Source organism: Terrimonas rubra, from assembly GCF_042686025.1.
Taxonomy (GTDB): domain Bacteria; phylum Bacteroidota; class Bacteroidia; order Chitinophagales; family Chitinophagaceae; genus Terrimonas; species Terrimonas rubra.
On the sequence record NZ_JBHUOZ010000002.1, the window covers coordinates 57,672 to 173,014 of the forward strand.

Consider the following 115,343-nt stretch of genomic DNA (forward strand, 5'->3'; position numbering starts at 1 on the left):
GCAGCAGGCCTTATACTTCCCTGCGTTTGCATGGCAACCTGACCGCCGCTTTTGTATTGATCGCTTTAGGTGCGGGGTTATCCCTTTACTTTTTTAATATGCCGGCCATTATGCAGCCGGTGCATTTATTAACAGCTTGTTTATTATCTGTTACGCTTTTCTCTTTTCGTTTGCAAATGAAATGATTACTTTTATTGCCATCGAACTGATATTGCAATGAAAGCCTGGCTCCGCGGTTTTATATTTTCCTTTCCTGTACAACTGGTGTTTTTACATTTCAGAAAATACCAGGTGTTGCTGCTGTTCTGGTTTATCCTGTTCAGCACCGTAGGCGGTAGTTTTATGAGCACTTTTGGCGCCGGGGCTTTGTACCTGGCCCCTGAATACCTGGGCAGCATTAATATACTGGGCGCCATTATTGTGGGCTTTGCCGTGGGCATGTTCATCATGAGCTGGAATATCAGCACCTTTATTCTATTCAGTAAATACTTCCGTTTTCTTTCGGCTACCACCAACCCCTTTTTAAAATACTGTATTAATAATGCCATTATTCCCCTGAGCTTTATTGTATTTTACTGCATCAAGGCATACCAGTTTAACCGTTATAAAGAGCTAATGCCGGTTAACGAGATCTTGTTACTGGGTTTTGGTTTTATCGGAGGCCTGATATTACTGATATTATTTTCCTTTATCTACTTTTTCCGGGCCGATAAAAACATCCTGCGGCAGATGATGCCGCTGTTAAGCAACCCGGGCGAATATATTACCCACCTGCAGCCGTCAAAAGAGATATACAAAAGTGATAGTATCATTAAAGTGGAATGGTACCTGGATAACCCCATTCATGTGCGCCGCAGCCGCGATGTAAAACACTATACCAGCAATTTTGTGAACACACTTTTCAAACGCCACCACTTTGCCGCCATTTTATCGGTATTTGCTGCCTTTTTGTTTTTGATCGTTATTGGATTTTTTCTTGACTACCCTTTTTTCCAGATACCTGCAGCTGCCAGTATCACCATCTTTTTTTCTATCCTGATCGGTGTGGCCGGGGCCTTCTCGTATTTTTTACAAAGCTGGGCAGTACCCTATCTTATTTTACTGATAGCGGCGCTGAACCTGATGTACAAGTTTAACTGGATCGATCCGCGTAACAAAGCCTATGGCTTAAATTACAGTACCGAAACAAAAAGACCGTCCTACTCACCCGAAGGACTACTGGCTATTTGTAGCAATGAACAGATAGCGAAGGATAAAGCCAATATGATCACCATACTGGAAAAATGGAAGGCCAAACAGGGCACGGATAAGCCGGTAATGATTATTATCAACACCAGTGGTGGCGGGCACCGCAGCGCTACCTTTACCATGCGGGTATTACAAAAGCTGGACAGTTTATCGGGCGGTAATTTAATGAAGCAGACCTTTTTAATTAATGGCGCTTCGGGTGGTATGATCGGCGCTACCTATTACCGGGAACTGTATAAAGAAAAATTAAAGGGCGCTCCTATCGACCTGAACAGTTCGGTGTATATTGATAATATTTCCAATGACCTGCTGAACTCCATGTTCTCCTCATTTGTAGCCCGTGATATATTATCGCCGGCGCAGAAATTTAAAGTAGGCGATTACAGTTATATTAAAGACCGGGGCTATGCATTTGAACAGAAACTGAACAGCAATACCCATGGGTTATTGAACCACCACCTGGGTGATTATATTGAAGATGAAGGTGAAGCCCGTATTCCACTGATATTCTTTAATTCGGTAATTACCCGTGACAGCCGTAAAATGCTCATCAGCACACAACCGGTGAGCTTTATGATGCGCCCATTGGATGACAGTACCCGTATACCAATAGCCGACCCCGATGCAATAGATTTTGCTGCATTTTTTAAAGACCAGGACCCCTATAACCTGCGCATGTTAACCGCCCTGCGCATGAATGCCACTTTCCCTATTGTTCTGCCCAATGTATGGCTGCCCTCCGAGCCGGTAATTGATGTGATGGATGCAGGCCTGCGGGACAATTACGGCCAGGAGACCAGCTTACGTTTTTTATCAGTATTTGAGGACTGGATAGCGGCCAATACAGGCGGTGTATTACTGCTGCAGATAAGGGACCGTGGCGTAGGCGGCTGGGAAGCACCTTATTTATCCGATGATATCAGCGATCATGCCACCAAACCTTTTTTATTACTGCAGCATAACTGGTTTAAGATGATGGAGTATTCACAAAACGATATACTCAGCTATTATGCCGCCAATGCCAGGCATACTATTCATAAAATGTTATTCCAGTATATACCGGCAAAGAACGAGAGCAAGGCCACGCTTAATTTCCGGCTGGGGCAGCACGAAAAAAAGGCCGTGATCAATGCAGTGAACGCCAGTGCCAATATGGAGAGCTTTGAAAAAGTAGTGGAGCTGATGAAAAAGCCGCAATGATCAGCCATTGCTTTTTTCTCCCACAAACCAGTCTTCCTTGTTTTTAAACAGCACATTGAAGGTGGTAAGTGAGCCATAACAACGGGTAATGTATTGCTGGATATTTACCTTCTCTTCGTCAGACAGGTTTTTGCTGCTGTTGATATTTTGTTCCAGCACACGCAGGCGGTCACGCAGCATGACTATTTTATGAAAAAAATCCTCTACCGGTATTTCCTTGGGTTTTAAAGACGCATCCGCAGGTTGTAATATCATTTTACCACCCGGCCATTTATCGCCTAAAGCTACCGGCTCGGCAATGCCGTTCCATAAACGTAATATCTTTAACAGCGATCTTTCACCATCACTTAATGTTTCTATTTCGGCCGATACATTTTCAGGAATTATTTCTTCCAGCTGGTCATCGGTTTTGTCAATTTCCTTTATGCCGTGATGAATAAATGAAATAAGGTAAGTAGCATATTTTACACCGGCAATAACACCGGGACCGTATTGAGTATGTTGTAAACGGGTGCCTATACCTAAAGTAGTCTGGTCCATAATAGTTTTGGTTTATATAGCCGGGATAAACTTATTGTAAAACATCCTCATCTTCTGTCCTGTAAGGTGGCAGCGGCATGAGTCCTTTTTTAAAACGTTCACCGGAATCTTTTACATATTTCTGGAAAGTATAATCGTCTGCTGATTGTACAAACCAGTAAGGTGGTACAAATGTATTGACAAAGTAATCCAAAGAATCCCCTTCCAGTTTGGTAAGCCTGCGTACCAGGGCTTTGCTGAAGCGGTGTTTTACAAACTTTTCTTTTTCTTCATTCAGCAACCTGTTTTGAAAGGCCATAGTACTCCTGTTTTTCCTGAAGCGGAATACATTGATAATTTCATTGAGGTCAAAACCCACGCCTGAATTGTTTACCGATGCACTTAGGCCAGGTTTCTGGTAATTAAATACTTTGGCATAATCCTCACGGTTCTGTAAGGAGTCTAAATAATAGTTCCTGTTTTTAACCGTTACCTCGGCCAGCACCGGTACATACACGGCCAATGAAACATCAAAGGCAAAGGGTGTGGCAATTTTAAGTACAGGGTATTTTTTAGTGGGTTTATTCAGATAACTGAACCAGATAGAATCAGTTTCCTCTACCTCCACGGTATAAGTGCCGTCTTTGGAAGTTACCGTACCCCGTCCTGATGAAGTTAGTACCGATACCGATTGTACCGGGTAATGATGCGTACTGTCGTACACCGTACCTTTTACTTTATAGAGCGTAGGTTGGGCTTTTACCTGTGTAAACCCCATGCCCGCACCGGCAAACAGGGCTGCACCAACCAATAAAAGCGGTAATATGGAACGGTAAAATTTCATCAATAACCGGCAAGTAACAAAAGAAAGTGCAAAATAAACGCTAAGAAAGACAGAATTTGCCATTTTATTGATAATCATGTTTAAAACGCATTACACCGCACAGGTAATTGCAGGCAACAGACCATAATAATGTTAATGGTTATGGGTTAACCGGCAGTTGCTACCAGTTCTGCCGTTTTATCATCTCACCAAGATGAAATACCAAACAAAAAAATAGCTGATCAACATTCCTGCTGACCAGCTATCTCTTTAAACGATCATGACCATCTTAATACCGCCATCTCATATCCCAATTCTGAAGTCTCAATTCTGAAATCTCCCACCTTAATTAAAACGGATATTCCTGTCCATCATCCTGTTCATACCCGGAGGCATTGGCATACCCTGTGACTGCGGTTTACCACTCATGCGGTTGATACTGAACAGGAAGCTGACCATAAAGTAGCGGCGTAATACCATGCTCCTTACGTCCTGGATATAGTTGTCGCCATTGGTACGCTGTATGCTCTGGTTCTGGTTTAATAAGTCACGCACGGAGAATTTTATCTCGCCGTTCTTTTTCTTGAATATTTGTTTGGCAATGCTGGCATTCCATAAAGGAATGGTTTGGTTAAACCCTTCTGCACGACCGGTGTTCAGGATATAATCAAAATCGGTAGCAATAATGAAATTAGCCGGTAAGGTATAGGTAATATCGGTTGAATAGGTTTGTGTAAAGTAATCCTCGTTCAGCATTTTATTAACCGAATAGTTGATACTGGTATAGGTAATATTGGCATTTAAACCCAGGTTCAGTTTATTCTTGCTGATGTTTACACCCACACCCTGTGTAGCAGAGAATGTTTGCCCGATATTTTTTTGTTTGTATAACAAAGTAACATCACGCAGGTAGGTCAGGTTATTGGTGAAGTTAACGCTGGACCCTCTCCAGTCAGGATTTTTAAAGGGCAGGCCCAGGGTTACAAAAGAGAATGCACGGGTATAGCCATCCATATTTACCGGGCGGGTAAGCTGCACGCCCTGGCCCATAGAATCAATACTGTTCACAATTTTATTGGATGTGGTATTCAACGTAATATTCGCCGCAAAGAATTTAAAGTTTAAAATATTAAAGCTGTTATAGCCTACCGTGAAGTTGTGGTTAAACTCCTGTTTCAGATCGGGATTACCGGTGCGGATATTCAAAGGATCCGATACGTCGGGTACATTTTGTAACTGGGTAATAGTAGGCTGGTTGGTACGGCCATTATAGGAAAAGCGCAGGTTTTTGCTACGTGCCGGTGTAAAGTTGAAATTGGCCGTAGGGAAGAAGTTAACATAACTGGCTTTGCTGGTAGAATCCTTATTGGTAGCCGCCTGGTAACTATCGCTGGTAAGGGTAGACTGCTGTACACCAATGCCTAACTGGTAATTGTATTTGGGATTTTGTACCCTGAAGTTGGCACCCACACGGTGTGCGGTGAATTTATTCTCAAAATTATTGGTCAGCAATAAATTCGGATCATCAAACTTATCATTAAGCGGGTTGAAGTTATAGGTTTCTTTTTCCGAGTTGTTTTTGTTGTTGGTATAAGCATAGTTAAACTCCAGCAGTTTATTCAATGCCAGGGGCTCGGTATAAGAAGCGCTCACCACATTGTTGTTAGTGGTATTGCTTTGTTTATCCTGCTGGTGCTGTGATATATTACGGATAAGATCGCCGGTTGAGTTATAAAACAGGTTATCGGATAACAAGAAACCTTTGGAATTACTATTACCCCAGGTATTAGACCAGCCCAGGGTTAAAGTGCGGCCGGTTTTTCTGAACCGTTTACGCAACAGTATATTGTTGTTCCAGTTAAAGCCGTCCCGTTCGTTGGTATTTTCCCGGTTACCGGTCTGGCCCAGGTAATAATCACCCAGTCCTCTTTTAACATTGGTGAAAGAAGTATCGACATTCTCATTTTCAGAATGCTGGAAAGTTAAGCTGGGTGTATACAGGATAGAGGTCATAGAATCCAGCTGTGCCTCCAGCCTGATATTGAACCGGTGATTCTGGTTGATACTGTTGGAATATACCTGCCGGTCAAGACTGGCGCTTGAGTCGTTAGGAAAGGTACTCTGGCGTAAAGTTCTTTGCTCCTGGTCGGCATTGCTGTTGGAGAAGAAGTAACTGCCGGTAAGTTTTACTTTAGGCCCCCATTCATCGCTGTAGTTAAGACCGGTTGACAAAGACCGGGTAATACCGGTAACACCGCTGCCTCCACCGCCAAAACCGCCCATCATACCACCACCGCCGCCTCTCACGGAAACAGCCTGCATGGTACCACCGCCCATGCCACCACCACCGCCGCCAAAGCCGCTGAAGCCACCCATGGTACTGATCACATCACTGAATGAAAAGCCGGTTTCGTTGATATTGTTGACATTTAATAAAGCAGATATCCTGCGCGGGCCCGAGAAGTAGTTGGCACTCAGGTTACCTTTATAAGTACCACGATCGCCATAACCAGCTAAAGCCCGTGCAAACAGGCCTTTGTTCCTGTCTTTTTTCAGTTTGATATTAATGGTCTTGGCCCTGCTGCCATCATCAATTTTGGTGAATTTGGCCTGGTCACTCATATCATCATATACCTGGATACTCTCTACCATATCGGCCGTTAAGTTTTTGGTAGCGAGTTTGGGATCGGTACCAAAGAACTCCTTACCATCTACATATACTTTCTGGATGTTCTCGCCCTGGGCTTTAATATTACCATCTTTATCTACCTGTACGCCGGGTAATTTTTTCAGCAGGTCTTCCACTGTTGCATTGGGTGCTGTTTTAAAAGCGCTGGCATTAAATTGTGTAGTATCGCCCTTTACCACAATGGGCGCTTCGCTGGTCACCACCACTTCATTCAACAGTTTGGCATCGTTGACGGGTTGTATGGTTCCCAGGTCAATGTTTTTATTTTCTTCGGTAAGGGTAACCGGTTTTTTAGTTTCGATATAGGACTGGTGGGAGATAATGACCCGGTAAGCTTTAATCGCCAGGCCTTTAAAGCTGAATACACCTTCCTTATTACTTAAGGTAAAAGTAACCAGGCTGGAGTCAGCTGCGGATAATAAGGTGATCGTTGCATCGGCAATGCCCTGCTTTGTGGTACTATCGATAAGTTTGCCGGTAATACTGCCATCTGATTTTTGGGCTTGTGCATACAGTACGGAACAAATGCCCAGGAGGAACAATAAATAAATTTTTCTCATAAACGGTGGTAACAATTAGTACGAAATTAGACGTATGTTTTTGCAAAACCTTCCGTTATTCCGTAAAATATTTAAAAAAATAGATGAACGGTAATCGGGAACACTTTGCCAGTAAAGGGTTTAACCGCTGTAAACTATTGTTTGTATGTTTAAACAGGCTGATTATCTATTTTCTTAGTAACTTAAACACTCATTTATTTTGCCATGTGGGATAATATCATCAATTACTTTTCAACGCTGGAACAGCATCCGTTACAACGAATGGCCATTTTAGTGGGCGGACTTTTGTTATTCTGGATCATAGAAGGCGCCATACCGCTGTTACCCCTGCGGTATAAGAAAAACAAACTACGCCATGCTGCGGTGAATTTTGGCTTTACCGTTATTCATTTAATTATACATACTTTTTTGGCTATACTGATAGTAATGTTGTCGGACTGGTGCCGGGAACAGGATTTTGGTATGGTGTACTGGTTTAATGCCAATGTAGCGGGCGCTATTGTTATTGGGGTACTGGCTTTGGATTTCAGCAGCTGGCTGGTTCATTTAGTTATGCATAAAGTGCCGCTGTTATGGCGCTTTCATTTAATACACCATAGTGATAATAACGTGGATGTAACAACAGGCCTGCGCCACCACCCGGGCGATAGTTTACTGCGGGGCATTTTTTTCCTGCTGCTGATATTTGTTTCCGGGGCACCCATGTACAGTGTTATGATCTACCAGACACTGGTAGTACTGGCCACTGCTTTTACACATGCCAATATCAGTTTACCTAAACGGGTAGATAAAGCGCTGAGTTATTTCCTGGTTTCGCCCAATATGCATAAGGTACACCATCATTGGGTACAGCCTTATACCGATAGTAATTACGGGGCTGTATTCTCCATCTGGGACCACCTGTTCAGGACCTTTACCACCCTTGACCCGAAGAAGATAAGATATGGACTGGATAAGTATTACCCGAATGAGAAGGATGAAGATTTTATGGCGCTGATGAAAAGACCGTTTCAGAAATTGAAGGAGTGATGAATTATGAATGATGAATTATGAATTGACAATTAGTTTTACTACGGGATGGAGGTTACGGGTGAGGGATGGAAGCGGCATCCTTTTGCGCAGGGATGGTAAGTGCGCAGGCGCAAAAGATATAGCGGACAGCCCGGCCCGAGGCACGAGGGACACCCCATAAAACGTATGGACCAGCTGATAAAAGTTAACAAAATGCCAAAAAACGGAACTAATTCCGAAATGCTTCGTAAGTAGAAAAAAGTTCCTATATTTGATGTACGAAGATTAACGTACTTAAAAACATTTCTTATATGCAATTCAAAAAATTATCTGCACTGGGCCTGGGTCTGTTCCTGTTGGGCAGTGCGCCTGTGTTTGCCCAGAAGGATGTAACCGTAACGGCCAAGGGAAAAACCAAAGAGCAGGTTACCATTTCTTTTGACAAGAACAACACCGAAAAAATTGTGGTGGAAGTTGACGGTGATAAAGTGACCGTGAACGGGAAACCCGTAGAGAATTATGAATCGGGTAATGTGAGTGTGATCCGCAGCAAAGGTGTGCCGGTTCGTGGTTATGGCGCCCAGAATTTGACTGGCCTTAATTTTTATAATGAAAATTTCAGCAACAAAGCCATGCTGGGTGTTACAACCGATAAAACCGAGGAGGGAGCCCGTGTACAGAGTGTAACCAAAGAAAGCGCAGCCGCTATTGCCGGTATTAAAGAAGGTGATATTATTACCAAGATAGGCAGCACAAAAATTACTGACCCTGATGTACTGAGCGAAACCATTAAGGAGAAGAAACCAGGTGATAAAGTGGATGTGTATGTATTGCGTGATAAAAAAGAACAAAAGCTGACCGCCGAATTAAAAAAATGGTCTGGTGTAAGCACTTATAGTTTTACACCCGGACAGTTTGAAATAAAGGATTTGGAACTGGGTAATATATTTAAAGACCTGGGTGAGTTAAACCCCAGCGACCGTTTCGCTACTCCCCGTTCCCGCTCGTACAACGACGTGATCGTTACCGGTTATGGTACCCCTAAATTTGGTTTATCGGTACAGGATACTGATGACGGTGTAGGTGTGAAAGTAATTAAAGTAACCGACGAAAGCACTGCAGCCAAAGCCGGTTTACAGGTTGATGATATTGTTACCAGTATTGATGACAAAGAGGTGAACAGCACTGACGAAATAAGCAAAATTCTGCGTGATAGCAAGGATAAAGCTTCTGTGAAAATGAAAGTTAAACGCAATGGTAAGTCCCAGACAATTGATGTAAAAATTCCACGTAAAATAAAGACCGCGAATTTGTAAATCTTTCTCATGTGTTAATAATAATATCCCCCGGAGTTTTCTAGCTGCCGGGGTTTTTATTTTATTACCCTTTATACTGTTGTAAATATAAAACGATGAACCGCCCCCTTCAAACGGGTAACTGCATCTGCCATTGATTTAAAGAATTGATTTTATACTCACCGTTACTTCCTGTAGTTTTCCATCGCGGCGTATGACCATTTTTACTTTTTGTTTGGGCGCCTGCATAGCTACTTTGTAACGGTTAAGGTTTTGGGTAAAATCATTATTAACCCCAATCACCACATCCCCCATCTTCAGTCCCGCTTTTTCGGCCGGTGAGTTTTTAGCCACTTCAGCAATTTGAATATCCCCGTCGATCATATACATTTCCAGGCCGGAATAGGCATAGTCGAAACTTTCGTTATAGTGTGTATTAGGTTTTAAATGAAACTCCCTTTTTGAATAGTTGAGTATACAGTTGAAGCGCCGCAACAGATCGTTACCAATGATACCGCCCATGCTGGGATAGGAGGTCACATTAAATTCATCATCAAAAATATTAACCGGTATTTTTTTAAACTTATAAGGGCCTAAACGGAATTCCTTTAAGATGGTGATATGCATATCAATTTTGCCACCCAATCCTTCGGCCTGTTTGGCATAGACCTTTCTTTTCTTTTTCAGGAAAGCGCTGTCTTCGATAAAGTCTTTGGAAAATAACACACAAAGTCCTGCACCGATATCATATAAGAACCGGCTTTGTACAGTACGGTTGTCTTTTACCGCTGCCGCCTGTACAGGCAAGGTATTAATGAAGGGCCTGAACAGGTAACCCCCTTTTGGATATTTGATACTGCCACGGCTGCATACATCGATATAGGCACTGTCATAATTTATTTTAAGGATATACCTGCTTAAGAAGGAGTAGCCGATAATACCATCAATTTTTTCGCCATACACGGAGGTAAGGGTCTGGTAATCGTTCACATGAAAATCGAGGCTATCCACTGCCAGACCGGGGAAGTAGAGGGTACGGTCGTTGAGCATACCTACCCTTTTTAAACCGGCAATGCCCCGGATGGTTTTTTGGGGTTCGGTAGGTTTGAGCTTTAGATAGTCGGTAGTAGTAGAATCGAGCGAAATACCACTACTGCCTGTATCCAGGATAAAGTTCAGGGTATCTGGGTGATCATCCAGGCGGGCCCGCAATACAATAACGCCGCCGGTAAAGAGGGTAATGGGTAAACGGGTAATGAATTTACTGGGCGGTTCAATGTATTCTTCCTGGGCATGAGCAGGTTTTGCCTGCCATAAAGTGAATAGGAGCAGGATAGCAGGAACGAATTTTCTTTCCCCGTGTAAGCAGCAAGCTAATGGCATAAACAGCATTTAAGTGGTTATTAAAAACCCCATGCGTCATAGTTATGTTATCAAGGCCGGCTTATACGGTATAAGGCAGCAATAATGACATACCTGTTGAAAATTACAACATTTTTACAGAAACCAGAAGACCGTTGCCCGCAATTATTGCTGCATCGTGTGGATTTATTCCACCAGGAAAATAATTTTAGTATGCCATTGAGCCGTGTCTTTTACGGTGGCCGGGTTAGTGAGGTATTGCTCGATGACAGGTTGTTTTTTGGTGAGTTTATTCTCTTTTAAGAATTTTTCGAGGCTTTCGTAGGCAGCTTCTGTTTTCCTGTAGTCGCCATAGAAGTTAACGCTAATGGCCTTGGATGCTTCGATGGTCACAGGTTTAATGGATAATTGTGATTCCAGTTCAGTACCATCCGGGATGGCTACCGCCGCGGCCATATCGGTGGTCTGGTTTTTATTATCCCACTCGTAAAACAAACCCGCATGACCGTTGCCCGTAACCTGTATGTTCTGTAATACGCCGTCAATATGGTTAAAGTGACTGGTTAAGAATTGAGGTATTTCGATCCAGCCCATTTTCTGGCGCATGCCGGCATATAAGGTAGCGGGGAAATTGATCTGCTCTACCGTATAAGCCGGTGTTTTGGCCATTTGCGGGGTGTTGGGTTCGGTGAGTTTTTTTAAATTGGTAAGGCCCTGTTCAAAATCGCCGGCCATTTGTTTTTCCATTTTATAGAAGAGGTTGGAGATATTCCAGGGCCTGGGTGTGGGTACAGTGAAGCGCCAGGTAACGATGGTCTGGCCATTTTTTTCTTCGAGTGTGATGGCTGAGCGGGCATCAATTTTTTTAGGCTCCATGAACCGGATGGCAAATACCGCTTCCTTGTTTTCTTTCAATGATATTATTTCCATCTCGCCCTTACCGGATATGGCCGGATCGCCGGTCCAGGTGGCTTTAGCCCCTGTCATACCATCTTTTTCGGAGTAGGTATTACGCAGGCTGGAATCGCCCTGGCTCCATACGGACCAGCTGTTGAACTTGCTTAAGCTGCTGATGTTTTTGTATACTTCGGCAATGGGTGCATTGATGGTAACCGATCGTTCTACTTTTTGTTCTGTTGGCAAAAAGAAAGATAACAAAGCGGCAGAGAGTACCACGAAGAAGAGGAATACCAGTATTTTTTTAAGCGCAGCCATAGCCAAAATTTTGGCCAAGATACTACTATTTCGCAGAGCATTGTACCGGGCAATGACCACTGGTTACATCCGTATATGGACCAATAAAAAACGCTCACCGGGTGGTAAGCGTTAAGCATGTAATGGGTTAGTATTTCTGAATTATTTTTTGGAATAATTTTTAACAAACAGGCCGCTTAATAAAAAGCCCGTAACATATCTCACTACGCCAAAGGGGTTGAATGTGGGCCGGTATAAATGTTTGTAAATTTTTGCTTCCTCGTGGTAAAATGATAATCGTTTATTTTTCATACAATAAATAGGGTTTATACGTGCTTAACGCAAAAGCAACACCGTTAGTATGTTTTATTGGGACAATTTCTATATTTTGCGGACTTAACGAACCCATACATCCAATTTTTATGAATTATTTTTTACGGATGTTGCTGCTGGTTATTGGCAGTAACATAGCGATCGCCGGTTATGCCCAACCCAAGATGGGCTTATTGAAAGGAAACAGCCTGGCAGGCGATATACAGAAAGTGATCACCGATCTTCCCAATCATTTTGTCAATATCATCGGCGAAAAGATAAACGATGTGGCCAATGGCAATAATTACCACAGTAAGATAGTGCCTGCCGGTGCCGAGGAGTGTACCATTACCAGTTTCAGCAGCACTAATAAACCTGTATTCAGCTGGAAGGCGCAGATGCTGACCACCGAGGATTTTGATGAGGCAAAGAAGAAGTACCGTGAGCTGTACAGCCAACTGAACAATAAAGCCATTCTTTTTTACAATGAAACCCATCGCCTGAAAGCGGTATACATTGCACCCACAGAGGAGAAAAAATTTGCCGCCACTATTTTTAACCTGGCCCCCCAGGGTGATGATGCCAATAAACTGAAAGTGGAGATCACCATGCAGTATCATTTTATGGAATGGCAGGTGGCTGTGGTGGTGTATAACCGTGACCGTGCGGATAATGAGCAGGGCGAGATTTATGAAGATTAGGTATTGTTAAGCCCTTTGCCGGTTTACTGTTAAAACTCCCCGTAAAATACGGTTTCTGTACCCTGTTTTTAATAACTTTACAGGCTGACAGCCTGCTGCCATAGGCTGCAGCTGTTACCGGCCACTATTTGATCTGGAAAATTACCCGTTGTGTATGCACTAAAAAGCCGGGCGTTTTGCTGCTGCTGAAGTGAGTGACACAAGGGACGATGAAGAGCGTGATGAAGCCGGTAAAAAAAAACTGGATAACAGCAATATTGCTGTGCCGATCATAGTTATAAAAGCATGAAGCAGATACTGGTATTTATTGGTCTTATTGTATTGGGTAACACGGTATGGGCGCAACAGCCCGGTTATGAAATAAAAGTAACTTTTAAGCCTTTTAAGAACCAGTATATCTACCTGGGTTATTATAACGGTAAACAGCTGCCGATAAAGGACTCCGTAAAACTGAACGAGCAAAGCGAAGCCGTGTTTAAAGGCAGTGAAGCCCTGGGCGGTGGTATTTATTATATCGGTTACCCCTCCCGCGACCGTTTTTTCGAGTTTTTACTGGATAAGAACCAGCATTTTTCCATTATTGCCGATACGATGGATATTGATAATAAAAAATTCATCAACTCTCCCGATAACGACCTGTTTGTAAGCTATCAAAAAAACATGAGTGAGAAAGGCAGGGCCCGTTCGGCACTGACCAATAGACTGGCCACCGTTAAAACACCTGCGGATTCGGCGGCCATCCATAAAAGCATTAACTATATTGATTCGGGTATTGCTGTATACCGTAAGCAACTGATCACGCAAAACCCGGAAAGTTTTTTAAGCCTGTTCCTGCGTATGATGAGTGAGCCTGAGCCACCGGCCAATCCCATTGCCCCTGGTAAGCCTGGTTATGATTCGCTGTTTGCCTATCACTATGTAAAAAACCATTACTGGGATGGGTTAAACTTCTGGGACGACCGTTTAAGCCGTACGCCCTCGGTATTGTTCGAGGACCGCGTAGATAAGTATTTTAAAACACTGGTGTATTATCATCCTGATTCGGTGAACAAGGAAATTGACCATATGATGTCCTATGCCGCGGCCAGTGAGGAGATGACCAAGACTCTTTTATTAAAATTTGTGAACCGGTATATACGCCAGCAGTATATGTGGGAGGATGCCGTGTTTGTGCACCTGTATGAAAAATACTTTGCGAACACCAACTATACATGGCTGAATGAACAGGGCCGCAAGACCATTACCGAAAGGGCTTATAGTTTAATGGCCAATATAATGGGCAAGCCCGCTGAGAATATGGTATTGCCGGATAAAAATAATAAGAAGATAGAGCTGTACCAGGTGAAAGCGCCTTATACCATGGTGATATTTTATGATCCGCAATGCGGGCATTGCAAGGAAGTAATACCCAAGATAGATTCGGCCTACCAGGCCAGCCTGCGTGCCGGTGGTTTACAGATCTATGCCGTGGCCAAGGAAGCAGATGGTACCCGCAACGACTGGTTAGCTTTTGTGGAGAAGAATGGCTTACAGGGCTGGACCAATGTATTCTACAGCAAGGCCGAGGAGAAAAGCCGTACGGATAATGGTATACCGGGTTATTCGCAGTTATACGATATACAAAGCTTTCCTACTATTTACCTGCTGGATAAAGAGAAAAGGATTGTGGCCAAGAAACTGGCCTGGGACCAGATGATCAGTATACTGGAACAAAGAAAGAAGACGGATAAACCTTAACCGGACCGATTGAAACACACATGAATTTTAATACAAGCTTATTTATGCATACCAGGACCATATTCACGTTATTGTTAGTATTGACAGGCTGGAGCCTGCAGGCACAGACACTTTTCACCTATGGCAAGTATACCGCCACAGTGCCGGAGTTTTTAAGAGCTTTTGAGAAGAATAACGCGGTGACGGCAGGCACGAATAAGGCCAATGCGAAGAAAGAATATTTGGACCTGTATATTAATTCCCGTTTAAAGATACGCCAGGCTTATGACCGTGGTTATGACAGCCTGCCCGGTTTACAGAATGAGCTGGTGAACCTGCGCAGCCAGGTGATTGATAATTACCTGACCGACCAGAAAGTAATTGATAAACTGACCAGTGAAGCATTCAGCCGCAGCCAGAAGGATATTCATGCCGCCCATATTTTTATTGCTTTTAATACGGTGAATGGAAATATAGATACGGTACAGGCATATAAAAAACTGCAAACCATATTGGGGCAGTTAAAAGCCGGGCAGGATTTTGGTACGGTGGCAGCCACTTATTCCGATGATCCATCTGCCAAAACCAATAAGGGCGACCTGGGTTTTATTACCGTATTCACCCTGCCTTATAACCTGGAGACTTTAATTTATACCACACCGGTTGGAAAATACTCCCCTGTATATACTTCAACAGCCGGTTACCATATTGTAAAGAATATAGCCGAGCGTAAAGCATTGGGCAAAATGAAAGCACAGCAGATACTACTGGCTTTTCCGCCGGATGCTACGGCAGCAGATAAAGCAGCCATTGCCAAAACTGCTGACTCTTTATACAATGCCATCCGTAAGGGCAGCGATTTTGTACAATTGATCGGGACATTCAGCAATGATTATATCAGCGCCAGTGCCGGCGGTACCATGCCCGATATCAGTGTGGGGCATTATAGTCCTGTTTTTGAAAATGTATTATTCAGCCTGAAGAAGGATGGCGAGGTAAGCAAGCCCTTTTTAACAGAACATGGCTGGCATATTGTAAAACGTGTAGGCGCCAAGCCGGTGCCGGTTACTAATACCAGGGAATACCAGGAGGAACTAAAACAAAAAGTATTGTATGATGACCGCTGGAAAACATCCCGCAATCATATTTACACCGCCGTAGAACAAAAAGGCAATTATGTAAAGGCCAAATATAATACTACCGCTTTATGGGAATATTCGGACAGCGCTTTGTATTTAAAGCCGGCAGGTGTATCCAACTGGGATATCCATGGCTCAACTGCCTTATTCAGCATTAACGGTAAAGTATATACGGCGCAGGACTGGATCAATTATGCACAGGCCTACCGCAACCAGGCATCGCAGGGTGCGGCTGCTTATACCGCTTTATTACAGGACTATACCAAACAGAGTATGTATAACTATTACCGCGAGCACCTGGAAGATTTTAATCCTGATTTTAAAGCCCAGATGGAGGAGTTCACCGAAGGCAATCTCTTTTTCGAGATCATGCAGCAGGAGGTATGGAATAAATCGCAGAACGATACAACCAAGCTATTGGAATTATACAACAGCAACCCGGCTAAGTATAACTGGGGTAAGAGTGCAGATGCGGTAGTGTTCTTTTGTAATGATGCCGCCACTGCCAAAGCCTTATACGCACAAATAAAAGCCAACCCGGCTAAATGGCGTACCTATGTCAATGCCGTGAATGAAAAAGTGGTAGCTGACTCCGCCCGCTACGAACTAGACCAGATACCCGGCTTTAAAACAGGTGTAAAGGAGAAAAGTCTTTCCCCCTTATCCACCAATAGCCAGGACAACAGCACTACTTTCAGCTATGTATTTAAAGTATACAATACCCCCACCCCCCGCAGCTTTAATGAAGCCCGTGGCCTGGTGATAAGCGATTACCAGAACCAATTGGAAGCGGCGTGGTTAAAGGAGTTAAAAGAAATTTACCCGGTTAAGGTGAATGAGGCAGAGTGGAATAAGATCAAGTGATTTGATGATTTGGAAATTTGATGATGTGTTAATGAGAGACATAAAAGCCGGTTAATTATATTGATTATAAAACACCTTGTTTACGGGGTGTTTTTTTTGTTTACCAGCTGTAGTAACACTGATGATCGCCTATTGCGTCGCACACTTCAACGTTCCGTTCACAAACTCATGTGCTCTTTCGTTGATTACTGAAATCTACTATTTTTTAAAAATATTTTTACACTATCGTTACCGTATTGACGAACAAAGGTACTCCACCAAAAACCTCTCTGGTTATAACGATTACTCCACCGGTTGAATGAATCAATCCCGTAATAGATTATCATAAGCCATAAAACAAACCCCGCCAATTATAGCGGGGTAATAACATAATAGTATGTAGTATAAAGTATTTAGATAATAGATAAGCTATTAACTGTCACACGCTTTCAGCTTTAAGCCTTAAGCTTTCCGCTTCCCTACAACTCCTTCACCACATCCACCACCATATTCGGGCGACCCAGGGTGTAATAGTGTAATACGGGTACGCCGTTAGCCTTCAGGTCTTTTGACTGGGCGAGTAACCACTCGGTGCCAACTTTTTCTACATCCGCATCGGTTTTACATTTCAGTATTTCGTTGGACAATTCGTTGGGCAGGTCAATATGGAAGGTCTTGGGTAATACCGTCAGTTGTTTTTTGGTATAAATAGGTTTCAGGCCAGGGATGATGGGCACGGTAATGCCGTTATCGCGACAGGCTTTTACAAACGCATAGTACTTGGCGTTGTCGAAGAACATCTGGGTGATGATATAATCGGCACCGGCATCGATCTTGGCCTTGAGGTAGTACATGTCGCTGTTCATATTAGGGGCCTCGAAATGTTTTTCGGGGTAACCGGCCACACCAATACAGAAGTCGGTTTTCTGGGTGCCTTTCAGGTCATCCTCCAGGTAAATGCCTTTGTTCAGGTCTACCACCTGTTTTAACAGGTCGCTGGCATAATGGTGACCACCGGGTTCAGGCACAAAGGAGGTTTCGCTTTTGGCCGCATCACCACGTAATACCAGTACATTATCAATACCCAGGTAACGCAGGTTAATCAGGGCATCTTCAGTTTCGTTGATATCGAAGCCGCCACAGATCAGGTGGGGAACGGTATCTACATTGTATTTATTCATGATAGCGGCACAGATACTCTCCGTACCGGGACGTTTACGCACGATCACTTTGGCAAAGCTGCCATCGGGATTCTTTTTAAATACGTGCTCGCTGCGGTGATAGGTAACATTGATGAAAGAGGGGTTAAACTCCATCAGGGGATCTAAATGGTTGTATAATGCATCAATGCCTTTGCCTTTCAGGGGCGGTAAAACTTCAAAAGAGATAAGGGTATCCTTGGCATTGTTAATATGGTCGATAACTTTCATGAACTATAGTTTAAGCCCGGCTATTTTTAACCAGCCGCCAAATGTACTATCAAAACAGGGATAATCAAAGGGCAAGGGACAATTGACAGGTGACAATTGACAATTAGACGCTCATCCCGGAGAAGGAGGAGTTATGAATGAGGAATGATGAATGGAGCTTTGGTAAAGCCCTGCGCCTTACTGATTCGGCCTTAAACCCTACCTTAAAAGATGAATGAAGAATTATGAGTTATCAGGCTGCTTCGCCTTTATGCACTGATATCCAACCTTACATCACTCTCCTTAACCCTTAAACCCTATAGCTTAAACCATATACCCTTAAAGGGCGACCCAAACATTAAACTTAAAACCTTAAACTTTAAACCTGCTACGCTTCCGTAACGTATTGTTTACAGAATCTTTTATACAGTATCTCGTATTGGGGAATAATGTTCTTGATGTCGAATAACTGGGCATGGGCGGCTGCGTTATCGCGGAAGGTCTGCAGGGTAGCATCATCGCTGAGTATATGGATGGCCTGGCTGCTCATGGTCTGTACATCGCCTACATCGGCCATAAAGCCTGTTTTGCCATTAATGTTGATCTCACCCAGTCCACCGGCATTGGTAGATACCACGGGTACGCCTGCGGCCATGGCTTCCAGGGCGGCAAGGCCAAAGCTTTCGTAATCGGACGTGAGTAAGAAGAGGTCGGCAATGGCCAGGATATCTTCCATCTGCTCCTGTTTACCTACAAAACGTACATCCTCACTTACACCCAGGTTACGGCTCAGTTCCTCGGCCATCTGGCGCTCGGGGCCATCGCCTACAAACAGCAGTTTGGCGGGCATTTCACGACGTACTTCGTTAAAGATCTTTACCACATCCTGCACCCTTTTTACCTTACGGAAGTTGGAAGCGTGTAACAGGATCCGTTCACCATTGGGTGATATTACTTTACGGAAAGCATCAATAGGTTTGCGGCGGAAACGCTCTACATCCACAAAATTGTAGATCACTTCAATATTCTTTTCAATGGGGAAGTTCTGGTAGGTTTCGTCGCGCAGGTTGTTCGATACGGCCGTTATCACATCACTCTGGTTAATGGAGAAAGCCACTACGGGAGCGTAGGTCTTGTCCTTGCCCACCAGGGTAATATCGGTACCGTGCAGGGTGGTGATCACTGGTATATTACGGCCTTCCTGTTCCAGTATCTTCTTGGCCATATAGGCGGCAGAAGCATGGGGAATGGCATAGTGTACATGTAACAGGTCCAGGTCGTGATTTTTAATGGTATCCACCATGGCGCTGGCCAGGGCTGTTTCGTAGGGAGGATAATCGAACAAAGGGTATTTGGGAACCTGTACCTCGTGGTAAAATATGTTGGGAATAAAACCGCTGAGCCTTACCGGCTGCTGGTAGGTAATAAAGTGTACATGATGCCCCTGTTGTGCCAAAGCCTTGCCTAGTTCGGTTGCCAATACACCGCTACCACCGAAAGTGGGATAGCAAACAATACCTATTTTCATTATTCGAGTTTAGTTGTTTTTACCGTTTTTGTGGTACCGTACCACCCGCCGCCCTGTTATGAATGATTGACCGGCAGGAAAAACGGCTCTAAGGTAACAGTTTTGCGGATGGAAGGTTTACCGCATAACCAGATAAATTTTGAGTGCGGGGATCATAAGCCGGTTTTTTGTTTAAATAAAACACCCGCTCATGCCCAACCGTAAGGATAAATACGGGGATTATTGAAAAAATTATATTTTCTATGTTTGAAAGCGTTAACCTGCAAACCGGCCGGTATTTAACCAGGTCTTTCACTAAAGCATATGGAAATACTTAAAAAAAAGCTGGTGGATTACCCGGGACCATTTCTGGTCCTTTTAGGTGCTTTTATCGGCATCGGGCTGATCGTCTTTTTACAGTCATTCTATTTGATCCGGGATGAGAATGTTTTTTTTATCGGCTCCTTCGGTGAAGAACGGCCCGCTGATATACGCAGATTAAATACACCACTGATTAGCGCAGCATTATTATACCCATCCTTCTATTACTTATCTGCGACCATCTGCGGAAAACATCTCCGAAAATCTGCGGGAAAAACTACCCGCTGATCCACGCAGATTAAATACACCGCTGATTGGCGCAGAACTATCATAACCTTCCTTCTATTCCTTATCTGCGACCATCTGCCGTAAACATCTCCGAAAATCTGCGGGAAAAAACAAAAGGTTGCCCGATATGAGCAACCTTATATTTTAAAAACGTTTTTCTTTTATCGTATGCCGTGCATCAGCTTTTTCAATATCGGCCCCAGCAGCACACAGAGTACCGAAGCGGCAATAGAGATGCCCGTTAATAACCAGAAGAAATAACTGAAGCCGCGCTCCTCTGCCACTTTCTCTGACATTTCACCGAACATGCCGGCCAGTTTCATACCTATGGCCACCGCCAGGTACCATACGCCAAACATCACCGCGATCATACGACCCGGCACCAGTTTACTCACATAGGACAGCGCCACCGGCGATACACAGAGCTCGCCCATGGTATGGAAAAGATAAACAAGTATCAGCCAGATAATACTTGCCGATGCCGATTTAGCACCCGGCGCAATATCGCTGGCACCCAGGGCAACAAAAGCAGTACCAATACCCAGGAACAACATACCAATGGCATACTTGTAATGCGCCCTCGGGTTGTATTTACTGCTCCACCACCTGGAGAATAATGGCGCCAGGGTAATGATGAATAGAGAGTTGAGGATATTGAACCAGCTGGCACCGATTTCCGTAGCAGATACTTTTGATTTTACGACTGCCGGCACGCCAGTACCTTCCTTCTTGCTTTGTTTAATATCGTGGTTAATAATTAAACCGGTTTTGTCACCTACCTTGAAAGTTTTTTTCTGGTCTTTATTCAACTTTACATTCCGTGTAAGTTGCTCGCCTTTGCCATTGGTAAAGGCAATATTGGCAAAAGTTATTACCGTACCAAAAGCACCGATCTTTTCCTGCTCTTCAAAGCCGGTGATCGTACCGTCAAAATATTCGCCCAGGGAATTATTATCCTTGTCATAAATAGCAAAGTCCTTCACGGATTTTTTCTCTTTCTCCAGGTTGGCCACATCATACAGGGACAATTTTTCATCGTCCAGTATACTCACACTCTGGTTATCGCTGTACGAATCAGATGATACGATCTTGGCCGGTGTGGCATTGCCATTTACATTGGTGTACTCCACATTATACGAAGCCGATTTATACTCGTTCACCACCATCCAGATAGCAATACCCCATATAATGATAAAGCTGCAGGAAAGGATGATATTGGAAAGCGAATATTTTTTAAAGGTCTTGCCAAACAATTTAATCAGTACCCAGGTAATAACCGATAGCGGTACTATGGTAATAAGCGCATTGGCAATTTTAAAAATAGTACCCGATGTACCTTCCATGATCCGTTGTGTATAGTCGCGTGCAAATAAAGTAAGTGAACCCGGGGCCTGCTCAAAGATGGACCAGAAGAACATGGTAATAATGGCAAAGAACAAAATGGCCAGCATGCGGTCACGTACAATATTATCATACTTCACCAGGCGCACTGCCAGCAATACCAGGAACAATACCAGGGCCAGTAATATAATAAAACTGGAGCCACTTAAGGGGCCTACGGTAAAGTCAAACAAATTAGTACTGCCTTCTGATATTTTGGAGATAGGGTCATTTAATATCCAGCCCAGACCTAATACCACGCAGGCGGCGATCAGTATATAATGGAAAGTGGTAAAGGGATTTCTTTTACCTTCCGAGAGGTCGGTTGTAACAGCAACAGCAGCATTCTTCTTTGGTGGCTTTAAACCTACATGCCCGAAAATGCCCTGTGCAAACCAGAACTGTAATAAACCGAATAACATAAAGATACCGGCTACGCCAAAGCCCCAGCTCCAGCCTATTTTTTCACCCAGGTAACCGCAGAGCATAATACCAAAAAAAGCACCTGCATTCACACCCATGTAAAAAATAGTATAAGCACCGTCTTTCTTCTCCGGTTTGTATTTATACATTTCCGATACAATAGAGGTCATATTGGGTTTAAAAAAGCCGCTACCAAAAACCAACAGTACCAGGCCGGTATAAATGGAGAAGGGTGTTTCAACCGCCATGGCTGCATGACCCAGGGTCATGAGCAGGGCGCCCACTACCACCGCCCACCGGAAACCAATTATTTTATCGGCGAAATAACCTCCCAGCATTGTTGACAGATATACCAGGGCGGTATAGGAACCAAAAATAGCCAAAGCATGCTCTTTAGGCCAGCCCCAGCCATGGTCCATCAGCGAGGCGGTAAAAAACAATACCAATAAGGCACGCATGCCATAGTAAGAAAACCGCTCCCACATTTCGGTAAAAAACAACACAAACAAACCAGCCGGATGACCGATCACCTGTGTCTGAAAAAATGATTCCGAATCCTTTTTTAATTGTTCTTCTGAAATTGAACTCATGGTAACTTATTTGATAAATAAATTTATTTAACCCCGTGCATCAGCTTTTTAACCAGGGGCGAAAGTAACAAAAGTACAGCACCTGCAATTAATCCTGTATACAGTAAAAACTCAAACAAATTCATATAAGAGGCTTTGGCAACAGCCAGGCTGGCGGCTTCATCGCCTGAGTGGTCAATACTGGCAATATTGGCCAGTAAAGCTGCAATATACTCAGACCCTGCAGTTGCCAGGAACCATACCCCCATCATAAAACCGACAATTTTGGTAGGTGACAGTTTGGTTACCGAAGACAAGCCAACCGGCGACAGGCAAAGCTCACCGAATGTATGCAGCATATACATAAATATGATCCAGATAAACGCCACTTTTTCAGTACCCGACACATTACCCCCAATTACCAGGGCACCAAAACCAAGACCCGCAAATATTAACGACAAACTGAATTTTATTACGGTATTCGGGTTTGCATTCACTTTTGATAGTTTATTCCATATCCAGGCGAATATGGGCGCAAACAATACAATGAAAAGGGCATTGAATAAATTCACCTGGCCCGGTTTTAACTCCATACCAAAAACATTCCTGTCCAGCGCCCTTTCCGAGAACAGGCTCAGTGAAGTATAAGCCTGTTCAAACAAGGCCCAGAATACTACTGAGAACAGGATGAGTATGGTAAGTGCGATCAACCGGTCCCTTCCAACCTTATCCAGCTTAGTGGCTTCCCAGCCAATATAAATCAAGGATATTACACCCGAGCCTAACAACAAGCTGCCTACCACGCTATGGCGCTGTATCATTTGCCATACAACAAAACTTCCCAAAAAGCCTAACAGGTAGATCAGGTTTTCTCTTGAAATAATGCCGGCAACTTTTTCCTTCAATATAGCCGGGTTCTTGGGCTCTCCCTTACCCATGAAATGTTTTTTACCGGAGATAAAAACGAGTAAGCCCAGCAGCATACCTATGCCCGCGGATCCAAAACCATATGCCCAGCCATACTCTTCACCCAGCCATACGCATACAATGGTGGCTAATAAGGAGCCCAGGTTAATACCCATATAAAAAATGGTAAAGCCCGATTCTTTCCTAGGGTCCTGCTTCTCATATAATTCACCTACGATGGATGATATATTGGCTTTTAAAAAACCTACTCCCATTACAATTAAAGAAAGAGAAAAATAAAATACCTGTAAGGCCGCGCTGTCTCTTTTTACCACACCATCAACTATTTCGGCCGCATGACCTTCGTAAGCCATACCTAAATGGCCCAACACCAATAATATGGCGCCAAAAGTTACCGCCTTTCTAAAGCCCAGGTATTTATCGGCTAAATAACCGCCTAAAACCGGCATGGCATATACCAATGCAGCATAACTTCCAACCAGTAAGTTTCCATTTGTATCGGTAAAAAGATGGTACCGGACTAAGTAGTAGATCAATAAACCTTTCATCCCGTAGAACGAAAAGCGTTCCCACATCTCGGTAAAAAACAAAACAAAAAGCCCTTTGGGGTGGCCCAGGATCTCTCCTTCGCGTTTGCTCATGCAATTAAGTTTTAAAAAATAAAAAGCTACTTATAAAATTATGGTCCGTTACTTTTTATGGCGTGTCCCTGCGGGCCGGGTTATCCGCTGCTACTCCGGCACAAAGCCCTGCACCTGGCCTCACCGGGGTATCCGCTGCTACCCCTCACGCAACCCAACCAAAAGATAAAACATTTCCGGTTGTATTATATACATCGGGCCGGTATCATTTTGCAGGAGAACTGTTAATTAATCTTTCACTAACAAAATGGCAATACGGGCAAACCGCTGCGGGCAATGGCTCCTAATCGTTTTTGCTTATTAACTGTAAGGCCTGTTTCCTAAGCCCAAAGCCAAAAGCAAGGGCTCAAAATACAGAAAAATAGCCACTAAGAAATAATTAAGTTTCTTTTGCTAAACATTACGATATTCGCCACATTTTAAGGCCAATATTAGCTTAAACCATGAATATTTTATTATTAGGCTCCGGTGGAAGGGAGCATGCCCTTGCCTGGAAACTGTCTCAAAGCCCCAACTGTACCCAGCTCTTCATCGCCCCGGGCAATCCCGGTACGGCGCAATTTGGTAAAAACCTTTCTTTTTCCGTTACCGATTTCGAGGCTATTACAAACTGCTGTATCGAAGAAAAGATCGATATGGTGATAGTAGGTCCCGAAGAACCCCTGGTAAAAGGTATTTACGATCACCTGAAGATAAACCCCGAATTAAAACAGCTGCTGATCATTGGCCCTTCGCAATACGGGGCACAACTGGAAGGCAGTAAGGCCTTTGCCAAAGCTTTTATGCAGCGCCATAATATTCCTACTGCGGCGTATAAAGAGTTTACCCTGGATAATTACGCAGAAGGCGTACAATATATACAGCAACATAATTTACCCATTGTATTAAAGGCCGATGGCCTGGCAGCGGGTAAAGGCGTAGTGATCTGCCAGACCCATATTGAGGCAATGGCGGAATTTGAGTTAATGATCCAGCAGGCAAAATTTGGCGATGCCAGTAAAAAGGTAGTGGTGGAAGAATTTTTAAGCGGTATTGAATTAAGCGTATTTGCCCTGACCGATGGTGAGCATTATGTTTTATTACCAAACGCTAAAGACTACAAGCGCATTGGTGAAGGCGATACCGGCCTTAACACCGGCGGTATGGGCGCTATCAGCCCCGTTCCACTGGCTACACCTGCCTTTATGCAAAAAGTGGAAGAGCAAATTGTTAAACCCACTATTAAAGGCCTGCAAAGCGAAAAGATCAACTACACCGGTTTTGTTTTTATCGGCCTGATATCGGTAAACGACAACCCTTATGTTATTGAATATAACTGCCGCATGGGCGATCCCGAAACGGAAGTAGTGCTGCCCCGTTTACAGAACGACCTGGTTGAGCTGTTAACGGCTGCCGCCAATAAACAACTGGCCACACAAACCATCCTTACCGACCCCCGTGCTGCCGCTACCATTGTTGCCGTAAGCGCCGGCTATCCGGGTAATTTTGAAAAAGGCTTTGTTATTTCCGGTCACAATGAGCATTATGGTAAACAATCCATCGTGTTCCAGGCCGGCACTACGGAAAAAGAGGGTGAAGTAGTAACCAATGGCGGACGTGTACTATGTATTACTTCCTATGCCAATGATATACAGGAAGCGGTTAATACTTCCCTGGATGTATTATCCAATATCAACTACGAAGGCATTACCTATCGTACCGATATAGGTTACGAATTTAAATAAACTGCATTACCTGTGGGTGAATAAAATATAAAGCTACCGGTTTAAACCGGTAGCTTTTTTTGTGCCATTGCTACTGATAAACGTCTTTCTTCTGCATAGCATGATGATGCGTAAGCGGTAATTATAAAAGGCATTATTCGTAAACTTGCATCCGGCCTCACTTCCTTTATACCGTTTTTTAAAATAACTTACATACGCAAATACCTACATCTACCAAACAATCCCCTCAAATTGATACCTAACAGAATGACATGGTTATTTTGTATGTTATTGCCTTTATATGCAATAAGCCAGCCTGTGAACCCTGTTTATATTGAAAAAAAATTAGCCGCCGCCAGGGAGCAATACCAGCAGTTTGATTATACCGATGCACAAAAAACGCTGGATGAACTGTATACACAGTCTGTTAAAAGCAACAACTATTACGGGGCAGCCATGGCCCTTATAAAGAAAAACCTGTATGGTATTGAAAGGGGCGATTATACCCGCTCCGAACCCGACTGGCAGGCTATCGATAACCTGCATATGACGGATAAAACGGAACAGACCCAGGTAAAAGTAGAGCTGCTTAACCTGCGTGCCCGGTACGAACAAAAACAGAAGAACAACAGTAAACAGGCAGAACAATTTTTAGACGAGGCCATTAAAATGGCCAGCCACTTACCGGCCAATGCCTATGTACTCGGCGAATCCTATTATTTATATGGCCAGATAAAAAGTAAAAACTCCCAGTTCATTGAGGCCAATAAATACTTACTGGCCGCCATTAAAATTTTTGAAGCCAATAACGACCCCGCCTCTATCGGCCTGGTATGGGGCGACCTGGCACATGCCTCCTTCCTCATTGGCGAAAAAGAAAGAGCCATTGCCTATGCCTATCAATCCATAGACGCACTCAAAAAAAACAGGGACTATGAAAGCCTGAGCATACAGTTAAGTAACCTGGGGCGGATGTACCAGCTGGACAATAAGCCGGACTCAGCCGTTAAATATTTTTTAGCTTCGGCCGAATACCTGAACCGGTCTACTCGTAAGGAAACAAAGTTTATCAGTAAGGTTGATCTTGCCCTGGCCTACCATGCACAAAAAAACAGGCCCGAGGCTTTCCGGTATATGGAAGAAGCAGTGCAGATCGGTCGTGAGATCAGCCAGCCTAAACTACACCGCTACATACGCATGTGTGCCATGTTAGCGGGGTATGCGGGCAACGAAAAATTAATGGACCAGTATTATGAAGAGAGCTACCGGCTGGCCTCAAAGGATAATGACCGGGAGGCATTACGCGACTGGCATGGCTCCCTGAATTTTTATTATGCCAATATTAAAAAAGATACCGCGAGGGCCTTCCCTTATTTAGAAAAATTTCACGCCTATAAGGATTCACTGGTGAACGAAAGATCTAAAAAGGATTTTAATACCCTGGAAGTACAATACCAGACAGAAAAAAAACAAGCCGAGATTGAAAGACTGGCCATTGAACAAAGACTGCAAAGCCTGGAACTGGAAAAAAAGAATGCCCTGATAAAAGGCAACCTGATAGAAGCTGCTCAAAAGGAAAAGGAGATACAATTACTTACGCAGGAAAAACTGATCAACAACCTGAAAATTGAACAACAGGCCAAATCACTCAGCCTGGCCGGATCGGAATTAAAAAACCTGCAGCAGCAACAGAAAATAGCCGAACAGGAAAGTTTATTAAAGGAAGAAAAGATCCGGAATGAACAATTAAAAAGAAACCTGATCATTGCCATGCTTATAGCGGCCGTAATAGGTTTTGTATTTATCTTAAACCGGGTGCTCTTAAAAAAGAAGATAGAACAAAAGAATTTATTGCTGCACGAACGGAACCGTATCTCCACCGAGCTGCACGATGAAGTGGGCAGTACCCTTACGGCCATCAATCTTTTATCCCATTCAGCTATTCACCAGTTAAATACCGATAACGGCGATGCCTCTAAAAAACAGGTGGAGAAGATCAAAGAGAATACGCAATCTGTCATGGAAAATATCAGTGACATTGTATGGAGTATGAACCCCGAAAATGATAGTTTTCAGCAGGTGATTGTGCGTATGAAAGAGTTTACCGGTAATATACTGGAGCCGCAAAACATAACATATCATTTTCATATTGATGATAACCTGAATACCATTAAACTTTCACCGGAGAAAAGGAGAGATCTCTACCTGGTCTTTAAAGAAGCGGTCAATAATATGGCCAAGTATTCGCAGGCTACACAGGCGGTTATCAGGCTTACCCGCTCAGGAAAGAACATTGTACTCACCATTACCGATAATGGTACCGGCTTTGATCCAACGCTTGTAAAAAAAGGTAACGGGCTTAATAATATGCACAGCAGAACAGAGAGGAACCATGGATATTTTGAGCTGCAAAGCGGTGAAAGCGGCACTACTGTTACCGTTCATTACCCTTACGCATAATCATGTTATCATCATAATTATTACGATATCTTTATTTTGCTATCATTAAATAACCTATTATGATCAGGCTGGCCATTTTTGAGGACAATGCACTGTTACGGGAACAATTGATGTTGTTCCTGAACAATGTCAACCAGGATATTCAATGTGTAGGGGGCTGGGAGAATTGTTTGCAGGTTGAAAAAATAATGGACTTCCATAAGCCCGATGTGGTGCTGATGGATATTGATATGCCGGAAGCCAATGGTTTTTTCGGTTTAAAATATATTACCCAAAATCAGCCGCAGGTACCTGTTATTATGCTCACTGTTTTTGAGGACGACCAGCATGTATTTGAAAGTATCTGCCTGGGCGCAAAAGGTTATCTCTTAAAAAAATCATCGCCCGAAAAGATCATCGAATCGATAAAGGATGTACTGGAAGGCGGCTCACCCATGAGCCCCTTTATTGCCCGTAAGGTACTGGAAAGTTTCAGTGCCATGAAAGCGCTGCCCAATGAAGACTATAACCTCACCAACCGCGAAAAAGATATACTACGCTCACTGGTAAATGGCAACAGTTATAAAATGACAGCCGCGGCGCTCTCCATCTCCATCAACACCGTAAGGCAATATATCCGCAAAGTGTATGAAAAGTTACAGGTAAACTCGATGAACGAGGCGGTGGCAAAAGCGATTAAACAGAATATTGTTTAGTGTATCATAATATTGTAGCATAAAAAAGACAAACACATTACTGTATTTGTCTTTTTCAATCTTATACTTTCAGTTCTACATCTTTATCTGCTCACCGTTCTGGTCGTAAAACTTATACTCGGTCAGGTGATAGTTATTATCCTTTTCGAGTTTTGTTTTCTGGCCGAACTGTTTGTTCCATTTGGCCATTTTAGTTTTCCAGAACCAGCCTTTGGACAGGTAGGCATGCATAATGGGATGTACTACCAGTTTCAGGCCTTTGTGCTGGTGGGTAATTAAATAGTTCAGGTTCTTTTCTATTTCATCCTCCAGTAACAAGGTAGAAGTTATTTTACCTGTGCCGTTACAACTGGGGCAGGTTTCCTGGGTATTGATGTTTACTTCAGGCTTCATACGCTGCCTGGTAATTTGCATTAACCCGAATTTGGAAATAGGCAATACCGCATGCTTGGCCCTGTCGGGCTGCATGAACTCTTCCATTTTTTCAACCAGCTTGCGCTTGTTGTCAGGAAGTTTCATATCAATAAAATCCACCACGATAATGCCGCCCAGGTCACGCAACCTTAACTGGCGTGCAATTTCTTCCGCTGCCTCAAGATTGGTTTCCAGAGCATTCTGCTCCTGGTTATTGCCAACGCTTTTGTAACCGCTGTTTACGTCCACCACATGCAGGGCTTCGGTATGTTCAATGATCAGGTAAGCGCCGCTGTTCAGGTTAACGGTTTTACCAAAAGAGCCTTTCACCTGCTTGGTAATACCAAAGGAATCAAAAATGGGTGAGTTGCTGTTATAATAGCTAACGATCTCCGCTTTCTCCGGGGCAATACGCTGAATATAACTTTTTGTATCCTGGAAAATATTACGGTCGTTCACCACAATCTTGTTAAAATCGGCGTTTAACAGGTCGCGGAGAATACTGTTGGTCTTGGTTTGTTCGCTTAAAATTTTGGCAGGAGGTGTAGCCCCTTTCAGGTTTTTCTGAATGGTTTTCCAGGTGGTTACCAGTTCAGAAAGATCTTCGTGTAACTCGGCCGTATTCTTGCCTTCGGCAGCCGTACGTACAATTACACCAAAATTTTTTGGTTTGATGGCTTCAACAATTTTTTGCAGGCGTTTTCTTTCTTCGGAAGAATGGATCTTCCGGGAAACCGCTACAATATTGTTAAAGGGAGTAATAACGATAAAACGGCCGGGCAGCGAAATTTCGCAGCTAAGCCTGGGGCCTTTGGCAGCAATAGGTTCCTTTAAAATCTGTACCAGTATATTGGGTTTGCCCCCTAATACCTCGTTAATTTTACCGGTTTTAACTATTTCAGCTTCTACTTCAAACTTTTCAAAGTCTAAGCCGTTCTCCGATTTATCGTTGGTAGAAAGTTGTGTGAATTTCAGCAGTGATTTTGCGTAGGGGCTCAGATCCGTATAATGCAAAAATGCATCCTTTTCAAAGCCAACATCAACAAAAGCAGCGTTCAGGCCGGGGATCAGTTTTTTTACCTTGCCCAGGTACAGGTCGCCCACAGCAAAGCGGGCATCGCTTTTCTCGTTGTGTAATTCCACAAGTTTCCTGTCTTCCAGCAAGGCAATCTCTACGCCCTGCGGAGCCGCATTAATAATAAGTTCTTTGTTCATTACAGCATGTGTAATTATATCACCTTGGTATATACGCTGTAAACTGGATAAGATAATTCATACATTGTAAGCGGTGGGAATAGTTGCAGCTACCACAGGAGGGCCAAACTTGTATGATTAACAGCCAGCAGACAATTTAGAGCACAGGCACAGCAAATGAAGTTTACAAATACAGTATTTGTAAAACAAGTTGGGTAAAACAATTCTGTTATTGAATTACCCAACTCATTTCATCTGAAAAATTTATTGCCAGACAAAACCGGTTACCGTCAAACTTCTTTTATAAAAATTCAACCCTCACCGTTTCATGCCATGCTTTATGATAACAAGCGTTTTCCGTAACTATGTACGAAAAACAGCTTCGTTATTTTCTTTTCTTATGACGATTTTTTCTTAGTCTTTTTTTACGTTTGTGCGTCGCAATCTTATGACGTTTTCTTTTTTTACCGCAAGGCATACAACAATGTTTTTTAAAAATGAATAAAATGTAATATCGTCAGGCCGATATAATGCCGTTTATTTTCAAGGTCAATGCCGGTTAAAGCATTATCCTTTATTTCTGTAATTCTTTGATCCTCTTTTCTATCTCCCCCTTTATTTCGCCTGTTTCCGTGTGCTGCAAACCTTTTTTGTACCATTCCACCGCGTTCTTTTTATCACCGGTACGGTCATATACATCGGCCAGTTGCAGGATATACCCCGCGTTTTGCGGGTGAAGGGTTACCAGGGTTTTTAACCTTTTGATGGCATTATCATACTGACCGGAGATCATGCTGCCGGTAACCAGCATATTCAGGGCAAACTCATTGGTACTATCCTTATCATGTACTTTCTTAACATGCGATAACCACTCCATCGGTTTATCGGGGCTCAGGTTGCCATATAAATGGGCAGCGCCTAAACCAACGATCGAGGAATCGTTACCAGGGTTCAATTTCAAAGAGCGTTCAAAAAGGTCCTTTGCCTGTAATCCTTCCCAGGTTCTTAACTCCGGGTTTTTCTCCCGTGGAAGAAAGGTTAACAGCAAATGGGCTGCAAAGGTGAGGGATTTTTCTGAATTTTCCAATCTTGCGGCCTCCGAAGTGTACCAGGCATAAGGTATAAATATACCCACCGAGTCGCGCCAGAAGTTCGCTAACTGGTGATATACATGGAGTTGCTGCTCTTTTACATCACCCCGGGTAATGCCTTTTTCCAGTGTGGTAAGGCGTAATTGTTGTTCAGGATTCAGTTGTTTTTTGGCTAAGTTTAACAATGTATCGGTAGCAATAACGTGCAAACCGCCTTCATGGTCGTGTCCTTCGTGGTTACCGCCCTGTTCGTCATGCCCGGTTACCGCAGCCGGTTTGGGCTGGCCTTTTGGCGGCTTGATAGAAGTAAATGCATAAATAGAGGCTACGCAGGCAAGTGCCACACCAATTGTGATCCACTGAGGTTTGTTCATGTAACTGTTTTTTATCCCGGTTAAGCCAGGTTTTCCGGATGGCAAAGGTACACATTAGCGGCTACCTAATGGTAATATCAGCAAGTAAAACTGATCGTACACAAAACAAAACGGTGTGCAATATGTTTGACCGGGTAAAAAATGAGCGGGATTTTTTCAGTGGTTATCGCAGGCCGGATAACCGAATGCAGCATGTATGAATAAGCCAACTTATCCATTATACTCATGCCCAACCAAGAGGAGATGTATAAAACTATTGTACGGTGACAGGATAACCGGTATTTGAATACTGGCGCACAGCAAAACAAAACCCTTACCGGTAAAGGGTTTTGTTTACTATTATTTATAAACCGTTAATAGTTAATCATCACCATCCTCACCGGGACCAGTGTCAGGCTTGGGCTCTTTCAGCTTTTTCACATCAGCTACAAATTCCTTTGCAGGCTTAAAGGCCGGGATATAATGTTCCGGGATATGAACGGCAACATTCTTTTTAATGTTACGTCCAATCTTGGCGGCTCTTTTTTTAGTAATAAAACTGCCAAAACCTCTTATATAAATGTTCTCCCCGGAAGCAAGGGTATCCTTTACTTCCTTGAACATTCTTTCCAAGGTTACTAATACATCCACTTTAGGGATGCCGGTCTTGTCCGAAATTTTGTTTACAAGGTCTGCTTTTCTCATTATTTGCAGGATTTAGCGGTTTGAGAATGCCAATTTATGATAAAATTCTATGATTGTCAACAGGATAGCAATTTTTTTGTAACAATTTCCAGGCCGATTTTAAAAAAAGCGGATATTTAGCCGCTGCATAATAGCATGATCGTGAAAATTAAACATATAAATAATACTTCGGAGTTCGCCCAAACCCTCCTGCAGTGGAATAAACTGGATAATACCCGGCAAATGCCCTGGAAAGGTGAAAAAGACCCTTATAAAGTATGGCTGAGCGAAATTATTTTACAGCAAACCCGGGTTGAACAGGGATTAGCCTATTATAATTCGTTTATTAAAAAATTTTCTAATATAAAAAAATTAGCGGCTGCACCCGATGATACGGTGTTTAAACTGTGGGAAGGACTGGGTTATTACAGTCGCTGCCGTAATTTACTGGCCACTGCACGCTATATCAGCAAAGAAAAGGATGGTGTATTTCCCTCCACCTATGAAGAAATAGTACAGCTGAAAGGGGTTGGCCCCTACACCGCAGCGGCCATTGCCTCTTTTGTGTATAACCTTCCCCACGCTGTAGTTGACGGGAATGTATTCCGGGTTTTATCACGGGTATTTGGTATTGATACCCCTATTGATACCACTGCCGGCAAAAAATATTTCACCCAGCTGGCCGATGAATTATTACCGGTTAAACAGGCCGGTATCTATAACCAGGCCCTGATGGATTTTGGGGCCGTAGTATGTAAGCCGGCAGCCCCTTTATGCGAAACCTGCCCTTTTAACACCAGTTGTATTGCTTTAAAAAACAAGGTGGTAGACTTCCTCCCGGTAAAAGAAAAAAAACTGGTGCAGAAAACCCGTTTCTTCTATTTTATGGCCCTGCAACAGGATGGCAAGACCTATATACAACAACGCACGGGTAAGGATATATGGAAAGACCTGTACCAGTACCCGCTGGTAGAAACAGCAGATGCCCAACCGGTTGCTGCCGTTATAAAAATGGCAAAGGCTGCGGGCATCATTCCGGCCGGGGCCGCACTCATTCATGCGTCCCAACCGGTAAAACAACAACTGACCCACCAGAAAGTACATGGCATACTGGTGCAGGTAAAAGTGCCTGCTGCTTACAAGGCCCCGGCCACGTATATTGCTGTTACGCCCAAAACCCTGCAACAGTACGCTTTCCCCAAACTGATACACCTGTTATGGCAGCAGGAGAATAATTAGTTCGTGCTGCCAATTCCCCGGGGTTGGTTAAACCGGCCTAAAAACCCGTTAGCTAATTTGGGGGTAATTATGTATTTTTGAAAGATTGGATATGTCAGAACCCAGGTTTTGACATGGTGAAAAGGGAAAAATTGGTACACCAAACCGGTTGGTGATTAGTTAACAATGACAGTTATTTTTAGCATATATATCAAAGATCTACTTACAAAGGCAAGTCCCGGAGCGGCTTGTAATGCTTAAAAATCAGGGCTTTTACGCTTTTTACTGCGTAGTACGGCCTTTTTCATTGTTACCTGATACATTATAGTTTAAAGACAGCAGGATGTTTCCTGTACTACAGCATCGGGTATGTGATCCGCAACAGTGCTGTCGGGTCAATGCACAGGGAACGATCAGCTGTGTTAACTATAGCCGGCTACCAAAAAATCCCCGTATTAAATTAATTGTCTGAAAAAACAGGATAAGTATGGGCTGTAGTAGTTGTGGCACATCGAAAGGAAGTAAACCGGGAGGTTGTAAAAGTAATGGCGGGTGCAGCACCGGGGGGTGTAACCGTATGAATACCTATGACTGGTTGCGTAACCTGCCCATGGCAGATACAGAAAGTTATTGCCACGTAGTGGAGGTGAGTTTTAATAAAGGTACCCGTAAGGACTTTTTCAGAAATACCACCTTACAGCAATTTGAAAAAGGCGACCTGATCAGTGTAGAAGGTGTAAGCGGATTTGATGTGGGTGAAATATCGCTGACCGGTGAGATTGTACGCCTGCAAATGAAAAAACGCGGTGTTAAGGAAGATAACCCGGAAATGAAAAAAGTGTTGCGTTATGCTACCGACCGCGACCTTGACCTGCGCCAGCAGAATAAGGCCCGTGAGCCGGAGGCGGTAATACGCAGCCGGGCCATTGCCCGCCAACTGAACCTGGATATGAAGATAAGCCAGGTGGAAATGCAGGCCGATGGCCGTAAAGCCACTTTTTTTTACATTGCTGACGGCCGGGTGGATTTCAGGGAACTGATCAAGGTATATGCATCGGAGTTTAAGGTAAAGGTGGAAATGCGCCAGATAGGCGCCCGCCAGGAAGCCGGTAAAGTAGGCGGCATTGGCAGCTGCGGCCGTGAATTATGCTGCAGTACCTGGTTAACTGATTTTAAATCGGTAAATACCACCATGGCCCGGTACCAGAACCTGTCCATTAACCAGGCCAAATTAAGCGGGCAATGCGGCCGTTTAAAATGCTGCCTGAACTATGAGCTGGATACTTACCTGGACGCCTTACAGCACTTCCCTAATAACTGTGATACCATTCAGGTAGCCAAGGGTACCGCCTACCTGATTAAGAAAGATATTTTCAAGGACCTGATGTGGTATACCCTGCCGGGCAGTACCAAACAGTACCCGGTTACGATTGATGCGGTTAAAAAAATAAAATCGCAGAACCAGCAGGGCATTATTCCTGAAGAACTGGAAACAGTTGAAGTGACCAGCAACAAACCCAAAGAAGTAGAACCCGAATTTGTGGATGTAGTGGGCCAGATAAGCTTACGCAGCCTGGAAAAGGCCGATAAGAAACGCCGGCAACAGCAACACCAGCAAAAAAGGGAGCAGCGCCCGCAACAGCAGGCACAGGGCGGTGGCAACCAGCAAAGAAGGCCCCAGCAAAATAAAAATACCGAAGGCGCTAACCAGGCCAATAAGCCCCAGCAACAGCAAAGAAGGGAACAACGTCCGCAACAACAGGGACAGGCCGGAACAAATCAACAAGGCGGTAAACAGCAAGGCGGCAATCAACAACGCCCGCAGCAAAGGAGTGGTAACCGCCCTAATCCTAACCGTAACCGGCAAAGGGATAACAGGAACGATAAAGGGAATACGAAAGAACAACAATAGTTTTTATACAAAACGGGAGCTTAAAACTCCCGTTTTATTTTACCGGCCCGGTGATAATACTTTTTTTATGAAGCTCCGTATAAATCAGTTTAGCAGCTTCCTTATACTGCGCCCTTTTTGTCAAATCAACATCCACTTTCAAATTACCCTCCCATACCAGTTTAAGCCATTCATCTTTTTGATACAATGTTGTTTGAAAAGTCTGAACAAACCGACTGCCATAGCTGTCAGCCGCATCAACGAAGACCAGCGTAAATTTTAACCTGGTCATATTTAGTTTAGCTGTAGTGGTGGAATTAAACACAAGGAAAGCATCAAACCGGTCGTAGTTAATACTATCCCCCTTCGAATAGCTGTCTATAATTAAGGTTTCTGTTTGTATATCACTGGTTTGAAACAATTTTTTTAGTTCATTGGAAAGCTCTTCCAGGAAAATACGGGTAGGCATACTTCCTCCGCCCATTATCAATACCCGTTGCAGTTTTTGACCCGAAACATGTTGGTCTGTTGTTTTTAACGAACTGCCGATGGTATGCCTGACACATCCGGATAAAAGCATACTAGAAACAAGGAAAAATAGTATAATGCGCATAATGCAGGTCAATAGTTAAATATTGATTGGTAAAAAAGCAGTTCCTGAAATATTATCGTCCCAGTACTGTAGCAACATAGTCCGATTTATCTATAAAACCCATATACCGCGAGTCCTGTGAATAAGAGCGGTTATCACCCAGTACAAAATACTTACCCTTAGGCACGATAACCGGACCGAAGTGGTCCTGATTCCACGCACTTCCAAATTGCTGATAGATATATTCATTCTTTTCATCCGCAGGAACAATAATCCTCCGGGCTTTTAAAGCAAGCTTTTCAACTGTTTTAACCGGCAAATAACTTGTCATGGAATCGGCAGAAACATATCTTGTATGCATATCATCCAGGGTCATGACCTCACTTATTTTTTCTGATTCATGAAAAGGAAAAATATATACGTGCGACACCGGGAACTCATTATCGGCAAATTTATTATTCACATATAAGTCGCCGTTTTTAATTTCAATTTTATCACCTTCCAGGCCGCATAACCTATGTGCCCACACCTCCTTGCCAAACTCCGGGGTTGTAGCATAATAGGAAATAATACTAAATCGATCCGGTTTTACGAGGTTAGAAGTAAAAACCCAATCTCCCGGTTTTATAGCAGGATAACATGCTGTTGTAGATGCCGAAAACCATTGTAACATACGGGTTACACTTGCTATGATCAAAATACCTGCTAATACACCTAAACTGAGAAGTGTTATTTTTATTACTCTTTTCTTCATACAGAAGCAGCTAAAACAAAGAAAAATTATTGTATCTCCATAAATATACACTTGTTTCACTGATACAATCAGTTTACTGCCTTCCGCTTTCTGCTTTTAGCTTTCAGCCTTACTGCAGCACGTCTGCTTCCACTGCTTCCGCCTGGTATTTCTTAGGTACCGGCTGCAATAAAACTTTATACAGTTCATCCTGGATGTTGCCACGTACATTTAAACGGGACAACTGGGGGCTGTCACGGGTTGGGTATACCCTGTTGGATAAGAAAATATAGAGGATATTATACCGCGGGTCAACCCATACACAGGTGCCGGTATAGCCGGTATGACCATAGGTTTGCAGGGATACTTTTTTGGCAGGATACGGATCTTTACGTTTGGCATTATCTTTTTCCGGTTTATCAAAGCCAAGTCCGCGGCGACTGATGGCGCTTTTGTAAGCGGTAAACTCGTGAATGGTTTCCCATTTTAAGAACCGGTGGCCATTTAATTCACCGCCATTCAGTAACATCTGGTATAACTTACCCAGGTCGTAGGCATTGGAAAATAGCCCGGCATGGCCGGCCACATTGCCAAACATGGAAGCGCCTTCGTCATGTACATCGCCCCATAGCAGCTGCTGACGAAAAAAAGTATCGTTTTCGGTAGGTACTATATCCGCTTTGGTAAAACGGTCCAAAGGTTTATAACCCGTGGTTGTCATATTCATGGGTATGTAAAAGCTATCGCGTACATACTCGTCCAGTGTTTTACCGGTAAGCTCCTCTACAATATTACCCAGGAAAATAAAATCGTTATCGCTGTAAACGTATTTGTTCTTAGGGCCTAATTTACTTGTGAGAATACGGTTGCGCAGGGTGTCACGCCAGTCGTTACGGATATACATATTCTCCGCCACCCTTTGTGTATAATTTTCTGAAGGCAACGGTGCATAGATGGCGCTGCTGGGTTTACCATCAGCCCCCATGGTTTCTTTATAAAACTGGATAAAAGAAATCAAGCCGCCCTGGTGCAACAAAAGATCCTGTATTTTAATATTGGCCTTATCCGTTTTTTTTACCCAGGGCAGGTAGTCAGATAATTTTTTTTTTAGATCGAGTTTTTTTTCTTCGTATAACTTCATGACAGCAACCGTGGTGGCCGATATTTTTGTTACCGATGCCAGGTCAAAAATGCTTTCTAACTGTACAGGCAGGGAGCCGCTTTCGTACTGGTAGTTACCAAAAGCTTTGTAATAAGCAATCTGCCCGTCTTTGGCAGCCAGTACCACACAACCGGGGAAAGCCCTTTTAGCAATTGCGTCATTGGCGATGGAATCAATTGCTGCAAACCTTTCATCGCCGATCGGAAAAAGTGTGACATCACCCGATGCAGGAAGGACAATGCCATGCCCCTCCTTATAGTTACATACGCGTACCGGTAGTTTGCCGGTAGCGGTAAACCTGCCCTGCAACCAGTCAGCTGCCGTGTTCTGGAATACGGCATCATCCTCATTACAGGCTATTAATGTTTTAGCCGTACAGAAGTTGGCCGCTGACAGTACATTACCAAACACCATGGTAATAGCACGGCGGTTATTTAACTGCTGCCAGAATTTTACGGCATTTTTGCTGATGCCATAGTTATTGGCACGGCCTGTTCTGATATCATGTATACCCACTATCACCGCATCGTACTTACCATTGGTAATGGCTTTTAAAATAGTGCCGCCCTTACTTACTTCGTCTTTATAGGAGAAGAAGAATACATCGGCATTCAGATCGGTCTTTAACCTTTGTGTAATGGTATTATCCGCATTGTTACCAATAACCACATACGCTACTTTGTTTCCCTGCTTTAAAGGAAATTTAAAGTAGTCGTTCCTGAAATTATCTTTTACCACGTAGTTCAGTACTGTCAGCGATTTTTCAGCAACCGCTTTACGGATATTGTTGGTTGCCACATTAATATCTTCTAACAGGTTGGTGGTATTTACCGGCTGCATATTCTGCAGGCCCAGTTTATATTTTTCGGTGAGCACTTTTTTACACTTGGCATTAATGTCATCCCAGCTAAGCTTACCATCCGTGATGGCTTTTTTAATAGCGGCAATAGATTGCTGCACACTTTCCGGTAAACATAACATATCGTTGCCGGCTGCTAATGCTTCCACTGAAATGGTTCCACCCGGAAAGAATTTGGCCACGCCTTTCATCTCCAGTGCATCAGTAAAGGTTAAGCCGTCATACCCCATCTCTTCCCTTAAAATGCCGGTGATATTTTTTTTGGATAAGGAGGTAGCCCTGTTGGCCGTATTATCAATGGCCGGTATATACAGGTGCGCTACCATCACGCTGCCTATACCCGCATTGGCAATGGCCCTGAAGGGGTATAGCTCCATAGAGTCTAACTGGCTGCGTACTTTTTTTATTACCGGCAGGTCGTAATGTGAATCCACATCTACATCACCATGACCGGGAAAGTGTTTGGCACAGGCCATAATACCTGCATCCTGCATGCCTTTCATGTAGGCAATACCCATGCTGGTAACCTTGTATTTATTTTCGCCAAAAGAACGGAAGCCGATAACAGGGTTGTTGGGATTATTATTAATATCCACCACCGGTGCATAGTTTACATGCACACCAATACGTTTGCATTGTTCGCCTACCGCTTTACCTAACTGGTATACCAGGTCAGTATCGCTCATTGCGCCCAGTGTAAGCTGGTAAGGAAATTTAATGGCGCTGTCCAGCCGCATGCCCAGGCCCCACTCACCATCAATAGTAATCATAATGGGGGTTTGTGCAATGGATTGGTAATAGTTAGTGAGGTTGGCCTGCCTTACAGGACCTCCCTGGAAAAAACAGAGGGCTCCAATATTGTATTGTTTAATATCATTGACCACTTTGGCCACATGATCGGCCCCCAGGTTGGAGTGTGCCCGCACCACCATTAACTGCGCAATGCGTTGTTCCGGAGTAAGCGATTGAAAAACACTATCTACCCATGCCTGGGCAGGTAAATTACTTTTAAACTGTGCCGCCGAAAAAAACGGCGTTACCAATAAACATACAATAAGCAACCTGTATAACCTCATGATATAACTTTCCTGTGTTTACGAAAAAAATAAAATTACTGTTTTTAACCCATTGACCTCCTGTAAATCAGCATTTACGCCTATAATTTTAACAGTTATCTCTGTAATAAACGGGTTTATGCAACCCACATAAAACAATCATTATAAAATAAAATTGCTGCTGGCAAAATACAGCATATATGTTTCATCAATTTAAAACTAATCACACAACAGCTGCCTGCAATCTGGGGCTATCGGCTTTAGTACTACTATCGGCTACAGTTCCCGCTGTACGCTGTACTTCGCCACAGTCCTTGCCCCAAACCTTCAGCGAGGTGCCGCTTCCATCGGGCAGCCCTTCAGCTGTATTACCAGCTTAAGCAACTATTATCGCAAAAAGCCTACCAGTAGTCCCACATTATCATACAAATAAAAATGCCGGCCTTACGGGGCCGGCGGAACAGCGCAGTAAGCGTTAACTTATTGCACCATTAATTTATGGGAATAGATGGTGTGTTTATCGTTATTAATTACCTGCAACAAATAAATACCCGATGTAGTAATAGCAGGTAAACTAAGCTGCTGGTTATGTACTTTACCACCGCTGTTAACGGTGCGCTGCATTACCTGTTTACCGCCGCCGTCCAATACCTTTACCGTGTACACACCGGCAGGTATATCTTTCAGCTGCAGGGTGAATGTTTTTTCGGTTACCGGGTTGGGAAATACCTCTACACCTGTATTGCCCGTTGTTTTATCATTTACTACAGCCAGCATATCCGGTGTACCAAATTCTTTTTTACCGGAACGGAGTATATTACTGTTGGCCAGGTCCGATGTACGCCAGGGTTTTGCCGTTGTGGTTAACGCAGTGGCGGTCATGGTTTTTATATTCAGCTGAAAAATACCGCTGTTATCGGTAGCACTGGTGATCACAATATTTTTTCCATCGGCACTTACTGCTGCACCGTTCATGGTAAAACTTGCCGGCAGCCCGCTAACCACGCCCAGGTGAGTAGCTACTTTGGTTTGTGTATTTACACTAAACACATGGTTACGGGCCGATAGGATGATGAGGTTACCATCATCATCCGCCACCATATCACCACCATAGCTGGTACAGTTATTATAAATAGAAACTGATTGATTGGCCGGCGCATCTACCAGCTGGCCCAGGTCGGTTACGGTAATACCTTTCTTTTTAGAAGCACTTACCTGGTATACTTTTTTAGCATCATTACTAATGGCATATACATACCCATCGTTACCAATGGTCATACGCGTAATAATATCGCTTTGGTCTGCTGCTTTTTGTGCAATGCCTGTTAAAGGTTTACCGGTTACATATACCTGCATGGTGCTTAAATCAATATACCTTAACTGGTCAATTAACATGGGGGTAAACCAAAGGCGGTTGTTTGCCTTATCATAAGCAAGGGCCGCCACACCGTTTACAAAAGCAGCGTTGGCCAGGCTGCCATATACTTTATCTACCTGTGGTGTTAATTGTTTTTTATCGGCTGCATTATATAATACAGTCTGCGGGTTGTTTCCCTGCAGCAATACATCACTATAGGTATTGATAGTAAGATCCAGCTTACGTAAAGTGGTCCAGTTAAACCCTTCCTGCTGTACATCGGTAATAGCATAGGCAAACCGGTCGTTTTGCCCTGACAGTGCAGGTGATAAACCAATAAAAGCGGTAGCAATAAATAATTGGGGTAGATATAGCTTCATAAGCGGTTATTGAGGTTATAATTGGTCTGTTAAGTTACACCCATTTTTTGGTAAGCCCCAAATATTTCTGGCAGGCAATGCCATGCCAGACAAGCTTTTTGATCGTTAATATTGTGCGCTAAGTAATTACACATAAAAAGGCCTCCTGAAAAATACCAGGAGGCCTTTGTTGTTTATTCTAAGTAGTTTTATTTCTTCGTTATTTTATGCGTGGTTTTACCATCTCCGGTAATTACTTCCAGCACATAGTTACCGGTTTTTAAGTTCTGCAGATCCTGTACCACAATGATGTTTTCACCAGGCTGCACGCCTATTTTACGTACCAGTTCCTGCTGACCCAGCATGTTTACCACACGTACAGTTATTTCAGTTTCGGTACGGCTGTTCAACTGTAATTTAACGTTGGATACAAAAGGATTGGGGAATACCGAAATAGCATTTAAGGTGGTAGTGCCGGACAGGCGCACCATTACTATTTTACTGAACGTGCTCTTACCATCAAAATCCACTATGCGTAAACGATAGTAAACAATACTATTGCCTGCAGGTAAGTTATCGTTGAAATTATAATATTGTTTTATATCAGTAGTACCCTTACCGTTCAGTGCACCCACTTTGTTAAAGGTTAAACCATCAGTACTTCTTTCCACTTCAAAACGGTCATTCTTCAGCTCACCGGCAGTGATCCAGTTAAGCTGTGCCGTATTACCATCGCGGGTTACTTTAAACTCGGTAAGCGTAACAGGTAACATAATATTACCGGGGCCGAATATATACGTACCATCATCGGTAAAAGCCTGGTTGTCGGAAGCATTATTGCCATAAATACGGCCGGTATTGGATACCGATATCCATGGAGTGGCATAAGTGGGTGTTTTGCATTTAAAGCCTACGGAATAAGTTTGTCCCGGAGTTAACAGACCGCCTTGTGTAGCGGTAGCGCCTGTACCCACAAAAAACTTAACCCATGATTTACCGCCGGTGGAAGCATAATATCCCAGGTCGTCGCCGGTAGCATCGGTTAACGGGGTTTGAGGACCACTGGCCCCACCAATGAACATGGAGTTGGCTATATAGTTTAAGCCTACCGGTATAGTATCTACCACTATATTATTGATAGCATTACCCAGGCCATTGTTTTTACCCGAAAGAATATAGGTAATGGTTTCTTCAGGGTATAATAAGCCGGTTGCGCTGCCCGGACCTGTGATGGTACCTGTTTTATCGAGTATTACAGCCGGTGGATTGGCCGCCATGGAAATACCGAATACACTGGGGAAATACTGATCGGCCTCGGTACCGAATTCAACACTCATATTGGTCATACCCGGCGTAATATTATAACCGCTGCCTATATTGATATCGTCGATATCAATACCCATCTGGTTAATATAGTTGGGGGTTTTAGTAGTAACATGTTGCCCGTTGCGGGTAATAGTACCATTCCAGAAATTTTGTGCGGGGTTTAACGCGTCGCTTACCACTACATTGTTCAGCTTCACATAATCACCGGCAGGGTTGGTAGCCGTAGCTCCCAGGTTAGCATCGCCTTCCCAGGCAAAGAAGGACATATGGGCGTCGGCCTGGCCTGCAAAAGCAGAAGAAGGATTAAGCCCCGATAATTGTATGGTTTGTGAAGTAGGTGCAGAGGAGTTGCTTACCAATATAAAGCCGTCGTAGATACGGATATTAGAGAAAGTAGCATTGGCATCCTCATAAGCTACCATGATGGTCCAGCCGCCAAAGTTACCGCCGCCGCCGCCGGTACTGCCGGTATTGAGCTTTATATTGGCAACTGTATAGCTTCCGGCTTTATTGGCGTTAACAAAAGCCGTAATATCAAAATAAGCCTGGTAGGCGGTTGCCGAGGTACCCGGTATCGCTACTTTATCAACCTGTGATACAGGAGCCGTAATGGTTTGGTAAGCACCGCTTGCCTTCCTGATCTTTACAGTACGCACATTAACATCATCGGTACCCAGATCGGTGGTAGTAATACGGCCACCCCAATATAAACGGGCAAATTTAATGGTGGGGTTGGTAATGCCCGCAGGTAAAACCAGGTCGGCAGATGATGAGTTGAAGGTATTGATGGCATTGCCCTGTAACTGCAGGTTAAAGTATACATCGGCATTACAACCACTGCCCTGATGCACTTCTACGGCAATAACATTATTACCGTTTACAAACGCCGATGAAGGAATGGTAATGGTACCATCGCCATCAGTGGAGTTACGGCAGGTGGATGCCAGTGTACTAAAGTTCACAGCGCCGGCAGGCATACTAACTCTTCCCACTTCGGTACCGTTTACATATACTACGGCACCATCATCATATTGAAGGGTCATTACAAAATTCTGGAAGGATGCCGGGTTGGTAATGCTGACAGTAGTTCTGAAATAATTGGTATTCCTGTCTGCTGCCAGGGTGGTGCCCCCGCTGCCGGTACCCCGGCGTAAAGGACTTGCAGCCGGTCCTGACCAGGAGGCATCACTGTAACCGGTTTGGGTCCAGTTAAAGCCGCCGTTATCGGCAGGTGCGGCTGTGCCGTTGGAGTACTTCCAACTGGCGCCGTAGCTGATAAAGGTAGTAGCGGCAATGGTGCCATCCACATCAATATTTTGCATATCGGTATTATCATTACCGCTTTCGCTGGTACGGTAACCATTAGTGCTGGTGGGAGCCTGCCATTCATTCATTACCGTGGCCGAACCGCCAAGGATGGTATTGCCAAACATAGTGTGGCTGCCGCGGATATTTTCGGAATATACGGGTGCACCGTAAGCACGTATTACCTGTGCAAAAACACGGGTTTGGGGTTGAAGAAATGTAAAAGCAAGTACAAACAGACCAGCTTTTACAATAGGTAAAGCTAATTTCATACTCTTAGGGTTTGAATTACAGAATAGGGAAAGATGGTAGTTGAAGGAGAGAGGATGTTTTTTGGTGTATCAACAGGATGTTGAGATTGTAATTCCCTAAGTGGTGCTTAGGTTGAGTACCGGAATTGTGGTTAGCAATTTTTGAATACAATAACGAAATTAGAATGAAAAAAGTAATATTGCAAGTTTTTACGATATTTCTTGAGTAAAATCACTTTTTTATTTGCGTATTTTTCCACGGTTTATACACGATGCCGGTAGGCTTACCGGAGGTTTTAGCTGGTTCAGTCATTGGCTCACAGGCAATTAAGCTGTTTTTACACTGTTGCGGCAGCTGCTGGTAAATGGCTGTACCCTGTTTTTTCCATTGCAGCATTTCGGCACTTACTTTTTTGATCATTTTGGCCGGATTGCCCACAATCAGGCTGCGTTTGGCATAAGTTTCACCCTGTTTAATGAAGGATAAAGCGCCTACAATACATTCATCGCCCAGTACTACCTCGTCCATAATAACGGCATTCATGCCTATTAAACAGTGTTTGCCAAGGGTTGCCCCATGTATGATAGCGCCATGGCCAATATGGGCACCCTTATGCAGGTGTACCGTTACCCCGGGAAACATGTGAATGGTACAGTTCTCCTGCACATTGCAGCCATCCTCAATAATGATCTTACCCCAATCGCCACGGATTGCAGCGCCCGGACCGATATAACATTTTTTACCGATCACCACCTGCCCGGTTACTGCCGCCTGCGGATGAACAAAGGAAGAAGGGTGTACTACCGGCACATGGCCCTGGAAAGCATAGATCATACGGGGTATTTTTACAAATATAAGATGGACCGCGTTGCAAGCGGGTTGACGAGCAGGGATATACTGCTGACGGGCTGCCCGATGGAAGTGGCACCGAAGTGAAACAAAGGTATAACGGACAGCGGGAACTGTAGCTGAACGGTGTTACAGCAGCTGACAGCCCCAAATTATTAAGGGACGGGATCGTAACCACTGCCACCCCAGGGATGACAACGGGCAATACGTTTTACGGCCAGCCAGAAACCTTTGAACACCCCATGTTTTTTAAACGCCTCAATGGCGTAATGTGAACAGGTGGGGGTATAACGGCACTTGGGGCCAAACCAGGGCGATATGACCCACTGGTATAGCTTTATAATGAAAATAAAGGGGTAGCTAAGCAGTTTTAGTATGAATTTTACCGGCTTCATGTAATAGTTTATTTAATAGAACCGCTATTTTTTCCTGTACCAGCTGCCATTCGGGTAGCTCGTTGGCGGTAAAAATAACAAAGACTTCCATCCGGCGGTTTTGCTGTACCAGCAATTCCTGCAATGCCGTTTTTTGTAAGCGCCAGGCTTCCCGCATTTGTCTTTTGATGCGGTTACGGTCAACCGCATGTTTGAAATACTTTTTGGAAACCCCCACCCCAAACTGTACACCGGGATTGTTTTTGCCGGTAAAGGGTTGTATAATGAAGAAGGCCTTACAGGGTGAAGCGTTTATTTTTTGCCCCGTTTTAAAAATGGCATCGATACTCTTACGGCTTTTAAGCCGTAAATGTTTGCCTAAGGTATATGTAGGTTGCGGGGTCATGCGCCGTTAAAACTAATATATATTAAGGGTGCAAAAAAATAGCCCCGGATGAACCAGAGCTATCAGCACATGTATAGTAAGTTACTATGATTACTTTAATCTGCGTTCGTCAGAAACGGTCAGTTTTTTACGGCCTTTTGCACGACGGCTGGCTAATACTTTACGACCATTAGCGCTTTCCATACGTTTACGGAAGCCATGAACTGTTTTACGACGACGACGATGAGGTTGGAATGTACGTTTCATTTTATTTTTTACTTTTTCACGTTGTTGAATATGGCACGGGAGAACATGCCGGTTTCAATATTTCCAACAACAGGTCACCACACCCGTTGTTTGTGAAAGGATGGCAAAGGTAGGTAAATTAGTTTAATTTAAAAGTAAAAATGAAAAAGTAAAAATGCCGGTACCGGGGTTTGAGCGCAGTGGCTTTGTACCCGGGTTTATGATAAAATAACATGCTGAGAATCAATTTTTTCACCATAAAAGATAACGGCATGGTTATCAAAATCGGTGGTATCGTCGGTGGTATTAAAACTGCGGCTGCCGTTTTTACTGCAAACAGCCTCTATTTCCGGGTGGCGCTGCAGGTATTGTACCAGGCTTTGGGCCACAATTTCGCCCTGGGCCAGCAGCTGTACCTGTGCCGGTAAGTATTGCTTTATTTTTTGTTTTAATAAAGGATAGTGGGTACAGCCCAGCAGGAGTACATCAATATTTGGTCCGGCGGTAAGCAGGGCATTTATATCCTGCTGAATAAAATAATCGGCGCCGGGTTTTTCATGTTCATTGTTCTCTACCAGTGGTACCCACATAGGGCAGGCATGCTGGTAAACTTTTACCTGCGGAAAAAATTTATTGATCTCGATGGGGTAAGAGTTGGAATTAACCGTGCCTTTTGTGGCTACAATACCTACTTCTTTAGTATGGGTAAAGCTGCCGATAGCTTCTGTTGTTGGCCGTATTACGCCCAGTACCCGGCGGTCGGGGGCTATGATGGGCAGATCTTTTTGCTGGATGGTACGCAGGGCTTTGGCCGAAGCCGTATTACAGGCAAGGATGACCAGCTGACAGCCCTGTTTAAAGAACCAGTTCACGGCCTGCAGGGTGTATTCGTAAATAGTATCGAAAGAGCGGTTGCCGTATGGCGTGCGGGCATTATCGCCCAGGTAAATATAATCGTATTGAGGAAGCGCTTTTACTATTTCCTGCATAACGGTTAAGCCGCCATAGCCGGAATCGAAAATACCAATAGGTGCTGCTTGTTGTTGCATGCAATAAAATTAAGGCAGCAGTATGGATTAAAAGGCAAAAAAATACCCCGATGTATTATCGGGGTACAAGTTTTTTATTTAATGGCCGGGGCGGTTGGTTTATAACCCGGTAAGAATTGCGGGGCGATGGTTATTTTTAACTTATCAGCCACTGCTTTAATAATATTATCGCCATCAGGTTTTACAAGAAAGGCTGTTTCATCCATAATATGCGTGTAACCTTTTTCTTTTGCTACGGCACGTACGGCTGCCATTACTTCCTGGTAAATAGGCATTACCAGTTCCTGTTGTTTGTTTTGTACCGCTTCGTCAACCACCTGACGCCATTGTGCCAGGGTCATGTACAATTGCTGTACATCTCTTTCGTGTTGTTTACGTACGCTTTCAGGCATTACTCTTCCACCCGGTACTTTTTTCAGGCTATCGTCTAATTTTAAAATACTGTCTTTGTAGTTAAAGTCTTCTTCAATTCTTGTTCTTTCTGCACCAATGGTATCAATCTGATAACGATCTAACAGAGAGTCGATCTTTGCAGCAGCAGGCATATGTCCAACTACTGTTTGTATATTGAGGTAACCGATCTTGGTAGTTTGAGCTTGTAAGCCGGAAGCTAAAGCAAAGAAACAAACAGCGGCTAAGGCCAGCGCTTTCATTTTTTTCATCATTTTTCTTTTTTACAAATGGCTGAAGCCATTTTGTTGTGATTTTTTGTTTAGTTTATTTTGGTTTAAAGACAACCCCCATACCGGCAAAGTTGCTTATAAATTTATTTTAACAATTCGGGATGGCAGTTAAACCTGCTACCCTGTTATTTTATACCTAGCTCTTTCAGCACATCATCACTTTTGTCCAGCTTAGGGTCGGCAAATATAACGGTAATTCCTTCACTTTTATCCAACACAAAATCGTAACCCCGCTGGGTGGCCATTTTTTGAACGGTATTGTACACTTTATCCTGTACGGGTTTTACCAGTTCCTGGCGTTTTTTAAACAGATCGCCCTCAAAACCAAAGCGTTGTCTTTGCAATTCCCTTAATTCCTTTTCTTTTAAAAAAAGCTGGTCCTGGCGTTTTTTCTTTAAATCGTCGCTTAACATTACCTGTTCGGCCTCGTAAGCCTTGTACATACGGTCCAGGTCCGATTGTTTGGTATCAATATCTTTTTGCCATCCGGCCGCTACGGCATCCAGTTGTTTCTGGGCTGCGGCATATTCAGGCATTTTGTCTAAAATATAACGGGTGTCAATGATCGCATATTTCTGTGCGCTGGCAGTGAACAGTACAGCCAGTACAAACCCGAAAACAAACATCAATTTTTTCATATCCAATACGTTTAATTTTTTATAAAATAAATTATCGTACCATGATTGGTTAAACAACTACTATTATTCCGGCTCAAACCCTAACATAAAGGTAAAGCGGGTAGCATTTTTAAGCCCCTGGCCGGGTTGCATCCTGTCAAGACCAATGCCGTAGTCAAATCCTAACAGACCGAACATTGGAAGGAAGAAACGCATACCAACACCCACGCTTCGGCGTAAGCGGAAGGGGTTATAACTTTTATAATCGTACCAGCCGTTTGCTGCTTCAAAGAATGCCAGACCATAGATGGTACTACCCGGGTTGGTTACTAAGGGGTACCTTAACTCGGTTTGGTATTTATTAAAGATAGTAAAGAACCTGGTTGCGTTTTGCTGATCGGGGTTAACCGTAGGATCGGAGTTGTCGTAAACAGGGTATCCGCGGTGCGCCACGATATCGTAACCCAGGAGACCAAAGTTGTTGGTCAGACCGGCATCACCCACCTGGAATCTTTCAAACGGTGAGTAGTCCAGTTTTTTGTTGTAACGGCCCATGAAACCATATTTGGCCGCAATTTTTAACACAAACTGTTTATCCTTGTCGGCGCCCATGGCACGGCCGATAGGCATATACCATTCTGCATTGAACCTCCATTTATGGTACTCCGGTGTTTTATACGGGTTACTGGAGTTTACCAGGTTGGGGTTAAAGGCCGAGTATGGCGGCGTAAACTGTACACTGGCCATTAGGTTAGAACCACTGCGTGGGAAAATGGGGTCGAATACAGAAGAACGCTGTAAAGCAATTTTAAAGCTTAAGTTATTGGATGTACCATCTTTAATACCCTCGAAGATCGGGTAGTTCCGCATTTTGTATTGCTGGAAGCTGGCAGTAAATACCAGGTTAAAGAAGTCATCGGGCCATTTCAACTGTTTGCCGAATGCCGCTGAAATACCATTTACAATTAAGTATGTAGTATCCGAACGTTTACGGTCAATACGGCCGGTGTATGGGTCAAAGCTATTGGTGTACTTACTGTTATTGTAAGCCAGTGTAAGCGAGTTACGTTTTTTGCCACCTAACCATGGCTCGGTGAATGAGAAGTTATAGGAACGGAAGGCCGCACCATTTGACTGTACACGCAGGCTCAGTTTCTGACCATCGCCTGTTGGCAACGGATCCCATGATTCTTTTTTCCAGATATTACGGATGGAGAAGTTATTAAAGGTAACACCCAGCGTACCGGTTAAACCGATACCACCACCCCAACCGGCAGACAGCTCCAATTGGTCGGATGATTTTTCCTCCAGTTTCCAGTTAATATCCACGGTACCATCATCCGCGTTTGGTACAGGTACCGGGTTAATAGATTCCTGGTTAAAGTAGTTCAGGTTGGCCAGCTCACGGATAGAGCGGATCATATCCGAACGGCTGAACAGTTCACCCGGCATTGTTCTTAACTCACGGCGTATAACATGGTCCTTGGTACGGTCGTTACCGGCAATGGTAACATTTTTAATACGGGCCTGCGGACCTTCACGTAAACGTATTTCGTGGTCAATGGTATCATTGTATACCGCAGTTTCAATGGCATCGGCCTGGTAAAACAGGTAACCATCGTCCATATACAGACCCTGGATATCCATACCGCCATCGGTGGATTGTTCTTTACCCAGTCTTTTATTTAAGATGTCCAGGTTATAAATATCACCTTTGCGGATATCCAGTATCCTGTTCAGGATAGAGTCGCCATATTTGGCATTACCTTTCCAGGTAATATTACCAAAGTAGTATTTACGGCCTTCAGATACTTTCAGGTCAACATATAAACTGTTGCCGCTGGCAGTAACCGTATCGGCTATGATCTGTGCATCACGGAAACCTAAGGAGTTATAATATTTTAATACCTTATCCTTGTCCTCTTCGTATTTAACCGGGTTGTATTTACCGTTACCAAAACGGACACGCAGGTAGGGGTCCAGTATACGGCGGGTTTTGGTAAAGGACAGGAAGCCGTAATCTTTCAGGTATTCCTTAAAGGTCACCTCTTCATGCGCACCATACGGGTTTTTATGTTCGGTAGGGTATAAAGAGATCCTCATTCTTTCTTTGGTCCCCTTCATTTGCTTTTTCAGCTTCATCTCGTCAACCGACTCATTGCCTACAAAACTTACCCCGTCAATTTTTACTTTTTTGCCTTTGGTTACATATATATTTAAGGCATTGGTATTAACATAGTTGGCTTCAGGTTTTTCCTCTACCCTTATTTTTACGTTCTGGAAGCCTTTTTCCTGGTAAAATTTAGTGGTTACCTCGTTGATGTTCCGGCGCATGTGCTCGGTGATAAGGGTTTGTTTTACCAGTGCAATTTTACCCTGTAATTCGTCGGCATCAGATTTTTTAATGCCATGCCATTTAATGGTGCCCAGGCGCGGACGCTCCATTACATTTAATTCCAGGCTTACTTTATCGTCAACAATTTTAGTAATATAAATATCTACGTCGGAGAAAAGTTTTTGTTTCCAGAGATTGGTGATCGCTTTTGAGAAGATATCGGAACCGGGGTGACGGAATTTGTCGCCTACCTGTAATCCTGAAATGGACAGTACAATGGCAGTGTCCAGGTGCTTGATACCCTGTACCCGTATTTCGGCCACGGTGTACTCCCTGGGTAAGCGGGCATTCTGCCACTCCAATAATTTGGGATCAAGGGAGGTGGGAGGTAGTGTATCGGTTTGCACTTGTGCTGCAGTGGTTTGCATTAATAAAAATGCAAAGAAAGTTGCAATGGCACCGGCCTTAAATAAAAAACGTAGTCTCATTTTTATAGATCAAGTAGGTCTGATTATTCACGTTAAATGCAAACCTTTAAACAATTAGTTTGTTAAACCTAAGCAAGTAAACATGTTTAAACCCTATTCTTGCGTCGGCAAATTAACAGTAAATATCGTAAGTGTTTGTTAAAACCTATCATTGGCCCTTTGCAGCTGCCGACAGGCTGTAATTCTTATATTAATTTAGTTTATACCTGTTCACTGGTTTTACCAAAGCGTCTTTCCCTTAACTGGTAGTCCTCAATGGCTTCGTACAAATTTTGTTTCCTGAAGTCGGGCCAGCGCACGTTGGTAAAATACAGCTCGGCATAGGCTAACTGGTATAACAAAAAGTTACTGATACGGTACTCCCCGCTTGTCCTGATCATCAGTTCCGGATCGGGAAACTCCCCCGTAGCCAGGTGCCGGTGCAATACTTCCTGCGTAATATCCTCAACAGCCAGGGAGCCTTCCTTTACCTTTTGGGCAATTTTTTTGGCGGCATGGGCCAGTTCCCAGCGACCGCTATAACTTAAAGCCATTACCAGGTTCAGGCCGGTATTGTCTTTTGTCATGTCCAGCGCCTCGTTCAACTCCTGCTGTGCCGATTCGGGTAACATATCAAAGTCGCCGATCATGCGCAGCCGGATATTGTTCTTATGTAAAGATTCCACTTCCTTCCTGATAGTATTGACCAGCAGTTCCATCAGGCCATTTACTTCATATTCGGGGCGGTCCCAGTTTTCGGTAGAAAATGCATATAAGGTAAGGTATTCCACACCTAATTCAGCACAGCCTTCCACAATATTTCTTACACTTTCCACGCCCTGGTAATGTCCAAAAAGCCGGTCTTGCCCCTGCTCCTTCGCCCAACGCCCGTTACCATCCATAATGATGGCAATATGGCGCGGAAGCCTGGTTTTATCAATGCGTTGCAGTACGTCAGACATATTTTTACCGGTTTGTAAAAGTGCACAAAGGTATAAAACCCTTGCATAGCACGGATAATATTTATATGTTAATGAAAATTAAGGCTACAAGATCAATTAAAATTCAGTAAATCAACATGTTACAGGTTCTGCATAATTATTTATTTCCTTTCCCCGGCAGGTTTGGCCATAAAAGCCGGCAGGCAGCAGGTAAAACGGAGCGGCGGGGCACCCATTAACTATACAGCCGGTAACCCGGAAAAGGAAACCCGGCTTGGGGCCGGGTTTGTACTATGTTAGCTAACTAATGTTCCTACTTTTTCGCCGGTAACCACCCTGCGTAAGTTGCCTTCCTTGTTCATATCAAAAACAATGATCGGCAGGTTATTTTCCATACAGAGTGTAAAGGCAGTCATATCCATTACACGCAGGTTTTTACTTAAACATTCCTGGAAGGTAATGGTGCCGTATTTGGTAGCTGTGGGGTCTTTTTCCGGATCGGCAGTGTAAATACCATCTACACGGGTGCCTTTTAATATTACATCGGCATTGATCTCAATGGCACGTAATGAGCCTGCGGTGTCGGTAGTAAAGTAAGGGTTACCGGTGCCGGCGCCAAAGATCACCACACGTCCTTTTTCAACGTGACGGATGGCACGGCGACGGATATAAGGTTCCGCGATCTGTTCCATTTTAATAGCACTTTGCAAGCGGGTATATACACCCACTTTTTCAAGGCCAGCCTGTAAAGCCATACCATTGATAACGGTGGCCAGCATACCCATATAATCGCCATGAGCACGTTCAATACCTGTTTCGGCCTCGTTCATACCGCGGTAAATATTACCACCGCCAATTACAATGGCTACCTGCACGCCCAACTCGGTTATCGATTTTACATCACGGGCATACTGGGCAATAACATCGGAGTCCATACCAAAACTTTTGTCGCCCATTAACGATTCACCGGATAATTTTAATAGTACACGTTTATACTTTGGAAGCATAGCCTGTAGTTGTGTTGTTAGTAATAAATTAGGTAAGTAATAATCGGTGGCGAAGATAGGTGAAAATAGTTTTTATAAAAACCGCAATACGCTATCTGATATCTAAGATCTTAAGATCTCAGATCTTAAATGGGATGATACTTCAAATTTTCCCCAAATAAAGTAATGATAAAGTGTGGCCGGGGTTATTTTTTAGTTTTTCCTTTTCGGCGGCTTTTGTATCTTTAAACCTGCTACAAAATAGCAGAACCTTATGCCTGTGCGTACCATTCAAAAGATATGTCTTTTACTGGGGCTTAGTTTTTTTTCCTTTCTGCAAGCCTTTACACAAAGCCTGAACGGCCAGAAGATCATGGTAGGCGCCGATGCTCCCGCATTTGTGGTTTTTAATGATGATATAGTGAATGCCGAGTTTAATACTCCGGAGGGCAGTAAGTTTTATGCGCTTAAAGGCCGCAGCGATAAATCCATGTCCATTACCTATAAAGCGGACGGTAAGGAAATTCCGGATAATATTGGCCTTACCATACAGGAAGGCAAGCGCAGCCATTACCTCATCATCAGCTTTAATAAGAATTATGACATTAATAAGGACCCTTCCCTATGGTATGATTTTGCCAATTTAAAGGAATTAAAGAAAATAGCGGACAGGCAGAAAGCCAGTAATAAAGAAGAACTGGCCAAACTGGAACAGGAGCAGGAACAGGAAAGGCAGCAACAGGTCAAAGAAAGAGACCAGGAAGCATCAGCATCCCGCAAACAACAGGAAGCTGACGCCGCTAAACGCAAAAAGGAAATAGAGGAGGCCGGTAAAAAAGATATTGCCTTACAGGCAGAGAATGAAAAAAAATTAGCCAAAGCAAGGGAGGAAGAAAAGAAAAAAGACGACGAACGTAAAAAAGCCGAAGCTGCCGCCAAAGCACAGGAGGAAGAACGCAGGAAGATTGAAGCCCTGCTGAAACAGGAGGAAGAGGCCAATAAACTGGCATTGGATAAAACTAAAAAACAGGCCGAGGAGGAACGTAAGAAAGCCGAAGCTGCCGCCAAAGCCCGCGATGAAGAAGATAAACGTATTGCCGCCGCTGCAGCAAAGAAAAAGGAGGAGGAAGAAAAAGCCCGCCAGGCTGCCCTGGTAAAAGAACAGGAAGAGGAGAAGAAACTGGCCGAAGCTGCCGCCAAACGCAAACAGGAGGAAGACCGGAAACTGGAAGAACAACTGGCTAAACTGAAAGAAGAAGACCGGAAGAAGGCAGAAGCGGCCGCTAAAAAGAAAAGGGAGGAAGAGGAGAAGAAAGAAGCCGCCCTGGCACAGGCCCGTATGGATGCAGCCAAAAAGAAAGAGGAAGAGGACCGGAAGAAAAAAGCACAGGAAGAGGCCATTGCCAAAGCTGCCGCCAAAAAACGTGAAGAAGAACGTTTGAAAGCGGAGGAAGCAGAGAACAAACGCATTGCAGCCGAAAAGAAAAAAGCCGATGACCTGGCAAAGGCCGAGGCCAAACGGAAAGAGGACGAACGCAAACTGGCAGAGGCTGTTGCCAAAGCCAAAGCAGAGGAAGAGCGTAAGAAAAAAGAACATGAGGAGGCCCTGGCCTTGTTGAAAAAGATAGAGGAAGAAAAGGAAAAAGCGAAAAGAGAGAAAGCCTATTCCCGTGCCGGTTTATGGGAACGTTACGGCAGCAAGGGCATTAATGTATTTGATCCGCCTAAAATGCAGATGGATTACCTGAATGCGGATTGTTATTTAATAGCCGATACGATTAAGAATTATAAATATGCCATGGATCTCATCGCCAAACCGGCCACCCTGAACGTAACATCAGAGAAAACGGTAAACGGCGGCGTATCGCTTGTACTGGAGAATATTTCCTTTAACGAGGCCAATGTGTACTTTAAAATAAAAGTAAGTAACAAGAGTAAGGACGACTTTTTAATGGGCGCCACCATGGTATACTGGTATAATGAAGACGGCTCGCCGAAAAAAATATTAAAACTGAGCTACCTCACCTACCTGCAAATGATGCCGATAGTACCTCCCGGACAGGAGCAGCATATTGTACTGGTTATCCGCAATGCCAGCATTCAGGATAATGAACTGGTGAACATTAATATAAGCGAACGCCGCCCCGAGAAAGAGAAACTGGATATTGTACTGGATGGAAAAGTATACAATAAGGAACAGTTTAAAAATGCCAAACCCATAGTAGTAGAGACCATCGAGAGTGTAAAAGATAACACCACCGAAGCCACCGAAAAAACGAAAAAGAAAAAGGGGAGAAAGAAAAAAGATTAACCATGCCAGTATTGACTAAAAAAGGTATTACTACATCGCTTCCGGTTTTATTGCTGTTTTTATTACTGGCAGGCAGCCGGGCAGCAGCCCAGCACAGTGTATTTTTTTGCGGCGAACGTATACCGCTGGAAAAAAGTTTTGTGGCGGATAAACTGATGAATGTTATCCGCAAACAGGTACCGCTGGTAAATATGAAATCATTACGTGCCCGTACCGAAACCTATTTCCCCATTGTAGTAAAATACCTGAAGCTGTTTAATATACCCGAAGACCTGAAGTACCTGCCCATTGTGGAGAGTGCTTTTATGGCTTCGGTACGTTCGCATGCCGGCGCACATGGCTTTTGGCAGATCATGCCTGCTACTGCGGCACAGTATGGAATGATCATGAATGATGTGGTAGATGAGCGGGAAGATATTTTTAAAGCCAGTGAAGTGGGTTGTAAGCTGTTGCGGTTTCATTATGATTTTTATAAGAAACGTTACCAGGTAGGCTCCTGGGTACTGGCAGCAGCGGCTTATAATAATGGTATCGGTAATATTGATAAAGCTATCAAACGCCAGGGCACCGATTACTTTTCGATGAACCTGAACCCTGAAACGGCGGCTTATGTATACAAGATCATTGCGGTTAAGGAATTGTTTGAATACCCGGAGATCTATATAAAGAATTTCGGCTATAATGTTTTTGCAACGGATAAGCCGGTAAAAGTAAAACCCGGTGGAGATGAGAACGATGCGGCTTTCAGTAAAATACAGCTGGATGTAAGTGAAACCGAAGCCAAATCACTGGAAGTGGTTAAGCCGGCTAAATATGTGCCCGCAAAAATTATAGGATCTTACAAAAAGTTTAAAGATGGCAACCTGGTTAAGATAGAACTGGAGCAGGATATGACCACTCCATTAGGCTTTTCCAAAAAAGGTTACACCTTCAGCGTTCCCGGCTGGATCATTGACGACCGTGTTTTTGTAGACCTTGGTTACGGACACGAGCTTACCCTTTGCGATATGGGATTGCAAAAAGGCATTGCCTTAAGTGAATTAAAGGGTAAAAAACCAGGTGTAATGTTACGCAATACGGGATATAGCGACTAGCCTGTTAAAAAGGTTTACCTGTCGGTAAAACGGCCCGTTTTCTTTAAATATCTAACTGTTATATACACCAGCACCAGGCCGCCAAGGCTGATAGCCAGGGCTTCCATGCGGTCATCGCGGTCATCTAACTGCGGGTAGTTCAGTAATAATAATAAAGCTATACCACATAGCCAGATGAACTGGGTGGTATGCTCCCTTAAGATCCAGCGTTTCCAGTTAAAATGCATGCCCGAGAAAGTTTTTTTCAAGCCTGATAGTTTGGGTATCCAGCGGTTTACATTTCTGCAGTACTCATCATAACCGGGACCAAATTTTGAACGTAAAAAATTTTCTTCTGCCAGTACAATGGCCTGGTAAATGAAAAGAAAGATCGGCATCATAACCGCCACATAAATAAGCGAGTTGGCCAGGATACCTACACCCAGTAACATTAAAATATTACCTACATATAAAGGGTTACGGCAGTGGCTGAAAATGCCTTCGGTCACCAGGCCGTCAGCATAGGGTTTACCTTCTTTGCCTCCGCGTACGATATAAGCCAGCCCGATGGTAGCGCCGCGTATGGCCTGGCCAAGACAGGTGATCACTAATCCTAAAACAATAGGCCATATATAAAAATCGGAGCCTAATAATTTACCTGAAAAAAGCGGGGGTGATGGCACAAATAAAACAGCGTAAAAAAGAATGAAGATGATATTACGATACTTAAAAAAGAAGTTCCCGATGCTGACCATAAAAGATATTGATTTATTTAACTGCTATAATGCCGGTAAAATTGTACCATTTAAAAAACACTTCCGTGTGCGAAAACCCTACATCTTTCAGGAGGGCAATGTTTTCGGAAAGTTTGTAAGGAATTAATACATTTTCCAGTGCTTCGCGTTTTTGTGATATTTCCAGGTCGCTGTAGTTATTGCGACGTTTGTAATTGTAATAGTATTCTATAAAATCGCGGTTGAAGCGGCTTTCCTCGGCCAGTATTTTTTCAACCAGTATTAGTACTCCGCCCGGGTTTAAGCCGACTACTATTCTTTTTAATAATTGTTCGCGGTGTATGGGGCGTACAAATTGCAGGGTTAAACAAAGTACTACTACCGAGGCGTTGCTGATGCTGAAATCCTTACCAAGATCGGCGCATTGCAGTTCATATTCCCGATCAAATCCAAGCTCCTTCAGCTTGGCATCGCATTTATTCAACATCTCCTGCGAATCATCAATACCAACAAACTTTACATCCTTTGTCACCATGGGGTCCATGCTGATCAGCGTGCTGCCGGTAGAGCATCCCAAGTCATAAACCGCTGTACCTTTTACGGCATGTGAGCCGGCGAGTTCGGCGATCATCCGCTGCATTTCGAGGTAGTAAGGCACCGAACGGCTTACCATATCATCAAACACCTGTGCTACCTGTGCGCCAAATTTAAAGTCGCTGGACTTTTCTATTTTCTCGCTAAAAACTACATCTTTGTTTTCCGACATAGAGACTTATTAAGTTTTCCCGGTATTTAAAATCTAAAATTAAAGGTTTATAATATATAGTATGAAAAAAATATACCATCTGGCACACTGCACCACCTGCCAGGCAATTATTAAAGACACAGGCATTACCAACAAAAATTTTGCCATGCAGGATATACGTACTGAAAGGATCACCCCGGCCCAGCTGGAGGAGATGAAGAACCTGGCCGGAAGCTATGAAGCCCTGTTCAGCCGGCGGGCCTTAAAGTACAAGGAGATGGGGTTGAAGGACAAACAGCTTAAGGAGGAGGATTACAAAAAATTAATATTGGAGGAGGACACTTTTTTGAAAAGACCGGTGGTAATTATTAACAAACAAATATTCGTTGGTAGTGAAAAGAAGAATGTTGCGGCGTTGAAGGAAGCGGTTAAATAATAACTAAACCTGGTTAAAATCATAATCAGAAAAGTTTTTACCCTTTATCGTTGTATGTTTTTTCTTAGCGTATTTAATAACCGTTGAGACAGGCGCAGGTCTTCAGTTATGATACTTGCGGTTGCAGTAAGGCCATTCCTGTAAGCAATTTTTCTGTTATGATTGGTAACCAAACCCTCAGGCAAAGATATAGTAGCTAAAAAACCGCTATCGCTCGGTATATTATTAATATGTACGACCTTTCCTTTAACTGTTCCATATTCTTCAGAAGGGTAAGCAGCAAACCTCAGCATTACCTCCTGTCCCGTATCAACTTTTCCAAAGTTATATTGCGGAATAATTGCTTCTGTATAGTAACCACTAGCCCCAGGATTTACATAACATATTAACTGCGAGGCATTTACTGTTTGATTCTCCTGAAAAAAGCCGGCCAAAGTAATGGTGCCGTCTTCCGGAGATATTAACAGGTATTTTCTTTTCCACTCTATCAGTTGGTTTTTAAGCGAGTTTAGTGCCTGTATAAATAATACCTGTTGTTGTTGAATCTGGTTTTGCAGTTCCAGTATTTCTTTGTTTTTTTCATGTTCCTGATTTTCATTAGCAATCACCGCATTATTAATTTGCGGGATGCTCATTTTTTTAGATAACAGCTTACTCTTCTCGTTCCTGTAATCCATGGAGGAGATCACTTTCTGCTGCAATAGTTTTTCGTTGGCCATAAATGTAGTATCCGAAAGTTTTATGTCCTGCTCAAGTAATTCCTTTTGTCCCAGTAGTTCCGTTCTCAACCGTTGCAAAAAAATAATATCCTTATACAGCATAGCCATTTTTGTTTCAAAAAAACCGTTGGTGAGATAGTTGCTGAAGCTTTGTTGTGCCTGTATATAGGTTTGAAAAGCCGGCTGCAAATCACCGAGCGCATTATAAACAGATGCTCTTATAAAATAATTACTGACAGCCACAGCAGGTTGACGATTGACGGAAAAGGCCAGGCTATCCAATTCTGTTTCCAGGTCTATAACCTGCTGGTGAGAACCGGTACTTTCAATAAACCCAATTACCTGGTTTTTCTTTACCGCGTCTCCACTTTTAACAAACAGCCGGGTTAATTTACCTTGCATATTAGTTACTATCTCTTTCGGCGCATTGATTGAGTTTAATCTTGCGGTAGCATTAACAATATCCGGGTAACGGATAAACCATGTCGTTCCCGATAAAAGGAGAGCCAATAACAACAAAATGGTGATTCCCCAGCGTACCAGGAACCCCGGATTACTGTTGATTAATTCCGTAGCCTGCTTGCTCCTCATTAATTTTATATCTTCTCCCTTATCAAACTCGTTTTCCATGTTTGATTATTTATAACTTAATTTCCGAGTTCTAATTGGTTTTTAACAAGCTCGTAATACTTTCCCTTAAGCGCTGTTAACGTTTCATGTGTGCCCTCTTCAATAATTGCTCCATTGTCTAATACAACAATTTTATCTGCATTTTTTACAGTACTAAGTCTGTGCGCTACAACAATCACTGTTTTATGATCCAAAAACGATTTCATATTCTCAACAATACTTTTTTCATTATTTGCATCCAGAGCATTTGTTGCTTCATCTAAGAAAATATATTTTGGATTTTTGTATACCGCCCTGGCTATTAATAATCTTTGTTTTTGTCCCGCACTGATCCCATTCCCTTCTGCTCCGATCTTTGTATTAAACCTCAAGGGGAGGCTTCGGATATATGACAGTATATTGGCCACTTTACAGGCATACAAGAGCTTTTGAACATCAGGCTGTTCATCGCTCACTGCAATATTACCGGCAATTGTATCGCTGAATATAAACCCGTCCTGCATAACACTGCCACAGGTTTTCCGCCAATATTCCGGGCTAATATCTTTGAAATTAATTGCCTGCCTGCCATAATCTGAGTTTTGTTCAATGACAATTTCCCCTGTGTATGTGTCGTAAAACTTCAACAATAGCTTTATCAGTGTTGTTTTGCCACTGCCGCTCGCCCCAACAATAGCCGTTGTTTTTCCTTCCGGGATAAGAAGGTTTATATTCCGCAATACAGGTTCATTGCCAGCTCCGGGGTAAGTGAAGGAAATATTTTTAAATGTAATATAGCTGTCAGTAAATGGAGAAGGTTTATCGTCAAGCGTTAATGCAGTTATCTGGCCCGGCTTTTCCTCCTCTTCCATTTCATGAATTTCATTTAACCGGTCCAATGAAATATTGGCATCCTGTGCAGTTTGCACAAAGCTAATTAATTGTTCGACCGGGCTGTTTAATTGCCCTATTATATATTGTACAGCCAGCATAGTACCTAAAGTTAATTCCCCTTTTACCACAAGTCCTGCCACAATAAAAGTGATAAGGATATTTTTACCTTCATTTATAAATAGTGCTCCCGCTTGCTGATATTGATTTAATGATAAGCTTTTAAAGGAAAGTTTAAATAATTTTGTTTGTGCATTTTCCCATTCCCAGCGACGAAGCTGGGTGGCCGTTTGCAGTTTAATTTCCTGCATACCCAGTACCAGCTGCATGGTTAGCGTATTTTCTTTTGCAGCAATATCAAAGCGTTCGTAATCCAGTTTTTTTCTGAATTTCAAAAACAATTTTATCCAAAGGAAATACAATAAACTACCCGCAAAAAACACCATGAAAATGGTACTGTTATAATAGAGCAGGATAAAGGAAAATATAACAAGATTGAACAAAGAGAAAACAGTGTTTAACGCCGTGCCGGTTAAAAAACTTTCTATCCTCCGGTGATCACCCAATCTTTGTAGAGTATCGCCGGTATGTTGCGCGTCAAAATAGGATATAGGGAGGCGCATTAACTTTATCCAGAAATCGGAAAGGATGGATAAGTTAATACGAACGCTGATATGCAGTAAGATCCGGCTGCGTATAAACTCGGTCAGCATACGGCCGCTAAACAGCATTAACTGGGCAATGAGTATAATGGTAATATATCCCAGGTCGCGGGTTTGAATACCGACATCTACAATACTTTGGGTAAGAAAAGGAAAAAGGAGTTGTAATAATAAACCTAATAAAAGAGCCAGTATCAGCTGTACAAAAAAGCGTTTGTATTGTAATACGTAATTAAATAAAAAGCTCCAGCTACGTTTGGTGCTAATTTTTTGACCGGTATTTTCTTCATAAAAATCGGGGGTAGGTTCCAATAACAGAGCAATACCTGTAGCTTCACCGGTCACCTCATCTACTGCACTAAGCCATTTTGCTTTAAACTCGTTAGGGGTATAAGTAATCAACCCTTTGGCGGGATCAGCAACAAATATTTTATTTTTAGATACTTTGTAAAATACAATAAAATGGTTTTGTTGCCAGTGCAAGATAGCAGGTCTATCAACTTTGTTTACCAGTTGTTCAAATGTTATAGCAACACCATTTGCTTTAAATCCTATTTTTTCTGCTGCATTGGCAATACCCAATAAAGAAACGCCTTCTTTATTAAATTGTGTAAGCTGGCGCAGTTTAACCATATCCGCATCTTTTCCATAGTAGTGAAAAATCATGCGTAAACAGGTCGGCCCGCAGTCCATTTTACTACTTTGCCTGTAACAAAAAAAGCTATTCAAACTTATTAATAGTTTTATTGAGAATGAAGAAAGTCAAACCCAGTTTTTCTCAAAAAAGACACGCTAATTCTATATATTGTTAAAACACTATTCAACTAGTTTTTTAATTGTCTCTTGTAGTTTTTCATAATCATCGTTGTCGCCAGATTGGGTATTATGATATATAATTTCGCTATCTTTGCTTAATAAAAAGTATTGTGGAACAAACTGAACGTTATAAAGCATCTGTAAATTATAATCTTTAACGTATGGCTCAAGATTACAAGTATTAATCCAAGGCAGTTTATACCTTTGCAAAGATTTTTTCCAGGTAACCTCCATAGGGTCAAGTGAAACATATACTATCTCAAGCACATCCTTATATCTTGTATAAAGAGATTTTATCATCGGAAATGATTGTATGCAAGGTTTGCATCCAGAATCCCAAAAAGATAATAAAACATATTTTTGTTTTATCAAATCCGTAAGACGATATTGATGCAACAAGCTATCTGTAAAGGAAAAAGCAGGAGCGAATTGTCCGATAGCGACTCTTTTTCTTTTTAGCAGTTCAGTTTCGATATGTAGTCCGATTTTAGTATTTCTTAACTCTTCACTAAAACTATAGTACATATTAAGAAGGCTGTCTACTGACGACCGTATTCTACCTATAGGGCTGCTGATTATTTCTTTATTAAAGATGAAAAGATTGATATACGTATTAAAATCTTTTTTTACAAATGATATCATTGTATTTATCCATTCGTCATTAATTAGTTTATATACACCATTTATTGAGTCAGCAATCACTTCCTTTTTGTAATTATTAAGGCGTCGAAACTCTAAAATTTTAAGCTTTTTGGAATTTTCAATTGTTTTTAGTTTTTCATATTCACGGTTTTCATTTACAAAAGGAATGTTATGATAGGAAAGTTCATATTTCCCAGTCTTTTTGTTAAGGGAGATATCAATTTTCATTTTTCCTGGTTTAATAAAAAAATACCATGAGCCGATATTAGTTTGAGAATCTTCAAGTACTAAACATACATATGCAAAATTTTCACTTATTTTTCCTGTAAGTTTATACCAGCCATTCCTAGTTGCAACGTCAATATCATCGATCGCAGAATCCTGTGTAAGCAATGATATAGTCGCTGTCTTTAGTGAAACTGAACCTGATAATTCAAAAGACTGTTGTGCCATTAGTCTTGTGAAAAAAAAGGATAGAAAAATACTCAATAGTAATATTTTCATAATAAAATCAAAAATAGTCAATAAATACTTAGAGGCATTTGAGTTAGACTGCAGTTTTTATACCCACAAAACGACCATGTTAATCAATAGCATCCGCAACAATATTTTCTTCAATAATTAAAGTTCATATAATATTTCTTTGGTGTTACTAACATTAATGATATAATGTTATAGCTTAAAAGTATCGGTTGGAGTCAGTTGTTCTCTTCTCAATAAAATTCTTTTAAGTTATTAATGGGTAGTTAAAAAAAGATATTTGATATATGGCTATATATTACCATACAAAAAAATATCCTTTTTTCTATAAAAACCAAAAATGGTAAAGAAAATACCTTTACCATTTAATTATTCTAAGCGGCATAACAGTTTCCATCACCCAGATAGTGACCACAACAACACTCTTCCAAATACTCAGGACCAACATATTCTACATGACAGTAATATTTTATACCTTCTGCCTCATAACAAAGTGATCTAGTGTGATCACAAACTGTTCCTACCGGCGGAACCCCTCCACCCGGACGTTGACCGCCAGAAGTGTTTTTAAGTTCTTCCCTTGATAATTTTTTCATAATAAAATAAATTTAAATTATTAACCTGTAACAGCTGCGGCTACAGTTATTGTTGATAAAATTGTCGGCGCAGCTAAAACTATTTTACAAAGTTTTACCGACAAAAAGTTATTATTTGATTTGGGTATAAGTCCGTTTTGTAATACTCAATAATTCTGGCAATAATATTATTAATTCATCTACAGTATACTGTTTAGGCATTTGTCGGCCATTTATGAATATCGTTGGAGTGAAAGAGATGTTTACGGCATTTGACCATTGTTCATGTTTTAAAAGTAACTCATCATTTTCAAATTTATCTTCACAAATATATTTTTCAATCCATATCTTTTCCTCAATCATTCTATCAAACCAATCATTTAATATATCTTTATCATTAAACCTTTTTTGCTTATGTGCTTGGAGTAACATTCTTACGGCATTAGTCGCTGGATTATCGCTGTTTGAATGAACAGCAAACCTAACACTCATGTTTATATCGTCAGGATATCTATCTATTAAAGCATCTAATTTCCTGTGTGCCTTCGCACAGGGTCCGCAATAAGGGTTACAAATAATTAGTATTTTTATTGATGCAGAAAGATTACCAATAAGTATTTCATCCTCCCAGGTAGTACAGTCTGCCTCGGCATTTTGTTCCAAAAGGCCGGTAAAAACTTTAGTATCCGTTTTCCATCGGCGTAGTTCTATACTTAGTCTTTTATTTTGGTTACAGCTTTCCAACATCTTTTTTATGGGTTGTATGACTAGCAATACAATAACCATAAAGACAAATAGATAAATTGCTAAAGAACTTTGAAAAATTGTAATTGTATTTAATTGAGCAAATAAACCTGAGAAAGATATAGCAGCTTGTAATATTAATACTGCCACTATTCCCATACATAGCGCACACCACTGCCTTAGGACAATTTTCTGGATATAAATACTCCACCCACTAACAGCAATTCCAATCAGGCTCACAAAATATACACTATAAAAAATATCAAAATTACTTAGATATGCTGCCAGCATCAATAATACCCATTGTGTAACAAACCACCCCAGCCCAGCAACAGACGGAGTTATATTCCATATCCCTTTTGCCTGGGGAGATTTCATTACATTATCACAACTACCCGCACTGCCTAGACTATTACAAACTTGTTTTACTATTTGATTTTGATAGCCTAATTCTGTCTTAAATGTTAGCCAGCTAATAACTATCCCGCCTAGGCTAAGTAGGCAAAATATTGCATAATTCAATACCGGCATCCTGTATGTAGAATAGCTCGTTAGAACAATAAATAATAATAAAACAATACTTTCTCTATATTGGTCATAGTTAATATTATTAACTATATTCTTCCAATTTTCTTTTTTTTCCGGGAAAAGTACAATGCCGGACCAATTCAAAAGCAAATCAGTATGGCGATACCATTCTTCTGTTTTACTCACTATGGTCAAATAAGCATTACCATCTGGTTCTTTAACATGTGCTAATAGGGGATATTGCATCTCGTTAAAATTTTCTCGGTCTGCTGTAACTGCCTGATAAGAAAAGTCGTAACTATCCAAAAAATCTGCCACACTAACAATTGCAGGGTAATCCGGATGTGTAGTTATTTCCCGTTCAACAAAACTTTTGTCGATTCTAAGACCTAATGTCTTTAGCCATTTCCAGGTAATATAACTTAGTTCTTTTGGCCTAGTTTCTTTCACAACGGTTAATTATAATGGGTAATGTGCAGTATTGACTCCCAAGAAGATTTAAATTCAGTGACTATATTTAAATGTTAAAAGTTCTCAATTGCAATCCTTATAAGTGTAGTCAATATGTTAGACTAAAGTTTTATAATATTTCCATAATCGCAAAATATTCAAGGTTGTACTTTACAACCAATCTAAAAATTTAGCAGTTTATTGTATTACTTCATTATTTTAATCGATCGCGTTAAAAGTTAGTGGGGTTATATTAAAAATTTTGAGTTCTGTTAGTTTGCCTTTAACCCTGTATGATTCTATGTTATGAGTGAAATATTATATTAAGAATTATCAGTATATACAAATGAGGAAAACACCACAAAAATTGAGAAAATTAACAATTTTGTATTAAAAGGATTATGTATGTTGTGTGACATTACACCATTTTTAACCAACAGCTAATCATTTATGGAATTTTCTGGCGCCGATTTGCAAAACCTGCGGCTCATTAAGAAATTAACACAGGAAGGAGTGGCCGCTAAGCTTGGTTTTACACAACAATATTATTCCAAACTGGAGAAGAAGGAAAGAATAGACACCGCTATTATTGAAAAAATATTGCTTTGCCTGAATGCTACCAAAGAAGATTTACATGTTTTAAAACAACTTGGAGGTTGACTAAAATAATATAAACAAAGGCCCGGTCAAAGTTGACCGGGCCTTTGTTTATTTCAAAAAACTAAAACACTTATTTGGCAAATACTTTTTTAAGCAGGTCCGATGCCTGGCCCATAGGGTTAGCCCGGATGTTAGCTTCCTCTTTGGCTACCTGGTCAAATAAAGCATCCACGGTTTTACCTACCACAAAGGAGGTAAGATCCGGATTAACTTTTTTAAGGGTAGTAGGCAGCTTATTATAGGTATTAACTATATCGCTGTAGTATTTAGTGGCATTGGTATTATCCAATGATGTTTTTACGGATGGCGCAAATGCTGCTATGAGTTTTGTATTGGTTTTGCTTTTAAAGAACTCGGTTATGGTATTGCCTTTACCTGTTACCAGTTTTAAGGCATCCGTTACCGTAATTTCCTTGATAGCATCTATAAAGATAGGTTTGGCAAAACCCACCGCTTCTTCCGCACCACGGTTGATGGCCAGAATCGCTTTATCCACTTCACCCCCCAGGCCTATAGAACGTAATGTTTTTTCTATTTTTTGCGCATCTTGCGGTAAAAACATTTTGTATACATTACTGCCAAAGAAGCCATCGGTTTTATTCAGGTTCAATACCGCATTTACCACACCCTGGGTCAGCGCCTCCTTTACCCCCTGCCCCGCTTCGGCTTCGGTAACGCCGGTGCCCGATGCGGATGATTTGTTGTTTAAAATTTTAGGAATTTTGATCTGCGCCTGTAATGTAGTGGCGCTTACAAATAAAAGAAGAAAGGCTGCTGCTAAGTAATTTTTTTTCATCGCTTTTTTGTTGGGTTGGATTACAGTTCACATTACATCATCTGTATAAATATTATGTAGTGATCTGTTTTGTTTTTTGTTTTTAACAGGTTTACCGATTGTATTACAAGATACTCATTATCATTTGCACCTGCAAGCCCCAGGCCTATACCGGTATAACAACCGGCCGGTGCAACAGTTATTTGACGCTTTTTACCAGGCGAATGTTTGCTGCGCACCCTTAAACAGGCCGATAATAATATTTCTTTAACATTTGCACGATAATTATAACCTTCTGCCGGTGCAACTGTACTGGTACATAAAGTGATACAGCTGAAGGGCTGCCGGATGAAAGCGGTAGCTGGCTGTGCAGGGCCTGCGGCCGGGCAGCCACTACAAGCGTACAGCCGGGTATGCAGCCGATAGCAGCACTGTTGCTGACAGCCCCTGTTCTGTTCTATTTATTTAGGCATAACCGGCATCCGCGATTTAAGCGGCTGCGAAGTAATGGCGTTTAAAAAAGCCACAATATCGTTGCGCTCCTGGGTAGTAAGGTTCAGCTTTTTTAACAGCGGGTCCGTTTTCGGGTACATGGGATCGGCCTCCTCGCCTTCCCTGGGTTTGGGCTGGGGCATGCCTGCATTGTACATGTTGAGTATACCATCAATATTATCAAACAGGCCATTGTGCATCCAGGGCCGGGTGCGGATCACATCACGCAGGGAAGGCGTGCGGAATTTGCCCACATCTTCCGGTTTTTTGGTAAAGTTATAACGCCCGAGATCCTCGTATTTACGTTTGTAGTAAGTAAGTCCGATATTATGAAACTGATCATCCGTCAATAAGGGTCCGTTATGACAGTTCATACAACGGGCCTTGGTCCTGAACAGGTGCAGGCCGCGCAAGGCATCGTTGCTTAATGCACTTTTATTACCTTTTAAAAAATCATCGAAGTCGGCTTTACGGCTCACAATGGTACGCTGAAAAACAGCCAGGGCCTCGGTTAAACGATCCGGTGTAATATCCGGGCTGCCAAAAGCAGAGTCGAACATAGGCTTGTATTCGGCAATACGCCTGAGTTTGGTCATCACATCATGCATATCGCTATGCATTTCAATTTCGCTGTTGATGGGCGAAAAGGCCTGGTCTTCGAGGCTATGACTGCGGCCATCCCAGAAAAGGGAGGAGTAGTACCACACGTTCAGTAAGGTAGGTGAGTTTCTTTTATTCTCCTGCTGGTCATGGCCTACAGAACGTTCGCGGCCATCGGTCCAGGAGAGGTCGGGCACATGACAGCTGGCACAGGATATCTGGTTGCTGCCGCTTAAACGGGCGTCGAAGAATAAGGTATTCCCCAGGGCTATCAGGTGCTTTAAGGAATCAAAGTAGGGCTTCAACGGGCTTTCGGGTACAATGCCCAACTCTTTCCATACAATTCCTGAATCGATATGGGGTGCAGGCCATTGTTCCTTAGGCAGGGAATATAAAAAGCGCAGGGTATCCTCGTATGTACCCGCAGGTATCTGTATGGCAGCAGGTTGCGTTTGCTTGTTTTTGGCAGCAATGCTACAGGCGGCAATAGTGATAACAACAATAAAAAGGATACCCCATTTTTTCATGGCCGCAAAATTACACCTAAAAATTAATGTAATGACCAGTAATAAGGCCTAATTACCGTTTTAACTATTTGGACGCGTGCAGTATAATATAATCCCGCTCCACCGTATTGGGTGCGCCGGGGGAAATAAGCTCCTCATGCTGAAACTGCGGCGTAATGTTTACAAATCCCGCTTGGGTCAACAGGCCGGTAGCCTGCTGTAAAGTGTATAGTGTAAAGCCGTATTGCACAAAGGGCAGTTTTTCCATAAAAGCCGCATCGGCAAAACAGAGACAAAATTTACCGCCCGGCTGCAGCACCCGGTAAATTTCGCTGGCATAAGCCAGTGGCTGCTCCCAGAAGTAGAGGGTGTTTACTGTAAATATTTTAGCAAAACTGTTATCCCTGTAAGGCAGGCTTAAGCCATCGGTTACGGCAAAGTTTACGGTACCGGCATCTATATAGGCTTTATTAATATTCGTTGCCAGCGTAACCATGGTAGGAGAAATGTCCACACCCGTATATTGCACCTCACCAGTAGCCATGATTTGTTTTACATGTGCGCCATTGCCAAAGCCCAGCTCCAGGATAGTATCATGTGATTGTAAGGCCAGGACTTTGATGGTTTCGCTGATCATACCACCGTTGTTCTGCTCCATACGTGCCGCTGTGGCCAGCCCGTCCTCATTCTCCGGTTTACGTAACTGCGCTGCTACCTGTTTCCAATCTATATCCTGCATAATAAAAAGTTTATCATCAATAATAGCTGTAAAGGTAACAGCTAACCTGAGTTACAACTGTTACAGTTGTGTAAAGTTATAACAGCCGAAATAGTTGTGCAACACAATTGTTTATCTTTACCACCGTAACGATAAATTTTTGCCAATGATAAACAAGGTTGTACACTCTGTAGACGAAGCCATTAAAGATATACAAAGCGGCATGACACTGGCCGTTGGCGGTTTTGGCCTTTGCGGCATTCCTGAAAATTTAATTGCAGCATTAGTAAGGTCGGACATTAACAATATTACCTGCATCAGCAATAATGCCGGTGTGGATGATTTTGGCCTTGGCCTGTTATTACAGCAACGAAAGATCAGAAAGATGATCGCCTCCTATGTAGGGGAGAATGCCGAGTTTGAACGCCAGATGTTAAGCGGTGAACTGGAAGTGGAGCTGATACCACAGGGTACCCTTGCCACCCGTTGTATGGCGGCAGGTTATGGTATGCCTGCTATTTTTACCCCCGCCGGTGTGGGCACCGAAGTAGCCGAAGGTAAAGAGAGCCGCAGGTTTACTTTTCACGGGGTAGAGAAAGAGTATTTAATGGAAAGAGCTTTTGAGGTAGACTTTGCGCTGGTAAAAGCCTGGAAAGGTGATACCATGGGTAACCTGGTATACCGTGCAACGGCATTGAACTTTAACCATGTGATGGCCATGGCCGGTAAAATAACCATTGCCGAAGTGGAAGAGCTGGTAGAACCAGGTGAGCTGGACCCTAACTTTATACATACACCCGGTATTTATGTAAGCCGTATCATACAGGGCAACCATTACGAAAAACGTATTGAACAAAGAACGGTAAGGTCCGCCACTTCAGCCTAACAGCTTACTTATAACAGCTTACTTATAACCTATTACTTATAACCTATTACTTAAAACCTATAACTTACATAGTTATGTTAGATAAAAACGGTATTGCCAAACGTATTGCACAGGAAGTGAAAGATGGCTATTATGTGAATTTAGGTATTGGTATTCCTACCCTGGTAGCCAATTATATACCCGATAATATTAACGTGGTATTGCAAAGTGAGAACGGCTTATTAGGCATGGGACCATTTCCCGTAGAAGGCGAAGAAGATGCGGATTATATTAATGCCGGTAAACAGACCATTACCACCTTACCCGGCTCGGCGTTTTTTGATTCGGCCCTGAGCTTTGGTATGATACGGGCACGCAAGGTAAACCTGACCATCCTGGGCGCCATGGAAGTATCGGAGAACGGTGATATTGCCAACTGGAAGATACCCGGTAAGATGGTAAAAGGCATGGGCGGCGCAATGGACCTGGTAGCCAGTGCCGAGAATATTATTGTGGCCATGCAGCATGTAAACAAAGCTGGTGAATCAAAATTATTACCAGCCTGCACCCTGCCGCTAACAGGTATCCGTTGTGTAAAGAAAGTAGTAACCGAATTAGGCGTGTTTGATATTTTGCCTGAAGGTGGTTTTAAGCTGGTGGAATGTGCCCCGGGGGTAACGGTGGAGCATATTCAGCAATCGACGAAAGGGAAACTGGTGGTTTGAGAGAATTTATGATTTGCGATTTAAGATTTAAGATTTTTGTAGCCGGCTGCATCACTTTTATCATCACCTGTTGTGTCACTCACTGCATCGTCCGGTAATTCTATTGGGCATTGTGCAAGCGTTTTTTGTTTGCAACAAACGTACTATTACCGTCGGATCGTGAGACGGGAACCGGGGCAGAGGATCTTAGATCTGAGATCTCAGCTCTAAGATTCGGGAGACAAAAACCCTGGCGACTCATTACCAAATTTCCAAATCACCTCATTATCTAATCACCTAATTCTCTCTCAGTTTTAATTGTACTACATTTTCAATATGCAGTGTATGCGGGAACATATCCACGGGTTGTATGCGGGTAACCGCGTATAAGGCATCCAGCTTTGCCAGGTCGCGGGCCTGGGTGGCCGGGTTACAGCTTACGTATACTACCGTTGGGGCACGCATTTCTAAAATTTTATCGATCAGTTTTTCGTGCATGCCGGCACGGGGCGGGTCGGTAATGATCACATCGGGACGGCCATGTTGCGCAAAGAACTCATCATTACATACATCAATCACATCACCGGCATAAAAAGCAGTATCAGTTAAGCCGTTAATGGTAGCGTTTTCTTTGGCATCTTCAATAGCTGCAGCGATCATTTCTACACCGATGATCTTTTTGGCCTTTTCACTTAAGAAAATGCCGATGCTGCCGGTACCGCAATACAGGTCGTACACCGTTTCGTTGCCGGTTAGTTCGGCAAAGTCGCGGGTGATCTGGTATAATCTTTCGCCCTGCGCTGTATTGGTCTGGAAGAAGGACTTAGGCCCTACTTTGAATTTAAAGTGTTCCAGGGTTTCTATCACATAACCCGGACCATGAAATACCACCGGCTCCAGGTCGTGCAGGCTGTCGTTCATCTTGGTGTTGATGGTATACAGTAAAGTGGTTATCTGCGGAAACAGGTCTTTGATATGTTGCAGTAAAGGCAGTATTTTTTTAGGTGCATTTTCACCAAATACAATATTGATCATTAACTGGCCGCTGCGGCATAAACGCACCTGCATGGTACGTAAAAAGCCATGATGTTGTTTAATATCGTAAAAGCTATAACCTTTTTGCTGTGCATAGGCTTTCACGGCTTTACGTATCAAATTGGTTGGTTCTTCCTGCAAGTAACAGGTATCAATATCCACCACTTTATCAAACAGGCCACGGGCATGAAAGCCGGCAAATTCGCCTTCCACGGTGGCGGTTTCATCATTTAATTCAGCAGCCGTTAAATAACGTTTGTTGCCGAATGTATATTCAATTTTATTGCGGTAGTATTTTGTTTCATTGGCACCGGCAATAGGTGCAATAGGCGGCAGGGCCACTTTGCCTATACGCGTTAAATGATCCGTAACCTGCTGTTGTTTAAATACCAGTTGTTTTGCATAAGGCAGCATCTGCCACTGGCAACCGCCGCAAACGCCAAAGTGTGAGCAGAAGGGGGTAACCCTGTCGGGTGAATAGCTGTGATAATGTATCGGACGGCCTTCGGCCCAGTCCTTTTTGTTCTTTCCCAAACGTATGTCCACCACATCACCGGGTACTGCCTGTTCAATAAAAATAACCTTGCCATCTACGCGGGCCAGTGATTTTCCCTCCGCCGCATAGTTTTCCACCAATACCTGCTGCAACACTACGTTTTTCTTTTTCCTTGCCATTTTGCAAAAGTAAAGCATGAAAGGTTCAAAAGGTTCAAGAAGTTCAAACTGTTTAAGGTTTAAAGTTTTTGATGAATTAAGAATTATGAATGTTGAATTATGAATTAAGAATAATAACATCCCCCGTTCTTGGGTTTCAGCATTGGGCTTTCAGCCTTAAGCTTTTAACTTTATGCTTTTGAAGAGTTATGAATGATGAATTATGAATGAGCGCCTTGCCTTCATTTTGCATTCGCATTGGGTTTTCAGCCTTAAACTTTCTGCTTTCTGCATGGTTGAGTTATGAATGATTAATGGTGTGTACCAGGGGTATAAAATCCTAAATCCGTAAATCATAAATAAAAAATCAGCCATCCTGGATTACCTTCACCGCGTATGACAACCATAGGATTGATATCGGATACACACGGGTATATGGATGATAATATCCTGCAGCAATTAAGTGCCTGTGATGAAATATGGCATGCCGGCGATTTTGGCAACCTGGATGTGATTAAACAATTGCAGCAGCTGAAGCCCTTGCGGGGTGTGTATGGCAATATTGACGGGCAGGAGATCAGGGCTCTTTTCCCGGAACAACTGGTATTTAATTGCGAAGCAGTGAAAGTGATGATAAGGCATATCGGTGGCTACCCGCCTAAGTATAACCCGGCTACCAAACCTGAAATTAAATTACACAAACCACAATTGTTTATCAGCGGGCACTCACATATACTGAAAGTAATGTACGATGATGCACTGCAGTGTTTACATATGAACCCAGGTGCCGTAGGCAAACAGGGCTGGCATAAAGTACGCACCTTGTTGAAGTTTGTGATCGATGGACCACAGATAAAAGATTGCGTGGTAATTGAACTGGGTAGCCGGTAATTACAATTCCTTTATCATCCAGATATTACAGGCCGTATGCCCGGAGCTACCCATGGCCGCCGGCAGATCCCTGAAGCCCAGTTTATGATACATACTGACAGCGGTAGCAAATTCCGGCATGCTTTCCAGGTACAAATGAGTATAGCCCAGCTCTTTGGCCGATTGAAAACACTTACCGATGAGTGCTTTACCAATGCCCCGGCCCCTGCTTTGTGCCGACAGGTATATTTTTACCAGCTCGGCATGACCGGGAGGAAGATCCTCCGTAGGGTATACACCGGCACAGCCAACAATCGTATTGTTCAGCACAGCTACCCACAGTATGGCCTCCGGCTGATCAAATAATTCATATAATTTATCGGTAGTAGGATCGCTGTACACCGTATTTTGTCTGGGAGCATCATGCTCTTCAAATACTGTACGTATCAAACCGGCCAGGGCCTTGTTATCGCCCGGCTGCACTTCTCTTATTGCTAAAATATCCGTATCCATTGTTGTTGTTTAAATATAACCACGACAGTTTTTTGCACCGCATTTACAGGGCAATGTGCCTTCGTGGTGGGTTTCGCCATAATCACAACTCAGCTCTTCATTCTTGCGGATATTCCGCAAGGCATAAAACTCTACCCTGTTGCTTAATACCCGCATATAAGTATTGGGATCGCAGGAGTGATTGATAAAACGCATATCGTTGGGATTGGCCGATGCATTCAACGCATATTTATCATTCAGCTCCACCATGTTTATCACCTTGATATCTTTTACCAGCTGCATGGCTTCTTTCATAGTGATGATCACGCCCCCAAGATCGCCTATTTTTTTACGCGCCGGTATAGCCTGCAAAGCATAAGCCCCTTTGCCGGAAATATTACTCTTAGCCACTTTTACAGGATAAATAATTTTATATGGCGGTGTTACAATAGCTTTTTGTTTTGCTCTGCTTGTCATGCGCTTGGTTTAATCAATTTCGTTTTCTTCTGTTTCTATGGTATGTAAAGCTACGGCCAGGTTATTGGTCTTTACAAAATTACACCAGTGACAATCCTCTTTACCGCAGCCGGTATAAAAATCACGTTGCTGTATTTTATGCCAGGTCTCGGTTATTTGTTTGGTTACTTCGGTAATATCGTCAGGACTTATTACCACTTTTTCCCTGCGATAGTTTTTCTTTTTATCGGGCTCAATAAAATCAAACTCGGTGCTCACTACCTTCCAGTCTTTAGCCTCGTAATTATCCACCAGTATTTTATAAAACACCGCCTGACGCCAGTAATCGCCGCCCTTAGGAAGTTTATCGGAAGGGCCTTTCAATTTGGGCAGGGCCTTATCCGGATCACCGGTCTTATAATCCACCACGTTAACCGATTTACCGTCAAATTCCAGTTTATCCAGTTTGCCCTTTAAAGGCACATTGTTCACCACTACTTTACTGATGCTTCTTTCCGTGGTCACAATTTTATTAAAATCGTTGATATATTTATCGTAATAGTTACTCAGTACTTCATGCCCATACTCCCTGCGCCGGTCATACTGTTCTTTGGTAAAACTTTCGCGGTGCCGTTTCATATGCCATTCAAAATCGCTGATAAAGGTTGCCTTATCGGGGAACCGCTGGTAACTGTCATCCTGCATTTTACGGAACAGTTGTTCCAGTGCATGGTGTATGGCCGATCCGAATTCGGTGGCTTCATTACGCGGCGAGGGAATACGGATGAGGTTTTTAAAATAAAATTCCAGCGGACAGTTCAGGTAATTATTCAGGGCCGTTACATTCATCACAAATTTGTCCAGTAAACGGTCTATTACATCCGCTTCCATCTTATCAATTTCCGGTGCTTTATTTTCTTCAAACTGGAGGATGGCAAATTCATCCTGTACGGCTTTATCCAGTATCACTTTTTCAACCGGTAATACATGTTGTTCCAGTATCTCGGCTATAAACATGGAAGGCTCCATCTCTTTACCATCGCTGCGGAATTTGCTGTAAGAAATATGCAGGTGCTGTTCGGCACGGGTAAGGGCTACATAAAATAAACGGCGCAACTCTTCCGTATCATTGCCTGTAACCGTTGATTCGAACATGGTATCCGGCATTTTATAACCGCCGCCGGGCTTACGTTTCTTTTCCCAGAAACCGGAGTTGGTACCGGTTACAAATACATGTTCAAACTCCAGGCCTTTGGAGCCGTGGGCCGTCATCAGGTTCACGCCTTTATCACTGCCGCTTACCTGTACCAGGGGCAGGGAGATGCCTTCTTTCTCCATTAAGGATATCAGCTGTATAAAGCCTCTTAACGTGAGTTTAGGATTACGTCTTGTTTCCTCCTTTATAAAGTTAAACAGGCCTGTTAATATTTGTAAGAGCCAGTGTTTATCGGGGCTTTGCATGATCAGGCTTAATACGCCGGCTTCGCGTATCACTTTTTCAAACAGGTGCTGCAGCGTAACATTGGGCACTGCGGCGATCAATGCTTCAATAGCGGCTCCAGCTTTCGCAAGGCCCTGTGGTAAACTTGGCGTAAATAAGTCTTTGCCCGGTGTGGCGGCCTTCTCTATCAATGCCCGGCGGATACTGTATTTTTCATTGCCATACCGCGTGGTGGCTACTTCAATACTCAGCTTGGCAATTTCTATGGCCGGTATATTGAACCAGTTAAAATGTAATATTTCAAATAACATTTCATCGCCGCCATAGGAGGTATCATGTTCCGCTTCCAGGTATTTTAAAAACAGGAGCAGTTGTTGTGCCAGGGGTACATCAAACAGGTTAAGGTGTCTTTTACTGTACACCGGCACCTGTAATTGTTGCAGGTATTTGGCGATCTCCTCACCGTATTTATTCTCCTTATAAATAATGCCGATACGCCCCGGGATTACCTGTTGGGTGTTAATCAGGGCTTCAACCTGTTTGGCAATACCCATCATCTCCTGCTGCTGGCTCAGGTACTCGGTGATAACAGGCGGATGCTGGAGCCCGTTGATGTTGGTATTGGCAGCAATAAGTTCTTTACTCAGGTTACCCATTGATTTTACCAGGCGTTCCTCGTTTTTATCAATCAGGGTCTTGGATACATCCAGTATGGGCTGGGTAGAACGGTAATTATTGGTAAGTATCACTCTTTCCAGGCTATCGCTGTAGCTGTTGGCAAAGTGTAACATATTCTCCACGTTAGCGCCCTGGAAACGGTAGATGCTCTGGTCATCATCACCCACCACAAATACATTGGGCTGGTCCCAGTAGTTGATCAATAGTTCTACCAGCCTGTTCTGGGTACCGCTGGTATCCTGGTATTCATCTACCAGTATGTATTGAAAACGCTCCTGGTAGTTCATCAATAAATTAGGGTTTTCTTCAAAAGCTTTGATCACCCAGTTGATCATATCATCAAAATCGTAGCGGTTGCGGTTACGCATTAATAACTGAAAACGATCAAACTCATTAACAGCGGCCCGCAGCTTATTCATTTTCTCCTGCTCTTCATCAATCTTGTTTTGCTTCAGGTCACCGGCATTAAACTCTTTGAATTTTCTTTTGTATACAAACTCATCACGGTTAGGCAGGTCGGCCAGGTAGGCATCAATCTTTTCGTTGATAAAGGCCGGTGTCCAGCCCTCTCTTTTCATATTGCTGAACAACGATTGCAGGTTTTGTACTTCATAGTACACATCACCGCGGTAACGTTTTAAAGGGTTTGTTTTGTCAAAGCTGTCGATCAGTTCCTTGAACAGCTCCACTTTTTCCAGGTCGGAAATGGGGTCCATGCTTGTTTTTTCGAACAGGGAAAGATTTTCCTGTATCACATCGTTACAAAAAGCATGGAAGGTGTAAATATTTACTTTATAGGCATCGGGGCCAATAAACTGTTGTAATCTTTTGCGCATGGCCACCACACCGGCATCGGTATAGGTAAGGCAAAGAATATTATCGGGCATGGCATCGGTATCCAGCAATATTTTACCAATGCGGCTGGCTAATATCTGGGTTTTACCGGTGCCCGGTCCGGCTATTACCATCACGGGGCCTTCAATGGTATCCACTGCATGTTGCTGCTGCGGGTTCAGTTTTTCATAAGCTGCTTTAAACTGCTGCAACAAAAGCTCTTTATTCATGTGGCTAAGGTAGTAAGGATTGCGGAAACAAAGTCCCGGCCCCTTTGTTAGGTCCGGAAAAAGTAATGAAGTATATCAACGGACTGATAAGCTCCATTACCAAATTTCCAAATTAACTCATTACCAAATTATTTCACGCCTGCCCGCTTTTTCAGCTCCTCCACCGGCATAATGATCATTCGTCCTACACGCTCGCCATTGCGGTAACTGATCACGCGGAAGCTTTGCGCATCTTTGGGCACCAGTAAGGGTTCTTTATAAGCGGGGTAATATTTATCGGGTAAAGAATTATCAAAACTATAGTGGAAGCTTAATCCCTCAATCTCGGGAATTAAAGTTACCACAACACTTGCTGAATCTTTTTTAGCCACTTTAAACTCGGGATCGTAGATGGCAGGACTGTATTTGGTTTCAGCGGCATCCAGGCGTTCAAAATGTTTCTCCACTCTTTTCACAAAGCCGTTAAAATCTTTTTTGCCTTTGGGCGACCATAGTATTTCGGCCACGGCAAAAGCCCGGGGCCAGATCATGTATTGTACCTGGCGCAGGTTATAGATCTGTTCGGTCCATAAATTACCCTGGCCACCTAAAATCAAATTAGCATCTACTCCATCGGGAACAGGGTCAAACTGGTAGGTCTTTTTTAAGCGCAGGGATGCATATACCGGCGCTTCAATAATGGGATCGCCCTGCATATAATCGAGGTAAACAAAATCAGTAGGGGTCATTACCACTTTATGGCCCTGTTTGGCTGCTTCAATGCCACCTTTCATCCCCTGCCAGCTCATTACGGCTGCATTGGGTGGCAGGCCACCCTGTAATATCTCGTCCCAGCCGATCATTTTTTTGCCTTTGGATTCAATGATCTGCTCCACGCGTTTTACAAAATAGCTTTGTACTTCGTCTAAATTCTTCAGTCCCTTTTCCTGCATCAGTTGTTTGATCTGTTCGCTTTTTTCCCAGAAATTACGGGCCGTTTCATCGCCACCCATATGAATGTATTCGGAGGGGAAGAGTGCCGCTACTTCACCAAAAACTTTATCTAAAAAGGTATATACTTTTTCATTGGCAGGGCAAAGCGTATTGTCCAGTGTACCATAAAAATGCTGACCGCCACCGGGCCAGATCATGAATTTTTCGCCGGAGTTTACTTTGTAATTGCCGGGGGTGCAACTTAACTCAGGATAAGCCGCCACTGCCGCCAGGCTATGGCCGGGCACATCAATTTCGGGAACGATGGTTACAAATCGTTGCGCAGCATATTGAACGATCTCCTTAATATCTTCCTGGGTATAAAAGCCGCCGTAGTTGCGGGGTTCATCGGCTGTGGGATCGGAGAAGGTACCGAAGCGGCCCGTTTTTTTCACGTTCCAGGCTCCTATGGAAGTGAGTTTGGGATAACTTTTAATTTCAATGCGCCAGCCCTGGTCATCGGTTAAATGCCAGTGCAGGGTGTTGAATTTATATTTCACCATATCATCAATAAACCGTTTTACTTCCTCCTTGGTAAAAAAGTGGCGGGATACATCCAGCATCAGGCCACGCCATTGAAAACGGGGATGGTCTTTAATGCTAACAAGGGGTAATTGCCAGTCTTGTACTTTGGGCCTTGCCTGCATAAAACTTTTATCAAATAACTGGTAGAGGGTCTGCAGACCATAAAAAATACCGGAAGCTTCATTTGCTTTTATAACTACTCCTGTGGCCGTTATATCCAGGCTATACCCGTCTTTTTTGATGGTATTATCAGTAACAATAGCTAAAAAAACTTTAGCAGTGGCGGGCTGACTTTTACTCAGTATAATATTTGTTTTTACCGCATTGGCCGCTAATCTTTCCTGTAACTGGCTGGCCATGCCGGCAATTGAGGCATCATTATAAGCCACTTTTGCAGAAACTGTAAGCGTTAGCCAGCCTTTTTTCTCAGTAACCGAGGCTGGTTGCGGAATAAGCTGTTGCACCATAGTTTGTTGGCAAAAAGCTGTTACTACTGTTAATAGCAATACAAAAAGGGTCGTTGTTTTTTTCATACAAGCGTTGTTTTCAAATGGTTTACAAGATAGCAAAGTATATAGTATGAAGTATCCGCATAAGAGGTTGAATTGCCCGGATAATAAAAAAGCCCCTCTTTTGGAAGGGCCTTCTTGTTGATTTGGTGAAATTCTTAACCCGGGATACGGGAAATATATTTTTCAATCTGTTTGATCTGGTCAACAATCTGCGGAGTGGTAGGTTTTAAAGCCTTACACTTGCGGAAAAAATCTTTGGCAGCGCGGAACTCTCTTTTGTTCATCATGATGCTGCACATCTGTAAGTAAGCGGCCGCTTCATTCTCTTTATCCGGCAAGCCTTTACGCAGGGCCGAACGGATATAGGCTTCTGCCTGTTTAATGTCGTTTTTCTGCATGGACAGCATACCCATCTGTAATAAGCTGGCGCCTTCGGCCTCTTTCATGGGCATACCCAGGTCCAGGCCTTTTTTCATCATTTTTTCTGCCCCGTCAAAATCCTGTTTCATCATGGCAATATTACCTTTCAGGGTAAAATATACCGAACGGATAGGCTTGTACAGCAGGTTGGGGAAATGGATGGAAGCCAGGATCTTTTCGGCCCCTTCCATATCGCCGCTTTCCATATAATCCTGTATCAAACGTAGGGGCCCAAAGAAAAAATGGCCCAATACCAGTATCACACCGATCAGGTAAAGGGGGAAAGCCGGCCAGAAGCTGGCAGCGAAGTTCACATAAACGCCCAGGGCAATCAACACAATACCAATCCACAGGCGATATTTTATCAGGAGGTTATAATACTTCATTTTTTTGTATTTCGGGCTGCAAAGATAAGGGTTGCGCCTAAAAATCTGCCGTAGGATGTTTTTGAAAAGCCAGAATACCTATTTTTGCACTCCGCCAGCGAAAAAACAGGATTTTCCTTCTTTTGCTGTGCCGGCCTCGTAGTTCAATGGATAGAATAGAAGTTTCCTAAACTTTAGATACAGGTTCGATTCCTGTCGAGGCTACAGATGGAGTGATAAGCAACGATATATCTCGCTTATCACTCTTTTTTTATCTGGATTTATTGCCCTCCATAAGAAGATATCTTGAAGTGGATTTCTGAAGCGGCAGTTCTTTCGCTGTTTGATTTTCTTAACTTTGCTACATGCAAGATAAAAATACCCGTTCTGTTTCCGACTTCAATAAGGAGCTAAGGTTAAAAGGGTTTAATGTCTTTCAAATAGAAAGCGACGGCGCAGCAACCCGTATCTATAGCCGGAAGGATTTTTACAAAATCTGCCTGACAACAGGAAAGAGCATTATTCATTATGCCGATAGAAGTTTCGAACAGGAAGGCACGGTTTTGTTTTTTGGCAACCCGTATATTCCATATTCCTGGGAAACCATATCCACGCATTATGTAGGATACACCGTTTTATTTTCAGAGGACTTTTTAAAAACGAGCGATCGGTCTGAAAGCCTTCAACAGTCACCGTTGTTTAAGATCGGCGGCACTCCTGTTTTAAAGATCTCGGAACAACAACGGTTATTTTTAAATACCATCTTTCAAAAGATGATTGATGAGCAACAGAGCAGCTATACTTATAAAGACGATCTTATCCGTAACTACATTCATCTCATCATTCATGAAGCGCTGAAGTTACAGCCTTCGGAAGATTTTGACCAACACCAAAACGCGGCTTCCCGCTTAACCGCAGTGTTTCTTGAATTGCTGGAGCGGCAGTTTCCCATTGAAGGTGTTGACCGGCCTCTTCAATTAAAGACAGCACAGGATTATGCAAACAATCTTCATGTACACGTCAACTATCTCAACCGTGCTGTAAAGGAAACAACCGGCAAACCAACCACTACCCTGATCAGTGAACGCATCATCAGCGAGGCCAAAGCACTTCTACAGCACACCGACTGGAACATTGCTGATATTGCCTATGCGCTTGGTTTTGAATATCCTACCTACTTTAACAACTACTTCAAGCGCCAGACCGGCACTAACCCCAAAGCATTTCGCGCAATGGAGGTTTGAAATTCTTAACTATTGGTTTGATAATCGTTATCAGCAGGGATAGTGGATACAAGACCTTTGCGGTATGGTATCAAATCAATATACTGAAGCATTTTTTAAACGGTTACTGAACGGTGAAACAATTACCGCAAATGACCCGGAAGCCTTTAAAATGAAGGAGGCTTCTTTTCTTACCAGAAAGCTATTGGTTCAGCTAAATAACGCATCAGATCCGGCGGAAATAAGAAGCTTACTAAGTCAAATCACCGATTCAGAAATTGACAGAAGTGTTGATGTATTTACTCCGCTGTATATCAATTACGGTAAGCACACCAAAATCGGTAAAAACGTCTTTATAAATTTTGATTGTGTTTTCCTGGATTTGGGAGGAATCACTATTGAAGACAATGTATTGATTGCGCCTAAAGTCAGTTTATTATCTGAAGGTCATCCACTTTCTCCAAACCACAGGCACTCACTTGCTCCGGGACATATTCACATCAGGAAAAATGCATGGATCGGTGCAGGTGCAACCATATTGCCGGGTGTAACTGTTGGTGAAAATGCAGTGGTGGCGGCGGGTGCCGTTGTTTCCAAAGATGTTCCAGCAAACACAGTGGTAGGTGGTGTTCCCGCTAAAATTATTAAAGCAATTCATTAATCATAAATCATCAGACAAATGAAAAAGATAACATTATTGATAATTGTATCTATCCTTTTTTTAGGACAACCCTTTGCCCAAACAAAAAAATCAAGCAAAATGCAACAAACAGAACATTACACCTTTACGCTGAGCGATAAGGTAACAAGACAAAAAGTAAGGTTCAAAAATCGTTATGGGATTACTTTAGCCGGAGATTTATACCTTCCTAAAGATAGCAGCGGTAAAACTTTGGCAGCGCTTGCCATCAGCGGCCCCTTTGGTGCTGTGAAAGAACAGTCTTCGGGATTATATGCCAATCAAATGGCAGAACGGGGATTTATTGTCCTGGCATTTGATGCATCTTACACAGGTGAAAGCAGTGGCGAACCAAGAAACGTAGCATCGCCGGATATTAATACAGAAGATTATAGTGCAGCCATTGATTTTTTAGGATTGCAAAAAAATGTAGACAGAAACAGAATCGGCATCATAGGAATTTGTGGATTTGGTGGAATGGCATTGAACGCTGCTGCAATAGATAAGCGAATAAAGGCAGTTGCAACTACGAGTATGTATGATATGTCACGCGTAATATCAAAAGGCTACAATGATATAGTTACACTTGAAGAGCGTACAAAAACTTTGGAAGATTTATCCCGGCAAAGATGGAAAGATGTGGAAACTGGTGACGCAGCATATCCTGCAGCTCATCTTCCCGAAAAACTGACAGGCAACGAACCTCAGTTTGTAGTGGACTATTTTAATTATTACAAAACGCCGAGAGGATTTCATGCACGTTCTGTCAATTCAACAACGGGTTGGAGATTAACCAGTGCCCTTTCTTTTATGAATATGCCTTTGCTTACTTATATAAAAGAAATATCACCAAGGCCCGTACTGATCATTGCCGGTGAAAAAGCACACTCTCGATATTTCAGTGAAGATGCTTACAAAGCAGCGGCAGAACCAAAAGAGTTGCTCATTATTCCAAATGCAGTACATGTTGATTTGTACGACAAAGTAGATATTATTCCATTTGACAAGTTGGTTGACTTTTTTACTAAAAATCTAAAATAATACCATGAAAAATACAGGATTGAAATTTCCAGCAGTCTTATTAGCCTTCCTATTTCATATCACAGTAAACGCCCAAACAATGAGTACGAAAGAAGATCAAAATAGAGCAGCCATATTTCCCAAAGGAGACAAAGCTCCAGCAGAATACTTTTCAGGCACTGCATGGGTAAAAACGCTGGTAGCCAACGACGATACCTTAACAACAATTATCAGCAATGTTGTGTTTGAACCTGGTGCAAGAAACAATTGGCATACACATCCGGCCGGTCAAATTCTCATTTGTACAGAAGGTACAGGGTACTACCAGGAAAAAGGAAAACCCATCCAGATACTTCATGCGAGTGATGTTGTGAGAATACTTCCAGGTGTAGAGCATTGGCATGGTGCTTCGCCTACCAGTAGATTCACACACATTGCCATCAATGTAAATACTGAAAAGGGTGTGGTGAACTGGTTGCATCCTGTAACAGATGAGGAGTATAACAAGAAATAAATGTATGTAGAAACGGTTTTCACCAACACCATCATTTGCCGTAAAAATTATGAGTTATGAAACGAGCACTCCTTTTTGGTTTAATGGCCGTGTCTTTTATTAGTTGTTCATGCGGTTCTAAAAATGTTGCTAACATCGTAAGCGACAACACCATACATCCAGAAAACGGGAAAATGAAAATAAAAATCGGAAATAGCACTTTTACCGCAACGTTATATAACAACGCAACAGCGTCAACCTTCAAATCACTCTTGCCGCTAACGGTAAACATGCTTGAGTTAAATGGTAATGAAAAGTATGTCGACTTATCCGGTAATCTTCCGACAAATGCATCCAATCCAAGAATAATACAAAACGGAGATTTGATGTTATATGGTTCTTCTACGTTAGTGTTGTTTTATAAAACATTCCCTACTTCATACGCCTATACAACCTTGGGACGGATTGATAACCCTTCTGGATTAACTGCCGCTTTAGGCGCAGGAAATGTGACGGTGACTTTTGAAAGAGAGTAAAAAACCAATAACTACTCAACAAGTTTTCTATCTTATAATCAGATTTTGAAAATTTGTTCTGCGAACACCTACAACCCAATGAGAATTCCTCGAACTTTTCTTGTCCCATTTGAGTTACTTAATGTAGCCAACTAGCCCAAATCCTCTAATATATGGTTCGAGTCTTCTATCCTTGGGCTACTTAACCGGCAATTGTGAACTGAAATTCACAATTCCGTTTTTTATGTGTAACCCTCAACCCAATACCATACCCATTTTTTTACACATTCATATTGCTTGCTGCTAAGTTAGGAGAAACAGGAATAATTAGTTGACCAAGTCAACTAATTTAATTATCTTAGCATTTTGGAGATTGTATCAAACTCATGAACATATGGAAAAGTCAATCATAAATAACATACGTGTATTTAACCGCTATTATACGAATCTAATAGGCTTACTGGATCAGGGATATCTTGAGACAGAATATACATTAACAGAAGCAAGGATTCTTTTTGAGATTTCTCCGAAGGGTAAGATAGATACATCCGAGATTATAGATGCTTTACTCATTGATAAAAGTTATCTGAGCAGGGTGCTAAAAAAGTTTGAAAAAAGAAACTTGATCACCAAATCAAAATCGGGAAAAGACGCCAGAGCAAGCCAGATCTCTTTGACAGAAGAAGGGAAGAACGAACTTGAGATACTGAATACATTAGCTAACAAGAAGCTTGAAGGCCTGCTAAAGGACCTGCCTTCTACGGACAAAAAACAACTTGTCCAACATATGAATTCAATAATTAAGATTCTCAATAAAAATTCTGCAGATAAAAAACTGTAATTATTGACAAGAAAACTACTTGAACAATTCTTTATGATACGTGCAGCTACTTTTCAGGACATCCCTGAATTAGAAAAACTTTTAGTCCTTTCAGTGCGAGGTTTAAGTAGAGAACATTACTCGCCAGGTCAAATAGAAAGTGCCCTAAAATATATTTTTGGGATTGACACCCAATTAATAAGTGACGGTACTTATTATATTTTTGAGATCGATAAGATTATAGCTGGCTGCGGAGGATGGAGTATGCGCAGGACTTTATACGGAGGCGACCAACATAAAAAATTGCAGGACACCTTGCTTGACCCAATTACAGAAGCAGCCAGGATAAGAGCATTTTTTGTGCATCCGGATTATGCGAGAAGAGGAATTGGCCGGCAAATTATGGGCTATTGCGAGCAACAGGCAAAAGCAAACGGATTTTCAAGTTTGGAGCTCGGCGCTACCTTACCCGGAGTTCCTCTTTATAAAGCAATGGGCTTCCGGGATGTTGCTAATATAGTAGAAATACTTTCAGACGGCGAAAAATTAGAACTCGTAAAAATGATTAAAAGTATCTAAGTACTTCTTTCAGGACATTTTCAATTCACCTGACACGATTGGATACGAAAATATTCGAAATGCTATTAATTATTCTACCCAGTCGTAATGGATAACACTCCTTGCATTTAATAACTATACTTTTTATCCCCACCAAACTAAAGTGTCATTAGCAACAATGCCTTACGATAGCCGGGTCAGTTGCCTGCGAATGTTATCAATTAATTGCTGTTCGTCCATTAATAGTTTGAGTGTGCCGGTTTACGCTTGTCACCGGTTTTCCAAATACACGCCATTCTACATGATGAAATCCGGGATGAGATCATCGCGGAAAATTTGTTTTACCAATTGAGTTTTTGAACAAATATTGCTACGAACTGCACCATTACGTACAAAAGGCTTTATATAAAAACTTCCTGGTTAATATGTAAATTTTGTTTTTTACGAGGATTGTGTAGCTTTAAATGATTTTCCGGAAGCGGGATACAACGTATTGCGCATGTTATAATTTATAACATGTACTTATCCTCTAAACAAATAAACTTGTTATATGGAAAAACATTCGCGCCGTTCATTTTTATACTCTTTAAGCATGCTGGCTGCCGGAACCGCAATTACCAGTCCCTTATTAGGCTTTAACACTACTAAAAAACTAAAAGTAGTACTGGTAGGAACAGGAGTACGTGGCATTTCTTTTTGGGGTAAAAGACTGGTAGAGCAATATCCTGACAAACTGGAGTTTGTTGGCTTATGTGACATTAATCCCGGCCGGGTGGCCTATGCCAAAAAGTTTATGAATGTGCAGTGCAAAACCTATACTGATTTTGATAAAATGATACAGGAGCAAAAGCCTGACCTGGTTATTGTTACTACCAAAGATTCGGTGCATCATGAGTATATAATAAAAGGATTGCATTATGGCTGTGATGTGCTTACTGAAAAACCATTGACAACTGATGAAGTAAAATGCAGGCAAATACTGGAGGCAGAAAAAAAATCGAACAGGAAATTGATTGTTGGATTTAACTACCGCTGGGGGCCTTATATGACAAAGATCAAAGAACTGTTACATGAAGGCCTTATTGGCGATATCACTTCGGTTGATTTTAACTGGTACCTGAATAACCACCATGGTGCATCTTATTTCAGGCGCTGGCACGGGCTAATGAACGGTGGCGGATCCTTGTGGGTGCATAAGGCAACACACCATTTTGATTTATTAAACTGGTGGCTTAACTCGGACCCCGAAGAAGTTTTTGCATACGGAGCTTTGGAACACTATGGCAGTAAAGGGCCTTTCAGGGGAGAAAACTGTCGTAGCTGTAATTATAAAAAAGAGTGTAACTATTATTGGGATATAACAAAAAGCGATCACGATATGCGTGTGTACGTGGATAATGAAAAGTATGATGGGTATATACGCGATGCCTGTTTGTTCAGGCATGAAATAGATATTTATGATAAAATGTCTGCCCAGATCAAGTATGCCAATAACACGATTGTAAATTATTCCTTAACTACCTATTCGCCTTTTGAAGGATGGCGTATTGCGTTTAACGGGCACAAAGGACGTATTGAAGCCTGGACAGATATTCCCTGGATGAAAAACGAAAATCTTAGCCAGGAAGATTTACATGCTGCAGAGATGAGCCAGGATAAGAGCGAAGAGAAATTAGTTGAGCCTGTTATATTGTTTAAAAACTGGGAAGATTATAAAACGATTAATGTCACCAGTGAACGTAGTGGCCATGGCGGCGGGGACAGGCGTTTACATGATAAGATCTTTGCCAATCCAGATGCACCCGACCCCCTGAAACATGCTGCCGGCTTAAGGGATGGCATCATGTCAGTACTTATTGGTATTGCGGCCCGTAAGAGCATTACAACCGGCCAGCCCATAAAAATTGCAGGGTTAACGGAGTTAAAACCAAGCGCTGACCGGACATAAACAGGAGGGCTGCACTTAAAATAGAAGTCAGCTACTTTGACTTTTAATATTCGCTGTTCATATTTTTAGGCATGCCTGAGCATGATACCGCTTTATGCCTTATTCCTATCCGGGAATAATGGAGTAAGCGGATTTAAGGTTATTTTTGCCGCAAACTGAATATTGAGTTATGGGGTATAAAAGTTTAGCGGCATGTGTGGCAGATCTTGAGCAAAACGGTCACCTGGTACGGATAAAGGAAGAAGTAGATCCTTACCTGGAAATGGCCGCTATTCATATGCGTGTATATGATGCGCAGGGCCCCGCTTTATTTTTTGAAAACATTAAAGGCTCTGAATACCCGGCAGTATCCAATCTTTTCGGCACCCTGGATCGTTCCCGTTTCATGTTTCGCGATTCATTGCACCATGTGAAGAAGCTGGTGGATGTAAAGATGAATCCGATGTCGGTACTCAAAAAGCCGTTACACTATATCGGGTCTTCTATGACGGCTTTGGGCGCCCTGCCCTGGAAGAAAAAACGGAATGCCCCAATTTTATACGGACAAACAAGTATTTCCAAACTGCCCCCGATAGTGAACTGGCCCATGGACGGCGGCGCATTTGTGACCATGCCCCAGGTGTACTCGGAAGATATCAATCAACCCGGTATTATGCATGCCAACCTGGGTATGTACCGCATCCAGCTTTCGGGCAATGAATACATTCCCGATAAAGAAATTGGTTTGCATTACCAGTTACACCGGGGTATAGGCGTACATCAAACCAAGGCCAATGCACTCGGCAAGCCACTTAAGGTTTCCATCTTTGTTGGTGGACCGCCATCGCATCCTTTATCAGCAGTAATGCCTTTACCGGAAGGGCTTTCAGAGATGATCTTTGCCGGGGCACTGGGCAACAGACGTTTCCGTTATTTTTATGATGAAGAAGGGTTTTGTATTTCTGCCGATGCTGATTTTGTGATAACAGGTACCGTATATCCCAATGAGAATAAACCGGAAGGACCTTTCGGAGATCATATAGGCTACTATTCGCTCACGCACCCTTTCCCTTTGATGAAAGTGCATAAAGTGTATCACCGCAAAAATCCCATCTGGTCATTTACCGTAGTTGGCCGGCCACCACAGGAGGATACCAGCTTTGGTGCACTGATCCATGAAATTACGGGTTCCGCTATTCCGCAGGAAATAAATGGTCTGCATGCCGTGCATGCGGTAGATGCCGCAGGTGTACACCCCTTGTTATTTGCCATTGGAAGTGAACGCTACACGCCTTATCAAAAAACAGAACGTCCGCAGGAGCTTTTAACCATCGCCAACCAGATATTGGGAAAAAACCAGTTAAGCCTGGCCAAGTACCTTTTTATAGCCTCACATGCTGATAATCCCCAACTCGATATTCATGATGTGCCCGGGTTCCTGGTTCATATGTTAGAGCGGATCGACTGGACACGTGATGTACATTTCCAGACCAATACCACCATCGATACCCTGGATTATACAGGCGACGGCTTAAATGCAGGTTCAAAAGTTGTATTTGCCGCTGTAGGTGCACCGCAATATCAACTGGCTAGTGAATTACCTGCGGGTATTAGTTTGCCACAACCTTTCAACCATGCAAAAATGGCTTTGCCTGGTGTACTGGTACTGGATGGTGCAGCTTTTACCACATACGAACAGGAAGCCGATAGCATAGAGCGCTGGACAAAACTTATAACCGGTGATATGCTTACGGGAATACGCATGATCATTATTGCCGATGATGCCGGCTTTACAGCCGATACGATCAATAACCTGGTTTGGGTAGCTTTTACCAGGAGTAACCCTGCTTATGATATTTATGGGATAGATAGTTTTACCCGTTTCAAACATTGGGGATGTAATGGGCCACTGATCATTGATGCCCGTACCAAACCGCATCATGCACCAGCCTTGATCAAAGATGCGGCTGTTGAACGGAGGGTAGACCGGTTAGGAGAAAAGGGCGCATCCCTGCATGGGATCATATAATTATTTCCCGGTGGTCTTAGCCTTCGTCAGCAATCAACCTGCCTGCGCGGGAGAAAAACATACCACTTTGATAAAATCGTATACCCTCTATTCTGATATCCTGAAAGAAGGCTGATTTATAGTAGTATATGCATATGATGCATTGAAATTGCTCCTCACATCATTATCCCAGTAATACACACTTTTAAAACGGCTTCTCCGCCGGCAGGTAAATTAGTTTGCAGATTTAACCGAAATCCATATTTTACACAACAATAACCATAAACCTCTCTGTCATGAAAGTTCTCCTCATCGTTCTTTCGCTGTTTGCAGTTGTTCAATACATACCCGCCCAAAACAAAATGCCTGTCCGGATTGATACCCTTGCAGAAAGACTGGGGAAGGATTTTATGAAACAAGAAGGGACTGTCGGGCTTTCCATTGGTGTATACCAAAACGGGGAAAAACATTTTTTTAATTTCGGCTCGCAGGTAAAAGATAAGCAGGTCCCCGTAACATCCAAAACCATTTATGAGATCGGGTCCATCACTAAAACATTTGTCAGCCTGGTATTGGCAAATGCAGTTGTAGAAAAAAAACTGGCCCTTAACGATGATGTACGGAAATACCTGGATGGAAATTTTCCTGGTCTTGAATACAAAGGAAAGCCTATTACTCTTGCTCACCTGGCAAACACTACCTCCCGTATTCCAAACTGGCTACCGCTTACGCCTTCCCGCATTACTGATGCTCCCGGTGATTCAACGGCTTTCCTGCGGGAAAGCATTTATGGCGGCTATTCCCGGAAGGATTTTTTTAATGCCCTGGCAACTGTCCGGCCTGATACCCTGCCCGGAACCAAATCCGCTCATTCCAATGCGGCAGCGCAGTTACTGGCCTATATACTGGAGAACGTTTATAAAAGCCCCATTAATGAGCTGGTTGAAAAATATGTGTTAAGTCCTTTGAAAATGAAGGGAACGGGTTTCCTGGTCTCCGGAAACAAAAACCCTTTGCTTGCAAAAGGATACAATGTAAAAGGACAGGCCATGCCTTATTTTACAACTGAGTTTTTAAAGGGTGTTGGCGGGTTGAACTCCTCTGCGTCCGACCTGGTGCAGTTTATCGAGTACCAGCTCTCATCCGGCAACAACGCCATTGATCTTTCCCACCAGACATCTTTCAATGCCGGCTATTACCAGATTGGCCTGAACTGGCTCATATATAAACATGAGAACGGTTATCGCCAGCTGTGGACCGATGGCGGCACCTATGGTTTTTGCAGTTATCTTGTTATTTATCCTGAACTCAACAGCGGCGTTGTTTTACTGGCCAATGAAAGCGACGACAATGTTCCCGGTAAACTGGGAGACATCGCTTACCAGTTATTTTTATTGATGGGACAAAAACATTAACACCCGCTGCATCCTAAAGGTGGCATCTTAAATAGCAAACAGGGATCAACCAGTCAACCTATTGTAAACAACAACACCTTCTTGCATATTTTCCGGGAATTTGTAACAAATAGGATGATCTAAACGTCCCTGCTTACATGCCATTAAAATTCTTATTTCTTTTTACCGTTTTACTTATTACCCACCGGGTAGTTGTTGCGCAAAGCAAGGCGTACCACCCGTTAGCCAAACAATTTGATTCCGTTTCCCGCTACCAGCAGTGGGCTGCGGATATCCCAGGTTACGTGGTGGCTATTACTACCAGGGACCAGGTGATCTATGAAAGATCAGCCGGGGTAGTCAGTACCATTACCCATCAAACCGTTAACCGGTTCTCCGACTTTCATATGGCTTCGGTATCAAAACCTTTTGCAGCCACGGCCATCCTGCAATTATGCGACCAGGGTAAACTGCATATTGACAGCACCCTGGTATCCTACCTGCCTTATTTTTCGATGAAGGATCCGCGTTATAAAGCTATTACCCTATACCATATACTCACGCATAGTTCTGGCATTCCCGATGTTACCAATTATGAATGGGATAAGCCGCAAACCGATGACCAGAGCGCTATACGTTACGCAGGAAGTTTTACCGGAACTGATTTAGATTTTACCCCGGGAACGGAATTCCGGTACAGTAATGCTGCCTATGATATCCTTGCTGCAGTTATATATCAGGTAACCGGCCTGACATTTGAGGCGTATGTAAAACAACATATACTGCAACCCATCGGTATGTCAGCAAGCAGCTTCCTGCTCAGTAATACGGTGAAAACCAATTTTACGCAACCACACGAAATAGATTCAAAACTGGCGCTGTCTCCTGCTGCAATCTATCCTTATAACCGTATCCATGCACCCAGCTCTACACTCCATTCCAATTTAAATGACCTGGTTAACTGGGCCCGGCTTTTTTTACAGGAAGGTTCCCTGTCTGCTACAACTATTTTAAAAAAGGCAACCTGGCAAAAGATGATCACCCCGCAACGCCTTGTTGACGATCGTTACCAGGTATGTCTCAGCTGGTTTGAAAGCCTGATTGAAGGCCGGAAAGTTTATTTTCATTCGGGTGGCGATATCGGTTACCGGACTTTTGTAGGATTTTGTCCTGCAGAAAATATAGCAGTAATACTAATGGGCAATAACGACCTGTTTGACGGTGCAACAGCCGGCTTTATGTACTTTCAAACACTGTTTACAGGTAAAACGCCTGCCATGCCCCTGAAACCGGCACAACTGGAATGGCGAAAACATATACTGAATGGCGGATTAGCGAAAGTGAAAAAAGTGTATGCCCGTATGAAGGCAGAACGACCCATACGTTATGATACCGGCGGCAGTTCCGTTCTAGAGCTGGCCAGTTTATTATTTGGCCGGGATCACCGCCGGACTGCTACGGATGTATTACTGTGGGGAGCATCCTTATACCCGCAGGATGGTTCCTGGTATGGTCACCTGGGTGATATACATACGGTGTGGAAGCAAAACGATAAAGCAAGACAGTATTATCAGAAAGCAATATTACTTATGAGCGGAGAACAGCGTATACAAGCCGAAAATAAAATGAAGGCACTGATTACAAATAAATGAAAGCATAGCAGCAATTGAAAAAATGTTTCAATTGAGCATTTTTGTTTTATGAAAAATTATTTAAAGCCCTGTTTACCCGGCCAGCATCTCTTTTTGTTTTTTTACCGTTAACCCAATGCCTATTATTAAAAAGGCCATGAAGGTTGGATATATAAGGCCAAATATTTTGTTTGTAGCAGTAAGGGAGAAGCTGAAAGATAACATTATATGCAGGATAGCAGTTAGCATCATACCTACTGTTCCAATAGTGAAAAAAGGATGAAACTTTCTCATCTTATTTTAAACTTACCATACGCTATATTTTAAACATATGGCAAAACTCAAGCTTGTCTCCCGCACACACCAGTTGAAGTTAGTTAAAAAAATGACAGTCTCCTCTTCCTCGCTGTGAGTAAACCGCATCAGTTTCAATTGTGTATACCATAAATGTGACAAGTCATGGTTCTAACCATGACTTGTCACATTTATAAAGTATCTCTTAGTATTATTTACTGTTTAATAAACTTATGAACGGTTGCTAGACCATCCGCCGAAATAATATGGGCATAATAAATTCCTTGATGCAATTTCTCCAGCGGAATAACCAGCTCAGCATTATTAGCTTTCGCCTGTTTTATTTTCCGGCCTGTTACATCGTAGATATTCACCGTTTCATTATTATTTAACCCTTTAATGATCAGTTCTGACCTGGCAGGATTAGGATAAAGTATCACAGCAGCGACATTCTCTATCCTTAGGTTGCGCACAGGACTATAATCAAACTTACCGTCTATATCGGTCTGCCGCAGGCGATACCTGTTCTGCCCGCTCAGGGGAGCATTATCTGTATAGGTATAACGAAGTTCAAGATCACTGTTGCCGTTACCGGCTTTTGAATTTTCAAAACCAATATTATTCCAGGTTATACCATCTGTACTTCTTTCTATACCAAAGCCTTTGTTGTTTTGCTCCCAGGCCGTAGCCCATTGCAGCAACACCTTATTGCCGGACTTCACCACTTCAAAGTTTTTTAATTGGACAGGTAAGCCACAATTCGTACTCACCAGCACGGTGTCAGAACTGACACATCCCCCAACCGGAGTAGTGATACTCCATGCAAAACGATAATTGCCGGAAGCGCTCAGGCCTGAAACACTTGTAGTGGGATTAACCGTATTGGAAAAAGCAGGTGATGTTCCGGCAGGGGTGGAAGCTACTGTCCATACACCTGTTCCCGCACCTGTGGCATTGCCCTGTAAGGAGGCAGTTGTAACGCACCCTAAGGACTGGTCACTACCAGCATTTGCATTAATTACCTGTACCAGGTGTACCGTAAAATCGTATTGCAGCGGGCCGGGTATGCCTGAGCAGGCATATTCCTGTTCCAGGAAAGGCCCTGCGCCATTACCACTGAAAGGGATAATACGTATCACATAATCACCCGGTTTATCCAGGTTGGACATTAGTACATTCGTTAGAGTAATTCTTCGCAAGTTAGATGCAGGAAATACAGGCGTAGCCGATCCTGCCGGTTTGGATAATACCTGGAAATTATAGTAGCCGCCAAAGTCCTGGAAATAACTGGAATTAACAACGCCCTGGTATACAGCCGGCAAGGCTATGCTGGCACTTACGGTTCCGGTACCCGGATAACAAACCGTCATATCCGGCACAAAAAGTGGCGGGCGGCCGTTATCGGAAATATGGATATAATAGGGTTGTGAACGTATACAGGTAGTTCCCGTGTTTACTGAGAATTTATAGGTACCTACTTTCCATCCGCCGGGCCCGGGATCTATACTTACAGTACGGTTTGCCGTACCGGCACCGGTTTGCGTAATAACAGGCGTACTGGCCCCGGGAGGTAAAATGCCGGTACTGGTAACATTGGTTACAGTTGTAACGGGATCCGAAGGATTAAGTGAAAAATAAAACAGTTCGGGTGTAGCAGTGCCGGCAATGCCGCAATGCACTTCGCCACCTGAGCCGCCGGGGCCATAGACCACCAGTTGTTCAGGAGCACCATGTCCAGGAGGTTGAAAATTTACAGCCTGGGGCTCTATGCCGGTGATGGTAAATGTCATAAGGGCGGAGGTTACCGTACCACAACAATTGCTCACCGTAATCGTAAAGGTATAAGCACCGGGAATGGTGGCTCCCGTTACAAATACCCGGCGCCCTGTAAGACTGCTGAAGGCAATATTGGCGCCTGCAGGCTGGCTGCTTACATTTAGGGTAACCGTTGTGCCATTGGCAGCAGCACCAGCCGATCCCGGTGTGCCGGTTGAGAAAGCAGGATCGGAAGGAAGGTCAAAAAACTGGATGGGATTATTGTCTATACACCTGGTTACATCGGCTACATTTAGCGCCGGGTTAGGGCAAAAGCGTACTACGGTCGTATCCTTGTAGGTACATACTCCATCTGCAGATACGATGGTTAAAATGGCATAATAAGCCGGGTCAATATTGTGATTGGCTTTATTGACCAGTGAAAAAAAAGGTGTTGCAACGGTCGTACTGCTGAAAGAGGCATTGGTGGTAAGCGTAGCGCTGATCGACTCATAGCTATATATATTCAGCGTTGACCAGGAGCCGGTATAACCGGGTGGTATCACCCCATCGAGCATAACGGTTCCGGTAGTGGCACAAATACCGGTTTTGTCCGGCCCGGCCGTAAAAGAGGCCGGCCTGGGATGGGCCGTAATGGTCACCAGCGACACGGCCACACCCGTGCCACAGGGCTGGCTTAACTGGAATACATAATTTCCGTCTGTATTCATACCTGTTACATTGGTAGTAAGCAAATTGGGTGAAACGATAACCGGTGTCACAGGGCCTGAAACAAAGGACCATACAGGGCTTCCGGCCCCGAGTGTGCCCGATACCGTACCGGTTAAAGTGGTGGTTGAACCGCAGGTAACCAGGTTACCGCCGGCATTGGCCGTACAGTTTTGCGCTCCCGCTTTAAAAGATTGTGTCGTTAAAACAAACAGGCAACCCAGTATTATGGCCGATCGCAGATTGAAATAGTATTGTTTACAATAAGAAAAAACTATCTTTTTATAATGATATATATATGTTAATGACATAAAATATTTTTGAAAATTTTAAGATGGTAACGTTATATAACAACGTTATAATGCGCATATGCGGAAGATTTAATGACCTGTACTTGCAGAAAGGAATGACGGTATTCACGTCCTGTATTTTTTACACCTTATATCCCCGGATTTACGCTAAGCCTGTGATAGAGATACTGCTGTATCACCTGCATAAGAAAGTATAGTCCCTGTACTTCATAACCTTTGTTTTTTTGATCAATGATTGCAAAATCAACTGACCGGATTAATAAATTAAATAATTCAGGCAGGGTTAACAAAGTGTCTGGCATATAAAAGTATGGCCCCATGAATGGGGCCGTTTACTCCTAGGTTTCAAAATGTTCACCACATATCATTCAATATGTGTTATCCAGCTTTAACCCCGACCTGTATTTTTACATAGGATCATGAATAAACAAATCTTTCAATACGTTTTCCGTGCGTCAGCACATATACCATATGCTGCCGTCCGGCTCTTTATTCAAACCGGCTATCATAAACTGGATATAGGGCGGTTAAGAGGGGGCGTAATCATGAAGACATTAATATGCGGCTTAAAGGGGGGTATTTTGCAAAAGATCAATTGTGCCTGTATACTGCTTAATGAAGTTATTTTAACGGTTATTGTATCATTATTTTTTGAGCATGTTTATGCCAGGGGCTGTAATTTATATTTTGCCTGCGGTATTCTTTGGGTGCTACACCGGTATACCTTTTAAAAAAACGGCCGAACAGGGATTGATTAGCAAACCTCAACTGATCGGATACAACAGCAACCGTGGCATCCATTTCTGTCAACAAGATTTTTGCCTCATGTATGGTGCGTTCGGCAATAAGTGTATGTGGAATTTTACCCGTAGAGTCTTTTACAACCTTGGACAGATGACGGGCACTGATGCCCAGGACTGAAGCATAATACTTCACCGTTTTTTCATCCCGGTATTTATTTGCCACTAATGTGAGGAACATTTCAGTCAGCTCCTTACTTCTTTTCCGGCTGATCACTTCATTTTTTTCCAAGAAAATATATGGCGAAAGATCATATATAAAAGACAGGAAACCGTGGGCCAGGCTTTCTTCGTATAATGGTGTTTGGCGTGGACGGCGGGCTTTTCTTTGTAAAGAAGCCAGCATATCAGTAAAGTACATTGCTTTTTCGGGGGTAAGTTCTATAACCACTCTTTTTTCCACCGATAACCTGTTCTTGTGAAGTTGCAAGCCTACAAGCCCTGCCTGCTCCGCGTAACTCAGTGAAAAGGTCATGGCCGAAAAAGAAAAAGAATCACTCATGGTTACCACTTCATAGAGCATATCATGAAACCCAAAAAAGAGATTACCTTCTTTTATAATATAATCACACATATTGTACCGTAACTGGATACTGCCGCTTTTTACAAGTAGAATAATAAGTGTATCCGGCCGAAAAGTATTTTGTTTACAAACAAAGCCATAGCCGCCTTCAAAAAAATTAATCCCGTCCCGGGATGTGTTCTCTTTTTGAACCATCAGGACATCATGAATGGTGGAAAAGTTATTTTCATCTTGCCAATACATACAGGTTGTTTTACAAAAGGTTATAAGTGTCTTTGAAACACTTATGCAAAATAAGATCATTCTGAACTAGTAAAAAATGACAGATTTCTATTATTTTTTTTGATTTGTTTATCACCCGGCATCATTTATATAACTAACTTTATAAGCCGGAATAAACTCAAAAAAATGATACACTCCGCCTGCAGCCTGCCATAGACAGCGTTAACAATGAAAGTTGGCCGGAATTATATTCTATTTGAACGGTACTAATGATCATGTAATGAGTTCCTTATGATACAGCCTATTTATCATTTTATTTATATTATATGAGAAAGGTATCCCCAATGGAATTAAAAGAGTTCGTTGAACGGTACAAAGCGCCGGACATTGATAGCAGGATCGCCGATTATTATAACTTCTTCTTACCAACAATTAAGCAGGCGGAAAACTTTGCCATTGGCCCTTTTTTCTGGTATATCTCCGATTACCAGAAAATGACCATCGCCCTTGCCAGTGAAAATGTAAAAGACCTGACCCCCTATAACCGGGAAGAATTGTATACCCTTAATGCGGAAAAATTAAGTGACCAGCATCACCCCGAAGACAGGCTTTATATCCTGGCAGCTTTCAGTTTTCTCCATGAAGCATATCTTAACCTGGATGAAGCGGGGCGAAAAAGTATTAAGTTCAATATATATGACAGGTTTTTAAACAATAAAGGCGAATACAGGTGGGTAATGATTCAGGTACCAGGTCTTTATATCAACAGTCAAAACCAAATTGAAAGCGCCCTGGTTATTTTTTATGATCTGTCACATCTTAAAATCAGCGGCACTCCCTTAATGTCCATGATCAATTATGCGCAGCAGGAAGTGCAATATTTTAAACATATTGATAAACAGATAAAAAAAGCAGATCTAAAAACGCCTTATATTACCAAACGGGAAAAGGAGATCCTTTACCTGATGTCACAGGGTTACAATACACCTGAGATCGCCCAAAAGCTATTTATCTCTTATCATACAGTAGAAAACCACAAGAGAAATCTTCGGAAAAAAACCCATACCAAAACATCCTCCGCCCTTTTAACCTATGTAATAACCCATAACCTGTTATTAATAGAGCCTCAATAAAATACAGGTTAACGCTTGGCCGGAAATTTTGTCTGCCCTAGCCACACCAAATGAACTGCTGTCAAATCTATTTAGTATCCCGCTTACTGAAGGCAATGTATTTGTCCATCAGGTTGATGGTAAAGTTGTAACGTGAAATAAATTTTACACCCAGTGACCCATCAATATGTGAGGGGCCGGCAGTGCCACCGGCGCTACCCATTAATGCAACTGTTAACAGTGGCAGCCTGATAGAAGGAGGTATTTCTAATAAAGCTGCTTTACCAAAGAATACCGGTGAATTTACACCCAGGCTCATGGTTGAACCGTTGGAATCTACCCGGAAATTATCCACCAGCAGTTTATGTTTCAATACAAAGGGACGAAACACAATTAATTCGTAACCAGCCCCGGTATCAAAAATAAAGCTGGCTTTTAACGGTTTTTCTTTGTGTATGCTTAATACGGCGTTTATCTTTATATTACCTGAATTTGCCTCTACAGGTACAACATGCGCATTGTGTGGCGGTGTAAATTGTCCGAAACTGTAAAGGGTTATTTCTTTTTTAGCATAATTAACAGCTGTTATATACCGTTGGGCCACCGTGTTGCCCAGTATACCGTCAATACCCTCTCCTAACCTGTCAAATATGGCAATACTTTGCCCGTCAAGGGTAAACCCGTTAAAGTGTACGTTGTTATTTTCCGATACATCAATATCAATACTGCCACCTGCTACTGAAGCATTGTTTTTGTATGACACGCTTAAGCCTATAGTGTCTGCCAGCGACTTACCCAGCATCATACCATCGGCACCGGTATCAAAAAGCAGCCTGAGCGGCCGTTTACTTTTATTAATGGTAACAGTTACGATAATGGAGCCATTATGTACTTCAAAAGGAATAACAGCTAGTTTTTTAGCGGCGGTATCCCTGTTCATACCATACAACTGATCGGCCAGGCCAATATGCAATAGCCTGAACGACTGATCCAGGTGTATGGTGCTGTGGTTGGTTTTACCGCCATGCACTTTAACCTTTACCATCCAACCGGCTGCCTGTTGCTTTGCTTCCAGGTAAGTCAGTGAATCTAACCTGTAATTTTTCAGAATGGCTGCTAACGTTTGCCGGGCATATTCACCCGTATAGGTGGCTACAGAAAAATCAGGGGCCAGGTAGGGCTTAAGTATACTATCGGTTTGCAGGGCAAATGCCCGGTTCAGCTCCAGCAAACTTTGCTTGAGGCCTGCAGGCTGTGCCTGTATCATTGCCGGTCCCAAAAAGAAAGACAGGAAGAGAATATGCCGGAAGATCTTTTTTTGCATAGTTATATTATTGACAGCGAAAGGGCAAGGATGACAGGACTCATTCCTGCCAGCAAACCACAGGCTCCCAACTATGAAATGTTGGAAGCCTGCCGGTATGCCCGGGTTGCCTCACAGGTTAGCTACAGGTATTTTTCCAGCAACGGTTTTAAATCCGGCGAAGAAGGACGTGGCGCATCAATTGTTACAACTTTGCCTTGTTTATCAAATACTAAAAAACGGGGAATAGCAGTAATCTTATAATATTTGGTGAAGTAACTCCAGCCTTTGGCGAAAAGCTGTATACCTCCCAGGTTTTGATCGGCGATCATTTTTCTCCATTTGTCTTTGTCATTTTCTTCATCTACTGAGATGCTTACAATGGCCACCGCTTTACCTTTCATTTCTTCTTCCAGTTTTTTCAGGTGCGGGATCTCTACCTTACAGGGCGCACACCAGGTAGCCCAGGTATCAATCAATACCACTTTACCTTTTAAATCAGTAAAGGCAACCATCTTTCCATCTTTGTCTTCGAGTTTAAATTCATAGCCGTTAGCGCCTTGTTTCAGCTCGGTTAAAGCAGCATCAATTCTAAACTCCTCTTTTTTTTGTGCATCTGTCAGTATATATTTTTCAGCAATGCTTTTGTATGCAAGAAAGTCTTCATAATTTTTCAGCCTGGCCAGGTATTGTAGTGTCATGTCCCCCTTCAGGGTATCATTATCAATAAGCCTAAGTCCCTGTTCCATAGCTGCGAGACCACTTTTGGCTTCCTCTCCGCTGTTGAGCTGATCTTTCATAAATACCTGGTTGAAAAGCCTGCTACCCCAGGGGTAGGTATATACCATACTTGTTACCGGGAACAAACCATTAACGCTAAGGCCTGAGTAATATTCAGGAATTTCCTCTTTTGCAGGATGAGCCAGGCGGGGCGTGGATAAAAAATTAAGTGCAGTATAAGCGAGGTCCAGCCTGACAATATCTTTTAAAGCAGCATTAAATTTTTTATTACCGGTGACGGGAGCTGTGGTCATCCATGTTTTTGCCTTAGGCAGTAGTTTGTTCAGTTCCGGGAAAAAATCAACATAAGTGCTGTTGGCCCTGCCAAAATAAAATGATTTCCACTCAAGGGGCCAGATCATTTTATACCATTGTGTAAGCACCTGGTTTTCTTTTGAATTCGCTGTACCGGTTAAAGTATAGGAACTGTCGGTAAGTGCTATAGAAAGCTGATCACCGGGTTTGAGCCAGAATTTTTGATTCCCCTGGGGTGTTAAAGGTCTACCAGCACCAATAACATACAGTCCTTCATATTCCGGAAAGAACCGGAAGCCAAATTTCCCCTTATCATTTGGCCTGGTTGTAGCGATGGGCTCCAGGGTACCATCTGCTACTTTAAAAAGCTTTATTTCCGGTTGTTGTTTACCATTCGCAAAATTACCATCTATGGTAACCGGTTTCTGAGCAGTCGCCGTAATTCCCAGGCAAAGAAGGTATACGAGGCCTTTAATTTTTTTCATCTTTTTGAGTGCTGTTCTTAACTGATTGTATGTTGCTTTTTATATTAACTATCGTTCCCTGTAAGTGAAGTCTTTTACCCTGCCAAAACCGTTATAAGACTGGTACAGTGTAAGGTCGCCGTTTACCGGCGGAACGGTATATAAATGGAGCTCCCCGTTTTCGCCAACCGGTTTTTCGGGATTTTCCACTGCTACCATCAGTTTGTCATACCATTGTCCATAATTGGGTCTTGACCCTCTGAATATAAACTCGTGGAACTTCATACAGGTTATTTTTTTTGTTCCGAAATCGATCATCAGTTTGCTGGTTTTTAATGACAGGTCGTATTCGTATACTTTGCTGCCTATATTGTAAAACAGGTAAGGCAGGTCGGGGTGAAAGGTGTAAAAATCGGCCTGCTCCACACCCGGGGCCAGCACGGGGGCATAATAACTTTGGGCGCCGCTCAGGGCAAAGCGTGCTATATATATTTTATTAACCGAATCAGGATAATGCAACACCGCATATATATTGTTGGATTGGTATAAATTCTCCATAAACCGCAGGTCGCCTTTTACATTATTATGGTCAAACAGGGTACCGTTATTCATCCTGGTTGCCCTGGTAGCACTATTATCGAGCTTCATGAAGCGTTTTTTATTTTTATCAAACATAATAGCGCCGCTTGTATTTGATGTGGCCATATATGGCGCCACCGGGAAGGGGTTCGCTTCGCCTGCTTCGATATTTACCGGCACCCCCATCCTTATTTGATTGAACCGTAGATAATAATACAGGTTATCATCTTCACCCACCATCCAGGCTGTATTAAGGCTGCTGCTCGTACCTCCTTTTAAAAATTTTGCTTTAAAATTAGCGGGCACAGCGCCTCCCGACATTTCGTACGCAATGTTATAAGTAAACTGCCAGCTAAAATTATCCGGGTGAATTCGGGTGGTTTGTGTTTCAGTGAGCAGGTATATACCCCATGTAGCAGGCTCGTAACTATAACTTACTACCTGTATAGGTTTTCCCTGGGCGGGTAAAGCCGAGCCTACCTGGGCCGGTGCATCCTTCATGAGTACAAAACCACCATTACGGTACGAAAGCATGTCCAGCCTGGCCTTGCCATTCACATCCGTCAATAACAGGTACCCTTCGAAAACGCTGGTAGAAACGGTGAGCAAAAAAGAGTTTTTCCAGGTTACACCGGTTGCTTTATCTGTTACAAACAAATAAACGGTCCAGGGTGCAGCGGGTAAGCTAACCCTGGGTAAATTAAGGGTATAACCGGTACCTAATTCTTTTACCCTGTCAGCAATCAGCAGGCTGGAGGGGCCTATAGCAGTCCATTTGTAGGTATATTTAGTAGTATCCCCGCTTTTATCAATAGTACCAATAATGTTGGGCGTAAGTTTAAACGGGTCACCCAGCAGCACGGTAGTATCTTTAAACCCTGCAATGGTTATTTCGTTAATGGGTGTATAATCATAATTACCCAGGTCCTTATGGCAGGAATATAATATGCCCGAGGCAAGCATGGTAATGATATAAAATTTTATATACTTCATATTTTTATTTTTAATTGATCATTTTACTGAACAGAAGGCCCCATGATCATGGCAGAGCCATCCTCTTCATAAATAGTATTACCGGCTGCTTTCATCTGGTTAAGGTAACGTTGCATAAATGTGCCGTAAAAAACCATGTCTGCAACAGATGCGGGTACATCCATATAAGCGGGTGTGGTATTCAGTAAATCACATGTTAAGAACAGTTTTTTCCTGGTGAATGTACCCATGTAGGTATCCAGCCAGCGACCGGGCTTCCTGATGATATCATTTACATATACAGTGTACCGGGTATAATGTAAGCGCTGGGTTGCTGATAGCATTTTATATTCCATAGCAGTGTTAAAGTTTTCATTGGCCTTCACCTGCAATACAATCTTAAATTCATTGGTGAGCATATCTGCTGTTCGCAGTAATTTTAGCGGGATAGTGTCTGATAATTTACCGGCTTTAATGGATTGAGCGGCTGCCGGGGCCACATAATGTGTACCGGCTTTAGCCGTGCTTACAGTATTATCCACCACCAGGGTATAAGGCCGGTCGTGAGCCGTGGGCGCACCGGTAACGGCTATAATAATTTGCAGCGTGGAATCCGTGCCCGTTCCCCCGGCAAAAGCAAAACTGATGGCGGTAGAATCAAAGGGTGCCCTGGGTAAAACAGACTGTGCAAAATAGATACTGTTATCGCTGTTGTAAGTCATCAGCGTTTGTTTTTTACAGGCAGTAAGCACCAATATACCTGCTATAAAAAGGAAAAAAATATTCTTTTGCATGACAAATATTTTAACGGGTGATGGTTTCGGATAAAGGAAGCGGCACTACATACCGTGCGGCATTCATGGTAATATTTCCCGTGGCGGCGCTGCCATTGGGTATGGAAGTAATATTTAATCTTTTGTAATAAAAGAATAACTGACCCTCCCCGAAAAACTCTTTCTGGTATTCTTTTCTAAGCTCGGTATTAACTGTAACAGTTGCGGCCAGGTTAACCAGTCCACGGTTAAACCTTACCTGGTTCAATACCCGCAGTTGTTCTGTTTTGTCGGCCTCACATTCGGCAATGATAAAGTACATTTCTGTTTTACGGATCAGCGGCTGGAACATGCGCCGGATGAGTGTTTTATCCACCATATCTGCATATTTAAAAAAGCTGCGGTAGTTTTTACCCGATTCAGGAAACAACCAGGTTGTAGTATACCGGTAGTCTGTTTCCAGGTTCTCAAATACAGTAGTGAGCCTCGCCGGCTGCGATGCCAGTATCTCTGCATCCGTTAATGAACCATCAAATACCCGGTTGTTTGAACTGTACATGTTTGGATTTTGCAGGCCAAACATTATTTCATTGGAGAAAATACGGTCAGGATTGATCTTGTCGGTATAAATACTGGCATAGGCTGTCCAGGGAAATACAGTTTCGTTGGAAATAGCCGCTTTGGCAGCTTCCAGGGCAGCGCTTTTGTCATTCCGGTATAAATAAACCCTGGCCTGTAATGCTTTTACCGCATAATAGTTCATCCGGCGGTTCCTGAAGGTTTCATAAAAATCATTACCATCATTTTGCACTAGATTATTTACGCCCTTGGTTTTAACAGGATCGTTGGCCAGGAATTGTTCTGCTTTTTGCAGGTCGGCTATTATTTTATCCATTACCTGATTGGCAGGCAATATGGGTTCAGGCTTTGCTTCAGGCAATGTATAGTAGGGTATTGCTGTCAATGCAGAATCAACCGCATACCTGGGGCCGTATAACCTGAGCAGGTCAAAATGAATAAAGGCTCTTAAACCGTATGCTTCTCCCAGCAACTGGTTCTGCTGGTTTTCGTTCAATATACCCGAGGTTTTTGAAAGAGAGGTAATAAAGTTATTGGTGCCCAATATGGCTTTGTAAGCATTTTCCCAGGTAGCGGCAAATGCTCCCATCACCCTTTCGTCGGAATAATTATGGGTTGCAAATGCGGTCCATGCAGATCCCCCCGACGGTACGTTGTAGCGCTGTCCCTGTAGTTCGGTTAAGGTCCAGGTTAAATTTTGACCATACAAGGGCGCAGCAGCCAGCTGCATATAAATGCCGTTTAATACCTGGTTAATAGTCGCCCGGTTGCTGAATACCTGCTCCTGTATAAATTTATCTTCCGGTTTTACATCTAGGAATTTTTTACACCCTGTTCCCTGCAGCAGTATCAACAGGGCCATCAAGCTATATAATGTATGTTTTGTTTTCATTTCATTAAGTTTTTGCCGGGTTAATCATTAAAATGAAGCATTGATCCTGAGAGAAATATTGCGGGTAAATGGATAGTCTATTCCTCTTTCATTTAAAGTAGTGGCCCACCTGAAAATGTCGTTGGCAAACAGGGTAAAGCCCAGGTTTTTTACATGCAGTTTTTTGATCCAGGGGTTATAGGCTTCTTTCAGCTGCCAGCCCAGGCTGATGGATTCACCAATAAGCATATTATTATCCTGCATAAACCTGGATGATGCCGGGGTAGTGCTCGTGGAAGAGATGGATTTGAATTGTGCTATATCGCCCGGCTTTTGCCAGCGTTCGTACAGGGCCCGTTTATCCTGGTTCGATTTTAAGCCATCCAGGGATATGTTTTCCACTTTCTGGTACAGTACTGTATTAAAAATATCGCCGCCGTAACGGTACCGAAGGTAGATATTCAGGTTCCAGCCTTTATAACTGACCGTATTGTTGATAACACCTTCCAGGACAGGTCTTGTATTACCGATACGTACAATGTCATCAGTACTGTAATCAAAGCTTTGCTGGCCATTTGTTTTTAAGAATATCTCCCTGCCGGTAGCCGGGTCAATACCCAGCGACCGTACGGCCCATATATCATCGGGGCTGTAATTATCCCTGTAACGGATCAGTGATTTACTCTCTACCAGTTTTTTATCAAGAGCGGCCAAGGTGCTGCCAAATTTATCATAGGTAGATCTGGAGTAGGCGCCATTAACACCAATGGTCCACACAATACGCTCCTTTAACCTGTATACGGGTGAGTAACGGATATTGTATTCAATACCCCGGGTATTCATCATACCCACATTCATACCATATCCGTATACCCCTGTTGAGGCAGGCAGATCCAATACTACCACGAGGGGATCAGTGCTCTTTTCATAAAGGTTTACATAACCACTGATACGATTGCCAAACAATCCATAATCAATGGAAATATTCTTGGTCAAGGTCTTTTGCCAGCGAAGGTTATCGTTACCCAGGGTAGTAAGGCTCAGCCCCTGACCGAAATAGTTAATGCCCTGTTCAAAAGTATAGGTGGAGGTAGAAGAGGTAGAGCCTATATTCTGGTTACCGGTAGAACCGATACTGCCCTTCAGTCTTAACAGGTTAATATCGCTTATAGAAGATAAAATATGTTTATGCAGGTTCCAGCCGATACCCGCCGACCAGAAGGGTGTATACTTACGTGCCGAGCCAAAGGCAGTTGACCCGTCCATACGACCGGTAAGGTCGGCAAAATAAGTATCATCAAAAGCATAGTTAACAGCCAGCAGCAGGTTATTGCGCCTGGCAACAGCCCTGGTATAACCTGGTCTTGCTGATTCCGGGTAGCCGAAAGAAAATACGGGGTTGCCATTACTACCCGCAGGAAAGCCTAATGCCGCATAACTTTCGGCGGTATTACCGGTATGCTGCAATTCGCCCTGCAGGTTTACATTGATCCTGCTTTTATCAATCACTTTGGCATAGGCCACCTGTACATTCAGCTGAAAATCCAGCCTTTCACTATTCCTCCTGTTATAGGCCCCTTTGCGGAAAATATCTACGGCATCAAAACGTGTCAGCTCCGGCGGGTCAAAGGTTTTATTGGTAATACTGTTTTTACTGCCGTTAATACCGGCAGAGAACCGCCATTCATTACTGGGCGAATACACCAGGCTTAACTGGTTCTGTACCTGGTAATTTACCGTATTATTAATACGGTTGAACTGGGCATCAAATAAAGGGTTAAATACATTGTAGTTCAAACTATTCAGAGAATTTCCCATTGATCTTTCCAGGTATTTCGAAACCGTTCCGTCTGCATTGTATTTGCGGTAGTAAGGATTGGCACGGGAGTACAGTGAAAAAGAACCATAGGGAGATTCATTGGCATTGGCGCCATTTATATTAAAACGATTGATAAAGCTGAACTGGCCTCTCCGGTAGGTTACATCAATATTGCCACCATAGGTATTTCTTTCAGAGCCTTTCATCACACCAGGCAAATTCCGGTAATTACCACCGATGGTAAACATAAACTCCCGGCTGCCACCGCTTACCTGCAGGGAGTGCCCGTTGGTGATGGCCGTTCTTAAGGGCTCATTCATCCAATAGGAGTTTACCCCTCTTTTTACCTCCTGTAGTTTATCATTGTATAACTGGTCCAAAGTAATCTGGGCAAAAGGGTCACTACTGGAAGAATAAATATAACGACCGGCCAGCCTTTCAAATTCCAGTTTCTCGGCGGCATTCATCAGGTTATAATCACTGAGGTCAGGGGTCTGCAGTAAAAAGTCGGCATTGTAGTTTACATTTAATTCGCCGGCCCTTGGCTTAATGGTTTCTACCACCACTACCCCGTTGGCTGCCCTTGCCCCGTAAATAGCGGTGGAGGCAGCATCTTTTAATAAAGTAACGGATTCAATGCGGTTAATATCCATGTCGGTTATCCGTTGCAGCGTGGTGGGAAAACCATCCAGGATAAACAAGGGCTGGTTAGGGTCTTCTGCAAATTCATCCCGCAGCGTAATAGCCGATATACTGGTTTTGCCCCGCAGCTCAATAGCAGGAGTAACATTGGGGTTAGAACCCTGTGCATTGTTTTCCAAAACGATAAACGAAGGGTCCAGGCTTTTTAAACTTTGTATGATATTAAGGTTGCCAACGTTCCGCAATTCTTTACCGCTGAAAGTAGCGGTTGCGCCGGTAAAGTTTTCGCGCCTGCGGGAAAACAGGCCGGTATTTACCACTATATTATCGGTAGCCGCCACAGATTTAACCAGCTTAATCTGCAGTGTCTTTGATAAAGTTTCACCGGAGAGAAGTACTTTCTGCGACAGGTAACCCACGGCCGATATTTCGATCATTTGTCCCGGCTCTGCATCGATGACAAAAACACCATTATTGTTAGTGGCTGTTCCTTTTTTAGTACCTATGATTACTACCGAAGCGCCGCTTATGGGTTCGTTATCTTCATCCCTTACGATGCCTCTTAAGGGAACAAAAAAATCTTTACCAGTGGTTGTCCCTGGTATTGCGGGCAGTTGGGGATCAACTGTATGCAACCTGCTTTTTGATTTGCTGATAATAACCAGCTTATCCTCTATCACAAACTCCAGTTCGTTGGGCAGTAATACTTTTTTTAATACTTCTGTCATCGGGGCTTTGGTTACAGATAAGGTTACTGTGCCCGCCTGGCTTAACAACTGGTCGTTGTAAAAAAAACTATAACCGGTTTGTTTTTCTACTTTCTTTAAAAAAAGCACCATTTTTTCATCCTTACAGGTAATGGTCACCAGCTGACTGTATCCTCTTTCCGCCATGGCGGGGGTATACAAAAAGATTAGCAGGATGGTCAGCATTCTCATTATCATATGCTAGCGTTTTATGTAGGTTTTGGTATAGGCAACTATCGTTTCCGAAAAATTTTTATCGTGTTCCCGTCTATGGTATAACGTATACTACCGGTACGTTCAAATATGTTCAGTATCTTTTCTATATTATCGGTGCGGGGAATTTTTCCACTGAAGGTCTGGCCCTTTAGCGGTGGATCTACCACCATTTCCGTGCGGTACCAGCGTGATAACTGGCGCATGATCTCCGTTGTTTCCGTTTCATCAAACTGGAAATAACCATCCTTCCAGGCCACGGCCTGTTCTATATCCACTCCATTCCGGGTGGTGATGCCCGCACGGGCCTGCCATATGGATTGCTGCCCGGGACTCAGGCGGGTTTGTTTGTCCATGCCGGCGGCTTTCACCTTTACACTCCCCTGTAACAGGGTAGTTTTGATAACAGCTTCATCTGCATAAGCGCTGATATTAAAATGAGTACCCAGTACGGTGACCTCCTGTTTACCGGCGACCTCCACAATAAATGGTTGTAGTTTATTATGAGCTACTTCAAAATAAGCTTCGCCTTTAACAATAACACGGCGTTCTTTACCCGTAAATTTTGTGGGATAACGGATGGATGAAACTGAGTTTAACCATACCATGCTTTTATCCGGCAGCTGCAGTTTATAAAAACCACCGGCTGGTATCTGCAGTTCGTTATAAGCTACCAGGCCGTTTGGTACAGCTCCCGCATCTTGATACGCTACTGTACCGTCGGCCAGCTTTACAATCTGTGTGCCGCCGTCTGTAGCCAGGTTGCCGGTACCGGCACTATCGAGTAAGATCAATGTGCCATCGGCGAGTTGTAGTACAGCTTTTTCAGAACCAGGTGTAATAAAAACTTCCGGGGCTTTTTTACCCGGCGATAAGGAACGGTTATACAAAAAGAAACCACCCAGGAGTACCAGCAAAACTGCCGCCACTTTTAGCAGGGGACGCAATAAAAAAATATACCGTCGTGGCGCCGGCTTTATACCGTTTATTATTTTGCTATAAACCCTTTCTCCTATGATCTCCATTTCAGCATCAGGAATACCGGTTGCATCGGGCAGGCTTTCGTACCACCGTTCCACGTAAGCGGTTTCCAGCGGCGATGCTGTTCCTGCCTGGTACCTGGTCAAGGCTTGTTTAAATGCTTCGGGCGTCATGTAAAATGCGGTTGTACCTATACAAATACCGGATCCGGGCATTTGGTACTATCCGGTTGTAAAAAAATTGCGTACTATTTTTACAGTGTCTTACGCTTCTTACAATAAAAAAATAACAACCTGTAGTTTTGATAATTTAGTACGCAGCCGTTTTACAGATTCCGTTAGTATATTTTTTACCGTTTGTTCCGAAAGCTGCAGTTGTAAAGCTATTTCACGTATGCTCAATTGTTCCTGCCGGCTGAGCCGGTATATTTCTTTCATACGGGGCGGCAGATGGTTCACTTCATGATCAATCAGTTTTTCCAGTTCTTTATATTGTAAAAGATCTTCGTTACTGATGGTTAATCCTTCAATGTTATCGGGGTTAAGCGGGTAGATTTTATTGCGTGCATGATCTCTTTGTACTTTTTTAATAATTGCATATTTGAGGGCGGTGAACAGGTAGGGCTGCAGGCTTTCGTTTACCTCAATGGAGAGTCGGTTTTTCCAAAGGGTAACAAAAATATCCTGCAATATATCTTCCGCATCATCCGTATTGCCCAGCCGGGCTTTCGCTTTTTTAAAAAGCCCCTGCCAATAGCGGTCGTATAGTATACGAAAGCTTTTTTCGTCGCCGGAAACCAACATTTCTTTATCACTTAACGTGTAGCTCATGGCTGCATAACATATGCCCTGTATAAAAAATACAGGGTTAAACTATTAAACTGTTTTACTTTATTCAGGGCTTAGTTTTCATATGGTACGGTTAGGCCTGTAACAATGCGGGTGGTTTTTCGTAACAAAAACTATCTGGGTAAAACCGCTTTATGTTTTTGTACCGGTTCACCTGTTGCACCAGTGGCCGGCTTTACCGCCAGGTCAAGCGTTTTGCCCGATAACAGGGCAATCATATTACCGGCTGTCAATGCATCACCATCTGTAATCGCAATGATCTTTTTATTACGGTCAAGCCATATATAATGCGGCTCGGTTACCTTGTTAAAAAACAGCGCGGTGGAGGCAGTATCAATATATACAGCAGTAAGAGGCAACTTTTTTTCGGTATACGCTTCAATACGGCGTATCACTTCTGCAGCCTCTTCTCTTACATGGGCCAAACTACCATCGCGTGTTACCAGTAATACCCGCACCGATTTTTCAAAACGACGCCGTATTGAATCTACTTTGGGTAGTTCCTGCAGGCTGGGTATACCTGTGGCCGACCAAAACGCCAGAATGGTAATGCGGCGTTTAATATCCTTTAACCGGGTAATACTTTGTGGTGATACAATGTTGTACAGGGCTATATCAGGAACCGTATCGCCCACTGTTAAGAAGTGCGACAATGTATCGGGAACAGACGGCCTTGTTTTTTGAGCAGTGGCTACTATGCCTGTCATTAATAGCAGGCAGCAAAATATGATTCTCATCAGTTGTTTTTATATCCAGGTTGTATGTTGTAAAAACGAGCCCTTATTAACCGCATGCAGGCCGGGTGAACAGGTGGTTGCTATATTAAAAAACGGGGTATGCTTCCCGGTGTGTTCATGCAGGTTAAATTCCTAAACAAGGTAAGTAATGAATAAATGATTCAACAAAAGCTGCTACTTTATGCCTAAAAATTGCCACATATAGATTAATAAATCAGGGCAAAACAAAAAAACCGGGCAACTTATGTATCGTACTGAAGAAGTACCTGCCGTTCAAATTACATTTATCTTATCCTGCCCCTTATTCTTCATCATTTTCATGTTACATATGTATTTATTCATTAATCAACAACTGCAGTATCTTTGCAGAAAGGATCTTTACGCATGGAATTAAGTCAGAAAATAGTGATCGCCCGCAAGAAGAAAGGGCTTACCCAGGAGCAGCTGGCCGATCGTACCAATATTACCGTGCGCACCATACAACGCATTGAAAGCGGTGAGAGTACGCCAAGATCTTATACATTAAAAGCCATTGCGGATGTGCTGGGTATTCCTTTTGATACATTGATAACAGCAGAGCCTGGGCCTGCAAAAGACACAGACATGGCGATGGAACTTACGGGACCGACCACCGAAGAAAACAGCAAACATTTCCTGCAGGTGCTCTGCCTGTCCTGCTTTACCTACCTGGTTATTCCTTTCGTGCACTTCCTGGTTCCTGACTACCTGCTTAAAAGGTCGGGTGAACAAAACCCCAAAATAGTAGCATTTGCCCGCAGGATGGTAAGGGTACAGTTATGCTGGAAGTCTGCCCTTTGGTTAATCATGCTACTCACCCTGGGGTACAATATTATTGTGGCCGTATACTTTGATAGGGCCTGGTTGTTGAATTATCTCTTGCCATTTTTTATCATGTACCTGCTAAATGCCCTGATCATTACCTATAGTTTACTGCGTATCAGCAGGACTGATTTTTCCTTCCAGCCCTCTGCATAAAACATTGATTTATAACAAATGTCCACCAAATGTCGGGTAAATGTCGGCTGGATGGCCCAGTGTCATATATAGCTTTGCGGTTAAAATATGGTACGATGAGACAAACCCTGCCCGCCTTTTTAAAACGTTTTACGATAACCCTTTTACTTGGTATTTTCAGCTATGGCAATATAGCCATGGCACAATCCGCAGCTCCGTTAACCGGCAGTCAACTGGTATTGCCCGCCAGGGATTTCACTATTCCCTTTCACTGGCAGGGCGATTCCATCAATGGAAAATGGGAGCCGCATACAGCCCTTTTATTGCCTGTAAAACTCAAAAGCTGTCCGAGGATATTTTATATGCAGTTTGACCTGGGGCATCCTTATTCCGTACTGTACACAGAAAAGCTGGCCGTCATCCGCTTAAAATATCCCAAAGCCTTACCGGCAAATGAGGGCGGCAATAAGCTGGAAAACTTTTCTTTTCACGCCGGCAAAGTGCGGGTACTGGCAAAAGAAATAGCCCTGCAACCATTTGACAGCGCTGCTGCCATTAACTGGGCAGACAAAGAAGCTGTAGTCATCATCGGGACCATCGGCGCCGACCTCATTGATGGAAAAACCGTTGTGATTGATTATCCTGCACAACAGTTGACAATCGGTACTTCTATACCCGGCAAGTTACTACCACAGCTTAGTTTGACAGATATGGTGTACGAAAGAAGAAACCTGTTACTTCCCGCTACTATAAAGGATAAACATGTTTTGCTTTATTTTGATACCGGCTCCAGTATGTATGAGTTGCTGGTTGATAAAGAAACATGTGAGGATCTTGCAGCTCCCGGTAGTGTATTTATGCAAAGTAAAAGCAGGTCCTGGGATAAGTATTTAACCGCTAATACCATTGCTTCCAATGCCGGCATTACGATCAATGGCATCTCCATCCCTTTACATTATGTTACCTATATTGAAGGCGTGGGTACTGAAAAAGCAGCGCAAATGCGAAAGATGGGAATTGGCGGTATGACAGGGAATAAACTCTTTTTAGATTATAAGCTGGTACTGGATACCAGGCATAAAAAGTTTGGACTTATACGATCGCAATAGACTTTTCTGCTTTTATTGCCGGTTTACTGTAACTATCAGGGTCCGTATTCGTATAACAGTAGTATGAAGTATCTAATAGTCTGCCTATGGTTAGTTGGTTACACCTGCGCCGTTCACGGGCAATCGAAGGTTACTATTATAGGGAATGTTCATCATCCGTCTGCTGTTTATAATGCCGATACATTATATTTTATATTGGACCGGTTAAAACCTGATATCATTTTATTAGAACTGGATAGTGTTGCTTTTACAAAAATTTTTACACAACAGCATCCCACCAGGGAAAATGAACCGGTGGCTGTCCTTCGCTATATCAGTCAATACCCGGGGGTAATAACCGCACCTTTTGAGTTTGAAGGAAGAGATAATTACAGGAAAGAAAAAGGAATCCGGCAAGCCTCCGGCCGGATAGATAAACTGCTGGATAGTTTATATAAAAAAAAATTACTCCTGAAAAAACAGCAGCATATAATATCTAAATATTATGAACTGACTGACACGTTAAACACCTACACGGTAAAAACGGTGACCGAGTTTAACAATTCCCGAACTGACAGCCTTTGCCGGATAAGACAGTACTACCAGCATGTTGCCGTTAGAAAATTGGTCAATCAACGAAAGGAGTTTGCGCAACAATTTGTAATGACCTCTTTACATGAACGGGTAAGCCTGAGAGAAGCATACAACAGGCTTTGTGATTTTTGGGATCTGCGGAACCAGACAATGACAAAGAATATCTTAAAAACCGCCCTTCAATACCCCGGCAAAAAAATAGTCGTGCTCACCGGTTTTTTTCACCGGTATTATTTATTACAGGAAATGAAAGCCGCTAAAACAAACATAGTTGTTGAAGCGTTCCGGAAGTAATAAGATGTATGCTTAATGAAGCCCACATGAAATCTATTAAAAAAACGCCGGAACATCGTTTTGTGAACTGATAATTCCTTTTTTACAACCAGCCGAAACGCTCAGCCAATCTTTCCTTCTGGTTACGGGCAACCGGTATATTTACCTGGTTTTGCATTACCAGGTAGGCATTTTCGCCTTTTACATATTTATGAATATGATCCAGGTTAACAAGGTATTGCCGGTGTACCCGTAAAAAATTTCTTTCCTCCAATATCTCCTGCACACTTAACAGGGTTTTGGCAGCCAGGTGCTGTTTGCCATCAGCTAAATAAAACATGGTATAATTATCACGGGCTTCACAGTAGAGTATATTGCCAAGATCAGTAAATACAACACCGTTCTGGTAAGGCAAAGCAATTTTCTGGGGCAACACTTTTGCGCCGGGGCTTAATTCCTTTTGCAGAAGCTGTAACTGCTGTTTATTGATTTTAGGATTGGCTGTTGCTTTTGCCACGGCCGCTTTTAATTCATGCGCATCAATGGGCTTTAGCAGGTAATCCAATGCACTGAATTTAAAAGCCTTTACCGCAAACTGGTCGTATGCCGTTACAAATATTACCTGGAAGCTGAAATTGCCCAGTTGTTCCAACAGTTCAAACCCGTTCATGCCGGGCATTTCAATATCCAGGAATAAAAGATCGGGATCATGTTCTTTTATCGCAGTTAAACCGCCGGCGCTATCTGTACAGGTGGCCAGCAGCAATACTTCCGGGCAATATTTTTTTAATTGCAATGCCAGTAGCTTTACATTATCCGGTTCGTCATCTATAATAATAGCCGTTAACATGTGTAGTGTTTTATACCGGTATCAAAATTATCACCCTTGTACCTGTTGGTACCTGA

General features: G+C 42.9%; 93 protein-coding genes and 1 tRNA gene (2 of these 94 cut by a window edge). 36 read left to right on the top strand and 58 right to left on the bottom strand.

From position 1 onward, the window contains the following. Window positions 1–185, top strand: the 3' end of a protein-coding gene (locus ACFS6H_RS08665) for a COX15/CtaA family protein (protein WP_386097341.1). Its footprint begins 730 nt before the window's first position; only the last 185 of its 915 coding nucleotides appear in the window; its start codon lies beyond the left edge, outside the window; the stop codon is at window positions 183–185. A 31-nt stretch (window positions 186–216) separates the two neighbouring features. After that, entirely contained in the window at window positions 217–2,448 is a 2,232-nt protein-coding gene (locus ACFS6H_RS08670) for a hypothetical protein (RefSeq protein ID WP_386097343.1), read from the top strand. On the opposite strand, the gene ACFS6H_RS08675 is transcribed toward ACFS6H_RS08670, so the two are convergent. The 3 genes from ACFS6H_RS08675 to ACFS6H_RS08685 form a co-directional block, all read right to left on the bottom strand. After that, window positions 2,449–2,988 carry a hypothetical protein gene (locus ACFS6H_RS08675; protein ID WP_386097345.1) on the bottom strand — a complete coding sequence of 180 codons (540 nt, stop codon included), beginning with the start codon at window positions 2,986–2,988 and terminating at the stop codon, window positions 2,449–2,451. 31 nt (window positions 2,989–3,019) lie between these two features. Next, window positions 3,020–3,811 (bottom strand): hypothetical protein, encoded by a 792-nt coding sequence (locus tag ACFS6H_RS08680; RefSeq protein WP_386097742.1) that lies wholly within the window; start codon window positions 3,809–3,811, stop codon window positions 3,020–3,022. Between the two features lie 324 nt (window positions 3,812–4,135). Next, on the bottom strand, window positions 4,136–7,039 hold the full coding sequence (locus ACFS6H_RS08685; protein ID WP_386097347.1) for a TonB-dependent receptor domain-containing protein: 2,904 nt from the start codon (window positions 7,037–7,039) through the stop codon (window positions 4,136–4,138). Between the two features lie 204 nt (window positions 7,040–7,243). Between ACFS6H_RS08685 and ACFS6H_RS08690 the strand changes: the two genes are divergently transcribed. After that, entirely contained in the window at window positions 7,244–8,068 is an 825-nt protein-coding gene (locus ACFS6H_RS08690; RefSeq protein ID WP_386097349.1) for a sterol desaturase family protein, read from the top strand. 293 nt (window positions 8,069–8,361) lie between these two features. Continuing rightward, window positions 8,362–9,366: a PDZ domain-containing protein gene (locus ACFS6H_RS08695; RefSeq protein ID WP_386097351.1), complete on the top strand. Its 1,005-nt coding sequence runs from the start codon at window positions 8,362–8,364 to the stop codon at window positions 9,364–9,366. 138 nt (window positions 9,367–9,504) lie between these two features. Here ACFS6H_RS08695 and ACFS6H_RS08700 read toward each other — a convergent pair whose 3' ends face one another. The 3 genes from ACFS6H_RS08700 to ACFS6H_RS08710 all read right to left on the bottom strand — a co-directional run bounded on the left by ACFS6H_RS08700 (window position 9,505) and on the right by ACFS6H_RS08710 (window position 12,213). Then, a complete protein-coding gene (locus ACFS6H_RS08700) occupies window positions 9,505–10,728 on the bottom strand; it encodes an aspartyl protease family protein (protein ID WP_386097353.1) in 1,224 nt (407 codons plus the stop codon). Window positions 10,729–10,893: 165 nt separating this feature from the next. After that, window positions 10,894–11,922 (bottom strand): SRPBCC family protein, encoded by a 1,029-nt coding sequence (locus tag ACFS6H_RS08705; protein ID WP_386097355.1) that lies wholly within the window; start codon window positions 11,920–11,922, stop codon window positions 10,894–10,896. 141 nt (window positions 11,923–12,063) lie between these two features. Continuing rightward, entirely contained in the window at window positions 12,064–12,213 is a 150-nt protein-coding gene (locus ACFS6H_RS08710) for a hypothetical protein (protein ID WP_386097357.1), read from the bottom strand. Window positions 12,214–12,323: 110 nt separating this feature from the next. On the opposite strand from ACFS6H_RS08710, the gene ACFS6H_RS08715 reads away from it, so the two are divergent. The 3 genes from ACFS6H_RS08715 (at window position 12,324) to ACFS6H_RS08725 (ending at window position 16,633) form a co-directional block, all read left to right on the top strand. Then, complete coding sequence (locus tag ACFS6H_RS08715; protein WP_386097359.1) at window positions 12,324–12,914, top strand: hypothetical protein; 591 nt, start codon at window positions 12,324–12,326, stop codon at window positions 12,912–12,914. 285 nt (window positions 12,915–13,199) lie between these two features. Further along, entirely contained in the window at window positions 13,200–14,651 is a 1,452-nt protein-coding gene (locus ACFS6H_RS08720) for a thioredoxin-like domain-containing protein (protein WP_386097361.1), read from the top strand. Window positions 14,652–14,671: 20 nt separating this feature from the next. Continuing rightward, complete coding sequence (locus tag ACFS6H_RS08725; protein ID WP_386097363.1) at window positions 14,672–16,633, top strand: peptidylprolyl isomerase; 1,962 nt, start codon at window positions 14,672–14,674, stop codon at window positions 16,631–16,633. Window positions 16,634–17,091: 458 nt separating this feature from the next. Here ACFS6H_RS08725 and metF read toward each other — a convergent pair whose 3' ends face one another. Beyond that, complete coding sequence (gene metF / locus ACFS6H_RS08730; protein ID WP_386097365.1) at window positions 17,092–18,042, bottom strand: methylenetetrahydrofolate reductase [NAD(P)H]; 951 nt, start codon at window positions 18,040–18,042, stop codon at window positions 17,092–17,094. A 367-nt stretch (window positions 18,043–18,409) separates the two neighbouring features. Continuing rightward, the gene (gene bshA, locus ACFS6H_RS08735) at window positions 18,410–19,549 is read right to left on the bottom strand and encodes an N-acetyl-alpha-D-glucosaminyl L-malate synthase BshA (protein ID WP_386097367.1); all 1,140 of its coding nucleotides are present in this window, start codon (window positions 19,547–19,549) and stop codon (window positions 18,410–18,412) included. Window positions 19,550–19,852: 303 nt separating this feature from the next. Between bshA and ACFS6H_RS08740 the strand changes: the two genes are divergently transcribed. After that, the gene (locus ACFS6H_RS08740) at window positions 19,853–20,137 is read left to right on the top strand and encodes a hypothetical protein (RefSeq protein WP_386097369.1); all 285 of its coding nucleotides are present in this window, start codon (window positions 19,853–19,855) and stop codon (window positions 20,135–20,137) included. A 161-nt stretch (window positions 20,138–20,298) separates the two neighbouring features. Here ACFS6H_RS08740 and ACFS6H_RS08745 read toward each other — a convergent pair whose 3' ends face one another. Together ACFS6H_RS08745 and ACFS6H_RS08750 are read right to left on the bottom strand one after the other, a co-directional pair. After that, window positions 20,299–22,530, bottom strand: a complete 2,232-nt coding sequence (locus ACFS6H_RS08745) for an oligopeptide:H+ symporter (protein WP_386097371.1) — start codon at window positions 22,528–22,530, stop codon at window positions 20,299–20,301. A gap of 23 nt (window positions 22,531–22,553) precedes the next feature. Further along, window positions 22,554–24,077: a peptide MFS transporter gene (locus ACFS6H_RS08750; RefSeq protein ID WP_386097373.1), complete on the bottom strand. Its 1,524-nt coding sequence runs from the start codon at window positions 24,075–24,077 to the stop codon at window positions 22,554–22,556. A gap of 443 nt (window positions 24,078–24,520) precedes the next feature. Here ACFS6H_RS08750 and purD point away from each other — a divergent pair, with 443 nt between their 5' ends. From purD to ACFS6H_RS08765, 3 genes are all read left to right on the top strand, one after another. Further along, a complete protein-coding gene (gene purD, locus ACFS6H_RS08755) occupies window positions 24,521–25,801 on the top strand; it encodes a phosphoribosylamine--glycine ligase (RefSeq protein ID WP_386097375.1) in 1,281 nt (426 codons plus the stop codon). Between the two features lie 246 nt (window positions 25,802–26,047). Beyond that, window positions 26,048–28,240: a tetratricopeptide repeat-containing sensor histidine kinase gene (locus tag ACFS6H_RS08760; RefSeq protein WP_386097377.1), complete on the top strand. Its 2,193-nt coding sequence runs from the start codon at window positions 26,048–26,050 to the stop codon at window positions 28,238–28,240. Between the two features lie 59 nt (window positions 28,241–28,299). Beyond that, window positions 28,300–28,935, top strand: a complete 636-nt coding sequence (locus ACFS6H_RS08765) for a response regulator transcription factor (protein WP_386097379.1) — start codon at window positions 28,300–28,302, stop codon at window positions 28,933–28,935. 75 nt (window positions 28,936–29,010) lie between these two features. On the opposite strand, the gene ACFS6H_RS08770 is transcribed toward ACFS6H_RS08765, so the two are convergent. From ACFS6H_RS08770 to ACFS6H_RS08780, 3 genes are all read right to left on the bottom strand, one after another. Beyond that, on the bottom strand, window positions 29,011–30,564 hold the full coding sequence (locus ACFS6H_RS08770; protein WP_386097381.1) for an Rne/Rng family ribonuclease: 1,554 nt from the start codon (window positions 30,562–30,564) through the stop codon (window positions 29,011–29,013). Window positions 30,565–31,117: 553 nt separating this feature from the next. Then, window positions 31,118–32,008, bottom strand: a complete 891-nt coding sequence (locus tag ACFS6H_RS08775; protein WP_386097383.1) for a tetratricopeptide repeat protein — start codon at window positions 32,006–32,008, stop codon at window positions 31,118–31,120. A gap of 360 nt (window positions 32,009–32,368) precedes the next feature. After that, a complete protein-coding gene (locus ACFS6H_RS08780) occupies window positions 32,369–32,692 on the bottom strand; it encodes an HU family DNA-binding protein (RefSeq protein WP_386097385.1) in 324 nt (107 codons plus the stop codon). 141 nt (window positions 32,693–32,833) lie between these two features. Between ACFS6H_RS08780 and mutY the strand changes: the two genes are divergently transcribed. Together mutY and ACFS6H_RS08790 are read left to right on the top strand one after the other, a co-directional pair. Next, window positions 32,834–33,910: an A/G-specific adenine glycosylase gene (gene mutY, locus ACFS6H_RS08785; RefSeq protein WP_386097387.1), complete on the top strand. Its 1,077-nt coding sequence runs from the start codon at window positions 32,834–32,836 to the stop codon at window positions 33,908–33,910. Between the two features lie 466 nt (window positions 33,911–34,376). Continuing rightward, window positions 34,377–35,801: a PSP1 domain-containing protein gene (locus tag ACFS6H_RS08790; protein WP_386097389.1), complete on the top strand. Its 1,425-nt coding sequence runs from the start codon at window positions 34,377–34,379 to the stop codon at window positions 35,799–35,801. A gap of 34 nt (window positions 35,802–35,835) precedes the next feature. On the opposite strand, the gene ACFS6H_RS08795 is transcribed toward ACFS6H_RS08790, so the two are convergent. The 15 genes from ACFS6H_RS08795 to pyrH all read right to left on the bottom strand — a co-directional run bounded on the left by ACFS6H_RS08795 (window position 35,836) and on the right by pyrH (window position 53,733). Further along, window positions 35,836–36,393 carry a hypothetical protein gene (locus tag ACFS6H_RS08795; RefSeq protein ID WP_386097391.1) on the bottom strand — a complete coding sequence of 186 codons (558 nt, stop codon included), beginning with the start codon at window positions 36,391–36,393 and terminating at the stop codon, window positions 35,836–35,838. Between the two features lie 52 nt (window positions 36,394–36,445). Next, a complete protein-coding gene (gene lepB, locus ACFS6H_RS08800) occupies window positions 36,446–37,126 on the bottom strand; it encodes a signal peptidase I (protein WP_386097393.1) in 681 nt (226 codons plus the stop codon). A 109-nt stretch (window positions 37,127–37,235) separates the two neighbouring features. After that, window positions 37,236–40,202: a glycoside hydrolase family 3 N-terminal domain-containing protein gene (locus ACFS6H_RS08805; protein WP_386097395.1), complete on the bottom strand. Its 2,967-nt coding sequence runs from the start codon at window positions 40,200–40,202 to the stop codon at window positions 37,236–37,238. Window positions 40,203–40,661: 459 nt separating this feature from the next. Continuing rightward, window positions 40,662–41,918 (bottom strand): T9SS type A sorting domain-containing protein, encoded by a 1,257-nt coding sequence (locus tag ACFS6H_RS08810; RefSeq protein ID WP_386097397.1) that lies wholly within the window; start codon window positions 41,916–41,918, stop codon window positions 40,662–40,664. A 188-nt stretch (window positions 41,919–42,106) separates the two neighbouring features. After that, window positions 42,107–44,800 (bottom strand): T9SS type A sorting domain-containing protein, encoded by a 2,694-nt coding sequence (locus tag ACFS6H_RS08815; protein ID WP_386097399.1) that lies wholly within the window; start codon window positions 44,798–44,800, stop codon window positions 42,107–42,109. A gap of 211 nt (window positions 44,801–45,011) precedes the next feature. Continuing rightward, window positions 45,012–45,614, bottom strand: coding sequence for an acyltransferase (locus ACFS6H_RS08820; protein ID WP_386097401.1), 603 nt, complete (start codon window positions 45,612–45,614; stop codon window positions 45,012–45,014). Window positions 45,615–45,784: 170 nt separating this feature from the next. After that, window positions 45,785–46,024, bottom strand: a complete 240-nt coding sequence (gene yidD / locus ACFS6H_RS08825) for a membrane protein insertion efficiency factor YidD (protein ID WP_386097403.1) — start codon at window positions 46,022–46,024, stop codon at window positions 45,785–45,787. Next, window positions 45,990–46,409 (bottom strand): ribonuclease P protein component, encoded by a 420-nt coding sequence (rnpA, locus tag ACFS6H_RS08830; RefSeq protein ID WP_386097405.1) that lies wholly within the window; start codon window positions 46,407–46,409, stop codon window positions 45,990–45,992. The genes yidD and rnpA overlap by 35 nt, the downstream gene beginning before the upstream one ends. Window positions 46,410–46,499: 90 nt before the next feature. Continuing rightward, complete coding sequence (gene rpmH / locus ACFS6H_RS08835) at window positions 46,500–46,655, bottom strand: 50S ribosomal protein L34 (RefSeq protein WP_188958412.1); 156 nt, start codon at window positions 46,653–46,655, stop codon at window positions 46,500–46,502. A gap of 197 nt (window positions 46,656–46,852) precedes the next feature. Continuing rightward, a complete protein-coding gene (murI, locus tag ACFS6H_RS08840) occupies window positions 46,853–47,683 on the bottom strand; it encodes a glutamate racemase (protein WP_386097408.1) in 831 nt (276 codons plus the stop codon). Window positions 47,684–47,757: 74 nt separating this feature from the next. Continuing rightward, window positions 47,758–48,348 (bottom strand): OmpH family outer membrane protein, encoded by a 591-nt coding sequence (locus ACFS6H_RS08845; protein WP_386097410.1) that lies wholly within the window; start codon window positions 48,346–48,348, stop codon window positions 47,758–47,760. 143 nt (window positions 48,349–48,491) lie between these two features. Further along, the gene (locus ACFS6H_RS08850) at window positions 48,492–49,004 is read right to left on the bottom strand and encodes an OmpH family outer membrane protein (protein WP_386097412.1); all 513 of its coding nucleotides are present in this window, start codon (window positions 49,002–49,004) and stop codon (window positions 48,492–48,494) included. A 63-nt stretch (window positions 49,005–49,067) separates the two neighbouring features. After that, complete coding sequence (locus ACFS6H_RS08855; RefSeq protein WP_386097414.1) at window positions 49,068–51,806, bottom strand: BamA/OMP85 family outer membrane protein; 2,739 nt, start codon at window positions 51,804–51,806, stop codon at window positions 49,068–49,070. A gap of 200 nt (window positions 51,807–52,006) precedes the next feature. Next, the gene (locus tag ACFS6H_RS08860) at window positions 52,007–52,747 is read right to left on the bottom strand and encodes an isoprenyl transferase (RefSeq protein WP_386097416.1); all 741 of its coding nucleotides are present in this window, start codon (window positions 52,745–52,747) and stop codon (window positions 52,007–52,009) included. Window positions 52,748–53,022: 275 nt separating this feature from the next. Continuing rightward, window positions 53,023–53,733, bottom strand: a complete 711-nt coding sequence (gene pyrH / locus ACFS6H_RS08865) for a UMP kinase (protein WP_386097418.1) — start codon at window positions 53,731–53,733, stop codon at window positions 53,023–53,025. Window positions 53,734–53,986: 253 nt separating this feature from the next. Between pyrH and ACFS6H_RS08870 the strand changes: the two genes are divergently transcribed. Both ACFS6H_RS08870 and ACFS6H_RS08875 read left to right on the top strand, forming a co-directional pair. Beyond that, complete coding sequence (locus tag ACFS6H_RS08870) at window positions 53,987–56,023, top strand: hypothetical protein (protein WP_386097420.1); 2,037 nt, start codon at window positions 53,987–53,989, stop codon at window positions 56,021–56,023. Between the two features lie 2 nt (window positions 56,024–56,025). After that, window positions 56,026–57,117, top strand: a complete 1,092-nt coding sequence (locus ACFS6H_RS08875) for a lytic transglycosylase domain-containing protein (RefSeq protein WP_386097422.1) — start codon at window positions 56,026–56,028, stop codon at window positions 57,115–57,117. 14 nt (window positions 57,118–57,131) lie between these two features. Here the strand turns inward: ACFS6H_RS08875 and ACFS6H_RS08880 are convergent, their stop codons facing one another. Together ACFS6H_RS08880 and cmoA are read right to left on the bottom strand one after the other, a co-directional pair. After that, window positions 57,132–57,851 (bottom strand): methyltransferase family protein, encoded by a 720-nt coding sequence (locus tag ACFS6H_RS08880; RefSeq protein ID WP_386097424.1) that lies wholly within the window; start codon window positions 57,849–57,851, stop codon window positions 57,132–57,134. A 13-nt stretch (window positions 57,852–57,864) separates the two neighbouring features. Beyond that, window positions 57,865–58,596, bottom strand: a complete 732-nt coding sequence (cmoA, locus tag ACFS6H_RS08885; RefSeq protein ID WP_386097426.1) for a carboxy-S-adenosyl-L-methionine synthase CmoA — start codon at window positions 58,594–58,596, stop codon at window positions 57,865–57,867. A 61-nt stretch (window positions 58,597–58,657) separates the two neighbouring features. Here cmoA and ACFS6H_RS08890 point away from each other — a divergent pair, with 61 nt between their 5' ends. Beyond that, complete coding sequence (locus ACFS6H_RS08890) at window positions 58,658–59,011, top strand: arsenate reductase family protein (RefSeq protein WP_386097428.1); 354 nt, start codon at window positions 58,658–58,660, stop codon at window positions 59,009–59,011. A 44-nt stretch (window positions 59,012–59,055) separates the two neighbouring features. Here the strand turns inward: ACFS6H_RS08890 and ACFS6H_RS08895 are convergent, their stop codons facing one another. From ACFS6H_RS08895 to ACFS6H_RS08915, 5 genes are all read right to left on the bottom strand, one after another. After that, window positions 59,056–60,360, bottom strand: coding sequence for a hypothetical protein (locus ACFS6H_RS08895; RefSeq protein WP_386097430.1), 1,305 nt, complete (start codon window positions 60,358–60,360; stop codon window positions 59,056–59,058). 17 nt (window positions 60,361–60,377) lie between these two features. Further along, window positions 60,378–62,621 (bottom strand): peptidase domain-containing ABC transporter, encoded by a 2,244-nt coding sequence (locus tag ACFS6H_RS08900; RefSeq protein WP_386097432.1) that lies wholly within the window; start codon window positions 62,619–62,621, stop codon window positions 60,378–60,380. 87 nt (window positions 62,622–62,708) lie between these two features. Then, entirely contained in the window at window positions 62,709–63,854 is a 1,146-nt protein-coding gene (locus ACFS6H_RS08905; protein ID WP_386097434.1) for a TlpA family protein disulfide reductase, read from the bottom strand. A 350-nt stretch (window positions 63,855–64,204) separates the two neighbouring features. Continuing rightward, entirely contained in the window at window positions 64,205–64,426 is a 222-nt protein-coding gene (locus ACFS6H_RS08910; RefSeq protein ID WP_386097436.1) for a hypothetical protein, read from the bottom strand. 111 nt (window positions 64,427–64,537) lie between these two features. Beyond that, window positions 64,538–66,127: a vitamin K epoxide reductase family protein gene (locus tag ACFS6H_RS08915; protein WP_386097438.1), complete on the bottom strand. Its 1,590-nt coding sequence runs from the start codon at window positions 66,125–66,127 to the stop codon at window positions 64,538–64,540. A 450-nt stretch (window positions 66,128–66,577) separates the two neighbouring features. Here ACFS6H_RS08915 and ACFS6H_RS08920 point away from each other — a divergent pair, with 450 nt between their 5' ends. Continuing rightward, window positions 66,578–66,787: a helix-turn-helix domain-containing protein gene (locus ACFS6H_RS08920; RefSeq protein WP_386097440.1), complete on the top strand. Its 210-nt coding sequence runs from the start codon at window positions 66,578–66,580 to the stop codon at window positions 66,785–66,787. A 70-nt stretch (window positions 66,788–66,857) separates the two neighbouring features. Here the strand turns inward: ACFS6H_RS08920 and ACFS6H_RS08925 are convergent, their stop codons facing one another. The 3 genes from ACFS6H_RS08925 to ACFS6H_RS08935 form a co-directional block, all read right to left on the bottom strand. Continuing rightward, on the bottom strand, window positions 66,858–67,583 hold the full coding sequence (locus ACFS6H_RS08925) for a DUF4197 domain-containing protein (protein WP_386097442.1): 726 nt from the start codon (window positions 67,581–67,583) through the stop codon (window positions 66,858–66,860). 440 nt (window positions 67,584–68,023) lie between these two features. After that, a complete protein-coding gene (locus ACFS6H_RS08930) occupies window positions 68,024–69,181 on the bottom strand; it encodes a cytochrome-c peroxidase (RefSeq protein ID WP_386097444.1) in 1,158 nt (385 codons plus the stop codon). A gap of 64 nt (window positions 69,182–69,245) precedes the next feature. Then, window positions 69,246–69,899, bottom strand: a complete 654-nt coding sequence (locus ACFS6H_RS08935) for a class I SAM-dependent methyltransferase (protein ID WP_386097446.1) — start codon at window positions 69,897–69,899, stop codon at window positions 69,246–69,248. 145 nt (window positions 69,900–70,044) lie between these two features. Between ACFS6H_RS08935 and ACFS6H_RS08940 the strand changes: the two genes are divergently transcribed. After that, entirely contained in the window at window positions 70,045–70,764 is a 720-nt protein-coding gene (locus ACFS6H_RS08940) for a CoA transferase subunit A (protein ID WP_386097448.1), read from the top strand. A gap of 74 nt (window positions 70,765–70,838) precedes the next feature. Then, window positions 70,839–71,468 carry a 3-oxoacid CoA-transferase subunit B gene (locus ACFS6H_RS08945; protein ID WP_386097450.1) on the top strand — a complete coding sequence of 210 codons (630 nt, stop codon included), beginning with the start codon at window positions 70,839–70,841 and terminating at the stop codon, window positions 71,466–71,468. 276 nt (window positions 71,469–71,744) lie between these two features. Here ACFS6H_RS08945 and rlmD read toward each other — a convergent pair whose 3' ends face one another. Continuing rightward, window positions 71,745–73,157, bottom strand: a complete 1,413-nt coding sequence (rlmD, locus tag ACFS6H_RS08950; RefSeq protein WP_386097452.1) for a 23S rRNA (uracil(1939)-C(5))-methyltransferase RlmD — start codon at window positions 73,155–73,157, stop codon at window positions 71,745–71,747. A 375-nt stretch (window positions 73,158–73,532) separates the two neighbouring features. Here rlmD and ACFS6H_RS08955 point away from each other — a divergent pair, with 375 nt between their 5' ends. Continuing rightward, a complete protein-coding gene (locus ACFS6H_RS08955) occupies window positions 73,533–74,027 on the top strand; it encodes a metallophosphoesterase family protein (protein WP_386097454.1) in 495 nt (164 codons plus the stop codon). On the opposite strand, the gene ACFS6H_RS08960 is transcribed toward ACFS6H_RS08955, so the two are convergent. The 5 genes from ACFS6H_RS08960 to ACFS6H_RS08980 all read right to left on the bottom strand — a co-directional run bounded on the left by ACFS6H_RS08960 (window position 74,028) and on the right by ACFS6H_RS08980 (window position 80,952). Further along, window positions 74,028–74,519 (bottom strand): GNAT family N-acetyltransferase, encoded by a 492-nt coding sequence (locus ACFS6H_RS08960; RefSeq protein ID WP_386097456.1) that lies wholly within the window; start codon window positions 74,517–74,519, stop codon window positions 74,028–74,030. A gap of 9 nt (window positions 74,520–74,528) precedes the next feature. Then, entirely contained in the window at window positions 74,529–74,975 is a 447-nt protein-coding gene (locus ACFS6H_RS08965) for an SET domain-containing protein (protein WP_386097458.1), read from the bottom strand. Window positions 74,976–74,984: 9 nt separating this feature from the next. After that, the gene (locus ACFS6H_RS08970; protein ID WP_386097460.1) at window positions 74,985–78,137 is read right to left on the bottom strand and encodes an ATP-dependent helicase; all 3,153 of its coding nucleotides are present in this window, start codon (window positions 78,135–78,137) and stop codon (window positions 74,985–74,987) included. 128 nt (window positions 78,138–78,265) lie between these two features. Further along, window positions 78,266–80,167 (bottom strand): beta-N-acetylhexosaminidase, encoded by a 1,902-nt coding sequence (locus ACFS6H_RS08975; protein WP_386097462.1) that lies wholly within the window; start codon window positions 80,165–80,167, stop codon window positions 78,266–78,268. A 134-nt stretch (window positions 80,168–80,301) separates the two neighbouring features. After that, entirely contained in the window at window positions 80,302–80,952 is a 651-nt protein-coding gene (locus ACFS6H_RS08980; protein WP_386097464.1) for a tetratricopeptide repeat protein, read from the bottom strand. A gap of 132 nt (window positions 80,953–81,084) precedes the next feature. Between ACFS6H_RS08980 and ACFS6H_RS08985 the strand changes: the two genes are divergently transcribed. The 12 genes from ACFS6H_RS08985 to ACFS6H_RS09040 all read left to right on the top strand — a co-directional run bounded on the left by ACFS6H_RS08985 (window position 81,085) and on the right by ACFS6H_RS09040 (window position 93,220). Continuing rightward, window positions 81,085–81,156, top strand: a tRNA-Arg gene (locus ACFS6H_RS08985). 140 nt (window positions 81,157–81,296) lie between these two features. After that, complete coding sequence (locus ACFS6H_RS08990; RefSeq protein WP_386097466.1) at window positions 81,297–82,175, top strand: helix-turn-helix domain-containing protein; 879 nt, start codon at window positions 81,297–81,299, stop codon at window positions 82,173–82,175. A 64-nt stretch (window positions 82,176–82,239) separates the two neighbouring features. Continuing rightward, entirely contained in the window at window positions 82,240–82,815 is a 576-nt protein-coding gene (locus ACFS6H_RS08995) for a DapH/DapD/GlmU-related protein (protein WP_386097468.1), read from the top strand. An 18-nt stretch (window positions 82,816–82,833) separates the two neighbouring features. After that, window positions 82,834–83,874: an alpha/beta hydrolase gene (locus ACFS6H_RS09000; protein WP_386097470.1), complete on the top strand. Its 1,041-nt coding sequence runs from the start codon at window positions 82,834–82,836 to the stop codon at window positions 83,872–83,874. Between the two features lie 4 nt (window positions 83,875–83,878). Then, window positions 83,879–84,367, top strand: coding sequence for a (R)-mandelonitrile lyase (locus ACFS6H_RS09005; protein WP_386097472.1), 489 nt, complete (start codon window positions 83,879–83,881; stop codon window positions 84,365–84,367). A 56-nt stretch (window positions 84,368–84,423) separates the two neighbouring features. After that, window positions 84,424–84,882: a cyclophilin-like fold protein gene (locus ACFS6H_RS09010; RefSeq protein WP_386097474.1), complete on the top strand. Its 459-nt coding sequence runs from the start codon at window positions 84,424–84,426 to the stop codon at window positions 84,880–84,882. A 373-nt stretch (window positions 84,883–85,255) separates the two neighbouring features. Beyond that, a complete protein-coding gene (locus ACFS6H_RS09015) occupies window positions 85,256–85,702 on the top strand; it encodes a MarR family winged helix-turn-helix transcriptional regulator (RefSeq protein WP_386097476.1) in 447 nt (148 codons plus the stop codon). 3 nt (window positions 85,703–85,705) lie between these two features. After that, entirely contained in the window at window positions 85,706–86,260 is a 555-nt protein-coding gene (locus tag ACFS6H_RS09020) for a GNAT family N-acetyltransferase (protein ID WP_386097478.1), read from the top strand. A 529-nt stretch (window positions 86,261–86,789) separates the two neighbouring features. Beyond that, entirely contained in the window at window positions 86,790–88,187 is a 1,398-nt protein-coding gene (locus ACFS6H_RS09025; protein ID WP_386097480.1) for a Gfo/Idh/MocA family oxidoreductase, read from the top strand. Window positions 88,188–88,356: 169 nt separating this feature from the next. After that, a complete protein-coding gene (locus tag ACFS6H_RS09030; protein WP_386097482.1) occupies window positions 88,357–90,195 on the top strand; it encodes a UbiD family decarboxylase in 1,839 nt (612 codons plus the stop codon). A 275-nt stretch (window positions 90,196–90,470) separates the two neighbouring features. Beyond that, a complete protein-coding gene (locus ACFS6H_RS09035; protein WP_386097484.1) occupies window positions 90,471–91,589 on the top strand; it encodes a serine hydrolase domain-containing protein in 1,119 nt (372 codons plus the stop codon). 137 nt (window positions 91,590–91,726) lie between these two features. Continuing rightward, window positions 91,727–93,220, top strand: a complete 1,494-nt coding sequence (locus ACFS6H_RS09040) for a serine hydrolase domain-containing protein (RefSeq protein ID WP_386097486.1) — start codon at window positions 91,727–91,729, stop codon at window positions 93,218–93,220. 72 nt (window positions 93,221–93,292) lie between these two features. Here ACFS6H_RS09040 and ACFS6H_RS09045 read toward each other — a convergent pair whose 3' ends face one another. The 3 genes from ACFS6H_RS09045 to ACFS6H_RS09055 all read right to left on the bottom strand — a co-directional run bounded on the left by ACFS6H_RS09045 (window position 93,293) and on the right by ACFS6H_RS09055 (window position 97,854). Then, on the bottom strand, window positions 93,293–93,493 hold the full coding sequence (locus tag ACFS6H_RS09045) for a hypothetical protein (RefSeq protein ID WP_386097488.1): 201 nt from the start codon (window positions 93,491–93,493) through the stop codon (window positions 93,293–93,295). A 215-nt stretch (window positions 93,494–93,708) separates the two neighbouring features. Further along, on the bottom strand, window positions 93,709–96,288 hold the full coding sequence (locus ACFS6H_RS09050) for a T9SS type A sorting domain-containing protein (RefSeq protein WP_386097490.1): 2,580 nt from the start codon (window positions 96,286–96,288) through the stop codon (window positions 93,709–93,711). A gap of 633 nt (window positions 96,289–96,921) precedes the next feature. Then, on the bottom strand, window positions 96,922–97,854 hold the full coding sequence (locus tag ACFS6H_RS09055; RefSeq protein ID WP_386097492.1) for a helix-turn-helix domain-containing protein: 933 nt from the start codon (window positions 97,852–97,854) through the stop codon (window positions 96,922–96,924). A 305-nt stretch (window positions 97,855–98,159) separates the two neighbouring features. Between ACFS6H_RS09055 and ACFS6H_RS09060 the strand changes: the two genes are divergently transcribed. Continuing rightward, window positions 98,160–98,966: a LuxR C-terminal-related transcriptional regulator gene (locus tag ACFS6H_RS09060; protein WP_386097494.1), complete on the top strand. Its 807-nt coding sequence runs from the start codon at window positions 98,160–98,162 to the stop codon at window positions 98,964–98,966. 67 nt (window positions 98,967–99,033) lie between these two features. Here the strand turns inward: ACFS6H_RS09060 and ACFS6H_RS09065 are convergent, their stop codons facing one another. From ACFS6H_RS09065 to ACFS6H_RS09105, 9 genes are all read right to left on the bottom strand, one after another. Beyond that, entirely contained in the window at window positions 99,034–100,269 is a 1,236-nt protein-coding gene (locus ACFS6H_RS09065; RefSeq protein ID WP_386097496.1) for a retropepsin-like aspartic protease, read from the bottom strand. A 122-nt stretch (window positions 100,270–100,391) separates the two neighbouring features. Beyond that, on the bottom strand, window positions 100,392–101,768 hold the full coding sequence (locus ACFS6H_RS09070) for a TlpA family protein disulfide reductase (protein WP_386097498.1): 1,377 nt from the start codon (window positions 101,766–101,768) through the stop codon (window positions 100,392–100,394). A 48-nt stretch (window positions 101,769–101,816) separates the two neighbouring features. Further along, window positions 101,817–103,319, bottom strand: a complete 1,503-nt coding sequence (locus ACFS6H_RS09075; protein ID WP_386097500.1) for a PKD-like family lipoprotein — start codon at window positions 103,317–103,319, stop codon at window positions 101,817–101,819. 23 nt (window positions 103,320–103,342) lie between these two features. After that, window positions 103,343–104,092, bottom strand: a complete 750-nt coding sequence (locus ACFS6H_RS09080; RefSeq protein ID WP_386097502.1) for a DUF4843 domain-containing protein — start codon at window positions 104,090–104,092, stop codon at window positions 103,343–103,345. A 10-nt stretch (window positions 104,093–104,102) separates the two neighbouring features. Continuing rightward, a complete protein-coding gene (locus tag ACFS6H_RS09085; RefSeq protein WP_386097504.1) occupies window positions 104,103–105,542 on the bottom strand; it encodes a RagB/SusD family nutrient uptake outer membrane protein in 1,440 nt (479 codons plus the stop codon). 27 nt (window positions 105,543–105,569) lie between these two features. After that, complete coding sequence (locus tag ACFS6H_RS09090) at window positions 105,570–108,926, bottom strand: SusC/RagA family TonB-linked outer membrane protein (protein WP_386097506.1); 3,357 nt, start codon at window positions 108,924–108,926, stop codon at window positions 105,570–105,572. Window positions 108,927–108,961: 35 nt separating this feature from the next. Then, complete coding sequence (locus ACFS6H_RS09095; protein ID WP_386097508.1) at window positions 108,962–110,095, bottom strand: FecR family protein; 1,134 nt, start codon at window positions 110,093–110,095, stop codon at window positions 108,962–108,964. Between the two features lie 99 nt (window positions 110,096–110,194). Next, window positions 110,195–110,752, bottom strand: coding sequence for an RNA polymerase sigma factor (locus ACFS6H_RS09100; protein WP_386097510.1), 558 nt, complete (start codon window positions 110,750–110,752; stop codon window positions 110,195–110,197). A 131-nt stretch (window positions 110,753–110,883) separates the two neighbouring features. Beyond that, window positions 110,884–111,507 (bottom strand): TlpA family protein disulfide reductase, encoded by a 624-nt coding sequence (locus ACFS6H_RS09105; protein ID WP_386097512.1) that lies wholly within the window; start codon window positions 111,505–111,507, stop codon window positions 110,884–110,886. Between the two features lie 384 nt (window positions 111,508–111,891). Between ACFS6H_RS09105 and ACFS6H_RS09110 the strand changes: the two genes are divergently transcribed. From ACFS6H_RS09110 to ACFS6H_RS09120, 3 genes are all read left to right on the top strand, one after another. Next, window positions 111,892–112,503 (top strand): helix-turn-helix domain-containing protein, encoded by a 612-nt coding sequence (locus tag ACFS6H_RS09110; protein WP_386097514.1) that lies wholly within the window; start codon window positions 111,892–111,894, stop codon window positions 112,501–112,503. 95 nt (window positions 112,504–112,598) lie between these two features. Beyond that, window positions 112,599–113,591 carry a hypothetical protein gene (locus tag ACFS6H_RS09115; protein ID WP_386097516.1) on the top strand — a complete coding sequence of 331 codons (993 nt, stop codon included), beginning with the start codon at window positions 112,599–112,601 and terminating at the stop codon, window positions 113,589–113,591. A 63-nt stretch (window positions 113,592–113,654) separates the two neighbouring features. Next, on the top strand, window positions 113,655–114,458 hold the full coding sequence (locus ACFS6H_RS09120; RefSeq protein ID WP_386097518.1) for a hypothetical protein: 804 nt from the start codon (window positions 113,655–113,657) through the stop codon (window positions 114,456–114,458). A gap of 82 nt (window positions 114,459–114,540) precedes the next feature. On the opposite strand, the gene ACFS6H_RS09125 is transcribed toward ACFS6H_RS09120, so the two are convergent. Together ACFS6H_RS09125 and ACFS6H_RS09130 are read right to left on the bottom strand one after the other, a co-directional pair. Further along, the gene (locus ACFS6H_RS09125; RefSeq protein ID WP_386097520.1) at window positions 114,541–115,287 is read right to left on the bottom strand and encodes a LytR/AlgR family response regulator transcription factor; all 747 of its coding nucleotides are present in this window, start codon (window positions 115,285–115,287) and stop codon (window positions 114,541–114,543) included. 10 nt (window positions 115,288–115,297) lie between these two features. Beyond that, window positions 115,298–115,343, bottom strand: the end of a protein-coding gene (locus ACFS6H_RS09130; RefSeq protein WP_386097522.1) for a histidine kinase. It continues 1,946 nt past the right edge of the window; the window shows 46 of its 1,992 coding nt (coding positions 1,947–1,992); its start codon lies beyond the right edge, outside the window; it ends in the stop codon at window positions 115,298–115,300.

Coding starts and splice junctions, on each gene's coding strand:
- ACFS6H_RS08710 (WP_386097357.1), bottom strand. CDS start 12,213: ATGAAAAATAAACGATTATCATTTTACCACGAGGAAGCAAAAATTTAC.
- ACFS6H_RS08975 (WP_386097462.1), bottom strand. CDS start 80,167: ATGAAAAAAACAACGACCCTTTTTGTATTGCTATTAACAGTAGTAACA.
- lepB (WP_386097393.1), bottom strand. CDS start 37,126: ATGAAGAAAAGAGTAATAAAAATAACACTTCTCAGTTTAGGTGTATTA.
- ACFS6H_RS08855 (WP_386097414.1), bottom strand. CDS start 51,806: ATGAGACTACGTTTTTTATTTAAGGCCGGTGCCATTGCAACTTTCTTT.
- ACFS6H_RS08930 (WP_386097444.1), bottom strand. CDS start 69,181: ATGAAAAAATGGGGTATCCTTTTTATTGTTGTTATCACTATTGCCGCC.
- ACFS6H_RS08715 (WP_386097359.1), top strand. CDS start 12,324: ATGAATTATTTTTTACGGATGTTGCTGCTGGTTATTGGCAGTAACATA.
- ACFS6H_RS09025 (WP_386097480.1), top strand. CDS start 86,790: ATGGAAAAACATTCGCGCCGTTCATTTTTATACTCTTTAAGCATGCTG.
- ACFS6H_RS08995 (WP_386097468.1), top strand. CDS start 82,240: ATGGTATCAAATCAATATACTGAAGCATTTTTTAAACGGTTACTGAAC.
- ACFS6H_RS08770 (WP_386097381.1), bottom strand. CDS start 30,564: ATGAACAAAGAACTTATTATTAATGCGGCTCCGCAGGGCGTAGAGATT.
- ACFS6H_RS08955 (WP_386097454.1), top strand. CDS start 73,533: ATGACAACCATAGGATTGATATCGGATACACACGGGTATATGGATGAT.
- ACFS6H_RS08740 (WP_386097369.1), top strand. CDS start 19,853: ATGGAAATACTTAAAAAAAAGCTGGTGGATTACCCGGGACCATTTCTG.
- ACFS6H_RS09090 (WP_386097506.1), bottom strand. CDS start 108,926: ATGATAATGAGAATGCTGACCATCCTGCTAATCTTTTTGTATACCCCC.
- ACFS6H_RS09050 (WP_386097490.1), bottom strand. CDS start 96,288: ATGTCATTAACATATATATATCATTATAAAAAGATAGTTTTTTCTTAT.
- ACFS6H_RS09055 (WP_386097492.1), bottom strand. CDS start 97,854: ATGTATTGGCAAGATGAAAATAACTTTTCCACCATTCATGATGTCCTG.
- ACFS6H_RS09110 (WP_386097514.1), top strand. CDS start 111,892: ATGGAATTAAGTCAGAAAATAGTGATCGCCCGCAAGAAGAAAGGGCTT.
- ACFS6H_RS08905 (WP_386097434.1), bottom strand. CDS start 63,854: ATGAAAATATTACTATTGAGTATTTTTCTATCCTTTTTTTTCACAAGA.
- purD (WP_386097375.1), top strand. CDS start 24,521: ATGAATATTTTATTATTAGGCTCCGGTGGAAGGGAGCATGCCCTTGCC.
- ACFS6H_RS08690 (WP_386097349.1), top strand. CDS start 7,244: ATGTGGGATAATATCATCAATTACTTTTCAACGCTGGAACAGCATCCG.
- ACFS6H_RS08910 (WP_386097436.1), bottom strand. CDS start 64,426: ATGAAAAAATTATCAAGGGAAGAACTTAAAAACACTTCTGGCGGTCAA.
- ACFS6H_RS09005 (WP_386097472.1), top strand. CDS start 83,879: ATGAAAAATACAGGATTGAAATTTCCAGCAGTCTTATTAGCCTTCCTA.
- rpmH (WP_188958412.1), bottom strand. CDS start 46,655: ATGAAACGTACATTCCAACCTCATCGTCGTCGTCGTAAAACAGTTCAT.
- ACFS6H_RS08935 (WP_386097446.1), bottom strand. CDS start 69,899: ATGCAGGATATAGATTGGAAACAGGTAGCAGCGCAGTTACGTAAACCG.
- ACFS6H_RS08925 (WP_386097442.1), bottom strand. CDS start 67,583: ATGAAAAAAAATTACTTAGCAGCAGCCTTTCTTCTTTTATTTGTAAGC.
- ACFS6H_RS09085 (WP_386097504.1), bottom strand. CDS start 105,542: ATGAAAACAAAACATACATTATATAGCTTGATGGCCCTGTTGATACTG.
- ACFS6H_RS08870 (WP_386097420.1), top strand. CDS start 53,987: ATGCCTGTGCGTACCATTCAAAAGATATGTCTTTTACTGGGGCTTAGT.
- ACFS6H_RS09040 (WP_386097486.1), top strand. CDS start 91,727: ATGCCATTAAAATTCTTATTTCTTTTTACCGTTTTACTTATTACCCAC.
- ACFS6H_RS08895 (WP_386097430.1), bottom strand. CDS start 60,360: ATGGAAAACGAGTTTGATAAGGGAGAAGATATAAAATTAATGAGGAGC.
- cmoA (WP_386097426.1), bottom strand. CDS start 58,596: ATGTCGGAAAACAAAGATGTAGTTTTTAGCGAGAAAATAGAAAAGTCC.
- ACFS6H_RS08940 (WP_386097448.1), top strand. CDS start 70,045: ATGATAAACAAGGTTGTACACTCTGTAGACGAAGCCATTAAAGATATA.
- ACFS6H_RS08920 (WP_386097440.1), top strand. CDS start 66,578: ATGGAATTTTCTGGCGCCGATTTGCAAAACCTGCGGCTCATTAAGAAA.
- ACFS6H_RS08850 (WP_386097412.1), bottom strand. CDS start 49,004: ATGAAAAAATTGATGTTTGTTTTCGGGTTTGTACTGGCTGTACTGTTC.
- ACFS6H_RS08815 (WP_386097399.1), bottom strand. CDS start 44,800: ATGAAATTAGCTTTACCTATTGTAAAAGCTGGTCTGTTTGTACTTGCT.
- ACFS6H_RS08720 (WP_386097361.1), top strand. CDS start 13,200: ATGAAGCAGATACTGGTATTTATTGGTCTTATTGTATTGGGTAACACG.
- rnpA (WP_386097405.1), bottom strand. CDS start 46,409: ATGACCCCGCAACCTACATATACCTTAGGCAAACATTTACGGCTTAAA.
- ACFS6H_RS09080 (WP_386097502.1), bottom strand. CDS start 104,092: ATGCAAAAGAATATTTTTTTCCTTTTTATAGCAGGTATATTGGTGCTT.
- ACFS6H_RS08765 (WP_386097379.1), top strand. CDS start 28,300: ATGATCAGGCTGGCCATTTTTGAGGACAATGCACTGTTACGGGAACAA.
- ACFS6H_RS09035 (WP_386097484.1), top strand. CDS start 90,471: ATGAAAGTTCTCCTCATCGTTCTTTCGCTGTTTGCAGTTGTTCAATAC.
- yidD (WP_386097403.1), bottom strand. CDS start 46,024: ATGAAGCCGGTAAAATTCATACTAAAACTGCTTAGCTACCCCTTTATT.
- ACFS6H_RS08820 (WP_386097401.1), bottom strand. CDS start 45,614: ATGATCTATGCTTTCCAGGGCCATGTGCCGGTAGTACACCCTTCTTCC.
- ACFS6H_RS08680 (WP_386097742.1), bottom strand. CDS start 3,811: ATGAAATTTTACCGTTCCATATTACCGCTTTTATTGGTTGGTGCAGCC.
- bshA (WP_386097367.1), bottom strand. CDS start 19,549: ATGAAAATAGGTATTGTTTGCTATCCCACTTTCGGTGGTAGCGGTGTA.
- ACFS6H_RS09010 (WP_386097474.1), top strand. CDS start 84,424: ATGAAACGAGCACTCCTTTTTGGTTTAATGGCCGTGTCTTTTATTAGT.
- ACFS6H_RS08970 (WP_386097460.1), bottom strand. CDS start 78,137: ATGAATAAAGAGCTTTTGTTGCAGCAGTTTAAAGCAGCTTATGAAAAA.
- ACFS6H_RS08705 (WP_386097355.1), bottom strand. CDS start 11,922: ATGGCTGCGCTTAAAAAAATACTGGTATTCCTCTTCTTCGTGGTACTC.
- ACFS6H_RS08670 (WP_386097343.1), top strand. CDS start 217: ATGAAAGCCTGGCTCCGCGGTTTTATATTTTCCTTTCCTGTACAACTG.
- ACFS6H_RS08845 (WP_386097410.1), bottom strand. CDS start 48,348: ATGATGAAAAAAATGAAAGCGCTGGCCTTAGCCGCTGTTTGTTTCTTT.
- ACFS6H_RS09045 (WP_386097488.1), bottom strand. CDS start 93,493: ATGAGAAAGTTTCATCCTTTTTTCACTATTGGAACAGTAGGTATGATG.
- metF (WP_386097365.1), bottom strand. CDS start 18,042: ATGAAAGTTATCGACCATATTAACAATGCCAAGGATACCCTTATCTCT.
- ACFS6H_RS08725 (WP_386097363.1), top strand. CDS start 14,672: ATGAATTTTAATACAAGCTTATTTATGCATACCAGGACCATATTCACG.
- ACFS6H_RS08775 (WP_386097383.1), bottom strand. CDS start 32,008: ATGAACAAACCTCAGTGGATCACAATTGGTGTGGCACTTGCCTGCGTA.
- ACFS6H_RS08860 (WP_386097416.1), bottom strand. CDS start 52,747: ATGTCTGACGTACTGCAACGCATTGATAAAACCAGGCTTCCGCGCCAT.
- ACFS6H_RS08890 (WP_386097428.1), top strand. CDS start 58,658: ATGAAAAAAATATACCATCTGGCACACTGCACCACCTGCCAGGCAATT.
- ACFS6H_RS08695 (WP_386097351.1), top strand. CDS start 8,362: ATGCAATTCAAAAAATTATCTGCACTGGGCCTGGGTCTGTTCCTGTTG.
- ACFS6H_RS09125 (WP_386097520.1), bottom strand. CDS start 115,287: ATGTTAACGGCTATTATTATAGATGACGAACCGGATAATGTAAAGCTA.
- ACFS6H_RS08675 (WP_386097345.1), bottom strand. CDS start 2,988: ATGGACCAGACTACTTTAGGTATAGGCACCCGTTTACAACATACTCAA.
- ACFS6H_RS08810 (WP_386097397.1), bottom strand. CDS start 41,918: ATGAAGCTATATCTACCCCAATTATTTATTGCTACCGCTTTTATTGGT.
- ACFS6H_RS08700 (WP_386097353.1), bottom strand. CDS start 10,728: ATGCCATTAGCTTGCTGCTTACACGGGGAAAGAAAATTCGTTCCTGCT.
- ACFS6H_RS09100 (WP_386097510.1), bottom strand. CDS start 110,752: ATGAGCTACACGTTAAGTGATAAAGAAATGTTGGTTTCCGGCGACGAA.
- ACFS6H_RS09065 (WP_386097496.1), bottom strand. CDS start 100,269: ATGCAAAAAAAGATCTTCCGGCATATTCTCTTCCTGTCTTTCTTTTTG.
- ACFS6H_RS08790 (WP_386097389.1), top strand. CDS start 34,377: ATGGGCTGTAGTAGTTGTGGCACATCGAAAGGAAGTAAACCGGGAGGT.
- ACFS6H_RS09115 (WP_386097516.1), top strand. CDS start 112,599: ATGAGACAAACCCTGCCCGCCTTTTTAAAACGTTTTACGATAACCCTT.
- pyrH (WP_386097418.1), bottom strand. CDS start 53,733: ATGCTTCCAAAGTATAAACGTGTACTATTAAAATTATCCGGTGAATCG.
- ACFS6H_RS08990 (WP_386097466.1), top strand. CDS start 81,297: ATGCAAGATAAAAATACCCGTTCTGTTTCCGACTTCAATAAGGAGCTA.
- ACFS6H_RS09000 (WP_386097470.1), top strand. CDS start 82,834: ATGAAAAAGATAACATTATTGATAATTGTATCTATCCTTTTTTTAGGA.
- ACFS6H_RS08750 (WP_386097373.1), bottom strand. CDS start 24,077: ATGAGCAAACGCGAAGGAGAGATCCTGGGCCACCCCAAAGGGCTTTTT.
- ACFS6H_RS09105 (WP_386097512.1), bottom strand. CDS start 111,507: ATGAGAATCATATTTTGCTGCCTGCTATTAATGACAGGCATAGTAGCC.
- murI (WP_386097408.1), bottom strand. CDS start 47,683: ATGCAACAACAAGCAGCACCTATTGGTATTTTCGATTCCGGCTATGGC.
- ACFS6H_RS09030 (WP_386097482.1), top strand. CDS start 88,357: ATGGGGTATAAAAGTTTAGCGGCATGTGTGGCAGATCTTGAGCAAAAC.
- ACFS6H_RS09095 (WP_386097508.1), bottom strand. CDS start 110,095: ATGACGCCCGAAGCATTTAAACAAGCCTTGACCAGGTACCAGGCAGGA.
- ACFS6H_RS08760 (WP_386097377.1), top strand. CDS start 26,048: ATGACATGGTTATTTTGTATGTTATTGCCTTTATATGCAATAAGCCAG.
- ACFS6H_RS08795 (WP_386097391.1), bottom strand. CDS start 36,393: ATGCGCATTATACTATTTTTCCTTGTTTCTAGTATGCTTTTATCCGGA.
- ACFS6H_RS08960 (WP_386097456.1), bottom strand. CDS start 74,519: ATGGATACGGATATTTTAGCAATAAGAGAAGTGCAGCCGGGCGATAAC.
- ACFS6H_RS08805 (WP_386097395.1), bottom strand. CDS start 40,202: ATGAGGTTATACAGGTTGCTTATTGTATGTTTATTGGTAACGCCGTTT.
- ACFS6H_RS08945 (WP_386097450.1), top strand. CDS start 70,839: ATGTTAGATAAAAACGGTATTGCCAAACGTATTGCACAGGAAGTGAAA.
- ACFS6H_RS09120 (WP_386097518.1), top strand. CDS start 113,655: ATGAAGTATCTAATAGTCTGCCTATGGTTAGTTGGTTACACCTGCGCC.
- ACFS6H_RS09015 (WP_386097476.1), top strand. CDS start 85,256: ATGGAAAAGTCAATCATAAATAACATACGTGTATTTAACCGCTATTAT.
- ACFS6H_RS08685 (WP_386097347.1), bottom strand. CDS start 7,039: ATGAGAAAAATTTATTTATTGTTCCTCCTGGGCATTTGTTCCGTACTG.
- ACFS6H_RS09070 (WP_386097498.1), bottom strand. CDS start 101,768: ATGAAAAAAATTAAAGGCCTCGTATACCTTCTTTGCCTGGGAATTACG.
- ACFS6H_RS08780 (WP_386097385.1), bottom strand. CDS start 32,692: ATGAGAAAAGCAGACCTTGTAAACAAAATTTCGGACAAGACCGGCATC.
- ACFS6H_RS08880 (WP_386097424.1), bottom strand. CDS start 57,851: ATGGTCAGCATCGGGAACTTCTTTTTTAAGTATCGTAATATCATCTTC.
- ACFS6H_RS09075 (WP_386097500.1), bottom strand. CDS start 103,319: ATGAAGTATATAAAATTTTATATCATTACCATGCTTGCCTCGGGCATA.
- ACFS6H_RS09060 (WP_386097494.1), top strand. CDS start 98,160: ATGAGAAAGGTATCCCCAATGGAATTAAAAGAGTTCGTTGAACGGTAC.
- ACFS6H_RS08980 (WP_386097464.1), bottom strand. CDS start 80,952: ATGAAGTATTATAACCTCCTGATAAAATATCGCCTGTGGATTGGTATT.
- ACFS6H_RS08745 (WP_386097371.1), bottom strand. CDS start 22,530: ATGAGTTCAATTTCAGAAGAACAATTAAAAAAGGATTCGGAATCATTT.
- ACFS6H_RS08965 (WP_386097458.1), bottom strand. CDS start 74,975: ATGACAAGCAGAGCAAAACAAAAAGCTATTGTAACACCGCCATATAAA.
- rlmD (WP_386097452.1), bottom strand. CDS start 73,157: ATGGCAAGGAAAAAGAAAAACGTAGTGTTGCAGCAGGTATTGGTGGAA.
- ACFS6H_RS08875 (WP_386097422.1), top strand. CDS start 56,026: ATGCCAGTATTGACTAAAAAAGGTATTACTACATCGCTTCCGGTTTTA.